Consider the following 91,499-nt stretch of genomic DNA (forward strand, 5'->3'; position numbering starts at 1 on the left):
GTGACTCGATGCAAAATCAATTTTTTGTTCGACACGACAAAATATTTTCAACGAACAATTAGCGAATAAAAAGCACTCCGCTTAGTACGAAATATAACCTGTTTAGGGTGTGTGGGCCGGCCGCCGTGAGCCGGCCGCAGCCACTTAAAGTGGCGCACGGCGCCACTTGATTCAGGTGTGAGGGAGGAGGGGGAGGCTAGAGCAGTTCTACTTCGTCGGCCTGTGGGCCTTTTTTACCGTCGGTGACCACAAAGCTGACCGCCTGGCCTTCCTTGAGGGTCTTGAAGCCTTCGTTTCGTATCGAGGAAAAGTGCACAAACAAGTCTGCGCCCGATTCACGAGAGATAAAACCGAAGCCTTTTTCTTCGTTGAACCACTTAACGGTTCCTGTTTCTTTGGTGCTCATATCTGCTTTCCATGTTGCATGACGAAAGAGTGATGAAACCAGCTCCACCACTGCTCTTGAGCTTAGCAGGTGGTGATAAATTAGGCGAAAAGAAGACAGGAATGGAGGTGGCGGGTTCGCCGCAGTCGCACTCCGGCCTTGCCCGACGACGGTGACGGTCGGAGGGCCTGGATCCGGGGAGGTGGCAAGGCAATGACAGGCTCAAAAGGAGCCTTAAAATGATTACTGTTGTAATAATAAATTCATGCAAAAATTTAATTTTTTATAACTGTTTTGGCGGTTTATACTTGTAATTATCGGTGTGGGTGTTAGTTTATATGGCGAATTTCATTTAGCTCACTAACTAAAAATGCTTAGGCATCTAAATTATGGATACTGACACGACAAGGGTACAAGCTACCCAATCACTCCTGCGCCATCCCACGGCGACCGACGGCATGGCCGTTCATCGGCTGATCGCCCGATGTGCTCCGTTAGACACCAACTCGGCCTACTGCAACCTGCTGCAGTGCCTGCATTTCGCCGACACCTGCATGCTGGCCGAAGATGCCGGCCAGGTACTTGGTTTTATCTCCGCCTATCGCAAGCCTGCGGAACCCGACACCCTGTTCGTCTGGCAGGTGGCCATCGATGAGCGGGCGCGAGGCAAGCGGCTGGCCCGCACCCTGCTGGATGCCATCCTGTCTTCGCCCGGCGCCGAGGGGGTCAAGGTGATCGAAACCACCATCACCGCCGATAACGCCGCTTCCTGGGCACTGTTCGAAGGGGTTGCGCGCGACAAGGGACAGGACAAGGGCGAACGCCATGTGCTGTTTGATCAAGTCCGCCATTTTGGTGGCCAGCACGGCAGCGAAATTCTCTATCGCATCACCCTGGGCTGAGCCCGCTTCCGCATTTATTTTCATCTACAGTTTTTAACTCAAGACTTTAAGGAGTCGTAATGGGTATTTTTGAGGTAATGGAATCCGGCGTACAAACCTACGCCCGTTCGTTCCCGGTTGTTTTTAATAAGGCGCAGGGCGCCTGGCTGACAGACAAGAGCGGCAAGCGCTATCTGGACTTCCTGGCCGGTGCCGGCACGCTGAACTACGGTCATAATCATCCGGTCCTGAAAGAGGCGCTGATCGACTATATCCAGGCCGACGGCATCACCCATGGGCTGGATATGCATACTTCGGCCAAGGGCGCTTTCCTGACCGCGCTGCAGGACATCATCCTCAAGCCTCGCGGCCTGGATCATGTGGCCCAGTTTACCGGCCCGACAGGCACCAATGCGGTAGAGGCGGCGATGAAGCTGGCTCGCAAGGTCACCGGCCGGGACAATATCGTCGCCTTCACCAACGGTTTCCATGGCGTCAGCCTGGGTGCCCTGGCGGCGACCGGTAATCAGCACCACAGGGGCGGTGCCGGCACAGTGCTGGCCAATGTCACCCGCTTGCCCTATGACGGTTACCCCGGCGCCGGTGAAGACAGCCTGCTGCTGTTTGAAACCATGCTAAACGATAATTCCAGTGGTCTGGACAAGCCGGCCGCGGTGCTGTTTGAGGTAGTTCAAGGTGAAGGCGGACTGAATGTGGCCTCCATGGACTGGCTCAAAAAGCTCCAGTCCATCTGCCGGCAGCATGACATCCTGATGATTGTCGATGATATCCAGGCAGGCTGCGGCCGTACCGGTACCTTCTTCAGCTTCGAGCCGGCCGGGATCAAGCCGGACATCATCACCCTGTCCAAGTCGCTCAGCGGCTACGGTCTGCCCTTTGCCCTGGTGCTGATCCGCCCGGATCTGGATCAGTGGGAGCCCGGTGAACACAACGGCACCTTCCGTGGCAACAACCATGCGTTCGTGACCGCCCGCAGGGCATTGGAAATATTCTGGCAGGATGATGAATTCGCCAGCGCGGTGCGAGCCAAGGGCGAGTTGCTGACTGCCCGCCTGCAGCGGCTGGTTGAACGCCACCCGAGCCTGTTCGTGAAGGTCAAGGGGCGGGGCATGATGCAGGGCATCAAGTGCCGCGACGGCGATATTGCCGATGCGATCACCACCAAGGCCTTCGAGCGGGGCCTGGTGATCGAGACCGCCGGTCCGGACGATGAAGTGGTCAAGTGTCTGTGCCCGCTGATCATCAGCGAGCAGGATCTCAAGCAGGGGCTGGACTGGCTGGAAGAGGCCATCAATGACACCGCCGGCGAGCGTTTGGGCAAGGCGTCCTGAGCCAACTCGATACGCAATGGCAGGCCCGGCGGCTGCCGGGCCATTAATCATATCAACATCATAAATTTGAAGGATCCAGCATGATAGTTCGTACCCTTGAGGAATGTGAAAACAGTGAGCGCCGGGTAGTGTCGGAAACAGGCACCTGGGAAAGCACGCGCATGTTGCTCAAAGACGACAACATGGGCTTTTCTTTCCATATCACCACCATCTACGCCAGCACCGAAACCCACATCCATTACCAGAATCACCTGGAGTCTGTGTACTGCATCAGTGGCGATGGCGAAATCGAAACCCTGGCCGACGGCAAGGTGTATCCCATTGAGCCCGGTACCCTCTATATCCTGGATCAGCACGACGAGCATCTGCTGCGTGGTGGTAAAGAGGACATGAAGCTGGCCTGCGTGTTCAATCCGCCCCTGACCGGCAAGGAAGTGCACGATAAGGACGGCGTCTATCCGCTGGAAACCGAAGCAGTTAACAACTGACGGAGAGGGGAATGGGACACCATTCCCCTCCACCCGCCAGTGTCGACCATTTTCACTGGGCAAGGCCTGCGCCCCGGCCCACTGAAAATGTGCGACCCATCTCTTCTTCATATACCAATAAAAATTACAGGGGTTATTGTGTCTCACACAGTAGAAAAAATCGGCGGCACCTCCATGAGCCAGTATCAGGCGGTGCGCGACAACATAGCACTGCATAACCGTACGCCGGATCAGTATTATCAGCGCATGCTGGTGGTATCGGCCTTCGGCGGCATTACCGACGGCCTGCTCGAATGCAAGCGCACCGGCGCCCCCGGCGTCTACGCCACCTATGCGGATGCGGAAGACGAACATGCCTGGGAGCAGGCGCTGGATAACGTCAGCGCCCAGATGGAAAAAATCAACCGGGAGATGTTCGGCGAGACGCCGGAACGTTACCTGGCGGATACCTTCCTCACCAAACGCATCGCCGGTATTCGCGACTGCCTGCGTCACCTGCGTCAGGTCTGTGCGTTCGGTCAGTTTCAGCTGGCCGAACAGCTGCAGACCATTCGCGAATTGCTGGCCGCCATGGGCGAAGCCCACAGTGCCCATAATATGGTGCTGTACCTGCGCCAAAGTGGGGTGAATGCGATATTGATGGACCTGACCGGCTGGCGTACCGACCAGGCGCTGCCACTCAACGAGGTGCTGCAACAGGCCTTGGCGAAGGTCGACCTGGCCACCCAGCTGCCGGTGGTCACCGGCTATGCCCATTGTAAAGAAGGACTCATGAGTACCTTCGATCGGGGCTACAGCGAGATGACCTTCAGCCGGCTGGCGGTATTGAGCGGTGCCCGGGAGGCGGTGATCCACAAGGAATATCACCTGAGCAGCGCGGATCCGCGGCTGGCGGGTGAAGACAGTGTGATCCCTATCGGCCGCACCAACTATGATGTGACCGATCAGCTGTCCAACCTGGGGATGGAGGCGATTCATCCCCAGGCCGCCAAGGGCCTGCGTCAGCAGGGAATACCCCTGCGGGTACGCAACACCTTCGAGCCGGAGCACGAAGGCACCCTGATCACCACCGGCTACCGCAGTCCGTCGCCTTGCGTGGAAATGGTCGCCGGCCGTCGCAACCTGTTTGCCGTCGAGCTGTTTGATCAGGATATGGTGGGGCGGGTATCCCATTACGCCGAGGGCTTCACCGACGAGCTGGACAAGATGCATCTGAATCTGGTGGCCAAGGACATGAATGCCAACACCCTGACCTATTATCTGGCCGGCAACCGCAAACAGGTGCGTCGGCTGGTCGACGCCTTGCAGCGCCGGTTTCAGAACGCCGAGCTCAACACCCACAAGGTATCCCTGGTGTCGGCGGTGGGCAGTGACATGAACATTCCCGGCCTGCTGGCCCGTTCGGTGGGCGCGCTGAACAAGGCCGAGGTACCGGTGCGAGCCGTGCATCAGTCGCTGCGGGCGGTGGAAATGCAGTTTATCGTGGATGATCAATACTATCAGCAGGCGGTGGTTTCACTGCATAATGAGCTGGTTCAGACCCATGCGGATACGGTGGCACTGGCCGTCGCCTGATCATCCTGTGCCGGGTCTCCCAATGTGGGAGACCCGCCCTCGCGGCGAGTTGACCACAGGCCATTACATATCTTCAGCTGTATTCAGACTTATCGCGGCGAGGTCGTCCCTCCTAAAAAGGTCTCCCTCCTACAAAGATCGCTCTCCATAAGGGGGCTTGCTCCCGGCCCGCCATTAGATTTTCTGCACTGTTTTTGGCAGACTGACAGCCACATTTGTCAATGGTGTTACTGTTATGGCCAAACGTGCCTGTGCCCTGCATATCCTGGTAAAAACCCAAGCCCAGTGCGAAGCCCTGAAGGCGGAGCTCGACAAGGGCGCCGATTTCCATCAACTGGCCAAGAAACATTCGATCTGCCCTTCGGGCAAGCGTGGCGGGGATCTGGGCGAATTCAACAAAGGCGACATGGTCGGCCCCTTTGACAAGGCGGTGTTCACTGGCCCAGAACGGGTGGTGCAGGGGCCCATCAAGACCCGTTTTGGCTATCATCTGATCAAGGTGCTCTATCGCAGCTAATGCGCAGTAGCGGGAACATACCGGGTTTTCCCTGAACATATTGTTGGTTTGCACGGGTCTCTGTCATTATTAGGGGGGGCCCCGCGAGTGTGCGGTAATTGCGTTGGTATCGCCACGCAGCGGGGCAAGGCCCTGAACAGGATGCGCCATGTACCTTGAGCATATTACTATCCGTAATTTCATGGGGCTCAACCAGCTTTCCCTGCCTCTGGAGCAGAGTACGGCCCTGATCGGCGAAAATGCCTGGGGCAAGACCAGCCTGTTTCGTGCCTTGTGGCGCCTGATGGGCCAGGGCTCCTGTTGTTATCAGTTTACCGATGAAGACTTTTACCGGGACGATACCGGTCCCGAGCCGGAGGAGTTGCAGATCATCCTCAGCTATCGAGAGCACAGGCCGGGGATCTGCGAGCACTCCAACCGTCTGGCGGCCCTGGCGCCGGTCTGGGTCAAGCATAAGGACGGCTACCACAGGGTGCATTATCGGGCAACGGGCCGGCGCACCCGGACCGGCGTCGAGACTGAGCATGACTTTATCGATGGTTCGGGGGCCCTGATCCCCCTGGACGCGCCGATGGGGCTGGTGCACCGGCTGATTGAAATGAACCCGGTATTTCGCCTGCGGGACTCCCGCGGGGCCCCCCAGGATTTGCCGATCGTGACCCTGGACGGTGATTACGAGCAATTGCTGAACCATTTGACCGAGCAGCTGGCTGAAGCAAAGGCTCTCAGCAAAGGCGATATCAAGGCGGGGCTGGATGCGGTTCGCCAGCTGTTTGAGCACTATTTCACTTCCCAGGGTGCAACCAGCCGGGCACCCAGGCGGGCCCAGGACATCGCCATTCACCCGGTCACTCTCGGCCAGTTGGGCAAGCTCAACGACTGGCAGCCGATGGGAGAAGACAGCGGACTGTCCCTGGCGCTGGCGGCCATTGCCCATACCATTTTGCAGGCCAGGGAGGGCAGGCCCATCGAAACCGGCGCCCGGCCCTTGCTGTTGATAGAAGATCCCGAAAGCCGCCTGCACCCGACCATGCTGGCGGTGACCTGGGGAGTGCTGGATCGCTTCCCGGGGCAGAAGCTGGTCACCACCAATTCGGGTGATCTGCTGTCGGCCTTTCCCCTCAATCAGCTGCGGCGGTTGGTGCGCGTTACCACCGAGACCCGCAGCTTTCACCTGGGCAATGAAAGGTACAGCGGCGAGGACATGCGGCGCATCGCCTTTCATGTGCGTATCAACCGGCCCATGTCGCTGTTTGCCCGCTACTGGTTGCTGGTGGAGGGCGAAACCGAAATCTGGCTGTTGTCCGAGCTGGCCCGGATCTGCGGCTATGTGCTGCCGGCGGAAGGCATCCGGGTGATCGAGTTTGCCCAGTGCGGCCATACCCCGCTGATCAAGGTTGCACGGGACTTCGGGATCGGCTGGCACCTGCTGACCGACGGTGACGAAGCCGGACAAAAATATGCCCAGGGTGTGCGCAGCCTGCTGCGTGGTGAACGGGAAGCCGATCACCTGACCGTGCTGCCCCGGGCCGATATGGAAAATTACCTGTTTTATAACGGACTGGAAGACGTTTTTCGCCAGGAAGCCCAAGTTCAGGACAAACATACTCCGGCCGGCAAGATCATCGAGCGGGCCCTGAGCCGACGCAGCAAACCCGGTATGGCACTGGCGGTGGTCGAGGCCATTGAGATGCAGGGCCCAGAACGGGTGCCCATGGAATTACGGCAGATGTTTACTCGCATAGTCGCCATTGCCCGCCGACAAGGTTAATATGGCCGCCATTCAGAACCTGTGGAGAACATATTCATGACAGAACTTCTGCCGGCGCGGTTGTTTGCGCCCCTGGCATTGACGGCGGTGACGGCCCTGGTACTGTTGGTCTGGGTGTTGCGTAACGGTGATCTGTGTCCCGGCCAGCGACGTCGTATCGGTGACGGCATACTGTCGGTATGGACGGTATTCGGCCTGGCCCTGATGCTGGGCTTTGAAGCCGGCGTACAGACCCCACTGCTGTCGCTCGGCGGACTGGCGTTTGTGACCGGCCTTGGCACCGTGCTGTATCAGGCCCGGTTGCAGGGCAAGCGCAGCTTGTCGGTGAATTGGCACTACCCGGCGCTGGTACTGGCCACGCTCTGCGGTCTATGGCTGATAGGCATAACGGGCGGCGTCGCCTTGCTGGCGGCGGGTACCGGTGGTTGCGCATTTGCCCATCTGATCATGGTGAGGGCCAGGCATCGGCTGCAGGCCTTTAACACCTTGTTGCCGCTGGCTGGTATCGCATCTGCCGCCGGCTGGCTATTGGTGCTGTTGCTTCAGGCGGTCATGGCTGAGCGCGTTAATCACCAGGACATAACGTCCCTGATTGTGCCTTTCGTGCAGATGAGTGCGGCTGTGCTGGCCGGCTCACTGATATGGTTGTTGCCCTTGTTGCGTAAAGAACAGACAAAACCACCAGTTATTGCTGTTGCGGCTTTGTTAATGATTGGTGCGTTAACCATAGGGCAGGGGATCATTTTTCAATTGTCGGTTAACATCAGTTAAACATAAAAAATTTGCAGTGAATCACAAGTTTTTCTCGTTGTACTTGCCTTTCACCGATATCTAGAATTCGCCTCCTGTCATCCGGAGGCCTTCATGCACCTTATTCCCCTGTACACTCATCTGGTATTGCTCACCCTGGGCAATGCGTTTCTGGTTACCCTGGTGGCCATGACCCTCAAGGCGCAAGGGGCGCCGACCACCCAGATTGGCCTGGTGGGCTCGGCATTTTATCTGGGCATGCTGGGTGCCAGTTTCTTTGCCGACAAGATGATCCGTGGACTGGGCCATGTGCGTACCCTGGTGCTGTGTTGTGCCGGCCTGACCATGGGGGCGTTGGCGCTGAGCTGGACCGATTTGATGCCAGCCTGGTTTATGCTGCGCATGCTGGCGGGCATGGCGGCTGCCATCGGTTTTGTGGCGGTCGAAAGCTGGGTCCTTGGGGTGGCGCCGCTGCACCGGCGTTCCAGTGCCATGGCCCGTTATATGCTGGTGTATTACTTCAGCTATGGCATCAGCCAGCTGTTTATCGACTGGATCCCCGTAACCAGCAGCCTGGGCTTCTGGCTGGCCGCCGGCTTGTGTGCGTTATCCGTGTTGCCGCTGATCGGGGCGCGCCGGCCGGAGTTATCGAATGAGTCTGAATGTGCCCCTGCTTCGGGCAAGCCACCCCGCGCCGATCGGGCCCTGGGTCTGGCTGGTTGCCTGGTGGCGGGCATGTTGCTCGGCGGCCTCTATGCGCTGATGCCGATCCAGCTGCAGCAGATCGCCAGGCCAGAGGAAATGGGGCTCTACATGGCCTGGCTTATCCTCTGTGGCATGGCCTTCCAGCTGCCCAACGGCAGCCTGGCCGATCGTTGGGGCAAGCGCACCATGATGGTGGTGCAGACCCTGATGGTGGGACTGGGATGCCTGCTGTTATGGGAATTCAGGACCGGCTGGAGCCTGATCCTGGCGTTCAGTCTGCTGGGAGCCGGGGCCTTTACCCTGTATCCGACCACCATGTCCTATGCCTGTGGCAAGATGCACGGCCATGCCCTGGTTAAAATGACCCAGAAGCTGATGTTCGCCTACAGCATCGGCTCACTGACCGGCCCCATGATCGCCGGCATCCTGCTGGAAAAGCACCAGTTCGGGCTGTTCCTGTTTATTATCCTGCTGGTCGCGGGCTGGGCGTTGTGGCTGCTGCTGGTAAGACTGGTGCTGGACAAGCCCCTGGGCAACACCGCCTGATAGCGGGGTTTTATCCCTGCTAGTAGGGGCGACTTCGGGCTTTGGGTTGGTGGTAGCTGGGGCGACCTCGCCGCGAGTTGCCTGACGCCTGTGATGAAACGTGATGCCCCTGCAGCCAACTCGCCACGGGGTCGGGCCTTTCATCTCTCGTGGGAGTCATTCCACAAAGCCTGTTTCATTTGAAACAGGCTTTGACTTTTTAGTGCTCCTGTTTTTTGATGAACATGGCCGATCAAAACAGCGTTGTCGGTGTATGTGTAGCTAATAGTCGGAAGTTTGCAAGAAAAGGGCTGGTCTATACTTTCAGCAGGCAAAGAGATCATCGTCTGCACCTTAAATGAGGTTATGACGCGGGGGAAGTAGATGAAGCTGAAATCCATAGCAATAGTATTGGCGCTGGGCACCTTGTCCTTGGGCGGTTGCAGCACCACCGATGTGTATTCGGGGGATGTCTACCGCAGCAGCGAGGCCAACCGGGCGCAGACGGTGACCTTTGGTACCATCGTTTCGGTACGTCCGGTAACCATACAGGCGGGTGACAAGGATCCCAATGTTTTGGGGACTGTCGGCGGCGGTGTGGTCGGCGGCATGTTGGGTCATCAGGTAGGTGGTGGCAGCGGACGCTCGCTGGCCACTGCCGGTGGGGCCATTCTTGGTGTTATGGCCGGCTCCAAGATTGAAGACAAGGCAAGCCAGATTAGTGCCGTTGAGCTGGGGGTCAGGACCGATGCCGGTGAAGATCTGGTCATAGTGCAGAAAGCCGACCGCAGTTGGCAAGCCGGGCAGCGGGTTAGGCTGATCGGCACCCACAGCAATATGAGCGTGGTGCCCTACTGACGACAGCTAACCGAAAAATCATAAAAAAGCGCTTCTTTTCAGAAGCGCTTTTTTTTAAAGGGAATATCTTTATTTATTAGTGTTTTACAGTCCTGTCTTCCCGGGCTCAGTTAAAATTGTGCCAAAGAAGGTACAGAGACGGCCACTACGGCCGCACAGACTGTAAAAATGATAGTTATGATTAACTCTTTCATTTTTTACCTTCCTCAACAGTGATCTGTGTAGTCAATATACGGGCTTGCTGTGTCCTTTTCAATCCATGTTTTGTTATTTTGTGGGGTATGTGCCAGATATATTATGAAATCCTTATTTGTGTTTCTTTAATTTCATGAAATGCACTATGAAAAGCTTTTTTGGGGGTGTGGTCTATGGGTTTTGTTTTTAATTTAACCATAAATAACATTTATTTATGGGGTTAATGTGTGTTTTTATGGTTTTTTGATTAGAAATGTTGGTGCTCCGGTTTTTTTAGGTGGCGAGGAGATTTTCTGCATTTTGTTGGGCAAATTCTGACGTGAACGCTAGCCTTACTGGTTACAAAAACAATAATGAGCACAGCGGGAGCGGGACATGGCGGCGGTAGTAGCTCGGGCGCGGCTTTTGTTACTGTTGAGCAGAATGTACGACAGCGGTGCCGGGAGGGAGGAACTCAACCTGACCCTGGGATTGTTATGTCGGGAACTCGCCCTGGACGGTATGACCCTGGCGTTAAGCCCGAAGGGGGATTCAACGGATCCCGGAGGGTGGCATTATTTCGATGCTGGTCGATGTTATCGCAACCAGGGGGAATTCGGCCGGCTGCTTGCCGAGCGGGAGCCGCTCGGCACCGAGGGTTGCTATCCATTCGGCCGGAGTATCCGGGGATTTGTGCTGCCACGGGGACAGGAGGCGGGCGGCGGCGTGCTGGTGGTGCAGGGCGGACAGGGCTTGCCGGAATGGCTGGCCATGCTTCGGCAGCTGGCGGAGCAACTGGCCCTTTGGCAGTTGCATTACTGGTCGCTGCATCGCTTAAGGGAACAGAACCGTTGTTTGCGCTACTGGATAAATGCGACTGAGCGCCCCCAGTTGTTGCTTTGCGGTGAGTATTGCCTGGTCGAGGCCAACCGGGCTGCACACAGGCTGCTCGACGGTGAGCTGGGAGTCCGGCTCGACGCTAATGGCCAGCTGCAGGTATGCCTGGGCGAACCCGCTGGCCTGGGCCGTTGGCGCTCCCTGGCGTTACTGGCAGGGGGGCTGACCGAGGATCATCTGCGGCTGGTGCTGGACACCGGGCAGGGCGCCCTGGTCATGCATGTGATGCCCCTGCGTAACCACCGGCAGCATTGGCTGCTGACCCTCAAGGATCCGGATTATCAGCCTAATGTGGACGCCGACAGTCTGGGCTGTCTGTTTGAGCTGACCCGCACGGAAAAAGAACTGCTGATCCTGCTGGGCAAAGGCTGCAGCAGTCGGGAGATTGCCAGCTACCGATGCGTTAGCAGGGAAACGGTGCGCTCAACCCTGAAGTCCATCTTCCAGAAAACCGGCTGCCATCGGCAAAGCGACTTGCTGCTGCTGATGCAGGCTATGAGTTAGCCCGGACTCCATTCCGGCCCCGTTTCTGTTAATATGCGCGCCATTTAGCGTGCGTGTTTTGGGGATTTGGTTTGTCTGTTGAGCAATTGCTGGCCCAATTAAAAGAGTGCAGGGGAGCGGATCGGGGGCGTTTTCGCCGCCGCCTGCAGGGTATCGAAAAGCTGGCCGAGGCCAAACGCCAGCAGGTGTTGGCGCGGATAGGCGCGGATCTGGCGGCCTCCCGCGCCGAGCGCGGCCGTCGCCTGGGATTGCTGGCCCAACCCATTCACTACCCGGCCCAGTTGCCGGTGAGCGACAAGCGCGAGACCATCAAGCAAGCCATTCAGGACAACCAGGTGGTGATCATCGCCGGTGAAACCGGCTCGGGCAAAACCACCCAGATCCCCAAGATGTGCCTGGAGCTGGGCCTGGGGGTGGACGGCACCATAGGCCATACCCAGCCCCGGCGACTGGCGGCGCGCAGCGTGGCCAAGCGGCTGGCGGACGAACTGGGTTGCGAGCTGGGCGAGCGGGTCGGTTACAAGGTGCGTTTTAACGATCAGGTGAGCGCCGAGACTCAGGTCAAGCTGATGACCGACGGCATGCTGCTGGCAGAAATCCAGCAGGACCGTCAGCTGCGCCAGTACGACACCATTATCATCGACGAAGCCCACGAACGCAGCCTGAATATCGACTTTATTCTCGGCTACCTGCGGCAGCTGTTGCCTAAACGGCCGGATCTGAAGGTGATCATCACCTCGGCCACCATAGATCCGGAGCGCTTCTCCCGTCATTTCAACGATGCGCCCATCATTACGGTATCGGGTCGTACCTATCCGGTGGAGCTACGTTACCGGCCGCTGGTGGTAGACGACACCGAGCGGGATCAGCTGCAGGGTATTTTCGATGCGGTGGCCGAGCTCACCAAAGAAGGGCCCGGCGACATTCTGATCTTTATGAACGGCGAGCGGGAGATCCGCGATACCGCCGACGCGCTCAACAAGCAGCAGCTGCGCCATACCGAGATAGTGCCGCTCTATTCCCGGCTGTCCAACGCTGAGCAGAACCGCATTTTCGAATCCCACACAGGGCGTCGCATCGTGCTGGCCACCAACGTGGCGGAAACCTCGCTCACCGTGCCCGGCATCCGCTACGTGATCGATCCGGGTACCGCACGTATCAGTCGCTATTCCCACCGTACCAAGGTGCAGCGGCTGCCGATCGAGCCTGTGTCCCAGGCCAGTGCCAACCAGCGCATGGGCCGTTGCGGCCGGGTGGAGGCGGGTGTCTGTATCCGCCTGTATGGTGAAGACGACTTTATCAACCGACCCGAGTTTACCGACCCGGAGATACTGCGCACCAACCTGGCCTCGGTCATCCTGCAGATGCTGTCTCTGGGACTGGGTGACATCAGTGCCTTTCCTTTTGTTGAGCCGCCCGAGAAAAAGCATATCAGCGACGGCGTGCGCCTGCTGGAAGAACTGGGGGCGGTCAATGAGCAGCAGGGCCAACTCAAGCTTACTCCACTGGGTCGCGACTTGTCGCGGCTGCCGGTGGACCCGCGTCTGGCGCGCATGGTGCTGGCGGCGCGCGATTATGGGTGCGTAACCGAGGTGATGGTGATCACCGCCGCGCTCAGCATCCAGGACCCCCGTGAGCGGCCGCTCGACAAGCAGCAGGCGGCGGCCGAGTTGCATCGCCGCTTTGCCGATGCCGACTCGGATTTTGTGGCCTTCCTCAACCTGTGGAATTACCTGAAGCAACAGCAAAAGGCCTTGAGCGGCAACCAGTTCCGCAAACAATGTATGAGTGAGTTCCTCAATTACCTGCGGGTGCGCGAATGGCAGGATATCTATAGCCAGCTGCGGCTGGTGGTGCGGGAGCTGGGCTTTCCGCTGAACAGCGAGCCTGCCGATCCCACCAGCCTGCATCGGGCCCTGCTCACCGGCCTGCTCAGCCATGTGGGCATGCGCGATGGCGATAAGAAAGAGATACTGGGCGCGCGTAACGCCCGCTTCCATATTGTGCCCGGCTCGGCGTTGTTCAAGAAGCCGCCCCGCTGGCTGATGGTGGCCGAACTGACCGAAACCCACCGGCTTTACGGCCGTATCGCCGCCCGCATCGATCAAGGCTGGCTGGAAGATGCCGGTGCCCATTTGCTCAAGTCCAGCTACAGCGAACCCTACTGGTCGAAGAAACAGGGGGCGGTGATGGGCTACCTGAGCCAGAGCCTGTTCGGCCTGCCGGTGGTGGTGCGCCGTCGGGTTAATTATTCCAGCGTGGATCCCAAACTCTGCCGTGAGCTGCTTATTCGCCAGGCCCTGGTTGAAGGGGAGCTGCACACCCGGCACACATTCTTTCACCACAACCGGGCGTTGCTGGAGCAGGCCGAAACCCTGGAGCACAAGTCGCGGCGTCGGGATCTGGTGATCGACGACGAGACCCTGTTCCGTTTTTACGACGAGCGGCTGCCCGCCGACCTTGTTTCCATTCGTCATTTCGACAAGTGGTGGAAAACGGCGGGTAAGGCCAACCCGGAGCTGCTGCATTTTACCGAAGAGATGCTGCTCAACGAGCGCGCCGGCGCCGTGACCACCCGCGACTACCCGGACGCCTGGCAGCACGACGGCCTGAACCTGCCCCTGGACTACCAGTTTGAGCCGGGCAAGGAAGAAGACGGCGTAACCGTGCGCATTCCGCTGCCGCTGCTCAACCAGGTGGCCGCAGGACCGTTCGAATGGCAGGTGCCGGGATTGCGCCGGGAGCTGCTGGTGGCACTGATAAAATCCCTGCCCAAGCCCATGCGTAAGCACTTTGTGCCGGCGCCCAACTTTGCCGAGGCGTTGCTGGCGGCCATGACCCCGTTCGAGGGGCCGCTGCTCGACCAGATGGAAAAACACCTGCGGCGCATGACCGGGGTCACCGTACCTCGGGAGGACTGGGACTGGAGCGCGCTGCCGCCCCATCTCATCATGCGCTTTGCGGTGGTGGACGCCGCCGGCAAGGAATTGGCCGCTGGCCGGGATCTGGACGCCATCAAGCTTATCCTGCAGGGCCAGGTGCAGACTGCGCTCACCGAGGCGGTGGATGACGACCGCTTCGAGCAGGACGGGCTGCTTGAATTTCCGGACCGGGCCATTCCGCATAGCTTTGCCGCCAAACGGGCCGGCTTTGAGGTAAAGGCCTATCCGGCGCTCGTCGATCAGGGAGACAGCGTGGCCCTGCAACTGTGTGAAGACGAAGCCGGCCAGGCCCAGGCCATGTGGGACGGCCAGTGCAAGCTCTTGCTGCTGCAACTGCCGTCGCCCATCAAATATCTGCAGGACAAGCTGCCCAACAAAGCCAAGCTGGGACTGTATTTCAACCCCTACGGCAAGGTGCTGGATCTGGTGGACGACTGCATTCGCGCCGGTATTCATACGCTTATGCGCCAGCACGGTGCACCGGCCTGGACCCCCAAAGATTTCGACACACTGAAAGACCAGGTGGCCGGCGAGCTCAACCCGACTGTAGCGGCCATTGCCCTGCAGGTGGAAGACGTGCTGAGTCGGGCCCAGGGTATCAAGAAGCGGCTCAAGGGCAAGATAGATCTCGCCATGGCGATGGCGATGTCGGACATTCAGGCCCAGCTGGACGGGCTTATCTACCGGGGTTTTGTGACCGACACCGGCGGCGAACGGCTGAAGGATGTGCAGCGTTACCTGGATGCCCTGTCGAAGCGGCTGGACAAGCTGGTCATAGATCCGCACCGGGACCGGGCTCACCTGCTGAAAATTCAGAATGTGCAGACCGCCTATCAGGCGCTGCTCAATAAGCAGCCCAGGGGCAAGCCGTTGGCGCTCGAGGTGAAGGAAATCCGCTGGATGATAGAAGAGCTGCGGGTATCGTATTTTGCCCAGACCTTGGGTACGCCGTACCCGATCTCCGACAAGCGCATCCTGCAGCAGATAGCGGGCCTGGGTAGCTAAAGAGCAATTACAGGAAGCCCGATCCTGGCCGATGGACTAGTGTAGGATATCGGATATCGGATATCGGGCGATAGACAGAAACCTGGTCCCGGGAAGATGGCCAATGTGGGAGGCCGGAGCTCGCGGCGAGTTGGCCATCAGGCAATTCCACATACTCAAGGCACGACAGCATATTGCTTTCGGCCTATTTCCTTGCTCCTCCGTCTATCGGCGTGGTAGACTTCGCGCGCTTTTATCTGGCGGGAGTCGGTCGCAGCTTCCGCCCATTACCTATAGAGAGAAAATTATGTCTTTTACATTCGAAGCTGAAATTCGTTCTGACCTGGGGAAAGGTGCGAGCCGCCGCCTGCGTCACGAAGATAAAGTACCTGCCATCCTGTACGGCGCCGGCCAGGAGCCTGTTGCCCTGTCTCTGGACCACAAAAAACTGAACACTGCTCAGGAAAGCGATAGCTTCTACAGCGAAGTGCTGACCCTGGTCATCAACGGTGAAGAAGTGAAGGCCAAGGTTCAAGATATCCAGCGTCACCCCTACAAGCCGAAACTGGCTCACCTGGACTTCGTTCGCGCCTAATCGCAATCGAAACCGACGCATTAAAAAACCGCCGGAAGGCGGTTTTTTTGTGCCTTCTGGTCAAACCGTTTAACAATAATCGCTTGGGGGTTCTGCACTCCTGTACTATTTTTGCAATTGCCAGGCTCCGCCAGCCCGTCCAGAATAGTCGCATATGGAAACCAAAGCGGCAGGGGGTGATGGCCTGGAACATCGGGGCGGTAGCGTGTCTAAATAACTGTTCCTCATTGCGCTACAGAAATCAGGCTCGAACGCAGACCCGCCGCGCCAGCTGAATCTGACGAGTATGGCTTTCTGCAAACCATAGCTGCTCATGACCCGAATCTAGCGCTGGTAGCTGTGAGAACAGAAATCGATAAGGCAGTTCGGAAAGCAATTGCTGAATATTTTTATCAAGAGGTATTCAGCAACTGACAGAGTAGGGTGTACTCTCCAAAAATGTAGCAAACGGACTGAGAGATTTTATTCAGTTAGGTAACCATGCTGCTCATGGGGTAGAGGTTGAAGTTCAAGCTGCGGAGTATGTCATTGATAATGCAGGAAGAATTATAAAACCATTTAAAGAGCAGCTTGCCAATGCTGCTTAACAAGACCAGTCAAAGGAACGCAAAAACCGCAGCTTTGCTCAGGTTTTCGTGCCCCTGCTGGTGGCATTATGCATTCCTTCAAATTCAGGTTTAAAAGGATAGAAACATGAGCACAGAAAAAGTGGCAATTATTACTGGTGGTGGGCGAGGAATTGGAGCTGCCACAGCGAGACTTTTTGCTCATCATGGCTTTGCGGTGTGCATCAACTATAAATCCAATTCCGAGTCTGCCTCTCATTTAGCCGAAGATATTGGAGCAGATGGTGGAAAATGCATTACTGTTCAGGCTGATGTTTCCCAAGAAGCTGATGTGCTTCGTTTATTTGAAACCGTTGACCGAGAGTTGGGTACGATATCTGTGCTCGTAAACAACGCAGGAATTTTAAGGAAACAGATGCGTTTAGAGGAAATGAGTGCAGATAGAATTAATGAAATGCTTATAAATAACGTAACAAGCTACTTTTTGTGTAGTCGCGAGGCTGTCAAACGCATGTCCACTCGCCATGGTGGTGTAGGAGGTGTTATTGTCAATGTTTCATCTGTGGCTGCTCGTTCTGGTTCTCCGAATGAATACATTGATTATGCCGCATCGAAAGGGGCGATAGACACATTAACAAAAGGCCTATCATTAGAGGTGGCGGCTGTAGGTGTTCGCGTAAACTGTGTTCGTCCGGGATTAATTTACACTGACATGCATGCAGACGGTGGTGAACCAGAGCGAATTGAAAGGTTAAAAGGCATAATCCCACTTCAAAGAGGTGGCTTACCCGAAGAGGTTGCAGAAGCAATTTATTGGTTAGCATCTGAGAAATCTTCATTTTCAACGGGTAATTTTTTGGATTTAGCCGGTGGCCTGTAATTAATCATCGATAAGAATAAGTGTCGTGAAGCCGACACTTTATCCGGGGCTCAATTCGCCCGCTACGAGGGCGGGGGCCTCCGGATCGCTGTGGCCCTTACCCCAAACCTTAGGAACCCCGACAACCCACCATGGACATACTCAAAATTCTTGGCCTTTTTGTGCTAACAGCGATTGCTGAAATTCTCGGATGCTATTTACCTTACCTATGGTTAAAACACGGTCACAGCGTGTGGTTATTGCTTCCGGCCGCTGTAAGTCTTGCGGTATTCGTGTGGCTACTCACGCTGCACCCTCATGCCGCTGGGCGAGTTTATGCGGGGTATGGCGGTGTCTATGTTAGCGTGGCGTTGCTTTGGCTTTGGGCTGTAGATTCCGTCCGCCCTACCGTTACTGATCTCGTCGGGGTAGGTGTATGTTTGCTTGGTATGCTCATCATTATGCTGGGGCCGCGGTATGCCTGACAATGCAATGAACTTCGTGCCTTCGACGCCGGTTTATGCAGCCGTTAGCGTTCAAGCAAACAACCAGAGAGGCAGTAAATTATGAACGATCCAGGCACGCCTATGTTCTGGCGAGATGAGCGTATGCCTTATGTGGAGCTTCGGAGGGTGGTGGACGGAAGAAAGGTCTGCTACGCCCCACACAGCCATACTCAATGGTCCCTGGGTGCCATAACCGAGGGCCAGAGCACGTTTCTGTACCGGGGCGATCGGGTTAAGGTCGGTGCAGGAACCTTGGTCATTGTGAATCCTAACTGGGTTCATGCCTGTAATCCGATCGATAATCAGCCTTGGGGCTATCTGATGCTGTATATCGATACTGAATGGCTAACCAATTTGCGATACGAGGCGGGCCTACTGGACACACCTTGTTGGCAGGATATCGCCACGGCCACCCTGTCTGATCACGAGTGCTATGCGGGTTATTGTCGGATGGTGGAATGGTTACTGAGTTCGGATCGGGAGCTGCTGGAAAAGCAAACGGCGGTAGTGGAGTACCTGACCGCCTTGATGTACGCACTGTCAGACCAGGTGACGGCACCGCTCCCGAAGGTACCAGATAACTTGCAAGCGGTGGCTGATTACTTGCAGGCTCACGCAGCAATGGAGGTGTCTTTGGACACCTTGTGCGAGCGCTCCGGATACAGCCCCGGGCATCTGATCCGCTGCTTTAAACATCACTTTGGTTTCACTCCACATGCGTATCTTATCAATTGTCGAGTCCAGGACGGACAACGGGAGCTGAAACGTGGCAAGCCTATTGCCGAAACTGCGGTGAATGTCGGGTTTGCCGACCAGCCGCATTTTCAACGTACCTTCAAGAAATTGCTGGCTGCCACACCCAAGCAGTACCGACAGTCATTACTCAATCAGCAGATAGATACAGCTGGTGGCAAGTAACAGTGCGAGTGTCCGGTTCACTATAATCAGCACAATGGGGCGTTCAATGTACCGACGCAGGGAGACGCCAGCATAAACCCAGCAACTCAGTGACAACCAGCAGACCGGCATGTAGAGCATCGCAAATATAATGAGCTCACGTAAGTCGTGACCACTCGTGTAGGCGCCAATCCCCGAAGCTGAAGCCAGCCAGGCTTTGGGATTGAGCCATTGCATGATGGCACCGGTTGTAAAACCCGGTGCTTTGGGGGTGTCACCTTCTGGCAGGCGCCCGTCATCGCGAAACAGCTGAACACTGAGATAAAGCAAAAATGCGCCGCCGGCCCAGCGCAAGAGTGCATTGAACCCCGGCACAACCGTCAGCACAGAATAAAGCCCCAGACCTATGGTAACGAAAAGGGCGATGAAACCCAGGGTCGCGCCGGTGACGAAGATCAGTCCATTGGAGAGGGGGTAGCGGGTGCCGCTGCTCAGACACACCAGATTTACGGGGCCGGGCGAAATGGACGCCGCTAGCGCAAATGCCGTCATGGGTAAAAGCACTGATATTGTCATATTTTCCTCTTTGTTTTTGGCTCCTGCTGAAGTGTGTAATAGCGTCAGTGCGAAGTATTGAACAAAATTGCGGTGCTGCAGTTCGGTTGTGCCGGGCTCAGCGGCCGGATGATTTTTCGGAGAATGCTAACAAAGCGGTGTTTGCGGCGTTATGCTCAGGACTGGGCGCTTCTCGAACAAGGTGGATAATGAAACCTAAACTCACATCAGAGATAACATGCCCAAAGTGCGGGCACAGGGAGGTTGAGATAATGCTTGAGGATTCTTGTCAGTATTTTTATGAATGTAAGAAGTGCAACGTCGTGCTTAAGCCCAGGCATGGTGATTGTTGTGTATTTTGTTCTTACGGCGACACGCCCTGTCCCCCTGTTCAGCTTGATCAATCGTGCTGTTGATTCTATGAAGAATGGAAACCGGTTATTAAAGGTTGGTGTAATTGGGGGATCGATTACAGCGCTCTGCTGTTTCACTCCAGTTCTCGTTTGGTTGTTTGCGGCCCTTGGGATATCTGCATTAGTGGGTTACCTGGATTATGTGCTTTTAGCAGTGCTGGCTGTGTTTTTAGTTGTGTTGCTAATCGGTTTCATCCAGCGCTGATACGGGAAATCAATATAACCAGTCGTTGCCGTTTATTACGGCCCTGGCGGGCTCCCCCGGAACGGTGTGCCGGCGGATTGCGCCTGCAATGCGGCCGCTGAGGGTCATATGGCGCAGTTGACCATGAACATCTGAACCATCGATCAGTATGACCGGCATGGGAGCTAATCCGCACAGGTTGCTTGCGTACCAGCGATACAGTGCCTACCGTTATGAACATTGCCCGGCAGGCGGTCGATACGCTTGATGGAGTGCTTGGCCGAGGCTTTACCACTGATGCCGCGACCCAGAGCAGAGAGATAGCGTATATCCCCCAGCAAGTTTGAGGTGGCCACCATGAGTGAAGTCAGCCGCTTTGTACGAGTTTCCGAGCAGGGCTGAGCCAGCAATGACTACGTGAGTCCGTTGGACTATGAATCAGAGCTACGTGCAGCTGCTTGAAAATGTGTCCGGAAAACTGTTGCCAGATCAGTGCGCCTGCTCCCTTGATTCCAAAGGGAATGATGAGGAGGGTCGCTAGAACGTTGCGTGACGTGACTCCCGGATGGAGGGGCTGTTTATGAGTTTAACATTTGAGCCAGGAAAAAACATTGCGATGAAAATTCCAGCGCACGAGTACGAAAATACCGTCCGCTTCTACCGAGATGTTTTGCGATTCAAAGAACTCACCGGAAGCGGCGACACCCCGAGGTTTGAGTTTGGCGACAAAGTGCTTTGGCTCGACTGCATGCCAGGTTTGAGTCAGTCTGAAATTTGGTTGGAAGTCATTACTAATGATATTGGTAAAGCTTCTGAATATCTTAAAGATAAAGGCTGTCACCGTAGGGACGAGATCGAGCCGCTTCCGAGTGGGTTAAAGGCGTTCTGGATATCCAGCCCATCGAATATCATCCACCTGGTTGCAACCAGTGATGACACCTAACATAGCCATTAAATTCACTCACTGCGGTCGCCGGCGCTTGATTCTTGCACCGTTTATGATGGGCGTTAGCTGTCCGAAATAACCCGATGCCCCCGATGAGTAATTTCTGGAGGAACTTCATAATGGGTGACGATAAGCATTTCGAGGATCGTTTAATCCGTCATGCTGAGCAGATTCAACGGGATTCGGAACAAAGAATACTCGATAAAGCAAAAGAACAAAGTCTTGAGCAAATCGAGAGTTTAACTAAAAAATATAAAAGGTACGCAATGATATCGGTAGCGGCATTGGTTTTTTCACTCACGTTGGGGTTTCTCCCTAAAGAGACGATATATCGAACCGTAATCAAAGCCATATACCCGGATGATGAAATATATAGCGATATCAAAGGCCATTTTGAGGGGGATGGGGTTTTCTCCGCCGCAGTTAAAAAGGCGCTTCCGCCCGAAGATATCTATGACGCAATCAAACCTCAATTTGAAAATGATGCCGTATTTACAGCTGCGGTAAAGAAATCTTACCCAACAACGGAAATCTATAGCAATGTAAAGGTGTTATTTCTACAAGACAACCAGTTCAATGAGTTGCTATTTAACGATGAAACACTAGATAGCTTCCCAAGAATAAGGAATGAGATACCTGGGGAGGTATGGCAAACAGTCAAGGAGGGAAAAGCGGCTGACTATAAGCAGATGCTGGAAAATCCCGGTTTCTACAGGGCTTTGGCAGAGTATCACCAGGATCTCATCAAGCGCTTCGTGCAGCCGAACTCCAACAGGCAAGCATTGATCGCTCAAATTATGGAGTTGGGGCGAATTCCTGCGAACGTAAAAATTTTAATGCCTGAAGAAGCCGCCAACAACACTCAAACAAAAAGGTGTCGACGAATGTTTAGCCACGAAAGCAAAATGGCAATATTGGTTATACCGGAAACCTTCGCAGAGCAGGATTACTCATGGTTTGACTGCAAGTATGGGCACCCTAAGATAGGTATTCGCATTGATTCTCTTGGTGAATCTCTCGATAACGTACAAATTGTCGAAGTGAGGAGAATGGGAAACTCGCCGGTCATCCGGTTGCTAGTATCCAAGAAAGTGGCTGAAGGCCTGAAGCTTCCTGGTGCTTCAGAGTTTGCGGCCAATGCGCCGGGTGAAATCCTAATTACCAGCGCGAAATAGCAGCCGGTCCGACGGCCCAGCTTAAGTTTGCCGATACCGAATATGGCGTGTTCACCCGTCGGACCGCAGAGGTTGATACCGACCCGTTACATTGAATAAATAAGCTGTACCCCCAGGCCTGCCAGATACAGTCCAAGACCAAACACAGTATGAGCAACGAGGCTCTGCAGTCGAGCGGAGGCAGGTCGTGGTGTTCGAGAAGCGGCAATGCCGGCGCCCATGCCCGGTTGCATCAAGAGAAAGGGAGCCACTACTGTGCCAATGCCCACTGTGAGTGCGGGACCCATAGTAGGTTGCCGAACCCATTCGGGCCCCCAGATGACGATAAGAAAGGCCGCGAAGGCAATACCTGTAAGGTAATGAAATGTCCACCCCAAGATGTGTTCGCCACGCACGGGAGCAGACGCAGAGATGGCGTTATGGCGAAAGCGCCCGTGAGTCATATAGGCTATCCAGCGGCCGACCAGCGCATAGTTCGGGGGGGGGATGCCGAACAGCGGTTTACGGGCAAATCCCCATAAGTCCATCACCACAGTAGCTCCCACCCCGATGAATACGGCGAATAACAGATTGTTCATTTTGCTCTCCGATTTTTTGATTTACACCGGGTGTTAGCCTACAACTTCAAGACGACTTTAAGTCAAGGGGTTAGGGATAATGCCGATCGCCAAACGTTATGGCTTGCCGGCCTCGACACAAGGCACGCGTTACTGACCGCGTTAAGCGTAGCGAGTGCTTAACTCAACCTGGGCACTGCAGCGGGCTGACTCCCGGCAGTCATCCCCCAGATTCAATGGCTCTGGCCGGGCAACGGCGGTGGGGGCGGCGGTTTTTTCGGGGGATGGGGCAGGTGGGGAGCCGGTGGATTCCTGGGCTGCTGCTTGGGTTTGCTCATGGTGGGTTACCTTGGTGTAGATATATGGCAGGGAAAGCGCCGGCCTCCCTGCTTTAATATCTACTTCTTGTTCCGCCATTCTGCCAGTGGTGTGGGCGTTATGCGCAAGGGGCGGGTCTGAACTATGCTTTCGTACCATTGGTTGAGCACTGGTTTTGCGCTTTGTTCTCATGCCTGGGAGCATGGCCTGTCCCGATATACAGGAGTAAGCGATGAAAAATATCAAGATTGTGACCATCTGCGGGAGTGTGCGGCCCGGTAATTATACCTCCATGGCCCTCAAGTTGGCCCTGGACGAGTTCAGCAAGGTGCCCGGGCTGGAAGTGACCGATATCCGGCTGGAATCCCTGGATCTCCCCTTGCCGGGCATGCCCCCTAAAAGCCCGGCTGCGATCGAACGGTTCCAGCAGACGGTCGAGGCCGCGACCGGGGTGCTGTTGGCATCGCCTGAATACCATGGAGGGATCAGCAGCCCCATGAAACTGGCCATCGACAACCTCGGCTTTCCGAGCATGCTGGCCGGCAAACCTGTGTCTCTGTTGGGGGGGGCGGCGGGGGTGATTGGCGCCATCAAGTCCACCGAGCAGCTGCGGGCTATTTGCGCCCATATTGGGGCTGTGCCGCTGCCCCTGGCGGTATCGATTGCCAGGGTGCAGCAGGTGTTCGATGCGAACGGACAGTGCCAGGATGTAAAAACCGAAGAATATATCCGCAGGTCGGCGAGCAACCTGATCGACTACATCAATGATGCGGTCTGCCCGAAAATCAGCCTCGAAGCCATACTGCGTGATCAGACAGCAGCAAGCTGAACCCGTAACATGAGCGCGGTCATGAATGTTTCGGCGTCGTCCCTGCATTTTCACAACAGCGCCATGCCCGAGGCGCGATGAACTACTTCGCCTATGGTTCTAATATGTCGCTGGCCCGGCTGCGCCGGCGGGTGCCGAGCGCGCGCAGCCTGGGCGCCTATAAACTAACAGGGCATGCGCTGCGGTTTCATAAGCGTGGCCGGGATGGCTCGGCCAAATGTGATGCCTATGCCACCGGCGATGACAGCGACCATCTGCTTGGGGTTCTGTTCGATATCAGCGAGTCCGATAAAAAGACCCTGGACATCGCCGAGGGGCTGGGTCAGGGCTATAGCGAAAAAGAAGTCGCTGTTACCGATCAAAACGGCCTGGCCGTTCTCGCTATCACCTATTACGCCACCCATATCGATGATGCGCTCGCGCCCTATGGCTGGTACAAGGCGCATGTACTGGCCGGTGCCAGGGAGGCCGGCCTGCCGGCAGCCTACATCCGGCAGATTGAGGTGGTTGCCGCTGTGGTAGATCCGGACCGGGCGCGCGAGCGCAGGGAGCTGGCAATATACCGCTAGCCTGCAGCAGACCGGCATGTATGCCCAACGCCCTGCTTCCTTATCGGCCGTGGCGCTGGTACCCCGTATCGCCTGTTGATAGTCCGAGATATAAAGTCGTCGGCCTTGGCCTTGATGTCTCCAGGTTGCTGTTTGGGCGGGTACCGGGCGGCAGAGGGCACAATACCCTATAATTTTCCTGAATCCTGGTGATTAAATCAGCACGGCTATGGCTACAACGCAAAACAGAGAGGGGTGGCTTCGCTCCGGCACAGAGGGGCAGTCTGGCTTTATCCGCTTGCTGTCTCGCGTGCTCTACGAGGCGGAATGATTATTAGATTCTTATTAAAATTGACGTGCCTAAGGGAGACGTAACGGGGCAATACGCCGTTGGATTGGCCATAGGCTGCAGAATAAAACCTCCCAATGGGGTATGAGATATGAATATTATTGATATGGAAATTATTCATTTTTTTAATCAGTATTCTCAATCGTCATTCATCTTTGATTCTGCGGTAAAATTTGTTGCGGGGAACAATTTAATAAAAGGTGGAATCATGATTGGTGTTTTTTGGTGGGGCTGGTTTAGATTACATGAGTCTCAGCTCCATTTTCGGATACACTTGGTTGCTACCTTGTTTAGCTGCTTTTTCGCCATGGTATTGGCCCGGTCTCTGGCATTGTTACTGCCGTTCAGGTTAAGGCCCCTACATGAGGAGAATTTGGATTTTGTTCTTCCCTATAGCATGAAGCTGATAGAGTTTGATGGATGGTCTTCATTTCCCAGCGATCACGCAGTGTTGTTTTATGCCTTAGCTGCCGGAATGTTTTATATATCTAAAAAGGTGGGTGTTTTTGTGTTTCTATACACAACTTTATTGATAAGCCTGCCGAGGATATATTTGGGTCTGCATTATCCTTCTGATATTGTTTTTGGTGCTCTTATCGGCGTGCTTATTTCATGCCTGTGTCACTCAAATTACTTTGTTTCTAAAATATCCCGGCCTGCTGTTTATTATTGGCGCGAGCGACCGGAGCTTTTTTACCCCTTATTTTTTATAATCACATACCAAATTGCCGATATGTTTGAAAATAGCAGGGCTTTTGTCAGGGGCCTTGCCTTGTCTCTTCAAGTATTTCTGGCCTGACGGAGTAGGCAGGGGAGGTGATGACTGGCCTGGTTTTGGTCGGGGTGGATTAGCTGCCTGTTTTTATATTAAGCTTGAGATAATAATGGCGCCTACTTGATTTGAAACCAATGAACGGCCAACCCCGTCTCGACAGGTCGGGTTGCCTGGGAGCAGAATGGACGACACGCTGGAATATCTTAAAGACAGGTATCATGAAGCGCAGGCTTGCTTTCAACATGTCGAGCATAAATGCGCGATACTGCTTGTTTTTATTACCCTGATGATCGTTGCCACCGCTGTGATAGCAAGCCTGGAAGGTGAGCTGATTTTTCAGCCCGTCTCACCGGTGAGCTGGATTGCGCTGGTGTCTTTCCTGAGCGCGCTATTCACTCTGGTTTGCGCCTGGGGACATGCCCTGCTGGCCCTGAGCCTGGGTGAATGCCCGGCATTGCCGGCCAATAAAAAAACAGCCGAGTATCTTTGTTCAACCGACGCGGAGGCGGTCAGCAAGCATGTGCTTGGCTGCTATCTCGAAAGCATCGAAAAGCTGACCGAGGTGATTAACAGCAAGGTGCGTAACCTTGATTTTGCCTTCGAGGAGCTGACACTGAGCGCCTGGCTGTTAAGCCTGTCGACCGTGCTGAGTGTTTATCTTGTCTTCGCCGAATAACCCTCAATCCGGCTGCCGGGCTTCATGCAGTCGGGCCTGGCGGGCCTGCTCTTCGGCCATGGCCGCCTTGATTTCTTCCAGCACGGCGTCAACATCGGCGGCCTGGTTCGTTTCTTCAAACAGACCGGTCAGCGTGACCTCTGGGTGTAATTCGCCTGCTTCGAACAGCGCCCACATTTCCCTGGCGTAGCGGCTCTCCAGCAGTTCGGGGGCGTACTGGCCGTAGTAACCGGTGATGTTCTCTACATCCCGCTCCAGCATCCACCGGGCATGGTTATTGGCCGCCGCATCCACCACCTGGGGCAGGTCTATGATCACCGGCCCGGCCGCATCCACCAGCACGTTGAACTCGGACAGGTCCCCGTGTACCAGTCCGGCACAGAGCATACGCATCACGTACAGCATCATCAGGGCATGGTCTTCCCGGGCCTGCTCGGCCGACATGGTCACGTCGTTAAGGCGCGGCGCTACCAGACCTTCGTCATCGGTAATCAACTCCATCAGCAGCACACCGTCAAAGCAGCCGTAGGGCCGGGGGACGCGCACGCCGGCGGACGCCAGCCGATAGAGGGCATCAACCTCGGTATTCTGCCAGGCCTGCTCCTGCTGATCGCGACCGAATTTTGAGCCTTTTTCCATGGCCCGGGCCCGGCGGCTGTTACGCACCTTGCGGCCTTCCTGATATTGCACGGCCTGTTTGAAGCTGCGCTTGCTTGCCTCTTTATAGACCTTGGCACAGCGGATCTCGGCGCCACAGCGCACCATATAGACGGTGGCTTCTTTGCCGCTCATCAGCTGGCCGATGACTTCGTCAATCAGGCCTTCATCAACCAGGGGTTGGATTCGTTTCGGTATTTTCATAGCGCCCTTATACCCTAGTTGGTCCCCGGATGGAATACGGCGGTGGTTTTTTGATGAAGCCGAGCCCCGGATCATCAACCCGGCCTACACTGTGACTGTACAGGACGATGCCCGCATGCATCCCCTTGGAGAGCCTATGACTGTCGATCAACTGATAATTATTGCCGTACTGGTAGCGACCATGGCCATGCTCCTGTGGGGGAAATGGCGACACGATTTGGTGGCGCTGGCTGCCCTGCTGGTGTGTGTAATTACCGGACTGGTGCCCGCCGACGAGGCGTTTACCGGCTTCGGTCACCCGGCGGTGGTGACCGTGGCCTGCGTGCTGGTGCTGGGTTATGGCCTGCAGAAAAGCGGGGCAGTCAATATACTGGCGCAGCGATGCCTGCCCGCCTCGCAGGGGCCGACCATCAGCATACTGGCGCTGGTCGGCCTGGCGGCGGTGCTGTCCGGCTTTATGAATAATGTCGGTGCGTTGGCGCTACTGATGCCGGTCGCTTTGCAGCTCGCCGCAAACCAGTCGTTGCCGCCGGGCCGGGTTCTGATGCCGCTGGCCTTCGGCTCCATACTGGGTGGCATGACCACGCTGATTGGCACACCACCCAACCTGATCGTCTCCGGGTTCAGGGCCGAGGCCGGGATGGGCAGTTTCGCCATGTTCGATTTTACCCCGGTGGGCCTGGCTGTGGCGGCCGCCGGCGTGGTGTTCGTCGGGCTGGTTGGCTGGCGCCTGGTGCCGGTGCGGCAACAAGCGGATGCCGGCAGCTTCGACTCCGCTGCCTACCTGAGTGAGGTGCGGATTGTCGAAGACAGCAAGGCGGTCGGCATGAGTCTGCGGGAAGCCGAACGGATGCTGGATGAGGCCGATGCCCAGATCGTGGGCCTGGTGCGAGGCGAGGTGCGCATTCCCGTGCCCAATGCCCGGCGGCTGTTGCAGGCCGACGATATCCTGGTGATCGAGGTCGAGCCCGAGTCTCTGGCCCTGGCGCTGTCAAGCCTGGGACTCAAGCTGGAAGGCCAGGGGCCTGACGGCGAAGAGTTACAGGACGACAAACAGCAGGCGGGCCTGCGGCCGGCGCACCAGGGCTTGCTCGATGATGAACACAGCGATAACAAGTCCGGCTCGGATGAGGTCGTTATTCAGGAGCTGGTGGTGACGCCCACCGGTCGGCTGGTCGGCCGCTCGGCCACCGATATCGATTTGCGTTCCCGCTATGGCATCAACTTGTTGGCGATTTCCCGTGAAGGACGACATTCGATCAAACGACTGCAATCGGCCCCCGTGCAGGGCGGTGATGTGTTGCTGGTACAGGGCACCCCCGAGTCCCTGGCCGGTTTTGCCGCCGAGTTCGGCTGCCTGCCGCTGGCTGCCCGCGATATCCGGGTACCCAGGGAAGGACAGGCCCTGACCGCCGGTCTGATCATGGCGGTGGTGGTGGGGCTGGCGGCCCTGGGGATCCTGCCGGCGGCCATTGCCTTTGCGGCCGGGGTGCTGGCCTATGTGGCATTGAAGCTGGTGCCGTTGCGCTCGGTTTACAGCGCCATCGATTGGCCGGTGATCATGCTGCTGGGCGCCATGCTGCCGGTGGCCGATGCCCTGGCGAGTACCGGCACCGCCGATATGCTGGCGCAGCTGCTGCTGGACAAGGCGGCCCAGGGGCAGGCGGTGATTGGGTTGGTGCTGCTGCTGGTGGTGACCATGTTCTTGTCTGATCTGATGAACAATGCGGCTACGGCGGCGGTCATGTGTCCGATTGCCATCAGCACCGCCGGCCAGCTCGGGGTCAGTGCCGATGCGTTCCTGATGGCCATTGCGGTCGGGGCATCCTGCGCCTTCCTGACTCCCATCGGCCATCAGAACAACACCCTGATCCTGGGGCCGGGGGGATTTCGCTTCGGGGATTACTGGCGGCTGGGGTTGGTGGTGGAGCTGATCGTGATTGTGGTCAGTGTGCCCGTGTTGCTTTGGGTATGGCCGCTCTGAGGCCGATGGGACTGCTACACTCAGTTGGGTGAAAATGCAGGAGCAAGCGTATGAGCAAGCAACGGAATACCCCCGACATTCCGGCCGAAGCCTTTGAACTGTATGACCGCTATGCCCACGGTTATATCGACCGCCGCCAATTTTTAACCGGTCTGGGTCGGCTGGCGCTGGGAGGAATGACGGCCCTTGCGCTGTTTAATGCGCTCAAGCCCGATTATGCCCGGGCCCAGCAGGTGTCGTTCAATGATCCGGATATCGTGGCCAGCTACCGGACGTTCGACTCGCCGGACGGCCACGGCGAGGGGCGCGGCTATCTGGTACAACCCCGTGAATGGTCACAGCCGGCCGGTACCGTGCTGGTGGTGCACGAGAATCGGGGGCTTAATCCCTATATTGAAGATGTGGCCCGGCGGCTGGCCAAGGCCGGTTTGACAGCCTTTGCGCCCGACGCCCTCCATCCGTTGGGAGGATATCCGGGCAATGACGATGATGGCCGGGCCCTGCAGCAACAGTTGGATGCCGACAAGCTGACCGCCGATTTTTTTGCCGCGACCCGCTTTTTGCACTCCCTGGAAGGCGGTAACGGCAAGCTGGGGGTCGTGGGCTTCTGCTTCGGCGGCGGCATGGCCAACAGGCTGGCGGCCGAGCAACCGCAGCTGGTCAGCGCCGCCGTTCCCTTTTACGGTATGCCACCTGCGCTCGAGAAGGTCGCCGACATCAGGGCCGCGCTGCTGATCCAGATGGCCGAGAACGACGAACGCATCAACGGCCGGTGGCCGGCCTACGAGCAGGCATTGCAGCGGCACGGGGTGCGTTACCAGGCGTTTAGCTATCCTGGCACCCAGCACGGCTTTCATAACGACTCCACGCCCCGCTACCATCCGGAGGCGGCCGAACTGGCCTGGTCCCGGACCCTCGGCTTTTTTGGTGAGCACCTGGGGGGTTAACCGGCCATCACCTGTGGGAGCGGCGACCTCGCCGCGATAATGTACGGCATGGTTCCATCGGCCCGGGGGCGGGCCTCCCACTTACCGCAAAAACGGGTTGTTGAGCCGTTCCTCGCCGAAGCTGCTCTCCGAACCATGGCCGGGGACAAAGACAATGTCGTCGCCGAGCGGCAGCAGGGTGCGGGTGATGGCGTCGATCAGCTGCTGGTGGTTGCCCCGGGGAAAGTCGGTACGGCCGATTGCGCCCTGGAACAACACATCGCCGACAAAGGCCAGCCGCTGGGTCTGGTGCACGAATACCAGGTGGCCCGGGGTGTGGCCGGGACAATGGTAGACCATCAGGGTCTCCTCGCCGACCCGGACGGTATCACCGTCCTCCAGCCAGCGATCCGGGCTGAAGGGCGCCACGGGCGGAAAGCCAAACATCTGGACCTGTTGCTCGAGCATGTCAATCCAGAAGGCGTCTTCCCGCTGGGGGCCGATCACCGGCACGCCGGTGCCGGCCGCCAGCTCGCCGGTGGCGCCCACATGATCCAGGTGACCATGGGTGAGCAGTATGCTTTCCAGGAGCAGGCCGCGTTCTTCAATCGCTGCCAGCAGCCGTTCGGCTTCGCCGCCGGGATCGATCAGCGCCGCCTTGTTGGTGGCGCTGCACCACACCAGGCTGCAATTCTGGGCGAACGGGGTAACGGGCAGGGTAATTCGGTTCAGCATCGATTCACTCTTTGTTTAACATAACACAGTGGCAGGCGAAGTTTGCATGGGCTCAGGCGGAAGCCACAGCCTGGGCTTCGGGCCGGCCGGCCAACCACTCGGCCAGCTCTTCCGCCTCACCACGCCGGACAATGCGCGATTCCTTCTCCGCCAGATGACGGTGGTAGATGGGGTCGTAGTAACGGGACAGCAGCTCGGCAATCCATTCCCGGTGGCCGTCGCTGCCAAAGCCCCGGGCCTGCTGGGCCAGGGCGTCATCCATGATCTGTGACAAGCGGCGCCATTCCCGGCCACCCAGGCGCTTGTAGAGGCGCTTCAGGCTGTCCTGCAGATAGTCGCCCAGGCGGGCCAGATCCTGGTTGAAATGGGTCAGCATCAGGTCCACGTAATCGTACTGGATTTGCCCGACCCTTTGTTCGAAGGAGGCTTCGAGCACCAGCAGCGGTGCTTGCTGCATCTTCTGATAGAGGGCAAGGGGCAGGGCGCAGCGGCCGATCATGGCGCTTTCGTCTTCCACCAGCCAGCCGTGAATGCCGGTACGCAGTTGCTTGAGCCGGGCGATGGCGAGCCGGTTTTCAAAGTTGATCGGGCTAGGCTGGGGCTCTCCCCAGTGGCCGAAGCTGGAACCGCGATGGTGGGCGCAGGCTTCCAAATCCAGGGACAGGGGGGAGCGTGACAACCAGTCGGTTTTGCCGCTGCCGGTGAGTCCGGCCAGCACAAACCCCGGGCCCTCGAACCCCTGTTCGACGATTCCCAGCAGGTGCCGGCGCAGCGCCTTGTAGCCGCCCTTGACCCGGGAAACGGGGCGACCGGCCTCGGCCAGCCAGTGTTGCACGGTTTCGCTGCGCAAGCCGCCACGGAAACAGTAGATGACCCCGTTCGGATGCCGCTCCAACCAAGCCAGCCAGCCCTGCAGCCGTTGTTCGCGCAGCGCACCGGCCACCAGCTGGTGGCCCAGCTCGATGGCTGCCTGCTGTCCCTGCTGCTTGTAACAGGTGCCGACCCGGGCGCGCTCTTCATCCGTCATCAACGGCAGGCTGGTGGCCATGGGAAAGGCGCCCTGGGTAAACTCCACCGGCGCGCGCAGGTCGAGCAGGGGAACATCTTCGCCCAGTAACCGTGCGTAATCGTCAACCAGTTCAGTCACCACGCACCTCGATACGGTTGGCGCCCGGCTCGGTCAGCTCGCCGATGGCCTTCAGCTTGAGCCCGAATTCAGCGGCGGCGGCAAGAAACTCGGCCTCGGCCCGGGGGCGGACCGCCACCAGCAGGCCGCCGCTGGTCTGGGGATCGCACAGCAGCCGCTGCTGGCGCACGCTCAGCGAGCCCAGCTTGTGGCCGTAGGCGTCCAGATTACGCAGGGTGCCGCCGGGCACGGCGCCGGCTTCCAGGTAATGATCCAGGTTGGGCAGCAGCGGGATGCGCGCCATTTCCAGGCGGGCACTGACATTGGCACCTTCGCACACTTCCAGCAGGTGGCCCATCAGGCCGAAGCCGGTAACGTCGGTCATGGCGCTGACGTCCTCGAGCCGGGCAAAGGCCTGGCCCGGCTTGTTCAGCCGGCACATCAGCTCCGGTGCCAGTTGACTGTCCTTGTCGCGCAACACGCCTTTCTTCTGGGCGGTGGTGAGGATGCCGATCCCCAGCGGCTTGGTTAGGAACAGTTTGTCGCCGGCCGCCGCAGTATCGTTGCGCTTGAGCTGATTAAGCGGCACCTGACCGGTGACCGCCAGGCCGAAGATAGGCTCGGGGGCGTCTATGCTGTGGCCGCCGGCCAGGCTGATGCCGGCGTCATGGCAGGCCTGGCGGCCGCCGTCGATCACATGCTGGGCAATTTCCGGCGGCAGCTTGTCCAGCGGCCAGCCGAGGATGGCGATGGCCACCAGGGGCGTGCCGCCCATGGCATAGATGTCGCTGATGGCATTGGTGGCGGCAATGCGCCCGAAGGTAAAGGGATCATCGACAATCGGCATGAAGAAATCGGTGGTGGAGATGATGCCCATACCGTTGCCGATATCGATCACGGCGGCATCGTCCCGACTGCCGTTGCCGACCACCAGGCGGGGATCATTAAAGCTGGGCAACTGGCTTTGCAAAATGGTGTCCAGCACCTTGGGGGAAATCTTGCAGCCGCAGCCGGCGCCATGGCTGTATTGGGTCAGACGAATCGGTTCCACTTGGGCTCCATGGGTCTTGCTTGGGATAGGCTCCCTATACTAATCGCAATGGTGACAAAGCGCATTAACCAAGGGAGATGTTTGCGGATATAGACGGGTCCGGCGGCAACCGGACCCGCTGCACTTACCAGGCCTTGACGACCAGGCCCTTGAGGTAATGACCTTCCGGATAGGCGGTGCCGATGGGGTGATCGGCGGCCTGATTGAGTCGCTCCAGGATTTGTGCGTCCCGGCCGGCATCGAGGGCGGCGTCGGCGACGATTTTCTGGAACAGGTCGGAGGTCATCAGGCCGGAGCAGGAGAAGGTCAGCAGGACGCCGCCCGGATTCAGCAGCTGGAATGCCAGCATGTTGATGTCCTTGTAGCCGCGGCAGGCGCCGTTGAGCTGGGCCTTGTTCTCGGCGAACTTGGGCGGGTCCAGCACTATCACATCAAAACGCTGGCCCTGCTCCCGGTATTCCCGCAACAGCTTGAATACATCGGCCTGTTCGAAGCGGGCGCGGCTCAGATCCAGGCCATTCTGTTCGGCATTGGCCCGGGCCAGGGCGAGGGCGGATTCGGACACATCGGCGTTGATGACTTCCCTGGCGCCGCCCTGCAGGGCATAGACGCCGAAGCCGCCGGTGTAACTGAAGCAGTTCAGGACCCGCTTGTCCTTGCAGTAACGACCGGCGATGCGGCGGTTGTCCCGCTGATCCAGGTAGAAGCCGGTCTTGTGTCCCTGCTCCACGTCGACCAGGATGCGCACGCCGTTGTTTTCCTCGATCACCAGCGGCTGGGGCGGCAAGGTGCCCGCCAGCAGGCCCTTGCGTTCCTTCAGACCTTCCTTCTTGCGTACCGCCACATCGGAACGTTCATAGATACAGGTGTCGGGATAGAGGGCCTGCAGCGCCTCTACGATGGCCGCCCGCCACCGTTCGGCGCCGGTGCTCAGCAACTGGCACACCAGTACATCGGCATACACATCTATGGTCACCCCGGGCAGGCCGTCGGACTCGGCGGCGCACAGCCGATAGCCGGTCAACCCCTGCTCTTCGATTAGCGGCCGGCGGCCGTCCCTGGCACGGGCCAGCCGGCGGTAGAAGAAGTCGCCGTCTATGGTTTCGTCCTGATCGAAGGTCCACACCCGGGCGCGGATCTGGGACTGGGGAGAATAGAAGCCCCGAGCCAGCCATGTGCCGTTACTGCTGTAGATGTCGATGGTGTCGCCGGCATTGGGCTGGCCGTCAACCCGCGCTACGGCGCGGGAGAATACCCAGGGGTGACGACGGAGCAGGGATTTTTCCCGGCCGGCGGTAAGATAGATGGCTGCGGTCATACTTATGGTGGCTTTGCTGATAAAGGGCCACAATTCTAGGGTGTGGCTTGATAAAACACAAACGGGAGCCAAAACCATGATGGCGAAGGTTGCGAAAAAAATCTGGGTCAGTGGCCTGGTACAGGGGGTGGGGTTTCGTTATTACACCCAGCGGCAGGCGGAAATTCTGGGGGTCAGCGGCTATGCCCGCAACCTGGCCGATGGTCGGGTAGAGGTGGTGGCAGAGGGTGAGCAGCACAATGTGCAACAGATGGTGGACTGGCTGGAACAGGGAGGGCCGTCCCATGCCCGGGTCGACGCCCTGGAACAGGAGGAGATTACGGTGGGTGATTACGCCGGCTTTGATACCCACTGAGCCGGGGGCAGGACTGCCCCCGGCTGCTGGTCACCGCTGGTTATCCGGCCAGCTTGCCGTCCAGCTCTTCGATACGGGCCTGCCAGATGGCGGGGCCACTGACGTGGGCGTTGTGGCCCTCGCTATCGACCGCTACCGTGACCGGCATGTCTTCCACCTCGAATTCGTAGATGGCTTCCATTCCCAGGTCCTCGAAGGCCAGTACCCGGGCTTTCTTGACCGCCTTGGCCACCAGATAGGCGGCGCCGCCCACCGCCATCAGGTAGACGGCCTTGTGTTGCCTGATGCTCTCGACGGTGGCCGGGCCACGTTCTGCCTTGCCCACCATACCCAGCAGGCCGGCCTGCTCGAGCATCATGTCGGTGAACTTGTCCATGCGGGTGGAGGTGGTGGGGCCGGCGGGTCCTACCGCTTCGTCGCCAATGGCGTCAACCGGGCCCACGTAATAGATGAACCTGTCCTTGAAGTCGACCGGCAGCGGCTCGCCGTTGTTGAGCATTTCCTGGATGCGCTTGTGGGCGGCATCGCGGCCGGTGAGCAGCTTGCCGGACAGCAGTACGGTTTCACCCATCTTCCACTGGGCGATGTCGTCGCGGGTCACGGTATCCAGGTTGACCCGGCGGACATTGTTGCCCACTTCCCAGGTGACTTCCGGCCAGTCTTCCAGCTTCGGCGGGGTCAGCTCGGCGGGGCCGGAGCCGTCCAGGTGAAAGTGCACATGGCGGGTGGCGGCACAGTTGGGGATCATCACCACCGGCTTGCTGGCTGCATGGGTGGGGGCCGACTTGATCTTGATGTCCAGCACCGTGGTCAGGCCGCCCAGGCCCTGGGCACCAATGCCCAGCTTGTTGGCCTTCTCGAAGATCTCCAGGCGCAGCTTTTCCTCTGTGGTCTCGGCGCCACGGGCCTGCAGCTCGTGGATATCCACCGGATCCATCAGCGATTCCTTGGCCAGCACAGCGGCTTTTTCGGCGGTACCGCCGATGCCAATGCCGAGCATGCCGGGCGGACACCAGCCGGCCCCCATGGTCGGCAGGGTCTTCAGTACCCACTCGACGATATCGTCGGAGGGGTTGAGCATCACCATCTTGGACTTGTTCTCGGAGCCGCCACCCTTGGCGGCAATGGCCACTTCCACATGGTCACCGGGCACCATCTCCACATGCACCACGGCCGGGGCGTTGTCCTTGGTGTTGATACGGCGGCCGGCGGGATCCGCCACTATCGAGGCGCGCAGGGGGTTATCGGGGTTGTTGTAACCGCGGCGCACACCTTCATCCACCATTTCCTGGACTGTCATATCGGTTTCCCATTGCACCTGCATGCCGATCTTGACGAAACAGGTGACGATGCCGGTATCCTGACAGATGGGCCTGTGGCCTTCGGCGGACATGCGCGAGTTGATCAGGATCTGGGCGATGGCATCCTTGGCGGCCTGGCTCTGCTCTTTGTGGTAGGCCTCTTCCATTGCCTTGACGAAGTCGAGGGGATGATAATAGGAGATATACTGTAGGGCGTCTGCGACGGAGTCGATAAAGTCCTGCTTCTTGATAATGCTCATGGCTTCCTCATGGGTTATCGGGCTAGCTCTGTGTTGTTATAAGCGACGCTATGATACGCTTTGCCGCCCTTGCCTGCCAACCTGTGCGCCAGGCGAACTGCCAAAACTGTCGATTGGATTACATAATGTTGCAAATTCATAGCCAGCCCTTCACCGGCTCGGTACATGATTTCTTTGCCCCTATTGCCCACCTGCCCTGGGCCATGCTGTTGGAGTCGGGCACCCTTGAGCGTGCCGACAGTCGTTTTCATATTATCAGTGCTGTGCCCCTGGCTACCCTGGTGACCCGGGGGGACACCACCCTGATCGATTGCCAGGGGGAACAGCAGACATCTCCGGATTCACCCTTTGTCTTGCTGCAACAGCTTCAGCAGCGCCTGTTGGGCCGGGTCCGGGTCCCGGCGAAATGGGCCCATTTGCCGTTTCTGGGCGGCGCCATGGGGCTGTTCGGATACGATCTCGGTCGCCGGCTGGAGCGGCTGCCGGAACTGGCGATCAACGAACTGAACACCCCGGACATGGCGGTGGGTATTTTTGACTGGGCCTGGATTATTGATACCCGGACCGAGCAGGCCCACCTGCTGGTGCTGGGGGACGCAGCGCGATTACATGAGCGGCTGGACTGGTGGCAGTCGCAACAGGCGGCGCCGGCGCTGCCGTTCCGGCTCGAGGGGGGCTGGCGGGCCAACCAGGGCTATGAAGAATACCGGGCCAACTTCGAGCGGGTACAGGAATATTTGCATGCCGGTGACTGTTATCAGATCAATCTGACGGTGCGCTTCGATGCCCCCTTCAGCGGCAGTTGCTGGCAGGCCTATCGGAAGCTGAGCGAGTATAACCAGGCGCCGTTTTCCGCCTTTCTGCAGCTGCCGGAAGCGGCGGTGCTGAGTCTGTCCCCGGAACGTTTTATCGAATTGAATGGTCGGCGGGTGGAAACCAAGCCGATCAAGGGCACCCGTCCCAGAGGCGAGGGGCCCGAGCAGGACAGGGCGCTGGCCACGGAGCTGGCCGGGGCGGCGAAGGACAGATCCGAAAACCTGATGATAGTGGATCTGCTGCGCAACGATATCGGCCGGGTCTGCGTGCCCGGCTCGGTCAGGGTGCCCAGCCTGTTTGCCATCGAGTCATTTCCCGCCGTGCACCACCTGGTGTCGACCATCATCGGCGAGTTGCAGCCGGGACTGGACGGCACCGATCTGCTGGCGGCGACCTTTCCCGGCGGCTCCATTACCGGGGCGCCCAAGGTACGGGCGATGGAGATCATCGAAGAGCTGGAACCCCACCGTCGTCACGGTTATTGCGGCAGTATCGGCTATATCAGCAGTCATGGCCGGATGGATACCAGTATTACCATCCGCACCCTGATGGCGGAGCATGATCGGCTGTATTGCTGGGCGGGCGGCGGCGTGGTGGCCGACTCCCGGGTGGCCGATGAATATCAGGAGTTATTTGATAAACTGGGCAAAATACTCCCCGTTCTGGAGGAACTATGACCCGGGCAGAGTTGCTGGCCCGTTTTAACCTGTTGCCACCCTTATCCGATCCGTTTTTACCCGCCCATGCCCAGGCGGCGGCCGTACTGCTGCCCCTGCTGGAAGGGGCCGGTGGCCTGGAGCTGGTGCTGACCCGGCGCAGCCGTCACCTGCGGCACCATCCGGGGCAGGTCAGCTTCCCAGGTGGACGGGTGGAAGAGACCGATATCAGCCTGTGGCATACGGCACTGCGGGAAAGCGAAGAGGAAATCGGCCTGGATCCGGCCCTGTGTCAGCCGCTGGGGCGTTTGCGCGCCCAATACACCGTCTCCGGTTTTGCGTTGACGCCTTTTGTCGGGCTGGTGGATGCCAGCGCCCGTTTTACCGCCAACCCCGCCGAGGTCGAAGAGGTTTTTCATGTGCCGCTCGAATATGTGCTCGATCTCAGGCGGCATCATCTGTTTACCCTGCGTCGCCGAGGCCGGCTGCATACCGTTTGTTTCATCCCCTGGCAGGGGGTCTGGGTATGGGGAATTACTGCCGCCGTGCTGCATCAGTTTGCCCTGCAAGTCGCCAGATAAGCCGCCCTATTCTTCGTCGTTTCTTTTTTGATCCTCCCTTCTTTCCCTTTGCAGGACAACCCAATAGATTGGTTATTTGATCTTTTTGGTATTAAAAGCTGACCTCCAGGTGCCTGTGCCTTCGGCCCTAATCCCGTATCCCCATTGGTGTCGGCCCTCACGGATTTGACATTTCGATCACATCTTCAAAAAATCTTGTTGGGTTGTCGCTAAAAAAAACCTACAATCATTCAATATAAGTTGAATGATTGCATTCGATACCTGTTGTGCTTGGAGTGATCAGATGATTAGCGTGTTCGATATGTTCAGTATTGGCATTGGCCCTTCCTCTTCCCATACCGTGGGGCCCATGCGGGCGGCTCATGCCTTTGTGCAGGCCCTGGCCGAGCAGGATAGCTTGACCCGGATCACCCGGGTCGAGGTCGAACTCTTCGGTTCGCTGGGCCAGACCGGTATCGGTCACGGCACCGGCAAGGCGGTGATCATGGGCCTGGCCGGCTTTGATCCGGAAAGCGTCGATGTGGAAATGATCCCCGGTTTCCTGGCCGAGGTGGATGCCAGCCAGACCCTGCTGCTTAACCAGAGCCACCGGGTCGAGTTCCCGCGTACCGGTGCGGTGATCTTTCATCGCCGCAAGACCCTGCCGCTGCACAGCAACGGCATGACCTGCCGTGCTTTCGCAGGTGACGAGCTGGCGAGCGAACAGTCCTATTATTCCATCGGTGGTGGTTTTGTGGTGAAGGCGGAAGATTTTTCCGACACCAAGAGCCAGGCTGAAGCCGCGCAGATTTCCAACCCGGCCCCTTATCCCTTCAAGAGCGGTGCCGAGCTGCTGCGCCTGTGCCGTGAAAACGGCATGTCGATCAGCAGCCTGATGATGGCCAATGAAAAGGTCAATCGCAGCGAGGAAGAGGTAGTACAGGGCTTGCGCGAGATCTGGGCGGTGATGCAGGCCTGCGTCAAACGCGGTTGCAAAACCGAAGGCATCCTGCCCGGTGGCCTCAAGGTCAGGCGCCGTGCGCCTTCGCTCTACCGTCGCCTGACCAGTGAGTCCCAGTACAACAAGGATCCGCTGAGTGTGATGGAATGGGTCGACCTGTTCGCCCTGGCGGTCAACGAGGAAAACGCCGCCGGTGGCCGGGTGGTGACGGCGCCGACCAATGGTGCCGCCGGTATCATTCCCGCCGTGCTCCATTACTACGACAAGTTCGTGCAGCCGGTAGATGACGATGCCCTGGTGCAGTATTTCCTGACCGCCGCCGCCATCGGCATCCTGTACAAGGAAAATGCCTCCATTTCCGGTGCCGAAGTCGGTTGCCAGGGCGAGGTGGGGGTGGCCTGTTCCATGGCGGCCGGTGCCCTGACCGCCGTGGTGGGCGGAACCATCGACCATGTGGAAAATGCCGCCGAAATCGGCATGGAGCACAACCTGGGCCTGACCTGCGATCCGGTCGGCGGCCTGGTGCAGGTGCCCTGCATCGAGCGCAACGCCATGGGCTCGGTCAAGGCCATCAATGCCAGTCGCCTGGCCCTGCGTGGTGATGGTTCCCACAAGGTCTCCCTCGACAAGGTGATCAAGACCATGCGCGATACCGGCATGGACATGAAAACCAAGTACAAGGAAACCGCCCGTGGCGGCCTGGCTGTAAACATTATCGAATGTTAAAAGCCTATAAGCTATAAGCGCTCAGCTGCAAGTAGCAAAAAGCCCGGCAATGCCGGGCTTTTCTCTTTCTGCTTAAAGCTTACCGCTTTAAGCCGTTACTTGATCCGCATTCCCGGCTGGGCACCTTCGTGGGGTTCGAGGATCCACAGGTCCTTGCCGCCCGGGCCGGCGGCCAGCACCATGCCTTCGCTTATGCCGAAGCGCATCTTGCGCGGCGCCAGGTTGGCGACCATCACCGTCAGCTTGCCTTCCAGGTCTTCGGGGTTATAGGCGGACTTGATGCCGGCGAATACCTGGCGGGTTTCTCCCCCCAGATCCAGCTGCAGCCTGAGCAGCTTATCGGCCTTGGGCACGGCTTCGGCTTTCTTGATCAGCGCCACCCGCAGGTCGACTTTGGCGAAGTCGTCGAAGTCGATGGTGTCGCCGATAGGGTCGTCGGCCAGCGGCCCGGTGGCCTTGGCGACTTTGGCCTGCTCGGCGACCAGATCTTCTTTCGAGGCCTCAACCATGGCGGCGACCTTGTCGCCGTCGATGCGGCTGAACAGGGCGCTGAACTTGTTGACCTTGTGGCCCAGCAACGGCTCGGCTACCGCGTCCCAGCGCAATTCGCTGTTGAGGAAGGCCTCGGCCCGTTCGGCCAGTTTCGGCATCACCGGCTTGAGGTAGGTCAGCAGTACCCGGAACAGGTTGATACCCATAGAGCAGATGGCCTGCAGTTCGGCGTCCTGGCCTTCCTGTTTGGCGACCACCCAGGGCGCCTTGTCATCCACATAGCGGTTGGCCTTGTCGGCCAACGCCATGATGTCGCGGATGGCGCGCCCAAACTCGCGCTGCTCGTAGGCGTCACCGATGCGGCCGGCGGCCTCGACAAACTCCCGGTACAGGGCCGGTTCGGCACATTCGGCCGACAGCACACCCTCGAAGCGCTTATGAATAAAGCCGGCGTTGCGCGATGCCAGGTTGACCAGCTTGTTGACCACGTCGCTGTTGACCCGGGCGATAAAGTCATCCAGGTTCAGATCCAGATCATCGATGCGGCTGGACAGCTTGGCGGCGTAGTAATAGCGCAGGCACTCGGGATCCAGGTGGTCCAGATAGGTGCCGGCCTTGATGAAGGTGCCCTTGGACTTGGACATCTTGGCGCCGTTGACGGTGACATAGCCGTGCACAAAGATATTGGACGGTTTGCGGAAGTCGCTGCCTTCCAGCATGGCGGGCCAGAACAGGCTGTGGAAGTAGACAATGTCCTTGCCGATGAAGTGATACAGTTCTGTGCTGCTGTCCTTGTTCCAGTACTCGTCGAAGCTCAGATCGCCCCGCCTGTCGCAGTAGTTCTTGAACGAGCCCATGTAGCCGATGGGCGCATCCAGCCAGACATAAAAATACTTGCCCGGGGCATCGGGGATCTCGAAACCGAAGTAGGGGGCATCGCGGGTGATGTCCCACTGCTGCAGGCCGGATTCGAACCACTCACCCATCTTGTTGGCGGTTTCTTCCTGCAGGGCTCCGGAGCGGGTCCAGGCCTTGAGCATGCCCTCGAACTGGGGCAGGTCGAAGAAGAAGTGCTCGGTTTCCTTCATGACCGGCGTGGCGCCCGACACTGCGGACCTGGGATCGATAAGTTCCACCGGGCTGTAGGTGGCGCCACACACTTCGCAGTTGTCGCCGTATTGATCTTCCGCCTTGCAGCTGGGACAGGTGCCCTTGACGAAACGGTCCGGCAGAAACATGGCCTGTTCGGGATCGAACAGCTGGGAGATGGTCCGGCTCTGGATAAAGCCATTGGACTTGAGCCTGCCGTAGATCAGGGCCGCCAGCTCCCGGTTTTCCGGGCTGTGGGTGGAATGATAGTTGTCGAAGCTGATGTTGAAGCGATCGAAGTCGGTCTTGTGCTCCTGCTGCACGGCGGCAATCATGGCTTCGGTATCGACCCCCAGCTGCTGGGCCTTGAGCATGATGGGTGTGCCATGGGCGTCGTCGGCGCAGATGAAATGGACCTGATGACCACGCATTCGCTGGTAGCGAACCCAGATGTCGGCCTGAATGTGCTCCAGCATATGGCCAAGGTGGATCGAGCCATTGGCATAGGGAAGGGCGCAGGTTACGAGAATCTTACGTGGATCGGTGGCCATAGTTTCCATCTTGTTGAATGAGTTGAATGAATCGCGTGGGACCCAGCATGTTACCCGAGATTGTCCGGCGGGCCAAGGAGAGGAGGCTCGCGGTGCATGGCGTACCGCGGGACTGTCGATGATCCCGGGTGCTGTGGCTCATTACGGGTATATAATTGCGCCGCCGGGTGGGATTAAGCGGGGGGAGCGTTTCGTCGGCCCGGGCTTTTTGATAGAGTGCAGGCAGGTATACCAGCAGGTAGCAGCATCCATGATAAAAGAGCAAGTAACCGCCAGACTTGAGCAGTTTAAACCTGAACACTGGCAAAAAGATCCGGTGAGTGCCGGTTTTGTACGGGCCATCGACATGGCCGACGGCGTACTGGGTATTCGCCTGGTCCTGCCCTTTGCCGACAGCGCGGTACTCGACAGCTTCAAGAGCCTGGATGCCGAGTTGTGTCGCCTGAGCGGGGCTCATGCGGTTAACTGGGAGCTGCGTATCGATGTTGCCACCCTGGCTCGGGCCAACGAAGCCCAGGGAATTGGCGGGGTACGCAATATCATAGCGGTGTCGTCCGGCAAGGGTGGGGTCGGCAAATCGACCACCGCCGTCAACCTGGCCCTGGCGCTTAAACGCCAGGGCGCGCGGGTCGGCCTGCTCGATGCCGATATCTATGGTCCTTCCGTCCCCATGATGCTGGGAGTGAGTGATGCCAAGCCCCAGAGCGAAGACGGCAAGACCATGACTCCGATCCAGGCCCATGGGCTGGTGGCCAACAGCATCGGCTTCCTGGTCGGTGCCAATGACGCCACCGTCTGGCGCGGTCCCATGGCCAGCAAGGCGCTGACCCAGATCCTGCGGGAGACCCGCTGGGGTGAGCTCGACTACCTGGTGGTCGATCTGCCGCCGGGGACCGGTGACATCCAGATCACCATTTCCCAACAGGTGCCGACCACAGGCGCGCTGGTGGTGACCACACCGCAAAACGTGGCCCTGGCCGATGCCGTCAAGGGCATCAACATGTTCGGCAAGGTGAATATTCCGGTACTGGGGGTGATCGAAAACATGAGTTACCACCAGTGCAGCCGGTGCGGTCATCAGGAAGCCCTGTTCGGGGAAGGTGGCGGAGCCCGGGTTGCCGGTGAACAGCAGGTCGCCCTGCTCGGCCGTCTGCCACTGGATGTGAATATCTGCCGGCATATGGATCAGGGGACGCCGACCCTGGTGGCGGACCCGGATGGTCATATAGCCCAGGCCTATCTGGATATTGCCGCCCGGGTGGCGGCGGGGTTGTATTTTGCAGGCAAGTCCATTCCCACCAGCTTATATACCAAGCTGGTATAGCGCCTCGGGGCACTGCTGTCCCGTGGGCATCCGGCCACGCCCGTTCGTCAATTGGCGAGCGGCCGTGGCCGGCTCGTTATTATTAAGCCTATCTGGCTGTCATATTTAGAGGTTGTTATGTCAGAGCCAAGCCGCAGCTGTGTCATTATCGGCATTGCCGGTGCGTCTGCTTCCGGAAAAAGTTTGATTGCCCAGACCATTTACCAAGAGTTGATTGCAGAGCTGGATGCCGCCGAAATCGGCGTGATAAGCGAAGACTGTTATTACCGGGATCAAAGCCAGCTGACCATGGACGAGCGGCTGAAAACCAATTATGACCATCCCAAGGCGCTGGATCATGAGCTGCTGGCAGCCCATTTGCAGCTGTTGAGAGAGGGCCAATCGGTGGATATTCCCCAATATTCCTATGTGGCCCATACCCGCACCCCGGAAACCATTCGCTTCGCCCCGAAAAAGGTCATCATCCTTGAAGGCATATTGCTGCTGACCGATCCCGGGCTCCGTGACCTGATGGATGCCACTATCTTTATGGATACCCCGCTGGATATTTGTCTGATCCGCCGTCTGCAGCGGGATGTCGAAGAACGGGGCCGCTCCATGGAGTCGGTCCTGCAACAATACCGGGAAACGGTCAGACCCATGTTTTTGCGGTTTATCGAGCCTTCCAAGCAATACGCGGACATCATAGTGCCCCGGGGCGGCAAAAACCGCATCGCCACCGATATGATCAAGTCCCGGATCCGCCATCTGCTGATGGATTAATGTTCAGTTTAAGGAGTTGTAATGCGTCTTTGTGACCGTGATATCAAGCTGATGCTGGCCGAGGGCAGGATCCGTATCGTGCCCGAGCCGCTGCCCGAACGCATCAGCGGCGTCAGCCTGGATGTGCTGTTGGGTAATGAGTTCCGGGTATTCCAGGATCATACCGCCCCCTATATTGATCTGAGTGGTCCCGGCGCTCAGGTGTCCGAAGCCATCAACCGGGTGATGAGCGACGAGATCTTTATACCCGATGGCGAAGCCTTCTTCCTGCACCCGGGCGAACTGGCCCTCGCGGTGACACATGAATCCGTCACCCTGCCGGATGATATCGTCGGCTGGCTCGACGGACGTTCTTCCCTGGCCCGCCTGGGCCTGATGGTGCATGTTACCGCCCACCGTATCGATCCCGGTTGGTCCGGGCGCATCGTGCTGGAGTTTTACAACAGCGGCAAGCTGCCTCTGGCGCTGCGACCCAAAATGGTGATCGGGGCGCTGAATTTTGAAACCATGTCGGGCCCGGCCGAACGGCCTTACATGAGTCGCTCCAATGCCAAGTACAAGGCGCAGAAAGGAGCTGACGCCAGCCGCATCAATCAGGACTAAAAGAACAACTCAACAGGATAATAACAATGAAAAAGCTGCTTTATTTTTTGGGCGCCTTGGTGTTGGTGGTGGTGCTGGCCCTGGTGGTGCTGGTTCAGCTGGTGGACACCAACAGGGTCAAGCGGGTGATGATCGAGCAGGTTCGGGAGCGGACCGGCCGTACCCTGGTGATCGAGGGCGACATCAGCTGGCGGTTTTTCCCCTCGGTTGGCTTTACCCTGGGCAAGGCCGCCTTGCTCAATCCGGAGGGGTTTGCCGAGGGGGCGACCCTGTCCATCGGCGAGGCCAGCCTGGACGTGGCCCTGATGCCCTTGCTGGATAACCGCATCGATATCGGCGAGGCGGTGCTGAAGAAAGCCCGCCTCCATCTGCTGACCCGGGCCGATGGGAAAGGCAACCTGGATGACTTGAGCGAGCTGGGCCGGCAACCGGAGCAGGCGGGCTCTGCCGGTGACAAGCAGCCGGAGGACGCTTCCCGGCGGGATCCGCTGGTTATCAGCCTGGCCGGGGTGAGGGTGGAAGACGCGGAAGTGATCCTGCAGGATGAACGCAATGACAGCCTGACCCGCATCAACCAGGTCAACCTGCAACTGGACCGCTTTGCCCCCGGCGAGTTTGTGCCGGTGAGCCTGTCGGGCGATTTGTTTCGGGATGAAATCCAGGCCAAGATCGACAGCCAGGGGCGGTTACGGCTCTCTCCCGAATTCGACCGGCTGCAACTTGAGGGGCTGGAGCTGAACATGGATGCTCGGGGGCGGGCCCTGCCGGGCAATAAACAGCTGCAACTGACCGGATCGCTGGATTATCTACTGGACAAAAAAACCGCCAGTGTCAGTGATATGCAGCTGACCCTGGGCGCTCTGACGGTACAGGGCGAACTGTCCGTCAGTCATACCCCTGTGCCAGTGGTGCGTTTTGAGCTGGCGACCGAGTTGCTGGACCTGGATACCCTGATGGCGGAGTGGTCGCTGGTGGATGACGCACAGGGCGAGGAGGCCGAGGCGCCCGCCGTGCCGGTGAGCCATAATGGCCAGCCGGCTCCGGCCAATTTGAGTTTCCTGAAAAACCTGGATTTGTCCGGTACCCTGCAGGCCGACAAGGTCCTGGTCCAGGGGATGGAGCTTGAGCAGCTGCGTCTCCTGCTGAAGGTGGCGCAAGGCAAACTCCAGATCGAAGAGGCCGAGGCCGGTCTCTATCAGGGAAAGATACAGACCAGTGGCGAGCTGGATGTCAACCAGCGTCCGGTCGCCTTCCGGGTGCATAAACAGCTGGAACAGGTGGATGCCCGCCAGTTTCTGCAGGCCGCGCTGGACGTCGATCATCTGGCGGGCAGCGCCGATCTGACCCTGGATTTGCAGGGGCGGGGTCTGGATGCCGATAGCGTAAAGCAGAGCCTCAAGGGCAGCAGCCAGCTGCGTATTCGGGACGGTGCCCTGTATGGGGTGAATATTCCCGCCCTGCTTCGCCGTGGTTATGCCCAGGTCAAGGGCCTGCCCTTGCCGGATGAAGACGCGGTGAAAAAAACCGACTTCAGTGCCCTGACGGCGGATTTTATCGTCGGCAAGGGGCTGATCAGTACCGATAATCTGAGGATGGCATCTCCCTTGCTGCGTCTGCATGGGGCGGGCGAGGCCCGCCTGCAGGATAGCTCGCTGGATTTTCTGCTGGATACCGCCATCGTCGGCACCCTCAAGGGCCAGGACGGCAAGACCCTGGACGAGCTGAAGGGCATCACGATACCCTTGCGCATTACCGGCACCTATCAGGAACCCAAATATGGCCTGGATATGCAGCTGGTGTTTGAACGCTATCTGCAGGACAAGGTGGACAAGGAGGCCGAGCGTCTGAGCGAGAAACTCGGTGAAAAGCTGGATGACAAGCTGGGAGATAAACTGAAGGAGAAGTTGCCCGGCCTGCTGGACAAGCTGAAACTCTAGTTTCGGTACTGCCTGCCCCGAGAGGCCCGTCCCTGTAATGATATCTCGCTATCATTTCGGGGGGCGGGCCTTATTTTATTCCGGTGCTGACCGGATTCAACCGATCGTGACTGGAGGCAATGGGGATGACTAACCCACAACGGGGGCGACGCTGGGATCTGTTCTGCAGCGTGGTCGATAACTACGGCGACATCGGTGTCTGCTGGCGGCTGGCCCGGCAGCTGGTGGCCGAGTTTGGTCTGGAGGTACGACTGTGGGTCGATGATCTGCACAGCTTCCAGCGGTTGCTGCCGGGGCTGGATACGGAGCGGGAGCAGCAAAGCTGGCTTGGTGTCCGCGTGTGTCGTTGGCGTGAGCCGTTTGAGACGGAGCCATCGGTGGCGGAAGTGGTGATCGAAGCCTTTGCCTGTACCCTGCCTGCCTCTTATCTCGCGGCCATGGCGGCGTGCAAGCGGATGCCTGTGTGGATCAACCTGGAGTACCTGAGTGCGGAAGCCTGGGTCGGGGAATGTCACGGCCTGGCCTCGCCCCATCCACAGCTGCCGTTGTGCACATATTTCTTCTTTCCGGGCTTCGGAGCAGAGACCGGCGGGCTCTTGCGTGAACGGGAACTGCTCGAACGGCGCCGGGCCTTCCAGTGCGACGGTGCCGGGCGGGCAGATTTCTGGCGAGGACTCGACTTACCTCAACCGGCTAACGGGGAGCTCCGCTTGTCACTGTTCAGTTATGGCTGTGCCGAGCTGCCGGCCTTGCTCCGGTGTTGGAGCGAGTCACCGCGACCGGTGTTTTGTCTGCTGCCTGAAGGACGCCAAGCCGAGCCGGTGGCCCACTGGTTCGGGCAGGCACAGGCAGAGCCCGGCGCCCACTGGCAACGGGGAAATCTGCAGGTACGGGTGATGCCCTTTCTCGAGCAGGACCATTACGACCGACTGTTATGGGCCTGCGATCTGAACCTGGTACGTGGTGAGGACTCGTTTGTACGTGCCCAGTGGGCAGGGCGGCCGCTGGTCTGGCAACTGTACCGACAGCAGGAAAATGCGCATCGGACCAAGCTGGAGGCTTTTCTGGAACGCTATACCGCCGGGCTGGCACCTGAGCCCGCCCGCGCCCTGTGTGATTTCTGGCGGGCCTGGGATCGTGAGGCGGGTGTTGTCACTGCCTGGCCCGGCTTTATCGCCCATTATGATGCCTTGATGTGCCATGCAGAAGGCTGGATTGAACGGCAAAAAAAAGTCGGTGATCTGGCGACGAATCTAGTGCAGTTTTGTCGGGGATGCAGGCTATAATCGCGCCGATTTTTTCCCCTTTCCAACACCGAGATTGCAACACCATGATGAAAACAGCTCAGGAAGTGCGTGCGGGCCAGGTAATTATGATCGGCCGTGACCCCATGGTCATACAGAAGGCCGAGTTCAATAAGTCCGGCCGCAACGCCGCTGTGGTGAAGATGAAACTGAAAAACCTGCTGACGGGTGTGGGAACCGAAAGCGTGTATCGGGCGGATGATAAATTCGAGCAGGTGATCCTGGAACACAAGGAAGTCAGCTATTCCTATTTTTCTGATCCTCTCTATGTATTTATGGACGAAGAATACAACCAGCTTGAAGTGGAGGCCGAGAACATGGCCGATGCCCTGAAATACCTGGTTGATGGCATGCAGTGCGAGGTGGTGTTGTACAATGAAAAACCGATTTCCGTCCAGCTGCCGACCATAGTGGTGCGTGAAGTGGTGTACAGCGAACCGGCCGCAAAGGGGGATACGTCCGGCAAGGTGATGAAGCGCGCCAAGCTGGAAACCGGTTTTGAACTGTCTGTGCCGGCGTTTGTCGAAATCGGCGACAAGATAGAAATCGATACCCGTACCGATGAATATCGCAGTCGCGCCAATTAACGGCGATTGCAGCCTGAAGTGTCACGCCCGGCTGGTCCGGGCGTTGCTGTCTCTGGGCGGGTGAACCGGGGACTTGTTGTCGCAGCTTCATTGGCATATTTGCCGGCTATCCTGCTTGTTATACCGAATTGAATAAACATCTGATCATTTTAAAACCCGAGATCAGAGGCAACACAGTCACCTCCCAGGACACACCCTAAGGCCATCTGCGTTTGGCGATGGCTGCAAACATTCACTGGATGTTTGGTCCATCACCAACTTGATGCAGGCAGCAAGCTGCCCCCTGAGGGCTCGTGAAATGCCATTCATGGCATTTCACGGTCGTGGTAGTCGATCTCTGTTACCTCTTTTCAAGCACCGAGTTGCCTGTAGACGACGCCAACAGGCAACTTCTTGGCTTCAGAGAGGATAAAGGGATCTGCTCCGCCGACCCTCTGCGCCAAGGATGGCGCGGCGGAGCCGACATGGATGCACGGCGTGTCGGCGGAGCTGGCCGTTTATCCGACCTTTTCAGATCGATCAAATAGATCAATTATTTAATCTGTCTGGTATTACAGTTTATTCATTGGGATTAGCGGCTATCTTGTGAATGCTCAGGTCGGCACCATCAAATTCCTGCTCGTTGCTCAGGCGAAGGCCGGCAACAACCTTGATACCGCCATAGACCAGGCCGGCACCGATCAGCGCAGTCAGTACACCGGCCAGGGTGCCGATCAGCTGGGATGCAAGGCTGACCCCGCCCAGGCCGCCCAATGCCTTGCTCCCGAAAATACCGGCGGCAATGCCGCCCCAGGCACCACAGATGCCGTGCAAGGGCCAGACTCCCAGCACATCGTCGATTTTCCATTTGTTCTGTTGCAGGGTAAACAGCCAGACAAAGAGGGCACCGGCCACCGCGCCCACCACCAGGGCCCCGATGGGATGCATCAGATCCGAGCCGGCACAGACGGCGACCAGCCCGGCCAGGGGACCGTTATGGATAAAGCCCGGGTCATTCCTGCCCAGCAGCAGGGCGGCGATAATGCCGCCGGCCATCGCCATCAGCGAGTTAACCGCCACCAGGCCGGAGATGCCATCCAGGGTCTGGGCTGACATGACGTTGAAACCGAACCAGCCGATCGACAGGATCCAGGCGCCCAGTGCCAGAAACGGAATATTGGAGGGCGGAAATGCGACCAGGCGACCGCCCCGATAGCGGCCCCGGCGGACCCCCAGCAACAGCACGGCGACCAGTGCGATCCAGCCCCCGACACCATGGACAACCACAGAGCCGGCAAAGTCATGAAAGCCGGCGCCGAAAGTGGCTTCCAGCCATGACTGGAAGCCGTAGTTGCCGTTCCAGACAATGCCTTCGAAGAAGGGGTAGACAAAGGCCACCGACAGGGTCGATGCAGTCAGGACTGGCCAGAATCTGGCTCGCTCGGCGATGCCGCCCGAGACGATAGCCGGAATGGCTGCGGCAAAGGTCATCAGGAAGAAGAACTTGACCAGCGGGTAGCCATTGTTTGCCGCTAGTGTCTCGGCATCCTGGAAAAAGGTAATGCCGTAAGCGATCCAATAGCCGATAAAGAAATAGGCAACGGCGGAAAAACCAAAGTCGGTCATAATCTTGACCAGGGCATTGACCTGATTCTTGTGGCGGACGGTACCGACCTCGAGGAAGGCAAAGCCGGCATGCATGGCAAACACCATGATGGCCCCCATCAGGATGAACAGGGTATTTGCGCTTTGTGTCAGGGTTTCAACGGCACTGGTTACATTTTCCATTTACCCACATCTCCTTGTATGTGTTGAGGGCATAGCGGTGTCTGCACCTTGTTGGTGCGGGTTGTCGGCAATCACCCCAAAAGGGTGCATGATGTCTGCTTGTTGCGTGACTTGTTGCCATCTCAGTGCCGAAGATATATTTATAAAGGTTTGAAATATAATTAAAAAAAATTCAGCACTGCTCTGGTACCCGAATGCACCCTATTGGGGAGCTTGTTCGGCACTAAGGTAAGGCATGAATCATGCCGGATCCTCGGAAGACGGGGATGAGTGGTTGGCCTGCATGGCCGTCAGCGCTTGTTGCTGCGCGCTAATGACCGTTTGGCTGTGTTCCCGCGCCGTGACCCGTGCCAGCCAGGCGGCCAGGGTCGGTACTTCCTGCAGGGGATCCCAGTGGTATACGGCATCCATCAGGGGCAGGACCAGCCTCAGCACGTGCATCACTACGATATCCGCATAGCTGAACGCGTGGCCGGCTATCCAGGGCGCACACTGCTCGACCCGGGTGAGCGCCGCCAGCCCCCGGACCACCTGGGGCCTGACTGTGTCATAGGCATGCTTTGACAGGGGTTCGCCAAAGATTACGTGGCCCAGGTGGCGCCGTGCCGGGCTGTCCAGGTAAAGTTCGGCAATGCACATGATTTCGCGCATCTTGGCCCTGGCATAGGGAGAATCCGGCATCAAAGCAGGCTTGGGCCGAGTTTCTTCAAGGTATTCGATGATGGCCAGGGACTCCGAAATAAAGCCGTCGTCGGTTTCCAGACAGGGGATCTTGCCCATGGGACTTATGGTGAGGAAGGCGGGTTGTTGAGAGGGGGGGCAGGTTATTTCCTGGAAGGGGATGCCTTTTTCCAGCAGGCTCTGTTTTATCATATTGTAGTAATTGCTGACGGCGACGCCGTGAAGCTTCAACATCGTGGCCTACTCCTTGTGGGTCACCCGGGCTCGGTGACGGACGGCGGTTGTCTTTCTCTCGTACATGAGCATGGTCCAGTCAGAGGGTTTTGACCAGTCAGTCACCACCTTGGGATGGGACGCTTGCCTGACGCAGTATGTTCACCACCCCGGATCGGCGGATGTCGTCCAGTTGTTGCCGATCGACGGCAAACAGGGAGCCGAGAAATGCGAGGGCATTGATCTCGGTTGCCACCCGCCGACATGAGCGGGGAATAACCCAGAGCCCTTCGGGCAACAGGATCAGGTTAAAGGGATCTGTCGGCACCAGCTTTAGTTGGCGGCAGGCCAGCCGGTAGGCTGCATACACCTTGTGGCTGTCGTCGCCGGCAGACAGCTCCAGCCAGACACTGTGGGGGCTTAGCAGCTGGCGGGTATCGGCATCCGCGGGATTGATCGGGGGGCCGCTCAGGCCGGTGTCGAATTGTCCTGGCAGCAGCTGAAAGTGCCGGTGCGGCTGGCTGGCTCCCGCATCGGGACCACCATTATAGAAGCCGATGGCCCCATGGGCGCAGAGCAAGGGCCAGAAGGCGGCAAAGTCCTGTTCGGTCAGGGAGCCGTCCTGGGGGTGTAAATCCCGGGTGATCAACAGCAGATGGCAGCTCAGCACGTTAAACTTGTTCAGCAGCAGGCTGTAATGAGGGTACTGGGCAACCAGCAGTTCGGGATCCGGTGAGGCAAAGGGATCCCTGTGATTTTGCCCCCTGGCATGGGGTTTATGGAGGGGGCCGTCCAGCAGGTGGATCAGGAAGGTCAGCCCACGCTCCTGATGGGTGAATACCCGGGTGGGAACGCTGCACAGGGCCCCGCTGTCCTTTGCCCGAGTGGCCACTTGGCGGCCGAGTTCAAATATATCCACAGACCTGCTCCTCGTTGCGGTCGGCTCAGTTGGTTATCTTTCAGATTAAACCCGGGGGCAGGGGCTGAAAAGCGGCTCGCCTGGCTGTGTTGGCATGTACTGCCGCTCAGGGAAATAATTTTCTTTATCTTTCATGCTGTTGTCCGTATAAAACGGACAGATGCGGATCTCGCGGGCCAAGCTGGACTCAGACAGCCTGTTGTTATTCGGGGATTTTTCCCCAAAATGATCCCTAAAAATTTGAAAAAATGTAAGTTGCTGTTTTTACCTGGCGCAGGGTTCAGTGCCCGACAAGAGGATTAATGTTTTGAAAAGTAGGGAAAATTATAAGGTTTTATTCGTCTGCATGGGCAACATCTGCCGTTCCCCCACCGCCGAAGCCGTACTCAGGGCCAAGGCCCATCAGGCGGGGGTATCGCTGGAGGTAGATTCGGCTGGCACCATCGGCTATCACGTCGGGGCGGAACCCGATGCACGGGCGCAGGCAGCCGGTGAAGCCCGGGGCTATGACTTTTCAGGTATCCGTGCCCGCAAGGTGCAGGCCGAGGATTTCGAACGGTTTGACTTTATCCTGGCGGCGGACAGGAGCAACCTGGCCGATTTGAAGGCACAGTGCCCGCCCGAGCATCTGTACAAGGTCAAGTTGTTGCTCAGCTTTGCGACCTGCGGCGAGCTGGAAGTGCCGGACCCCTATTATGATGAAAAAGAAGGTTTCGAGCGGGTACTTAACTTGATCGAATCGGCTTGTGACGGCCTGCTGCGAGCAATGGCACTGCAACGCGGGTGAGGCGTACCACGCCGAGCATGGGGTAGGTGACAATAAAAAAGGCTCCCTCGGGAGCCTTTTATATATTTGCCGGTGCTTAGCTTTCCGGCTTGGTCATCGGGGCCGATGCCTTGTTAAGGGCGGCAGCGGTGCCGGCATGACGACCGCTTACCAGCAGCGGTTTACGCTCCAGAGGCGGATACTCCACATGTACCCTGGGCTGCTCGGGCGCTGCCGGCGGCTTGGTCATGGGCGCAGATGCTTTCCTGGCTGCCTGATACAAACCGGACCGGGGGTGGCTGACCTTGATCACCTCATGGGCGGGGTGAGCCGGGGCGCTGGCCACCACCACGGGGGTGGGTTCCGGCTGTTCAACCGCAGTCGCGGGCTGTTCGGCCGCAGGCGCGGGCTGTTCAACCGCAGGCGCGGGCTGTTCAACCGCAGGCGCAGGCTGTTCGGCCGCAGGTGCGGGCTGTTCGGCCGCAGGTGCGGGCTGTTCGGCTGCAGGCGCGGGCTGTTCAACCGCAGTCGCGGGCTGTTCGGCCGCAGGCGCGGGCTGTTCAACCGCAGGTGCAGGCTGTTCAACCGCAGGCGCAGGCTGTTCAACCGCAGGCGCGGGCTGTTCAACCGCAGGTGCAGGCTGTTCAACCGCAGGCGCAGGCTGTTCGGCCGCAGGCGCGGGCTGTTCGGCCGCAGGCGCGGGCTGTTCAACCGCAGGTGCAGGCTGTTCAACCGCAGGTGCAGGCTGTTCAACCGCAGGCGCGGGTTGTTCAACCGCAGGCGCGGGTTGTTCAACCGCAGGCGTAGGCTGTTCAACCACCGGTGCGGGCTGTTCCGATTCCTGGGCAACCCATACATGCTCACCCTGGGCGGCGATCAGGGCAGCGGCGCTGTCCTGACGACGCTGACGCCGGCTGTCTTCGTTGATACGCTTGCGCTTCGGCATCTGGCTGCGCTTATGCCCATGGCGCTCGGCGGCCGGTTCGGTCTGTGCGGTTTCTTGTGTTTGGTCGCCTTGTTGCTGAGCCCCAGTCTCGACAGTGGTCTCCTCCTTCCGTGCCCGGGGGGCACGGCGGGAACGTTTAGTTCCCTGCTCTGACGGTTGAGGAGTGGTTTCCTGTGCCTGATCGCTTACCTGATCGGCGGTTTGCGGTTGCCCCTCGGCCTGTATGCGCACTTTCTTGCGCATCTGGCGGCGCTGACGACGCTCGGCGATAACCTGCTCTTTTTGCTCCTGTACCTCTGTCTCGGCGACGGCGGCGGCAGGGGTCGGCTCGACGGCCGGCACATCCTGCTTTTGCGATTTGCGAGGCTGGGCAGCGGTATCGGCGGGTGCCTGCTCACGACGCGGCTTGCGGCGCTCACGTCTGGGCTTTTCTGGCTTGGCCTCGGCTTCAGGCTGGTTTTCCTGTTGCTGGGGCTTGGCGCGGCGTTCGTCCTGCCGGGCCTCGTTGCGGGGCTTGCGCCCGGAACGGCTGCGTCTGTCGTCCCGCTCGCGACGGCTGGTCTGACGAGGTTGGGCCGGCTCGGCTTCGACCTGCGGCGTCGCGACCGGCTCAACCTGTACCGGTCCCTTAAACAGCCTGGCAATGGCACTGCACAGGCGGCTGAACAAGCCCGGCTGTTGCGGTGCGGCTACCGGCTGTTCGGCTTTGCTCGTAACGGGGGCGGGCTGCGCCGGGGCGGTAAAGCCTTGCAGAGCAGGTTGTTCGTAACGGGGGCTCTGGGTTTGCTTGGGGGCGTAAACCGGCTGTTCAATGCGTGTCTTCAGCTCATAGCTGGTCACATCTTCCGCGTCATTGGTACGTACCCGCTCCACTTCAAAGTGAGGGGTGTCCAGTTGCTCGTTGGGGATGATGTAGATATCGGCCTTGTAGCGGGTTTCCAGACTGGCGATCGCCTTGCGCTTTTCGTTGAGCAGATAGGCGGCCACGTCAACCGGAACCTGGGCATGGATTTGGGCGGTATTGTCCTTCAGCGCTTCTTCTTCGATCAGTCGCAGAATCGCCAGGGCCAGAGATTCGGTATCACGGATGGTGCCCTGACCCAGACAGCGGGGGCAGACATGGGTGCTGGACTCGCCGAGCGAGGGACGTAGGCGCTGCCGGGACATTTCCAGCAGGCCGAAGCGGGAAATACGGCCCAGTTGGATGCGGGCTCTGTCCTGACGTACGGCGTCACGCAGGCGGTTTTCCACCTCGCGCTGGTGCCGAACCGGAGTCATGTCGATAAAGTCGATCACCACCAGGCCGCCCAGGTCACGCAGACGCAATTGGCGGGCGATCTCTTCTGCCGCTTCCAGGTTGGTCTGCAGAGCCGTTTCTTCGATATCGCCGCCTTTGGTAGCCCGGGAAGAGTTGATATCGATACTGGTCAGGGCTTCGGTGGGATCGATGACGATGCTGCCGCCGGAGGGCAGTCGAACTTCCCGCTGGAAGGCGGACTCAATCTGGCTCTCGATCTGGAAATGGCTGAACATGGGCACTTCGCCCTCGTACAGCTTGACCCTGTTAACGAAATCCGGACGTACCAGCTGAATATGCTGCTTGGCGCGTTCGAACACCACCGGGTTGTCGATCAGTATTTCGCCGATGTCACGGCGCAGATAATCACGGATGGCACGTACGATGACGTTGCTTTCCTGGTGGATAAGGAAAGGTGCGGAGCGGCTTTCGGAGGCTTCCTGGATGGCGGACCAGTGGGTCAGCAGCACATGCAGATCCCATTCCAGCTCTTCGGCGGACTTGCCGACACCGGCAGTACGCACAATCAGACCCATGCCGTCGGGCAGCTTGAGCCGCCCGAGGGATTCTTTCAGCTCGGTGCGCTCATCACCCTCGATACGGCGGGAGATGCCACCGGCCCGGGGGTTGTTGGGCATCAGCACCAGATAGGAGCCGGCCAGGCTGATGAAGGTGGTCAGGGCGGCACCTTTGTTGCCCCGTTCTTCCTTGTCGATCTGGACGATGACTTCCTGACCTTCCTTGACCACTTCCTTGATATTGGGGCGGCCCTGGTAGCTGTAACCAGCGGGGAAGTAGTTGCGGGCGATTTCCTTTAACGGCAGGAAACCGTGACGTTCGGCGCCGTAGTCGACGAAGGCCGCTTCCAGACTGGGTTCGACCCGGGTGATTTTACCTTTGTAGATATTGGCTTTTTTCTGTTCGTGGCCCGGGCTTTCGATATCCAGATCATACATTTTCTGGCCGTCTACCAAGGCAACGCGCAACTCTTCTTCTTGAGTCGCGTTGATTAACATTCTCTTCATTGAGTACTCTTTCTTATAGATTTTTGCTGTTGCTACAGCGTCCGCGTCCCCTCATCAGCCTTTTATTCCGACCGGCACCGGCCTCGAGTCTATAGCGTAATTAATGCAGCCTCCCGGCTGGATACGCATGAGGCGCTTTTCGGGTGCGTTTCTCGACGAAGGGAATGGGTCCCGGAGGTCGCGAATAAAACGGATAATCAGGGGTGTTCAAGGTGCGTCACCAGACCTTGGTGATGCAAAAAACCCAGGTATTATCACATTTTATCCACAACCTTAGCAAGGCACCTTTTTTACAGCAAAAAGGGTTCCGGCAATGCTAGAATGGCGCCCATGAAACAAGAACCGCAAAGTGTGCGACTGCTCACCATAGAGGCTGAGCATGAAGGGCAGCGCATCGACAATTTTTTACGGACTCAGCTTAAAGGCGTTCCCAAAAGCCTGATTTATCGAATACTGCGCAAGGGTGAGGTAAGGGTTAACAAGAAACGAATCAAACCGGAATATAAACTGCTGACCGGTGATCTGGTGCGGGTGCCGCCGGTGCGGGTTGCCGAACGGGACAATGAGCTGCCTTCGGCCAAGCTGGACAAGGTACAGGCACTCGACGCCGCCATTATCTATGAAGACGATGCGCTGATCGTGCTGAACAAGCCCTCGGGTACAGCGGTGCACGGTGGCAGCGGTTTGAGCTTCGGCGTTATCGAGGGGCTGCGCGCATTGCGGCCCGAGGCACGCTTCCTGGAGCTGGTACACCGGCTGGATCGGGATACCTCGGGTATTCTCCTGGTGGCCAAGAAGCGCAGCATGCTGCGCAGCCTGCATGAGCAGCTGCGTGAAAAAACCATGGACAAGCATTATCTGGCCCTGGTTCGCGGCCAGTGGCAGGCGCATCAGCGGGCGGTGAATGCGCCCCTTAAAAAGAATGAGTTGGCATCGGGTGAGCGAGTGGTGCGGGTGGACAAGGACGGCAAGCCGTCTGAAACCCGCTTCCGTATCGTGCAGAAATTTCAGGAGGCAACCCTGGTGGAGGCCAGCCCGATCACCGGGCGGACCCATCAGATCCGGGTGCATGCGCTGCATGCGGGCCATCCGATTGCCGGCGATGATAAATACGGCGACCGCCAGTTTGACGAGAAGATGCACGGCCTTGGCCTGCAGCGGCTGTTTCTGCATGCCTGCCGTATCCGCTTCTTTCATCCCGGACTGGAACAGACCATGGTACTGGAGGCGCCCCTCGAGCCGGCCTTGAAGACCCTGCTGACACGGATGGCGACGGCATGAAGTATCAGCTGGTGATCTTTGACTGGGACGGCACCCTGATGGATTCGGTGGCACGAATCGTGTCTTCCATGCGGGGGGCGGCAGGGGACTGCGGACTGCCGCTGCCGAGCCCGGAGCGGGTTCGGCACATTGTCGGCCTGAGTCTGCGAGAGGCGTTTCCGGTGATCTTCGGGGAATTGTCGAACGGCCAGACCGAGGCGTTGTTCGAGGCTTATCGGCGTCATTATCTGGAACTGGATACGACCCCGACCCCCTTGTTTGGCGGGGCGGCGGAGACCATCAGCCAGTTGCATGGCCTGGGTTACCGGCTGGCGGTGGCCACCGGTAAGGCCAGGGTAGGGCTGGACCGGGTACTGGCCGAGACCGGCCTGGGTTCGTATTTTCACGCCCTACGCGGCGCCGATCAGGCCAAATCCAAACCGGATCCGCTGATGTTGCAGCAGATCCTCGATGAGCTGCAGCTTGGGCCTGAGCAGGCGGTGATGGTGGGGGATTCGATCTATGATCTGGCGATGGCCGAAGCCATTGGCATGGACAGGATAGGGGTGACATACGGCGTACATGACAGAACCCAATTATGCCAACATACACCTGTTACCCTGATCGATGACATCCGCCAGCTCGGACAATGGCTATAAATAAAGTAGCAAAGCAGCTTTAAACGGTAAGTCTGTCTTAATAGTGACTATAAGACAGGCGGTCAGCGGTCAATCAGCCCAGTGTTAGCCCGCCTGTCTTCATTCGCAATAATCTTGCCATCAATGGCGGTAGTTCCTTGCTTGCGAGCGCTCGGGCTGCTTTTAGCTTAACGCGCATGGCTATTAGCCGTATTTCAAGGCACCTCTACGCCAAACCCGGCCAGCAGTTCGATCAGCGCCATCAGCGGCAGGCCGATCAGGCTGTTGGGGTCCCGGCCTTCCATGCGTTCAAAGAGGCTGATTCCCAGTCCTTCGCTCTTGAAGGCGCCGGCACAGTCCAGTGCCGGTTCACGGGCCAGGTAGCGTTCAATCTGCGTTTCGCTCAGGAATCTAAAGTGTACCTGATAGGGCTCAACCACAGAGCGGCATTCCCCGGTGGCCGCATCGAGCAGGGCAAGACCGGTATAAAAGGTAACATGCCGGCCGCTGGCGGCGGCGAGCTGGGCCCTGGCATTGGCCAAGGTGCCCGGTTTGCCGAGGATCCGACCCTGGTTGACACAGACCTGGTCGGAGCCAATCACCAGCCCGTCCCGGTAGTGGCGGGCCACCGCTTCGGCCTTTTGTTCGGCCAGCCGTAATACCAGCTGTTGCGGTGCTTCCCCGGGCCGGGGCGTTTCATCGATATCCGGACTGTGGCAGAGGAAGGTCAGGCCCAGGCGGGCCAGGAGCTGCTGCCGGTAAGGTGAAGAAGAGGCGAGGATCAGTGATGACATGCTATGCTTGTTGCCGATGAGGTAAGGGATGACGGAAGCCGCATTTTAGGCGGTTTGCGCGCTGTCGTCATGTCTTCTGGTATATTCTTTGGCCCCGGTTGTTGCTATCTCGGTTCCGGCATGTTTTTCCCTTTGACTCCCGGGACTTGACGCTATAATATGCGCGCCTTATGGAAAAGGTAAAGTTGCCCATTAAGGTTGATCCCGCACGCTGTGCGCAGAAACGACTTGAGTATCAAGGCGTATTCGCGCCTGCGCTGATGCCCAGACTGGCGGATTCAACCCAAGGTATCCATGGTGATATCGACGTGTCTCTGAGCTTTGGTACAGATGCCCAGGGGCTGCGCGTGATGGCGGGTCAAGCCCGTGTACAGGCGACGCTCCAGTGCCAAAGATGTAATGAGCTGTTTGATACCACTATAGAGTCCGAATTTACATACACGCCTCAGCATGAAGATGCCGAAGCGCCGGAATTGCCAGAAGAGTATGACACCTTCGAGGTGGATGAGTTTGGCGAGATTAACCTGGTTCAGGTCATTGAGGATGAGCTCATTCTCAATTTACCTCTGGTTCCGGTTCATGAAAATGAACACTGTGCCGAAGGAAAATATGACCTGAGTTTTGGTGATGTCCCGACCACCGAAGAACGGCCGAATCCTTTTGCAATCCTGGAAGAATTAAAACGTAAGTAACTGATTTAGGAGTGAGGTCAAATGGCCGTACAACAGAACCGTAAAACCCGTTCCAGACGTGGTATGCGTCGTTCACACGATGCGCTGAGCACTGCTGCTCTGTCTGTGGACCAAACCACCGGCGAACTTCATCGTCGTCACCATATCACTGCTGACGGTTTCTACCGTGGCAAAAAGGTAATCGCCAAGTAAGGGTTGCCTTTTGCCGCAGCTGACCGTTGCGTTAGATATGATGGGGGGCGATTATGGCCCCCCGGTCACAGTGCCTGCCGCCGCGCAGGCACTGTCGCTTTTGCCACACCTCAAGCTTATCCTGTTTGGCCTGGAGCCGGAGTTGAGCCCCTGGCTTGACCGTTGCAAGCTGCTCCATCATCCCCGCGTGTCGGTATGCTTTACCAGCCAGGTGGTGACCAACGAGCAAAAGCCGACCCATGCCTTGCGTTACGGCGCCAATTCCTCCATGCGCAAAGCCCTCGATGCCCTGGCCAACGGGGAGGCTGCGGCCTGCGTCAGTGCCGGCAACACCGGTGCCCTGATGGCGATGGCGATACGAGTATTAAATACGGTGGCGGGGGTCGACAGACCCGCGTTGATTACCCGCCTGCCCCAGGCCGGTGGCGGCTATGCGCTGTTGCTGGATGTGGGTGCCAATATCAGCTGCGATGCAGTGACCCTGGCCCGCTTCGGGGTGATGGGGGAACAGGCCGCCCGCCATGTTCTGGGGATCTGCTCGCCGCGCATCCGCCTGCTCAACGTGGGGGCTGAAGCCAGCAAGGGCAGTGAAGCCATACGCCAGGCGGGGCAGCTGTTGACGGCGATCCCCGATCTGAACTATACGGGATTTATCGAGGGAGATGGCTTGTTTACCGGGCAGGCGGATGTCATTGTTTGTGACGGCCTGGTCGGTAATGTCGCCTTGAAGACCAGCGAGGGGGTGGCCCGCATGTTGCTGGGCCTGGGAGAAAGGCGTGGTTTGCTATGGAAAATTCTGAGTTTTTGGATAAAAAGACGCCTTTCCCATCTGAACCCCGACCAGTATAACGGGGCGAGTCTGATAGGATTACGCGGCAGTGTGGTCAAGAGCCACGGGAGCGCCGGCTCGCCCGCCTTTTTAAATGCGATTTTGCAGGCTGTTGCCGAAATTGAGCATGAATTGCCCGCGAGTATCGCGCATCGTTTTGATACTGCTCCAATGGACAGTCACGCAAGATAACGCCTATGAACAGTAAAATATTGGGAACTGGCAGCTACCTGCCAGAGGCGGTACGCACCAATGCCGACCTGGAGCAAATGGTAGAAACCAGCAATGACTGGATAGTAGAACGCACCGGCATCAGCGAACGTCGTATCGCCGGGGTGGAAGACACCATCGCGACCATGTCCTATGGTGCCGCGCTCAGGGCGCTGGAGGCCGCCGGCATCAGCGCACAGCAGCTGGATATGATAGTGCTGGCCACCACCAGTGCCGACCATGCCTTTCCGGCAGCGGCCTGTGAGGTGCAGGCGATGCTCGAGGTGCCGGGTATTCCCGCCTTTGATATTGCCGCCGCCTGTGCCGGCTTCAGCTACGCCCTGAGTGTGGCCGATCAGTTTATTCGGGGCGGCCAGGCCCGCCATGTGCTGGTGATTGGCGCCGACGCCCTGTCACGCATGTGTGCACCCGACGACAGGTCGACTATCATTTTGTTTGGCGACGGCGCAGGCGCCGTCGTACTGGGTGCCAGCGAAGAGCCGGGCATTCTGTCCACGCACCTGCATGCGGACGGCCGTTACGGTGAGCTGCTCAAGCTGTCTCATCCGAAACGGGGTGTCAGTGGCAGTGAAATGGATGCCTATATGCATATGAAAGGCAACGAGGTATTCAAGGTGGCAGTATCACGGTTGAGCGATATTGTCACCCAGACCCTGGAGGCCAATGGTATCGACAAGTCCGAACTGGACTGGTTGGTTCCGCACCAGGCCAATTACCGTATTATCAATGCCACAGCCCGCAAGCTGAACATGCCGCTTGAGCGGGTGATTCTGACCCTGGACAAACATGGCAACACCTCGGCTGCGAGCGTGCCCATTGCCCTGGATGAAGGGGTACGGGACGGTCGTATTCAACGAGGCCACCTGGTGCTGCTGGAAGCCTTTGGCGGCGGCTTTGCCTGGGGTTCGGCGCTGGTACGTTACTAAAGAAGGAAACAGAATGTCATTTGCCATTACCTTTCCCGGACAGGGATCTCAGGCGGTGGGTATGCTCGCGGGCGTGCTGGCCGACCATGACGTGGTGAAAAATACCTTTGCCGAGGCCTCGAGCGCCCTGGGTTATGATCTGGCCGAACTGGTGCTCCAGGGGCCGGCGGAAGAGCTGAACAAGACCTGGCGTACCCAACCGGCCCTGCTGACCGCCTCGGTCGCCCTGTGGCGGTTGTGGCAGCAGGAGGGTGGAGCCCAGCCTGCGGTGATGGCGGGTCACAGCCTGGGTGAGTATTCCGCCCTGGTGTGCGCCGGAGTGCTGAGCCTGAGCGATGCGGTCAAGCTGGTTGAGTTGCGAGGCCAGCTGATGCAGCAAGCGGTTCCCGAGGGCACCGGTGCCATGTCTGCCATTATCGGCCTGGACAACGAGACTATCATAGCTAACTGCGCCCAGGCGGAGCAGGGGGAAGTGGTCTCTGCTGTCAACTTCAACTCCCCCGGCCAGGTGGTGATCGCCGGCGACAAGGCGGCGGTCGAGCGGGCCAATGCCTTGATGAAGGCAAGTGGTGCCAAGCGCGCCCTGCCGCTGCCGGTCAGCGTGCCGTCCCATTGCGCCCTGATGCGCCCTGCCGCCGAGCAGCTGGCGCAGACCCTGGCGGCGATGACCTTCAATGTGCCCGCCATCCCGGTGGTCAACAATGTCGATGTGGCGCTGGAAATTGAGCCGGACCGGATCAAGGAGGCGCTTGTTCGTCAGCTATACAGTCCGGTGCGCTGGACCGAAACCGTCGAGTCGATGGCGGAGCAGGGCATCACCCTGGCGCTGGAGATGGGCCCGGGCAAGGTGCTGACCGGCCTGGCCAAGCGTATCGACAAACGGGTTGAAGGCCTGGCGGTGAACGACGCCGCCGGTCTGCAGCAGGCGCTGGCGGCGGCCACAGCCTGATAGTACATATATGCCGGGGAAGGTGGGGGTGGCCACGGCCTGCTGATGACAGCAGGCCGACTCGCCGTAAACCCGTCCCTGGGGGCTCGACGGCGCCATCCATGGCGCCAACGGTCGGCTTTGCTGTCTCCAGCAAGCCTTCTCCGGACGTCGGGCTCGTTTTAATAATGACGAAGGAGTCACTATGAGTTTTTCCGGTAAAGTGGTACTGGTCACCGGCGCCAGCCGGGGGATCGGTCGCGCCACCGCTGAATTGTTTGCCAGCCGTGGCGCGACCGTGATCGGGACCGCCACCAGTGAGAAGGGTGCCGAGGCCATCAGTGCCTATCTGGGCGAGCAGGGTGCGGGTCTGGTGCTGAATGTCACCGATGTGGACTCGTTGAATACCATGCTGGACACCATCAAGGCCCGCTTCGGTGATATCGATATCCTGGTTAATAACGCCGGCATCACCCGTGATAATCTGATGATGCGGATGAAGGATGATGAGTGGCAGGATATCCTGGACACCAACCTGACCTCGGTATTCCGCCTGTCCAAGGCGGTGTTGCGGACCATGATGAAGAAACGGTTTGGCCGTATCGTCACCATCGGCTCCGTGGTCGGTACCATGGGCAATGCCGGCCAGGCCAACTATGCGGCCGCCAAGGCCGGCCTGATTGGCTTCAGCAAGTCGCTGGGCCGGGAAGTGGCTTCCCGAGGCATTACCGTCAATGTGGTGGCGCCCGGATTTATCGAAACCGATATGACCCATGCATTGAATGAAGAGCAAAGGGCCGGTATCTTGTCACAGGTTCCGGCCCAGCGCCTGGGCGACCCCAAAGAGATCGCCTCCGCCGTGGCATTTTTAGCGTCAGAAGAAGCCGGCTATATTACCGGCGAAACACTGCACGTTAACGGCGGCATGTACATGGTTTGATGAAAATGACCGCAGTTGGAGGCTGTTTGACGGAAATTACTGCATTTTTAGCAAGAATTCTGGTTAGACCAGCCTCAAATAGGCTTGCAAACTGCGGTCAATTTAATACACTACCGCAACGACACGCACTTGCGTATTTCTAAAGGAAAATACTGGTCATGAGCAACATCGAAGAACGCGTAAAGAAAATCATTGTTGAACAACTGGGCGTTAAGGAAGAAGAAGTTAAATCCGAAGCCTCTTTTGTTGATGATCTGGGCGCTGACTCCCTGGACACAGTTGAGCTGGTAATGGCTCTGGAAGAAGAATTCGACACTGAAATTCCTGATGAAGAAGCGGAAAAAATCACCACTGTTCAAGCAGCGATTGATTACATCAACGCCAATCAGGAATAAAAAACCTGTACCGGGACGGCGCTCGCTGTCCCGGTTCTTTCCCTTTTGTACTAACCCCCTTTCGGAGGCGCTCCTGTGTCAAAACGCAGAGTCGTGGTGACTGGCCTCGGTATGCTCTCTCCTGTCGGAAACACGGTTGATTCCAGCTGGCAAGCCCTGTTGGCAGGTCAAAGCGGCATCACCAACATTGAGCACTTTGATACCACAGATTACACCACCAAGTTTGCCGGCCTGGTAAAGAATTTTGATCCCGAAGCCCATGGCATTGCCAAGAAAGAAGCTCGCAAGATGGATTTATTTATCCAGTACGGCGTGGCGGCTGGTTTGCAGGCGTTTGCCGACGCGGGTCTCGAGATCACAGACGCCAATGCCGACCGTGTTGGTGTGTCCATCGGTTCAGGCATCGGCGGTTTGGGCCTGATCGAACAGAATCATGCCAACCTGATGGCCAGTGGCCCGCGCAAGTTGAGTCCGTTCTTTGTACCCTCGACCATTATCAATATGGTGTCCGGTCATCTTTCCATCATGAAAGGCCTGCGCGGTCCCAATATTGCGGCGACGACTGCCTGTACCACTGGTACTCACAGCATTGGCCTGGCTGCCCGGATGATCGCCTATGGTGATGCCGACGCCATGCTGGCCGGCGGCACCGAGAAAGCTTCCACGCCGATGGGTATGGGTGGTTTCGCCGCGGCCCGGGCACTGTCGACCCGCAATGATGAGCCCGAGAAGGCCAGTCGCCCCTGGGATAAGGCCAGAGACGGCTTTGTGCTGGGTGACGGCGCCGGCGTTGTCATGCTGGAAGAGTACGAACATGCCAAGGCTCGTGGCGCCAAGATCTATGCCGAGCTGATCGGTTTCGGCATGAGTGGCGATGCCCATCATATGACGGCACCGCCCGATGACGGCAGCGGGGCCGCCAAGGCGATGATCAATGCCATCAAGGATGCGGGTATCGCCCCTGATGTTATCGGTTATGTCAACGCCCACGGCACCTCCACCCCGCTGGGTGATGTGGCCGAGCTGAAGGCGGTCAAGCAGGTGTTCGGTGACCATGCCTATCAGCTGATGGTCAGCTCCACCAAGTCGATGACTGGTCACCTGCTGGGCGCTGCAGGTGCGATTGAAGCCATCATAACTGTGTTGGCACTGAAAGATCAGCAGGTTCCCCCCACCATCAACCTGGACGACCCGGATGATGAGTGTGATCTGGATCTGGTACCTAATCAGGCCAAGTCCGGACAGTTTGATTACGCCCTGTCCAACTCCTTTGGGTTCGGCGGTACCAATGGCTCATTGATCTTCAAACGCATATAATGGCCCCAGGCCTGAAACAGCCCGGCCCGATGCCGGGCTTTTTTTTATTTGGAGATTATGGACGCCACTATCATTGATACCGACAGCTGTTCGGCCCTGCGACGGGGCTGGCAGCTGGGTGATGGACATTTCACCACCATCCATGGCCAGGCCGGTCGGCTCAGGCTGTGGCCCTATCACCAGGCTCGTCTGGCCGAGGCCTGTGCCAGGCTGCAGATGGTCGCACCCGACTGGGCCCGTCTCCATGAGGCGGCCCTGGCACAGGTTGCCGGTAACGACGAGCAGGTGCTGCGTATCAGCCTGCTGCGCGGTCCGGGGGCCCGCGGCTATGGTATTGCCGGCTGTGGGGAGACCACAGTGGTATTCAACCAGTCACCGTTTCCCGCTTATTATCACGACTGGCGGCAAACGGGGATAGCATTGGGACTATGCCGGGGGCGGTTGGGTAGCAGCCCGCTGCTGGCGGGATTGAAAACCATCAACCGGCTGGAACAGGTATTGCTAAAGGCAGAGCTGGAAGAGGCCGGCCTGGATGAAGGCCTGGTGCTCAATGAGGCGGATGAGCTGGTCGAGGCGGTGACCGCCAACCTGTTTTGGCGGCGGGGGCAGCAGGTCTTTACCCCGGATCTGTCCCGTGCCGGGGTGGCGGGTACCATGCGCAGCTGGGTGATCGACACCCTGGCTGAATGGGGGCAGAGGGTACAGCCGGTCAGGGCCGGACTCGCCGCCCTGCAGCAGGCCGACGAAATCTGGCTGACCAATGCGCTGATGGGGGTGGTGCCGGTGGCATCACTGACCGAGCGGGTGATAACCTCCTTTCCGACGGTTCGACAATTACAGTGTGAGTATGAAAAGCGTGTTTAAATGGCTTGGTCGTTTATCTTTCCTGGCGGCCTTTGGCCTGTTGGGTTTTGGTGCCCAGCAATGGTATCAGCTTGAAAATATGCCGGTGGCGTTGCAGGAAGAACCCCTGTTTGTGGTCGGCCGGGGGGAAACCAGCTCTCAGCTGATCAACCGGCTGAGCGCCGAACCTGTGGCGGCGCTGAGTCGCCGGCTGTGGCTGCGGCTGTCCCCCGAGTTGACTGCAGTGCGGCAGGGTACCTACCAGCTGTCCCCGGGCATGAGTGTGCGTGAGGCCTTGACCAAGTTCGTCAACGGCGATATTTACCGGCTGCAGGTGACCCTGGTGGAAGGCTTGCGCTTTCAGGACTGGCAGTCGCGGCTGAGTGAGGCCGAGTACCTGAATGTCGAGCTGACCGACCTGGATGAAGCGGAACTGCTCGCTCGACTGGGGAGCGAGCGGAGCAAGCTGGAAGGCCTGTTTCTACCGGAAACCTACAGCTATACCCCTGGCGATACCGATATTGCCATACTGGAACGCGCCTATCGCGAGATGCAGGACTTTCTGGCCAAGGCCTGGGCGGAACGGGCCCCTGATCTGCCGATCAAGACACCTTACGAGGCCCTGATTCTGGCATCCATCATCGAGAAGGAAACCGGCATCGCCGAAGAGCGGCCGATGATCGCCTCTGTGTTTGTCAACCGGTTGCGTCGAGGCATGCGCCTGCAGACGGATCCGACGGTGATTTATGGTCTGGGAGATGAATACCAGGGCGACATCCGCAAGCGGCACTTGCAAACCCATACGCCCTATAACACCTATATGATAGACGGCCTGCCGCCGACCCCCATCGCCATGCCCAGCAAGGAGGCAATACTGGCCACCCTGCAGCCGGCCGAGGGTGACTACTACTACTTTGTGGCCATGGGGGAGGGACGCCATTTTTTCTCCAAGACACTGGCCGAACATAACAAGGCCGTGCGCCGTTATATTCTAAACAGGTAAGCGATGAGTCGATTTATTGTCATTGAAGGGCTGGAAGGGGCGGGCAAGAGCACGGTCCAGGGCCATGTGGTTGACTGGCTCGTGGCCAAGGGGCTGCCGGTGATCACCACCCGGGAGCCCGGCGGCACGCCGCTGGCGGAAAAAATGCGCGCCCTGGTCAAGGACGTCCATGACGAGCCGCTGACCATGGAGGCCGAATTGTTGCTGATGTACGCCGCCCGGGTACAGCTGGTAAAGAATCGTATTCAGCCAGCGCTGGCGGCCGGTAGCTGGGTGGTGGGGGACCGTCATGATCTGTCGTCCCAAGCCTATCAGGGGGGCGGCCGGGGCATAGATGCCCGCTTGATTGCCCAGATTAAACAGGCGGTGCTGGGCGATTTTGTGCCGGATCTGACCCTGTATCTGGATATTGATCCGGCCCAGGGGCTGGCCCGAGCCCGGGCCCGGGGCGAGCTGGATCGTATTGAGCTGGAGCAGCTGGACTTTTTTATCCGCACCCGGGCCCGCTATCTTGAGCTGGCGAATGCGGATCCCCGTATCCTTGTCCTGGATGGCGGACTTCCACCGGAGCAGGTTAAAGCCGCTGTTCTTGCCTGCCTGGAGCAACAGCTATGTATCCCTGGTTAGTGCCCTCTTATCAGCGCTTGCAGCTACAGCTGCGCCAGGGGCGATTGGCTCACGCCCTGTTGTTGAGCGGAATCCAGGGGATGGGCAAGCAGTTGCTGGCCCATCATTTGGTCAAGACCATATTATGCCAACATGCAAATATGGCTCCTTGTGAACAGTGCCACGCCTGCAAGCTCCATCGAGCCGGCAACCATCCCGATTATCACGTATTCAACGGGCAGGATAACAAAATAGGGGTGGATGCCATCCGCTCTCTGGGCCGGATCGTGGCGGAAAGCGCCCGGCTCGGCGGCCCCAAGGCAGTACTGATTGAGCATGCGGATAACATGACCGAAGCTGCAGCCAATGCCCTGCTGAAAACCCTGGAAGAGCCGGCGGGCAAGACATACCTGATACTGACAAGCCATCAGCCGGAACGGCTGCTGCCAACCATACGCAGCCGTTGTCAGCAATGGGCCCTGGGCTTGCCCGCCGCCGCTCAGGTGTTGAGCTGGCTGGCGGAACAGGGGCACGAAGCCAATACCGCCATCCTTAATATCAATCAGGGCTCACCACTGCAGTGCCGGGATTACCTGGCTTCCGGCACAGACAGCCAGCGGCTGGGCCTGTTGCAGGACTTTGTGACGTTGTCGGCGCATCCTCAACGACTGTCACAACTGCAGTCCGCCTTGTTGGCGCAGCCGGTCACCTTGCACTGGCTGCATTTTCTGTTACAGGATGCGCTGCAACTGGCCCAGGGTCTGTCCCACTGGTTGCGGATGGAGGATTGTCGGGAGCTGAGCCGGCAATTGAGTGACCGGGGGAGCCATCGGCTACTGGTTGCCATCACCGGCTTGCGCCGGCTGGAGCAGGCGTTGACCCTGCCGACCGGACGTCCGCTGAATCGTTCCCTGCAACTCGGCCAGTGGCTGAACCAATGGATAATGAAAGGAGAGAAGTGTGCTGGTTGATTCTCACTGCCATATCGATCGTCTGGCATATGGTAAGAAACATGCCAATATCGCCGAAGTCATCAACAAGGCCGGGGCTCGTGGTGTTAACCATATGCTGTGCATCAGCGTGGGGCTGTCCTCGTTTCCGGCCATGCTCGAGACCATAGCACCCTATCCCCAGGTATTTGCCTCCTGCGGGGTGCACCCCCTGCATCAGAACGACGAGCGGTTCGATGCCACCCTGCTGCGCCAGCTTGCCGCCGACCCGGCGGTAGTGGCGATCGGCGAGACCGGCCTTGACTACTTCTATGCGCCGGAAACCAGAGATCTGCAACTGCCGGCCTTTGAACAGCATGTGGCAACGGCAGTCGAGCTCGACAAGCCACTGATCATTCATACCCGGGATGCCCAGCAGGACACCCTGGATATCCTGCGCCAGGGCCAGGCCCAACAGGTCGGCGGCGTTCTGCATTGCTTTACCGAGTCGCTGGCCATGGCCGAGGCGGCCATGGAGTTGGGGTTCTATATCTCTATTTCCGGTATCGTTACCTTTCGCAGTGCCGATGCCCTGCGGGAAGTGGTCAAGGCCCTCCCGCTGGAGCGCTTGTTGGTGGAGACCGACTCCCCCTGGCTGGCGCCGGTTCCCTTCAGAGGAGAAGAAAACGAGCCGGCTTATGTTCGCACCGTGGCCGAATATATCGCCCAACTGAAGGGGATCTCTCCGGAGCAGGTGGCAGAGCAGACCACCGCCAACTTCTTTGAGCTGTTTAAACTGGCCAAACCGGTCACCTCCTGATGGCATGAACAACGGAGAGCAGGGGAGGGTCCCATGCCTTCTTCCTGCTTTCCCGTTTCGTTAGTGATTGATTTCCCTTCCCTTGCTTCCTCCTCTATAGTAACTGTGTTTCATTTGTAGCCGATTTATCACAGGAACTTTCTATGTTGCTTGCCTGGCATCTCTGGCTGATCGCCGCCTTGATCTTGTTGTTGTTGGAGTTGCTGGGAACCGGCTTTTTTGCCTTTGCCCTGGGCCTGGCCGCCCTGGTCGCCATGATCTCGGCCCTGATGGGGCTGGAGGCGGCAGGCCAGTGGTTTACCTTCGCCATTGCCGCGGCCCTGATCGCTCCGGCACTCAAGGTATTATTTCGCCGGCTGGCGCCGTCACGGCGCAGCAGTGCCCTGGCCGGAGAGCGGGGAGAGCGGGAGGGAGAACTGGTACAGCTGGAAAACGGTGAATTCAGGCTGAAACTGGAAGGGGATCTGTTCCCCGTACGCAGTGAATCAAACCGGCCTCTGCTTGCCGGAGCCCGGGTCAAGGTGCGCCGTTTTGACGGTATCACCGCCTTAATCGACTGATTCTAATAATCGCTGAGGAGTGCGCAATGGATGCCATGCTACTGATCTCGCTGATCCTGACCGGATTGATACTGGCCTTGATCATCAAGGGGCTGATGATAGTGCAACAATCCGAGGCCGTGGTGATCGAACGCCTGGGAAGCTATAACAAGACCCTGAGCCCCGGTGTCAACTGGGTAATCCCCTTTATCGACAGGCCCAGGGCCATCAAGGTGCGCCGTTACCAGGCCATCGATGGTCAGAACGTGCCCGTAGTGCTGGAAGAAACACGCATCGATCGGCGGGAAACCGTACTCGACTTCCCCGGACAGGCGGTGATCACCGCCGACAATGTCAGCGTGACCGTTAACGGTGCCCTCTATTTTCAGGTGATTGACCCCGAGCGGGCGGTATACCAGACCGAAAACCTGATCCAGGCAATCGAGATCCTGGCCAAGACCTCCCTGCGTTCCGAAGTGGGCAAGATGGAACTCGACAAACTGTTCGAATCCCGCCAGGAGATCAATGACAAGTTGCAGCTGGTGATGGATGAGGCTGGCAATAAATGGGGGGTAAAGGTCACCCGGGTTGAAATCCAGGACATCAATATCCCGGTCGAAGTGGAGGACGCCATGCGCAAACAAATGGCCGCCGAGCGGGAACGGCGCGCCCTGGTATTGCGGGCCAGCGGTGAGCGGGAAGCCGCGATCGCGCAGGCCGAGGGGGAGAAACGTTCCAATATCCTGGTCGCGGAGGGTGAGAAAGAGGCCGCGATCCTGATGGCAGAAGGTCAGCGTCAGGCTATCGACAAGGTACTGGCGGCCGGCGGTGAACGGCTTGATCCCCAATTGGTCATCGGCTACCTGCTGGGCCTGGAATACCTGAAAACGCTGCCGGACATCGGCAAGGAGGGAGATCGAATCTTCCTGCCCTATGAAGCCAGCAGCGTGCTGGGCGCGGTGGGCAGCCTGGAAGCCTTGCTGAAAAACACGCAGAAGTAAGCCTGGGAATGGGGAGTAGGGAATGGGGGCCCCAATCCCTACTCCCATTTAATACGCACTGATATTTAACATAATGTAAATAGTGGCGAAGTTAACGCTCGACACACAGCAGCCAATAGCACAGCGACGAAAGCATGGCACACAGGCTCATGGTCATCACCATGTAGAGTGGTGAGCTGTCGGGCAGGATTGATACCAGGGCTCCGATCAGGGCGGCCAGGCCGAAGCGCAGCGTCCCGGCGAGGGAAGAGGCGGTGCCTGCCAGGTTGGGGTTAGCAGTCAACAGGCTGGCCATGGTATTGCTGCCGATAATGGAGATCACGCCCACGTAGAACATGATGGGCACCACCAACGACCAGAGACCCAAACCGAGCGCAGGGCCCACCGGCATCAGCAGGCCGGCACCCAGCTGAATAAACAGCCCGGCTCTCAACATATTCCGGGAACCCAGGCGACGTACCCATTTGCCGTTCAGGGTGGTGAACAGCATCAGGGTCAGCACATTGACCCCGAACAGATAGCCGGTCTGATGGGCTGGCAGGCCATACAGCTCGATATAGATAAAGGAGGCGCCTGTCAGGAAAGCGAACATACCGGCAAAGGAAAAGGCGCCGCACAGCATGAAGCCAATGGCTTGCCGTTCGGTCAGCAGCCGCAGATAACTGCGCAGCACTGCGGCCAGCCGAAGGGACTGGCGCCGCTCTGGTTCCAGGGTTTCCGGCAATCGCCAGGCGCAGGCCAGCATCACCAGCAAGGCGACCGCGGCCAATACCCAAAAGATGGAGCGCCAGCCAAACCAGTGGGTCAGATGGCCGCCAATCATGGGCGCCGCCAACGGCGCTATCGTCATCACCAGGGTGATGTAGGCCATGGTGCGGGCAAAGTCTTCTCGCTCAAACAGATCCCGCACCAGGGCCTGTACCACCACGGCCGAGGCGGCACCGGCAAAGCCCTGGGTAGCGCGGGCCAGGGTGAGCGCCTCGATACCCGCGGCCATGGCGCAGATCAGCGCGGTAACGGCAAACGCCAATATTCCCCCCAGCAGTACCGGACGCCGGCCCTTGGCATCGGACAGGGGGCCAAACAACAGCTGGCCGACGGCAAAGCCGGCGGTATATACCGCCAGGGTTGCCTGCACACTGTGGGAGTTGCTGGCGAGCGATTCGGCAATTGCGGGCATGGCCGGCAGATACATGTCGATGGCCAGGGGGGTGAGGGCGGAGACGGCGCCCAACAGTATGATGAGCGGCAGGGTGGAGGAAGATGACATTGATTGCGGATATTCCACTGGGTCGGCCAAGCGGCTCCATCGGCTTGCCGTCGACAAAAAAAGCCAGGTACAAAATCCGTGTACCTGGCCTAGGGGAATGGCTCATATGCTGAGCCGTGCGCTAGTGAGAAGTCACCAAAAAAGGTGCACTTCTGATTAACTATTAGTAGAAATACATGTTATTGCCAACTTATCAGGCAAAACCTGCTGTCTAAATAGTTATATTGGCACTTACCGTTGCTCGAACAACCATCCCCATTTGGCACTCTACAGCTTACCGCCTGACGTTCTCAGGCTCAACCTGCTCAGGGCACAAACACCGGATTCCAGGCCTGCCAGTCTTTGCGGGCTTCGGAATACAGGGTGAAACGGCTGCCGGCCGGCACCGCAGGCCCCGCATCGGGCGGGGTATTAAAGGCAATCCCCCCGGTGGCCAGGCTTTCCAGGCTGGCGAATTCAATTTCGGCCCCGGTAAAACCCAACTCAGCCCGTACCCCGGAAACATTCCAGAAGCGGCTGCCTTCGCGCACCAGGTGATGATAATCGGGGTCGATATCCAGGGCGATAGCCACATGGCTACCATCCCTGGCCAGGCCGATATGGGACACCTGACCGACCTTGACTCGCCGGAAATAGACTGGGCTACCGATATTGAGGTTATGGCTGTCGGCGCTGGTCAGGGTGATAAGCGTGCCCGAGGCGGGCGCCTGTTCGGTCAGGATAAAGGTCTCCCGGGGTTTGCCCTTACCCGGGCTGGCGGCGATAAAGGCTCCCCGCCAGATGCTATCCAGATTCCTGGCGCCGGACAGGGATAATGACAGGTTCTCCACTACAAACCGGCTGCCCTGGTTCAAAAACTGTGGGGCATAGCGGCCATCAATCTCGCCCATAAACTGCACCTGATCCAGATCCGATGACAGCCACAGTTGTTTGATCCTGCCGATTTCCAGCCCCAGGTGACGGATCGGGGCACCGGGCTTGATGCCCAGGCTGTGGTCGGCAATAAAGCTGACCGGAACCCGATGCGCCAGGGCTTCTTCCTGATCCGGGTAAAGCCAGTGAGCCTGTTTACGCAGCCGGGGATGGCGGTCGAAGGCAAGGCCGCCGGCCAGCAGGCGGGACAGGTTGGGCAGGATCACCCGTGCACCATCAAAGCCGACCTTGGCATCCAGCGCCGGCAGCCGCCAGAAGATGGCACGGGTATCCAGGCGATCCCGGTATTCAGGCTCAATCGCCAGTACCAGGCTTATCCCGCTCGCATGGGGCCGAATGGTTCGGATTTCACCGGCCTTTAGCCCCCTATGGTAGATGGGCGTCCCCACCTGCAGCCCGTCGGCATTGTCGGTTTCCAGCTTCCATTCGATAAAGGGGGCGATACGGCCGGCCGCCTGCTCATCGGCAAACAGACGATCACTGCTGCTGTCGGACAAGACCATGCCGATGCCGCCCTTAAGCCAGGTAGTGAGCGGTGCGGCCTGCACCGTCACCCCTTCGATGCCGGCTTGCACATGCAGCGGTGACAGTCGGTAAAAACGGGCCTTGGGCAGGAAGGACGCATACTGCTCCTCAATCGCCAGCCGCAGATGTGCCTGACCATCAGACTTCAGCCTGGCCTCTGCCACATAACCCACCGTTTGACCCTTGAAGACGATCGGCGCCTGCTCGCTGAGCCCGGCCAGGGTGTCGGTCTGCAGGGTGAGCAGATGGACGTTGTCCAGGTTGCCCTGGGTTACCCTGATGCTCTTGCTCGGTTCACCAGGCTCATAATCGAGCAGCAGACGGGGGCCGGAAAAAAGATCGGGCAGGTTTTCCAACAGACCGTCACCAAGGGCAGGACGCACCAACCGTAGGCGGCTGTTGTTGGTGATGCGGAATGCATGTTCGGGATCGATCAGGGCGCGCACATCCAGGCTGCCTTCGGCCCCCACATTGACGCGGGTGATGCGGCCGACTTCCAGGCCCCGGTAGTAAATGCCCATGCCGGTCTTGAGGGTAACGCCCTGATTCGTTTGCAGCTTGATGCGCACGCCACGACGGGCAGCATCCAGATTGGCATACAGGGTAAAGGTACTGCCGCTGTCCGCTTCGGGCGATTCGGCCGGCGCGTCGAAGGCAATGCCCCCGGCGAGCAGGGCGGCAACACTGGCCGTTTCCACCTCGATGCCGCCGGGACCGAGTTTGGCCTTGATACCACTGACATTCCAGAAGCGGCTGTTGGTGCGTACCAGGCTTTGGTAACCCGGCTCGATGTTGAGTTCGAGGATCACCCCGTCCTGCTCGTCCGACAGCTGCACATTATTGATATTGCCCACATTAACCCCCCGGAAATAGACCGGGGAGCCCACCGACAGGGAATCCAGATGACCCGTTTTCAGCCGGATCAACTTGCCGTCTATGCCATAGCCCACGGGAGCATTGTCCAGGGCCCGGTATTGCTTCATCTCACCCCCTTCCGCCTGCCCAGGCTGCATGCTGATATAGTTGCCCGAGACCAGGGCATCCAGGCCGGATATCTCGGTGAGCGACGCTTTGGGTCTGACCAGCCAGAACTGGGTATCCGAGGTCAGCAGGTGACGGGCATGATGATCGATGCGTACTTCTACGATAACGCCGCTGCCTGAATCGGCCAGCCATATGTCCTGTACCTGCCCGACTTCCACCCCCTGGTATTGCACCAGGGTCTTGTTCGGCACTATGCCGTTGGCCTTGTCGAAGTGAATTTCGATGGTTGTGCCCGCCTGGCTGAACTGCTGATAGAGGAAGCTGCCGGCCAGCAGGATCGCCAGCAGGGGCAGCAACCAGATAGGGGAAAAACGGTGATGTTTACGGATTACAGGTTCGGCACCTTGCATCAGGCTTCCTTGGACTCGTTATCGTTATCCTGATCCCACAACAGGCGGGTATCAAGGGACTTGGCAGCAAACAGGGTCAGCACCACCACACCACCAAAGGCGGTGGCCGCAGGCCCGGGAGTAACATTGAGCAACAGTCCCCTGTCGATGGCGGACATCATCAGGGCAATCACAAATAAATCGAGTATCGACCAACGACCGATAAACTCGATAAAGCGATACAGACGCATGGCGGCGGCCTGATTGAGCGGCCCACCGATCTTCAGGCGCAGGCAGATCCAGGACAGACCCAGGATCTTGAACAGAGGCACAATCACGCTGGCCACCAGCACTATGGTGGCGATGCCGGGCATGTCATTGCGGTAGAGGCTCATCACCCCGGAAAAGATGGTATCCGCATCCACGACGCCGAAGGCTTGTAACCGGGTGATCGGCAGCAGGTTGGCCGGCAGCATCAGGGCGCTCGCGGAAATCAGCCAGGCCCAGGTCCAGCTGAGTGAACGGGGAGTGCGCAGATGCAGATGAGCTCCGCAACGGGGACAGGCACTCAGCTCCCGCCAGCGCACCAGCTTATGACAACGGTGACAGCCAATCAAGGCGACATCATTCATTTTGACTGTCCTCTGCAGGGGGCGGCAAGGCGTCCAGGCGGCGCCAATAGATTTCCGGATCGTAGAGGCGGTGCACCAGGGTGATCAGCAGCATCAAGGCCACCAGTGGGACCAGTGCGGGTCCGAGGGTAAGATCGGCCACATCGATCAGCTTGAAAATAGCCACCATCAGGCTGATCACAAACACCTCCACCATGGACCACTCCCGGCAATGGTTGACCAGTACCAGCAGGCCGACCAGCATGCGTCGCGGCCAGATGTCGAGCGACAGCAGTATGATGCCGATGAAGAGTCCTAATGGCGCCAGCAGGCCACACCAGGCCACCAGGCCGCAGACGAACCAGTAATCCTGCCGCCACAGCAGGAGGATACCCTTGAGCATGGTCACGTCGATCATCTGGCCGGCCAGATAGAGCTGAAACAGGTTTTCCGCGACTGATGGCCACAACAACAGCAGCCCGGTGATGGCCAGTGCCAGGTGATGACGTCGGCTGGTCTGGCTGCCGGAAAAAAGGTGTTCGGCACAGCGGGGACAATAGCCGTCGGCCCGGGTATTAAGGGTTTCAATCATGACCACCAAGTCACAGCTTGGGCAGGTCATCACGCTGCGTTCGGGAGTTTCATTCATGGCACAAGATTACTGAGCAACACCAACTTTGCCAAGCACCACTTGCATTTAACAGTGAGGAATAATACTGTATTTATATACATGCCTTACCGGAGACCGAGATGGCCGTTACCCTGCAATACCTGGTAGTACGAAACGGGATAACAAAAATGACCTTTACCGATAAAAAAGAGGCGGATGCTTATGATCGCCTGCTTGATCTGGCGGATCAGATAGACGAGCTGCTGTCTACCGGCCCGGTTGAGCTGAATGAACAGGACAGGGAGAACCTGGCCCTGTTCCTGGCCCAGTCCCAGGACAGGCTCATCGGCTTGAGCAAGAAAAAGCCTGCCAGGACGAAGGAAAAATCACCAGACACCGTCAAGGCGGTCGCCTGAATCAGTAATACAGGGTTCGGTATAAACCGGGCTGGGCCAGCAGTTCGTGATGGGTACCGGCCTGGCTTATCCGTCCGTCTTCAAACACCAGTACCCGATCGGCCTGACGCACTGAACTCAGGCGGTGCGCCACTATCAGGGTGGTGCGCTGGTGCAGAAAACTGGCCAGGGCCTGATGCAATTTTTGCTCGGTTTCCGTGTCCAGGGCCGAGGTTGCCTCGTCCAGGATTACGATCGCCGGATCCTTCAGCACCATGCGGGCAATAGCCAGCCGTTGTTGCTGACCACCGGACAAACGGATGCCACGACGGCCGATCTCGGTATCCAGCCCCTGATCCATGGCGGCGACGACATCGTCCAGCTGGGCAACCCGCAGTGCCTGCCACAGCGCCGGATCCTCATGTTGGTCTCCGAGACAAAGGTTAGCCCTGACCGTATCGTTAAACAGCACAGGTTGTTGCAGCACACTCGCCACATGTTCCCTGATGGTGGCAAAACCGATGTCATCCGAACTCAGGTCACCGAAGCGGATTTCGCCTTTATCGGCAGGATACAGGCCGAGCAGCAACTGGATAAAGGTGGACTTGCCGCCACCACTGGCGCCCACCAGCGCAACCTTCTCGCCGGCGGCGATAGAGAGGCTGACATTATCCAGTACCTTGCGCTCGCCATTATAGGAAAAGCTCAGGTTGGATACCTCGATCGGCAGGGTGGTGACGCCTGCGAAGGGGTTGCTGCCGCCTTTTCTCTGAGGTTCTCCACCCAGACACAGCAGGCCGTTGATACGCTTGAGGGCGGCACTGGCTGCGTAAAAGGAATACTGCATGTTAAGCAGCTCCTGCACCGGTCCCATCATAAACCAGAGGTAGCTGAACACAGCGAAGATCTGGCCGACGGTCAGGTCCGTATAGAGCACCATGATCATGCCCACGGCGCGAAACAACTCGACCCCCGATAAAAACAGCAGGAAGCTGGCTCGCCCGGCGGCCTCGCTCTTCCAGGCATACTCGATGGCGGTATCCCTGACTCCCCGGGCACGATCGATGACCCGCAACAGATAATGCCGCTCCCGGTTGGCGGCACGGATTTCATGAATACCATCCAGGGTTTCCACCAGGGCCTGTTGGAACAGTTCGAAGGCGCTGTTTTCCTGGCGTTTCAAACGCTTGACCTTGGCACCGATGCGACTGGAGAAAAAGACCACGACCGGATTGAGCAGCAGGATAAACAATCCCAGCTGCCAGTTGATCAGCAGCAGGATGACGGCGGTGCCTACCACGCTCAGCAGGCTGATCAGCAGCCGGCTCAGGGTCTCTCCCAGAAATTTGTCCAGGGTTTCCACGTCGGTAACATAATGGGAGCTGACACTGCCGGCGCCGATGGCTTCGAAAGAGCGCAGCGAGGTCTTCATCAGCTGCCGGGCCAGCCGCCGACGGATCTGAAAGGTCAAATGTTTGGCCACCCGGGCAAAGTGACGCCCCTGGATAATGTTGAATACCAGTGCCAGGCTGCGCAGCAACAGGGTGATCGCCAGCACTGCCAGTATATAGCCCACCCCGGTCTGCCAAGGGGTCGGCAGCAGATGGTCCAGGCCGGCAAGCAGGGTGCCCGGCGTGTCGAGCAGCACTTCATCGACCAGCAGGGGCATCAGCAGGGGGACGGGCACCGCCAACAGGGTGCCGATCAAGGCAACCAGGTGGGCATAGATCAGTATTTTTCGGTGGCGCTTCATCATGCGCACCAGATCAGACCACTGTAAAACCGGCAGCATGAGGTTTTTTTTATCCATCAATCACCATATCTGGTTTTCATTTTGGCAAAGGGCAGGTAAGTTAGGCGAAAATTAATGACTGCATTCCCTTATGACTGAAAAATCTGCATTTTACCAAAGCCTTACCCAACAGGCATTAGCCTTGTGTGATGGTGAGCCCAATCGGATTGCCAAACTCGCCAACTTGTCGGCCCTGCTCAACCTGGCCCTGGACGATATCAACTGGGTCGGTTTCTATTTACGGGAACAGGACAGCCTGGTGCTGGGCCCTTTCCAGGGGAAACCCGCCTGTGTCCGTATTCCCATGGGTAAAGGCGTCTGTGGCAGCGCCGCCGCCTCAGGCCGCATCCAGCGCATCGCCAATGTACATGAATTTGCCGGTCATATCGCTTGTGATGGTGCGAGCAATGCAGAAATCGTATTGCCGCTGGGGCAGGGTGACGAGGTCTGGGGGGTGCTGGATATAGACAGTCCCAGTTATGGCCGTTTTGATGAGCAGGACGAAACGGGACTGGCACAATTAGTGACACAAGTATTACCCCTTCTGTAACCCGGGGGTCGCTTTTACCGGCGCTCCCTTTATAATAACAAGGTTAGGTTGGGCACCACGCCCACAGGTCTGAATCCAAGGTATTACATGGAAAACACTGAAAAACTGAAAAACAGTAAAGAAGTCATCGCCTATCTGGCAGAACTTTTCCCCCATTGCTTTATTGCCGCCGGTGAAGCCAAGCCGTTGAAGATTGGTATCTTCCAGGACTTGGCCGAGCGTCTGGCAGACGATCCCAAGGTATCGAAAACCCTGCTGCGTACTGCCTTGCGCCAGTATACATCCAGCTGGCGTTACCTGCATGGGCTTAAGGCCGGCATGAACCGGGTGGATCTCGATGGCCAGCCTTGTGGGGAGTTGACCCAGGAACATATAGACCATGCCAAGGGCGCCCTGAAGGAAAGCAAGGAAAAAGTCTTCGGAGCCCGCAAAAATGACAAGCCGGCCGTTAAAAAGGCCCGTCCCAAGCCACGCAAGGTTGATCCCGCGAACTTGAGTGTGGAACAGAATGTCAAAGTCGTATTGGGTAAGTCTCCGGTACCCGCTACCATCAAAGAAGTGACCCGGGACGATGTCCAGGTAGAGCTCAGAACCGGCCTGTCGGTCCGAGTCAAATTTGATCATCTTATTCTCTAAGGAGTAGGGTTTGAGCAGTCATGTAATTCGCTTGTCCCTGGTTGCTGCCGGCATCATGGCGGCGGGCATGGTGGCGGCAGTGCCCGCTACCTATGATATCTCCGCCATTCCTAGCCTGGCGCCGGAAACACAGCATTCGGCCGCCAGCAAGCGGATTACCGCGTTGTTTACCCGTTCCCACTATCAGCAGTTTCAACTTAACGACGCCTTCTCCGAAGAGATTTTCAACCGTTATGTTGAAAGCCTGGATTTCAGTAAAAATATTTTTACCCAGGCAGATATAGCGCGTTTCAAGCGCTATGAGCACCTTTTTGACGACACGCTGCGGGCAGGAAGGCTGGAGCCTGCATTTGAAATGTACAACGAAAGTCTCAAGCGGCGTTACGAACGCCTGGTGTATGCGCTTTCTCTGCTCGATACGCCCATGACTTTTGACGGGGATGACAGCTACCAGTTTGATCGCAGCGAGGCAGACTGGCCGAAAGACAGGGCCGAGCTGGACCGGCTGTGGTATTCCCGGGTCAAGTATGATGCCCTGAGTCTGACCCTGGCCGACAAGGACTGGGATGAAGTCAAGGAAACACTGACCAAGCGCTATAATAACGCCATCAAACGCCTGACCCAGAGTGAAAGCGAAGATGCCTTCCAGGGATTCGCCAATGCTTTTGCCCGAGCCATCGAACCCCATACCAGTTATCTCAGTCCGCGTAACGCCGAGCGTTTTGAAACCGAGATGAACCTGTCCCTCGAAGGGATTGGGGCCGTATTGCAGGCCGAAGACGACTATACGGTGATCCGCTCGCTGGTGCCTGGCGGCCCTGCCGCCAAATCCAACGAGTTGCAGCCGGACGATCGCATTATCGGGGTGGGCCAGCATGCCGAGGAAATTACCGATGTGATTGGCTGGCGCCTGGATGAAGTGGTGGATCTGATCAAGGGTCCCAAGGGCACCAAGGTCTGGCTGCAGATCCAACGGGGACAGGCTGCCACCGTCCCTCCCAGGGTCATCGAACTGACCCGCGATACCGTGCGCCTTGAGGACAGGGCCGCCAGCGGCGAGGTTGTGGAGGTAGAGGGTAACCGGATAGGGGTGGTGAATATCCCCAGTTTCTATGTCAACCTGAGTGTGGATGTAGCCAAGGAGATAGAGAAGCTCAAGGCCGAAAACATCAGCGGCCTGGTTATCGATCTGCGGTCCAACGGCGGCGGCGCCCTGACCGAAGCCTCGACCCTGACCGGACTCTTTATCGACAGTGGACCTGTGGTGCAGATCCGTGATGGATTGGGCCGTATCTCGGTGAACAGCGATGATGACAATCAGCTGGCATATTCCGGTCCTATGACGGTACTGGTTGATCGCTATTCGGCCTCGGCTTCCGAAATTTTTGCCGCGGCCATGAAGGATTACGGCCGCGCCCTGATCCTGGGCGAGAATACCTTCGGCAAGGGCACGGTACAGCAGCACAGAAGCCTGTCGCGCATCTATGATCTGTACGAAAATCCCATGGGTTTCATCCAGTTTACCATTGCCAAGTTTTATCGCATCAACGGCGGCAGCACCCAGAACAAGGGGGTGGCGCCGGATATTCCGTTTCCGACCGCGATAGAAGCGGAAGAAAGCGGGGAGAGCATGGAAAAAAATGCGCTGCCTTGGGATCAAATTTCCAGCCTGAATTTCAGTAAGGTCAATGATCTTAAGCCGCTGTTGAACAAGCTGCGCACCCGTCACCAGGCGCGTATCGAAACAGATCCTGAATTCACCTATATCTTCGACGATATCAAGGAATTCAAACGGCTAAAGGATCAGGATTCGATTTCGCTCAACCTGGCCAAGCGCAAGGCCGAACTGGATGAGCAGGATGCCAAGTCCCTGGCCCGGCTCAACGACCGCCTGGCCCGTGCCGGACAACAGCCGGTCGCGTCTCTGGATGACGCCCCGGCCGATTTTGAAGCGGAAGACAGCTATCTGAAAGAAGCCGCCCGGATCACCGCCGATCTGGCGAAGCTGGTCGGTTAATTCTTCACAACCCGGATATCGTCAATATCCGGGTTTTCTTTTTAAAGCCCACCTGACTTTAACGAGATCCCCACTTATGAGCCAGAATAAGCCCCAAACACAATATCGAGACGATTATCAGCCGCCGCTCTACTGGATAGATACCCTGGATCTGGATATTGATCTGGACGACAGCCAGACCGAGGTCGTGGCCATCAGCCGGGTGCGACGTAATGGCGACCATAACGAGCCCCTGGTGCTCGATGGCGAGCAGCTGGACTTGCTGGACGTGGCCATCAATGGCCTGGCGACCGAGCAGTATGAGCAGAACGATGACAAACTTGTCCTGCCTTCCGTTCCACAGGAATTCGTGCTGACCATCAAGACCCGCATCAATCCGGCTGCCAATACTGCCCTTGAGGGCCTCTACAAGTCCGGTGATGCCTACTGTACCCAATGCGAAGCCCAAGGCTTCAGGCGGATTACCTATTACCTGGACCGGCCCGACATCCTGGCCCGATTCAGCACCCGGATCACCGCCGATAAACAGGCCTGTCCCTATCTGTTGTCCAATGGCAACAAGGTGGGGCAGGGGAATCTGGAGAATGGCCGGCACTGGGTGCAGTGGCAGGATCCTTATCCCAAACCGGCCTATCTGTTTGCCCTGGTCGCCGGTGATTTCGACCTGTTGCAAGACACGTTCACCACCCGCAGCGGCCGTCGTGTGGCCCTGGAGATCTTTGTCAACAAGGGCAATCTGCACCGGGCCGGGCACGCCATGGACAGCCTCAAGGCCTCGATGCAGTGGGACGAAGAGCGCTGTAACCTGGAATACGATCTCGACATCTATATGATAGTGGCGGTGGATTTCTTCAACATGGGCGCCATGGAAAACAAGGGCCTGAATGTATTCAACGACAAATTCGTGCTGGCCGACGCCAATACCGCTACCGATGATGATTATCTCGATATCGAGCGGGTCATTGGTCATGAATATTTTCACAACTGGACCGGCAACCGGGTTACCTGCCGGGACTGGTTTCAACTGTCCTTGAAGGAAGGGCTAACCGTATTCAGGGATCAGGAGTTCTCCTCGGATCTGGGCTCCCGTAGTGTCAATCGTATCCGCAATGTGCGCATTATCCGCGGTCCCCAGTTTGCCGAGGACGCCGGCCCCATGGCGCACCCGATTCGTCCGGATGCGGTGATCGAAATGAACAACTTCTACACCCTGACTGTGTACGAAAAGGGCTCGGAAGTGATCCGCATGCTGCACACCCTGCTCGGCGAGCGAGATTTCCAGAGCGGGCTCAGCCTGTATCTGCGCCGCCATGATGGCCAGGCTGCAACCTGTGACGACTTCATCGCCGCCATGAGCGAGGCCAGCGGCCGGGACCTGTCCCGGTTCCAGCGCTGGTATGCCCAGTCGGGCACCCCGGTGTTGACGGTGCGTGACCACTACGATGCCGCTACCGGCCGTTATCAGCTGCAGGTAAAACAACACACGCCACCGACAGCGGATCAAAAAGAAAAACTGCCGCTGCATATTCCCTTGAGTATGGCGCTCTATAGCGAACAGGGTGACGCCATTCCCCTGATATGCCAGGGGCAGCCGCGGGCAGCGGTGCTGGATGTACTGGACGCCGAGCACTGCTTTGTGTTCGAGCAGGTACCCAGCCGTCCGGTACCCGCCCTGTTGCAGGGGTTCTCGGCTCCGGTCAAGCTTGACTATCCTTATACGGATAAACAACTGGCGTTGCTGGCCAAGTGCAGCAATGATGAGTTTGTGCGCTGGGATGCGGTCCAGATGCTGATCAACCAGGCGGTGAAAGACAACATGGCCGCTGCCTCGCAACAGCTGGTGCTGCCCCAAACCCTGGTTGAAGTGTTCCGTACCCTGCTCGAGGACGAGGAGCTGGATCCGGCACTGCAGGCGGAGATGCTGACGCTGCCCAGCGTCAGTAGCCTGATTGAATTGTTCGAGCAGGTGGATATCGATGCTCTGGCGCGAGTACGACAGCACCTGCTCCGGGAGCTGGCCAAGGCCCTGCAGCCCTTGTGGGCCCAGACCTATGCCCGCTTGCAGACTCCCGAATACCGCATCCTGCACCAGGATATGGCCAAACGGGCATTGAAAAATGTCGCCCTGGGCTACCTTGCCGAGGCCGGTGAGGAAGAGTTGATCGAGCGTCAATATCGACAGGCCAACAACATGACCGACACCCTGGCCGCCCTTGGTGCGGCCAACAGGGCGGGTCTGACTTGCCGTGCACCATTGATGGCCGACTTTGAAGCCAAGTGGCGCCAGGACGGCCTGGTACTGGACAACTGGTTCCGTCTGCAGGCCACGGCGCCTGCCGAGGATACCCTGGAAAATGTCGGCAGGCTGATGCAGCACCCTACCTTCAGCCTGAACAACCCTAACCGTGTGCGTGCCTTGATCGGCGCCTTCTGTAGCGCCAACCCGGTGCATTTTCACCGTCCCGATGGGGCCGGTTACGACTTGCTGGTATCCGTACTGGAGCAGCTGAACAGCAGCAACCCTCAGTTGGCTTCCCGACTGTTGACGCCATTGATTCAGTTTGCCCGCTTCGATGCGCCACGTCAGCAATTAATGCGGTCCCGCCTGCAGCAACTGATGGATAAAACGGATCTGGCCCGGGACCTGTTCGAGAAGATCAGCAAGGCCCTGGCATAAGCGGCATTGCCGGTTCCTGACAGGCATCGGCATTCGCCCGCGCATATAAAAAAGCCCCAAACCGGGGCTTTTTTGCATTATTTATCGATTAAATTTAAATAGTTAATATTCAATACGATTAATTATTCAAGGTAGAAGAGAAACAATTCAAACGTAATCAGCACATTGTTTTGTTAAACCCATTGTTGTCATTGATTATATTCCGCTCACAAGTGACCTGCTCGATATTTTTAGATATTTTATAACGGGTTTACTCGCATTATTATTACCCCGGGCTTACACTGTTTTCGTCCCATTGGGGCTAGTCACACCCCATGGTTATAGCCTGTACCCGAGGAAAATCGCGCCATGACTTTTAGAGACGCAGCAGCATCCGTTCTGCTTGAAAACGTCAACCAGCTTATTGAAAAGAAGTTTCCTGATAACCTGTCTCCCCTGGTCAATACCTTTGTTGCCAAGCTCTATGGTGGCATGACCCATGATGATCTGAATCACCGTAATGACAGCGATCTCTACGGTGCCGCCATCAGCCTGTGGAATGCCTTTGAAACCCGTCCCGATCAAGAACCCTATGTACGGGTCTATAATCCCGAGCTGTCCCGCCATGGCTGGCAATCCCCCCATACCATAGTCGAGCTGATCCTCAAGGATGCCCCTTTCCTGGTAGATTCGATTCGCATGGCCCTGAGCCGACTGGGGATCACCGCACACCTGATGTTGCACCAGCCCATGCACCTGCAACGGGATGAAGAAGGGCGTCTGCAGCAATTTCTGAGCAGCAAGGACAAGCTACCCCAGAAACGCGCCGAAACGGCCTTCCTGATCGAGATAGACCGGCAGACCAAGGAAGAATCAAGGGAAACGCTGCGCAGTGAATTGTTGTCCGTGGTGCGGGAGGTGGCGTTGGCGGTCGGAGACTGGCAGCCGATGAAAGCCCAGTTACAATCGGTGATCGATGAATTGCCGAAGCAGACCAAGAAGGCCGACCCGGAAGCACTGAAAGAAACCCTGTCATTTCTAAGCTGGGTGGCGGATCACAATTTTACCCTGATGGGCTATCGTCGCTATCATGTTTCCGCCATCGAGGGTGACTATGAATTACGGCCCGAGGTCGAGTCCAGCCTGGGTATCATGAGAAACGCGCCCCATACGGATGCACTGAAACTGAGCAGCCTGACGGACGCCGGCCGGCAGGCCGCCTTCAGCCAGGACATGCTGGTACTAACCAAGACCAATCATAAATCCCGGGTGCACAGGCCCGCTTATATCGACTACATCGGAGTGAAACGCTTCGATAAAGATGGCAAGGTGATCGGTGAAGATCGTTTTATCGGCCTGTATGCGTCCAGCATCTATAACACCAGCGCCATGCAGATCCCGCTGATCGGCGCCAAGCTGAAGCGTATCATCGACGCTTCCGGCCTTGAAGTCGGCTCCCATGCCTATAAGGCCCTGCTCAATATCCTTGAAACCTATCCACGGGATGAGCTGATCCAGGCCAGTGAAGATGAAGTGCTGGAAATCGGCATGGGGGTACTGGGCATGCAGGAACGGGACAAGCTCCGGCTGTTTGTCCGCCGGGATGTCTTCGGGCGCTTTTTCTCCTGCATGGTCTATGTCACCAAAGAGCGCTACAACACGGCCCTGCGGGAAAAAACCCAGCAAATCCTGCAACGCTATTTCGGCTCGGATGAGCAGGTGGAATTTACTACCTATTTCTCCGAAGGCGTACTGGCGCGTACCCATTACCTTATCCGGGTACAAAATAATTCCATGGATATAGATGTGAACGAAATCCAAGCCAACCTCAACGAAGCCGCCCGCAGCTGGGAGGACAAACTGGAAAGCGCCCTGTCCGCCAGCTACGGTGAGGCCGAAGGCAATCATCTCAAGCATAAATACCGTAATGCGTTTCCCCGCTCCTATACCGAACAGGTGATGCCGGGCTCGACGGTCGCCGATATCGAAAAGCTGGAAGCCCTCAACGATCAGAACCAGTTGGGTATGCTGTTCTATCGCGCTCAGGAAGAAGAGCGGGATTCCAGTCGGGTACGGCTCAAGCTGTACCACAGGGCCGAGCCCATCCACCTGTCCGACGTCTTGCCCATGCTTGAAAATATGGGGTTGAGGGTCATCGGTGAGACCCCCTATGAAATTACCTGTCCGTCAGAGACCTTCTGGATCCTGGACTTCTCCATGCTCTATACCGGCCAGCCCCTGGATCTGGATGCCAGCCAGGAGCGATTCCAGAAAGCCTTCGCCCAGGTCTGGAACAACGAGCTGGAAAATGACGGTTTTAACCGACTGGTCCTGGAAGCCAGCTTGACCGGCCGGGAAGTCAGCGTCCTGCGTGCCTATGCCAAGTACATGCGTCAGACCGGTGTCACCTTCAGCCAAAGCTATATTGAGGAAACCCTGTCCCGTTACCCGCAACTGGCGGCCCAGCTGTTCGGCCTGTTCCAGCGCCGGCTATCGCCCCGCCTGAAGCAGGATCCCAAGCAGATGCAGAAACTGCATCAGCAGCTGATCGAGCAACTGGATCAGGTGGCGAACCTGGATGATGACCGTATCATCCGCCGCTATATGGAAATGATAGAGGCCACCCTCAGGACCAACTTCTATCAGTACGCGGCCGATGGCAGCGAGAAGCCTTATATTTCCTTCAAGATGGCGCCGGACTCCATCAGCGACATGCCGTTGCCGCTGCCCAAGTTCGAGATCTTCGTCTACTCGCCACGGGTGGAAGGGGTACATTTACGCTGGGGCAAGGTAGCCCGGGGCGGGCTGCGCTGGTCCGATCGCCGGGAAGATTTCCGTACCGAGGTGCTGGGCCTGGTGAAGGCGCAGCAGGTCAAGAATACCGTGATTGTTCCGGTCGGTGCCAAAGGGGGCTTTGTCTGCAAGCAGCTGCCCGAAGGAGACAGGGCCGCCTTCCTGAAGGAAGGCCAGGCCTGCTACCGGTTGTTTATTCGCGGCTTGCTGGATGTGACCGACAACATCATCAAGGGTGAGGTTATCCCGCCGAAACAGGTGGTCCGCCATGATGAGGATGACTATTATCTGGTGGTCGCCGCCGATAAAGGGACGGCGACCTTCTCCGACATCGCCAACGAAATCAGTGCCGAATACGGGCACTGGCTGGGTGATGCCTTCGCCTCCGGTGGTTCGGTCGGTTACGATCACAAGAAAATGGGGATCACCGCGAGGGGCGCATGGGAGTCCGTCAAGCGCCACTTCCGTGAACTGGATATCGACTGCCAGCAGAGCGAATTCACCTGTGTCGGCGTGGGCGACATGGCCGGCGACGTGTTCGGCAACGGCATGCTGCTGTCCAAGCACATCCGCCTGGTCGGTGCCTTCAACCATATGCACATCTTCATCGACCCCGAGCCCGATGCGGCCAGCACCTTCAAGGAGCGGGAGCGGCTGTTCAACCTGGCTGGCTCCAGCTGGGATGACTATGACAGGTCGCTGATTTCCGAAGGCGGCGGCATCTTCCTGCGCTCGGCCAAGTCCATCAAGCTCAGCCCGCAGATGAAAAAACTGCTGGGTACCCAGAAGGCCAGCCTGACACCGACCGAGGTCATCCGCCAGCTGCTGACGGCCGAAGTTGATCTATTGTGGAACGGCGGCATAGGTACCTATATCAAGTCTGTCGGTGAAAACAACAGCGAGGTAGGTGACCGCGCCAACGATGCGGTTCGGGTCAATGGTAGAGAGGTGCGAGCCAGAATTGTCGGTGAAGGCGGCAACCTGGGTTGTACCCAACTGGGTCGGATTGAATATGCCGCCAATGGCGGTCGCATCAATACCGATTTTACCGACAACGTGGGCGGGGTGGACTGCTCCGATAACGAAGTCAACATCAAGATCATGCTCAATGCCCTGGTTGATAAGGGCGAGCTGACCATGAAGCACCGTAATCAGCTGCTCTATGATATGACTCAGGACGTGGCCAAGATAGTACTGACCAACGCCTATCGCCAGTCACAGACCATTTCGGTTACCGCCCATCACAGTGGTTCCCAGCTGAAAGAGCATCAGCGCTTTATGCAATGGCTGGAGCGCGAAGGCAAGCTGGATCGCAACCTGGAACATCTGCCCAGCGATGAAGAGCTGACCGAGCGCCTGGCATCCGGGCGGGGCCTGACCCGGCCAGAGCTGGCCGTCCTGGTGGCCTATGGCAAGATGGTATTGAAGGAAATGCTCAATATCCCCGAGCTGACCGAAAATACCTATATTGCCAAGCTGTTGCCGGTCAGCATGCCCAAGCCGTTGGTCGAACGTTTTGGTGATGCCCTGATGACACATCCGCTGCGTGGGGAAATTATCGCCACCCGGCTGGCCAATATGATGGTCGACGACATGGGCTTTAACTTCGCCAACCGGATGCTGGACGAAACCGGTGCGACCATCGCCGATATCGCCATCAACTATGTTATCGCCCGGGATATCTTCGGCATGAATGACCTGATGCGGGACATAGAAGCACTGGACAACCAGGTTTCGGCCGAGCTGCAGCTGGACATGTTCTACCAGACCCGCCGCATGGTCCGCCGCGCCACCCGCTGGCTGCTGCGTTCCCGCAACCGGAATATGGGCATTGAAGAGACCATTGCTCAGTTCGGCCCCGCCTATGCGACCTTGAGCGAGCGCCTGTATGAAGTCATGGTGCCGTCCGAGGTGGTTGAACACAAGGCTGCCGTTGCCAGGCTGGAAGAGCGGGGCGTTCCCACCTCGGTAGCGAGCCGCGTCGGCCATATGAGCAGCCTGTTTTCGGCTCTGGACCTGGCCCAGGTGGCGGCAGAGCACGAGCGGGATATCTGCGTGGTTGCCGAGCTGTATTTCCACATGGGGGCCAAACTGGATCTGCACTGGTTCCTGGATCAGATCAACCAGCAGGCGGTGGGCAACCACTGGCAGGCACTGGCCCGGGCGGCCTTCCGGGAAGAGCTGGATTACCAGCAGCGCAGCCTGACGTCGGTTATCCTGAAAAGCTGTAAAGCCAAGGGTGAATGCGCTATTATGCTCGACCAGTGGCTGAATGAGCATGAACAACTGCTGAACCGTTGGCAGCAATTGCTGGCCGACTTCAAAACCTCGGGTAGCCATGAGTTTGCCAAATTCTCGGTTGCCCTGCGGGAGTTGAACCTGCTCAATCTGAATTGTCTTAACGCTGTCTGAACAGCGTAAGCACAAAAGCCCCGGCCATGACCGGGGCTTTTTTATGAGGAAAATAAGCGTGTATTCACTGGCTAAAGCGGCTCTTTTTCAATGCGACCCGGAAAAATCCCACGAACTGACCTTAAGCTTGCTGGCCAAGACCCAGCATACCCCCCTGGCGGCCCTGTACCGCCGCCCCATCATTAATAATCCTGTTTCTGTTATGGGGCTGAATTTTGCCAATCCGGTCGGCTTGGCGGCAGGCCTGGACAAGGACGGGGAATGTATTGATGCCTTTGCCGCCATGGGCTTTGGTTTTATCGAGATAGGTACGGTAACGCCTCGTCCTCAGGCCGGTAATGACAAGCCCAGGCTGTTCAGGGTCAAGCCTGCCGAGGCCATTATTAACCGCATGGGCTTTAATAATAAAGGCATAGATAACCTGATCGAGAATGTCAAAAAGGCGCGTTATAACGGAATTCTGGGGATCAATATCGGTAAAAACAAAGATACCCCGATAGAGCATGGCAAGGACGATTATCTGATCTGCATGGAAAAAGCCTATGCCCATGCCAGCTATATTACCGTGAATATCTCGTCGCCCAATACCCCTGATCTGCGCTCATTACAGTATGGGGATGCGCTGGATGATTTGCTCTCGTCGTTGAAAGAAAAGCAGGCTGTTTTGGCTGCAACCCAGAATAAATATGTGCCTCTGGTCGTTAAAATAGCACCGGATCTGTCGTCGGCCGAGACCGAGCAGATTGCTGACAGCCTGGTGCGCTTTAATATCGATGGCGTGATCGCCACCAATACCACCCTGGAGCGCGGCTTGATCTTCGATCTGCCCCACGCCCACGAAGCGGGTGGCCTGAGTGGGCGGCCGGTACAGAATAAAAGTACCCAGGTCATTCGCGAGCTGGCCGGATACCTGGATGGCAAGCTGCCGATTATCGGGGTAGGGGGTATAGATTCATTAACGGCGGCAAGAGAAAAGGTAGCGGCGGGCGCCAGTCTGGTGCAGCTGTATTCCGGTTTTATTTACCATGGGCCCGGCCTGGTTCATACCCTGGCGAGACACCTTTAAGTTAATCTGTGAACTAAATATTTGCCCCTGACCTTAAAATAAAATATATATGAGAGGGTTAGGGGTATATTTTTAATGACTTGAAGGCGACATCTGGATGCTGCTACAACCGAACGATAGTTGGCGCTGGTTTTTCGGAGAGGAACGGCGCCTGATGCTGGATCTGGGTGAAGAGATGCTCTTTGCCACCGGCTATTTGAAAAAACACCTGGTTTGTGGTGATAATTCAACCATGGGCTTTTCCGTTGAGGATACCGGGCTCTATTACATCTTTCTCGACAAGCTTGCCAATCTGGGCTCGGCGGCACAAAGGGTTCAAATGGCACTTAATGGTGTGGCGGTTGCCCGGTTTTATAAGCCATTGATGCCCCAGAGCTGGTTCTTTGTGCCTCAGGCCGACTACCACCAGCCTCAGCTGGGTGAGGTAATCGCGCTTGAGTGCGATAGTGGCCGGCTGACCATGATGGTGGTGGAAACCTCGCCCTCGGCTTCTGTGTGTATTTCACTCTCGGCACAGACCGAGCTGAACGAGACAAAGTCACTACCGACCTTTGGCGCCATTAAGGTCATGAACGATCGGCTGATCAGCCTGGACTGGGAAGAACAAAGGTTGGAAATGGACAGCAGAAGGGCTGGATGAAGGAATATTCAGGAAGATCTGAAACACCGATAGCAGGTGAGTATTCGGACTAGATGGAAATTTTCGGGCAGGGTAGGGTGTTAATCGAAGCGGTACATCAAGTTGATTGCGCAAGCAAGACAAGAGATTTAACCGACGCCTTACATGCTGTTACACCAAGTTGGTTGCGGGAGCCGGATTTGAACCGACGACCTTCGGGTTATGAGCCCGACGAGCTACCAGGCTGCTCCATCCCGCGTCCGATACTTAACGTCTACTTACACACACTATTACTTTGTTACATCAAGTTGGTTGCGGGAGCCGGATTTGAACCGACGACCTTCGGGTTATGAGCCCGACGAGCTACCAGGCTGCTCCATCCCGCGTCCGATACTTAACGTCT

81 protein-coding genes and 2 tRNA genes are annotated in these 91,499 nt (G+C 57.9%); 61 read left to right on the forward strand and 22 right to left on the reverse strand.

Annotation, left to right across the window (positions count from 1 at the left end; translation table 11 throughout):
* Positions 1-196: 196 nt before the first annotated feature.
* Positions 197-406, reverse strand: coding sequence for a cold-shock protein (locus tag DCS96_RS04080; RefSeq protein ID WP_116473063.1), 210 nt, complete (start codon positions 404-406; stop codon positions 197-199).
* Positions 407-774: 368 nt separating this feature from the next.
* Here DCS96_RS04080 and ectA point away from each other — a divergent pair, with 368 nt between their 5' ends.
* The 15 genes from ectA to DCS96_RS04160 all read left to right on the forward strand — a co-directional run bounded on the left by ectA (position 775) and on the right by DCS96_RS04160 (position 18,752).
* Positions 775-1,287, forward strand: coding sequence for a diaminobutyrate acetyltransferase (gene ectA, locus DCS96_RS04085; protein ID WP_116473064.1), 513 nt, complete (start codon positions 775-777; stop codon positions 1,285-1,287).
* Between the two features lie 59 nt (positions 1,288-1,346).
* On the forward strand, positions 1,347-2,618 hold the full coding sequence (ectB, locus tag DCS96_RS04090) for a diaminobutyrate--2-oxoglutarate transaminase (RefSeq protein WP_116473065.1): 1,272 nt from the start codon (positions 1,347-1,349) through the stop codon (positions 2,616-2,618).
* 80 nt (positions 2,619-2,698) lie between these two features.
* Positions 2,699-3,106, forward strand: coding sequence for an ectoine synthase (locus tag DCS96_RS04095; protein WP_116473066.1), 408 nt, complete (start codon positions 2,699-2,701; stop codon positions 3,104-3,106).
* Between the two features lie 138 nt (positions 3,107-3,244).
* Complete coding sequence (locus tag DCS96_RS04100) at positions 3,245-4,681, forward strand: aspartate kinase (protein ID WP_232818177.1); 1,437 nt, start codon at positions 3,245-3,247, stop codon at positions 4,679-4,681.
* Positions 4,682-4,916: 235 nt separating this feature from the next.
* A complete protein-coding gene (gene ppiC / locus DCS96_RS04105) occupies positions 4,917-5,198 on the forward strand; it encodes a peptidylprolyl isomerase PpiC (protein WP_116473067.1) in 282 nt (93 codons plus the stop codon).
* Between the two features lie 148 nt (positions 5,199-5,346).
* Positions 5,347-6,969: a DUF2813 domain-containing protein gene (locus DCS96_RS04110; protein WP_116473068.1), complete on the forward strand. Its 1,623-nt coding sequence runs from the start codon at positions 5,347-5,349 to the stop codon at positions 6,967-6,969.
* Between the two features lie 36 nt (positions 6,970-7,005).
* The gene (locus DCS96_RS04115) at positions 7,006-7,740 is read left to right on the forward strand and encodes a hypothetical protein (protein WP_116473069.1); all 735 of its coding nucleotides are present in this window, start codon (positions 7,006-7,008) and stop codon (positions 7,738-7,740) included.
* Between the two features lie 93 nt (positions 7,741-7,833).
* Entirely contained in the window at positions 7,834-8,970 is a 1,137-nt protein-coding gene (locus tag DCS96_RS04120) for an MFS transporter (protein WP_116473070.1), read from the forward strand.
* 363 nt (positions 8,971-9,333) lie between these two features.
* Complete coding sequence (locus DCS96_RS04130; protein ID WP_198649914.1) at positions 9,334-9,807, forward strand: outer membrane lipoprotein; 474 nt, start codon at positions 9,334-9,336, stop codon at positions 9,805-9,807.
* 570 nt (positions 9,808-10,377) lie between these two features.
* On the forward strand, positions 10,378-11,382 hold the full coding sequence (locus tag DCS96_RS04135; protein WP_116473072.1) for a helix-turn-helix transcriptional regulator: 1,005 nt from the start codon (positions 10,378-10,380) through the stop codon (positions 11,380-11,382).
* 71 nt (positions 11,383-11,453) lie between these two features.
* Entirely contained in the window at positions 11,454-15,329 is a 3,876-nt protein-coding gene (gene hrpA, locus DCS96_RS04140; protein WP_116473073.1) for an ATP-dependent RNA helicase HrpA, read from the forward strand.
* A 286-nt stretch (positions 15,330-15,615) separates the two neighbouring features.
* A complete protein-coding gene (gene rplY, locus DCS96_RS04145) occupies positions 15,616-15,903 on the forward strand; it encodes a 50S ribosomal protein L25 (protein ID WP_116473074.1) in 288 nt (95 codons plus the stop codon).
* A gap of 693 nt (positions 15,904-16,596) precedes the next feature.
* On the forward strand, positions 16,597-17,349 hold the full coding sequence (locus DCS96_RS04150) for an SDR family oxidoreductase (RefSeq protein ID WP_116473075.1): 753 nt from the start codon (positions 16,597-16,599) through the stop codon (positions 17,347-17,349).
* Between the two features lie 131 nt (positions 17,350-17,480).
* A complete protein-coding gene (locus DCS96_RS04155; protein ID WP_116473076.1) occupies positions 17,481-17,813 on the forward strand; it encodes a YnfA family protein in 333 nt (110 codons plus the stop codon).
* A gap of 81 nt (positions 17,814-17,894) precedes the next feature.
* On the forward strand, positions 17,895-18,752 hold the full coding sequence (locus DCS96_RS04160) for an AraC family transcriptional regulator (protein ID WP_116473077.1): 858 nt from the start codon (positions 17,895-17,897) through the stop codon (positions 18,750-18,752).
* Here the strand turns inward: DCS96_RS04160 and DCS96_RS04165 are convergent.
* Positions 18,714-19,307 (reverse strand): LysE family translocator, encoded by a 594-nt coding sequence (locus DCS96_RS04165; RefSeq protein WP_198649915.1) that lies wholly within the window; start codon positions 19,305-19,307, stop codon positions 18,714-18,716. The two genes, DCS96_RS04160 and DCS96_RS04165, sit on opposite strands and share 39 nt — an antisense overlap.
* Positions 19,308-19,495: 188 nt before the next feature.
* On the opposite strand from DCS96_RS04165, the gene DCS96_RS18915 reads away from it, so the two are divergent.
* The 4 genes from DCS96_RS18915 (at position 19,496) to DCS96_RS04185 (ending at position 22,004) form a co-directional block, all read left to right on the forward strand.
* A complete protein-coding gene (locus DCS96_RS18915) occupies positions 19,496-19,702 on the forward strand; it encodes a GDCCVxC domain-containing (seleno)protein (RefSeq protein ID WP_116473078.1) in 207 nt (68 codons plus the stop codon).
* A gap of 4 nt (positions 19,703-19,706) precedes the next feature.
* The gene (gene merF, locus DCS96_RS04175) at positions 19,707-19,904 is read left to right on the forward strand and encodes a mercury resistance system transport protein MerF (RefSeq protein ID WP_116473079.1); all 198 of its coding nucleotides are present in this window, start codon (positions 19,707-19,709) and stop codon (positions 19,902-19,904) included.
* A gap of 559 nt (positions 19,905-20,463) precedes the next feature.
* On the forward strand, positions 20,464-20,826 hold the full coding sequence (locus tag DCS96_RS04180; RefSeq protein ID WP_116474524.1) for a VOC family protein: 363 nt from the start codon (positions 20,464-20,466) through the stop codon (positions 20,824-20,826).
* Positions 20,827-20,948: 122 nt separating this feature from the next.
* A complete protein-coding gene (locus tag DCS96_RS04185) occupies positions 20,949-22,004 on the forward strand; it encodes a hypothetical protein (protein ID WP_116473080.1) in 1,056 nt (351 codons plus the stop codon).
* 86 nt (positions 22,005-22,090) lie between these two features.
* Here the strand turns inward: DCS96_RS04185 and DCS96_RS04190 are convergent, their stop codons facing one another.
* Positions 22,091-22,582 (reverse strand): DUF2938 domain-containing protein, encoded by a 492-nt coding sequence (locus tag DCS96_RS04190; protein ID WP_116473081.1) that lies wholly within the window; start codon positions 22,580-22,582, stop codon positions 22,091-22,093.
* Between the two features lie 529 nt (positions 22,583-23,111).
* Between DCS96_RS04190 and DCS96_RS04195 the strand changes: the two genes are divergently transcribed.
* From DCS96_RS04195 to DCS96_RS04210, 4 genes are all read left to right on the forward strand, one after another.
* Complete coding sequence (locus DCS96_RS04195) at positions 23,112-23,708, forward strand: NADPH-dependent FMN reductase (RefSeq protein WP_116473082.1); 597 nt, start codon at positions 23,112-23,114, stop codon at positions 23,706-23,708.
* Positions 23,709-23,785: 77 nt separating this feature from the next.
* Positions 23,786-24,277 (forward strand): gamma-glutamylcyclotransferase, encoded by a 492-nt coding sequence (locus tag DCS96_RS04200; RefSeq protein ID WP_116473083.1) that lies wholly within the window; start codon positions 23,786-23,788, stop codon positions 24,275-24,277.
* A 419-nt stretch (positions 24,278-24,696) separates the two neighbouring features.
* A complete protein-coding gene (locus tag DCS96_RS04205; RefSeq protein WP_116473084.1) occupies positions 24,697-25,404 on the forward strand; it encodes a phosphatase PAP2 family protein in 708 nt (235 codons plus the stop codon).
* Between the two features lie 157 nt (positions 25,405-25,561).
* On the forward strand, positions 25,562-26,056 hold the full coding sequence (locus DCS96_RS04210; RefSeq protein WP_116473085.1) for a hypothetical protein: 495 nt from the start codon (positions 25,562-25,564) through the stop codon (positions 26,054-26,056).
* 3 nt (positions 26,057-26,059) lie between these two features.
* Here the strand turns inward: DCS96_RS04210 and DCS96_RS04215 are convergent, their stop codons facing one another.
* Entirely contained in the window at positions 26,060-26,917 is an 858-nt protein-coding gene (locus DCS96_RS04215; protein ID WP_116473086.1) for a PA4780 family RIO1-like protein kinase, read from the reverse strand.
* A gap of 115 nt (positions 26,918-27,032) precedes the next feature.
* Here DCS96_RS04215 and DCS96_RS04220 point away from each other — a divergent pair, with 115 nt between their 5' ends.
* The gene (locus tag DCS96_RS04220; RefSeq protein WP_116473087.1) at positions 27,033-28,901 is read left to right on the forward strand and encodes an SLC13 family permease; all 1,869 of its coding nucleotides are present in this window, start codon (positions 27,033-27,035) and stop codon (positions 28,899-28,901) included.
* Positions 28,902-28,951: 50 nt separating this feature from the next.
* A complete protein-coding gene (locus DCS96_RS04225; protein WP_116473088.1) occupies positions 28,952-29,848 on the forward strand; it encodes a dienelactone hydrolase family protein in 897 nt (298 codons plus the stop codon).
* Positions 29,849-29,929: 81 nt separating this feature from the next.
* Here the strand turns inward: DCS96_RS04225 and DCS96_RS04230 are convergent, their stop codons facing one another.
* The 4 genes from DCS96_RS04230 to DCS96_RS04245 all read right to left on the reverse strand — a co-directional run bounded on the left by DCS96_RS04230 (position 29,930) and on the right by DCS96_RS04245 (position 34,057).
* A complete protein-coding gene (locus tag DCS96_RS04230) occupies positions 29,930-30,562 on the reverse strand; it encodes an MBL fold metallo-hydrolase (protein ID WP_116473089.1) in 633 nt (210 codons plus the stop codon).
* Positions 30,563-30,614: 52 nt separating this feature from the next.
* On the reverse strand, positions 30,615-31,709 hold the full coding sequence (gene mnmH, locus DCS96_RS04235; RefSeq protein ID WP_116473090.1) for a tRNA 2-selenouridine(34) synthase MnmH: 1,095 nt from the start codon (positions 31,707-31,709) through the stop codon (positions 30,615-30,617).
* Complete coding sequence (gene selD, locus DCS96_RS04240; protein ID WP_116473091.1) at positions 31,702-32,739, reverse strand: selenide, water dikinase SelD; 1,038 nt, start codon at positions 32,737-32,739, stop codon at positions 31,702-31,704. Before selD ends, mnmH begins: the two co-directional genes overlap by 8 nt.
* A 124-nt stretch (positions 32,740-32,863) precedes the next feature.
* Positions 32,864-34,057: a class I SAM-dependent methyltransferase gene (locus tag DCS96_RS04245; RefSeq protein WP_116474525.1), complete on the reverse strand. Its 1,194-nt coding sequence runs from the start codon at positions 34,055-34,057 to the stop codon at positions 32,864-32,866.
* Between the two features lie 76 nt (positions 34,058-34,133).
* Here DCS96_RS04245 and yccX point away from each other — a divergent pair, with 76 nt between their 5' ends.
* The gene (gene yccX / locus DCS96_RS04250; protein ID WP_232818179.1) at positions 34,134-34,412 is read left to right on the forward strand and encodes an acylphosphatase; all 279 of its coding nucleotides are present in this window, start codon (positions 34,134-34,136) and stop codon (positions 34,410-34,412) included.
* A 40-nt stretch (positions 34,413-34,452) separates the two neighbouring features.
* Here the strand turns inward: yccX and DCS96_RS04255 are convergent, their stop codons facing one another.
* Complete coding sequence (locus DCS96_RS04255) at positions 34,453-35,973, reverse strand: fumarate hydratase (RefSeq protein ID WP_116473092.1); 1,521 nt, start codon at positions 35,971-35,973, stop codon at positions 34,453-34,455.
* 125 nt (positions 35,974-36,098) lie between these two features.
* On the opposite strand from DCS96_RS04255, the gene pabB reads away from it, so the two are divergent.
* The 3 genes from pabB (at position 36,099) to DCS96_RS04270 (ending at position 39,692) form a co-directional block, all read left to right on the forward strand.
* Positions 36,099-37,466, forward strand: a complete 1,368-nt coding sequence (gene pabB / locus DCS96_RS04260; RefSeq protein WP_116473093.1) for an aminodeoxychorismate synthase component I — start codon at positions 36,099-36,101, stop codon at positions 37,464-37,466.
* Positions 37,463-38,026 (forward strand): CoA pyrophosphatase, encoded by a 564-nt coding sequence (locus DCS96_RS04265; protein ID WP_116473094.1) that lies wholly within the window; start codon positions 37,463-37,465, stop codon positions 38,024-38,026. Before pabB ends, DCS96_RS04265 begins: the two co-directional genes overlap by 4 nt.
* Before the next feature lie 283 nt (positions 38,027-38,309).
* Positions 38,310-39,692: an L-serine ammonia-lyase gene (locus DCS96_RS04270; protein WP_116473095.1), complete on the forward strand. Its 1,383-nt coding sequence runs from the start codon at positions 38,310-38,312 to the stop codon at positions 39,690-39,692.
* A 95-nt stretch (positions 39,693-39,787) separates the two neighbouring features.
* On the opposite strand, the gene metG is transcribed toward DCS96_RS04270, so the two are convergent.
* The gene (metG, locus tag DCS96_RS04275; protein ID WP_332870196.1) at positions 39,788-41,947 is read right to left on the reverse strand and encodes a methionine--tRNA ligase; all 2,160 of its coding nucleotides are present in this window, start codon (positions 41,945-41,947) and stop codon (positions 39,788-39,790) included.
* Here metG and apbC point away from each other — a divergent pair.
* The 6 genes from apbC (at position 41,943) to efp (ending at position 48,341) form a co-directional block, all read left to right on the forward strand.
* Positions 41,943-43,148, forward strand: coding sequence for an iron-sulfur cluster carrier protein ApbC (apbC, locus tag DCS96_RS04280; RefSeq protein ID WP_116473097.1), 1,206 nt, complete (start codon positions 41,943-41,945; stop codon positions 43,146-43,148). The two genes, metG and apbC, sit on opposite strands and share 5 nt — an antisense overlap.
* Positions 43,149-43,265: 117 nt before the next feature.
* Positions 43,266-43,910, forward strand: coding sequence for a uridine kinase (gene udk, locus DCS96_RS04285; protein ID WP_116473098.1), 645 nt, complete (start codon positions 43,266-43,268; stop codon positions 43,908-43,910).
* A gap of 21 nt (positions 43,911-43,931) precedes the next feature.
* On the forward strand, positions 43,932-44,513 hold the full coding sequence (dcd, locus tag DCS96_RS04290) for a dCTP deaminase (RefSeq protein ID WP_116473099.1): 582 nt from the start codon (positions 43,932-43,934) through the stop codon (positions 44,511-44,513).
* Positions 44,514-44,539: 26 nt separating this feature from the next.
* Positions 44,540-46,450 carry an AsmA family protein gene (locus DCS96_RS04295; RefSeq protein WP_116473100.1) on the forward strand — a complete coding sequence of 637 codons (1,911 nt, stop codon included), beginning with the start codon at positions 44,540-44,542 and terminating at the stop codon, positions 46,448-46,450.
* A gap of 125 nt (positions 46,451-46,575) precedes the next feature.
* Positions 46,576-47,736: an elongation factor P maturation arginine rhamnosyltransferase EarP gene (gene earP, locus DCS96_RS04300; protein WP_116473101.1), complete on the forward strand. Its 1,161-nt coding sequence runs from the start codon at positions 46,576-46,578 to the stop codon at positions 47,734-47,736.
* Between the two features lie 47 nt (positions 47,737-47,783).
* Positions 47,784-48,341 (forward strand): elongation factor P, encoded by a 558-nt coding sequence (gene efp, locus DCS96_RS04305; protein ID WP_116474527.1) that lies wholly within the window; start codon positions 47,784-47,786, stop codon positions 48,339-48,341.
* A 558-nt stretch (positions 48,342-48,899) separates the two neighbouring features.
* On the opposite strand, the gene DCS96_RS04310 is transcribed toward efp, so the two are convergent.
* The 3 genes from DCS96_RS04310 to DCS96_RS04320 all read right to left on the reverse strand — a co-directional run bounded on the left by DCS96_RS04310 (position 48,900) and on the right by DCS96_RS04320 (position 51,921).
* Positions 48,900-50,108 (reverse strand): ammonium transporter, encoded by a 1,209-nt coding sequence (locus DCS96_RS04310; RefSeq protein ID WP_116473102.1) that lies wholly within the window; start codon positions 50,106-50,108, stop codon positions 48,900-48,902.
* 240 nt (positions 50,109-50,348) lie between these two features.
* On the reverse strand, positions 50,349-51,023 hold the full coding sequence (locus tag DCS96_RS04315; protein ID WP_116473103.1) for a glutathione S-transferase family protein: 675 nt from the start codon (positions 51,021-51,023) through the stop codon (positions 50,349-50,351).
* A 97-nt stretch (positions 51,024-51,120) separates the two neighbouring features.
* Positions 51,121-51,921: a DUF4922 domain-containing protein gene (locus DCS96_RS04320; protein WP_116473104.1), complete on the reverse strand. Its 801-nt coding sequence runs from the start codon at positions 51,919-51,921 to the stop codon at positions 51,121-51,123.
* 283 nt (positions 51,922-52,204) lie between these two features.
* Between DCS96_RS04320 and DCS96_RS04325 the strand changes: the two genes are divergently transcribed.
* Positions 52,205-52,708, forward strand: a complete 504-nt coding sequence (locus DCS96_RS04325) for a low molecular weight protein-tyrosine-phosphatase (RefSeq protein ID WP_269801890.1) — start codon at positions 52,205-52,207, stop codon at positions 52,706-52,708.
* A gap of 76 nt (positions 52,709-52,784) precedes the next feature.
* On the opposite strand, the gene rne is transcribed toward DCS96_RS04325, so the two are convergent.
* The gene (rne, locus tag DCS96_RS04330; protein WP_116473106.1) at positions 52,785-55,955 is read right to left on the reverse strand and encodes a ribonuclease E; all 3,171 of its coding nucleotides are present in this window, start codon (positions 55,953-55,955) and stop codon (positions 52,785-52,787) included.
* A gap of 330 nt (positions 55,956-56,285) precedes the next feature.
* On the opposite strand from rne, the gene rluC reads away from it, so the two are divergent.
* Both rluC and DCS96_RS04340 read left to right on the forward strand, forming a co-directional pair.
* A complete protein-coding gene (gene rluC / locus DCS96_RS04335) occupies positions 56,286-57,236 on the forward strand; it encodes a 23S rRNA pseudouridine(955/2504/2580) synthase RluC (RefSeq protein WP_116473107.1) in 951 nt (316 codons plus the stop codon).
* Entirely contained in the window at positions 57,233-57,874 is a 642-nt protein-coding gene (locus tag DCS96_RS04340) for an HAD family hydrolase (RefSeq protein ID WP_116473108.1), read from the forward strand. The genes rluC and DCS96_RS04340 overlap by 4 nt, the downstream gene beginning before the upstream one ends.
* Positions 57,875-58,068: 194 nt before the next feature.
* Here DCS96_RS04340 and DCS96_RS04345 read toward each other — a convergent pair whose 3' ends face one another.
* The gene (locus DCS96_RS04345) at positions 58,069-58,647 is read right to left on the reverse strand and encodes a Maf family protein (protein ID WP_116473109.1); all 579 of its coding nucleotides are present in this window, start codon (positions 58,645-58,647) and stop codon (positions 58,069-58,071) included.
* A gap of 170 nt (positions 58,648-58,817) precedes the next feature.
* Here DCS96_RS04345 and yceD point away from each other — a divergent pair, with 170 nt between their 5' ends.
* The 15 genes from yceD to DCS96_RS04420 all read left to right on the forward strand — a co-directional run bounded on the left by yceD (position 58,818) and on the right by DCS96_RS04420 (position 70,838).
* Positions 58,818-59,339: a 23S rRNA accumulation protein YceD gene (gene yceD, locus DCS96_RS04350; protein ID WP_116473110.1), complete on the forward strand. Its 522-nt coding sequence runs from the start codon at positions 58,818-58,820 to the stop codon at positions 59,337-59,339.
* A gap of 21 nt (positions 59,340-59,360) precedes the next feature.
* Entirely contained in the window at positions 59,361-59,531 is a 171-nt protein-coding gene (gene rpmF / locus DCS96_RS04355; protein ID WP_116473111.1) for a 50S ribosomal protein L32, read from the forward strand.
* A gap of 10 nt (positions 59,532-59,541) precedes the next feature.
* The gene (gene plsX, locus DCS96_RS04360; protein ID WP_116473112.1) at positions 59,542-60,552 is read left to right on the forward strand and encodes a phosphate acyltransferase PlsX; all 1,011 of its coding nucleotides are present in this window, start codon (positions 59,542-59,544) and stop codon (positions 60,550-60,552) included.
* 5 nt (positions 60,553-60,557) lie between these two features.
* A complete protein-coding gene (locus DCS96_RS04365; RefSeq protein WP_116473113.1) occupies positions 60,558-61,517 on the forward strand; it encodes a beta-ketoacyl-ACP synthase III in 960 nt (319 codons plus the stop codon).
* A gap of 13 nt (positions 61,518-61,530) precedes the next feature.
* Positions 61,531-62,466, forward strand: coding sequence for an ACP S-malonyltransferase (gene fabD / locus DCS96_RS04370; RefSeq protein WP_116473114.1), 936 nt, complete (start codon positions 61,531-61,533; stop codon positions 62,464-62,466).
* A gap of 184 nt (positions 62,467-62,650) precedes the next feature.
* Positions 62,651-63,385 (forward strand): 3-oxoacyl-ACP reductase FabG, encoded by a 735-nt coding sequence (gene fabG, locus DCS96_RS04375; protein WP_116473115.1) that lies wholly within the window; start codon positions 62,651-62,653, stop codon positions 63,383-63,385.
* 158 nt (positions 63,386-63,543) lie between these two features.
* Positions 63,544-63,780 carry an acyl carrier protein gene (gene acpP, locus DCS96_RS04380; protein ID WP_014292450.1) on the forward strand — a complete coding sequence of 79 codons (237 nt, stop codon included), beginning with the start codon at positions 63,544-63,546 and terminating at the stop codon, positions 63,778-63,780.
* A gap of 75 nt (positions 63,781-63,855) precedes the next feature.
* Positions 63,856-65,097, forward strand: a complete 1,242-nt coding sequence (gene fabF / locus DCS96_RS04385) for a beta-ketoacyl-ACP synthase II (RefSeq protein ID WP_116473116.1) — start codon at positions 63,856-63,858, stop codon at positions 65,095-65,097.
* A 57-nt stretch (positions 65,098-65,154) separates the two neighbouring features.
* Complete coding sequence (pabC, locus tag DCS96_RS04390) at positions 65,155-65,961, forward strand: aminodeoxychorismate lyase (protein WP_116473117.1); 807 nt, start codon at positions 65,155-65,157, stop codon at positions 65,959-65,961.
* A complete protein-coding gene (gene mltG, locus DCS96_RS04395) occupies positions 65,945-66,943 on the forward strand; it encodes an endolytic transglycosylase MltG (protein ID WP_116473118.1) in 999 nt (332 codons plus the stop codon). Before pabC ends, mltG begins: the two co-directional genes overlap by 17 nt.
* A 3-nt stretch (positions 66,944-66,946) precedes the next feature.
* Positions 66,947-67,570, forward strand: coding sequence for a dTMP kinase (tmk, locus tag DCS96_RS04400; RefSeq protein WP_116473119.1), 624 nt, complete (start codon positions 66,947-66,949; stop codon positions 67,568-67,570).
* Positions 67,555-68,520: a DNA polymerase III subunit delta' gene (gene holB, locus DCS96_RS04405; RefSeq protein ID WP_116473120.1), complete on the forward strand. Its 966-nt coding sequence runs from the start codon at positions 67,555-67,557 to the stop codon at positions 68,518-68,520. The genes tmk and holB overlap by 16 nt, the downstream gene beginning before the upstream one ends.
* Positions 68,510-69,298, forward strand: coding sequence for a TatD family hydrolase (locus DCS96_RS04410; protein ID WP_116473121.1), 789 nt, complete (start codon positions 68,510-68,512; stop codon positions 69,296-69,298). The genes holB and DCS96_RS04410 overlap by 11 nt, the downstream gene beginning before the upstream one ends.
* Before the next feature lie 143 nt (positions 69,299-69,441).
* Complete coding sequence (locus tag DCS96_RS04415; protein WP_232818182.1) at positions 69,442-69,858, forward strand: NfeD family protein; 417 nt, start codon at positions 69,442-69,444, stop codon at positions 69,856-69,858.
* Positions 69,859-69,884: 26 nt separating this feature from the next.
* Complete coding sequence (locus tag DCS96_RS04420) at positions 69,885-70,838, forward strand: SPFH domain-containing protein (RefSeq protein ID WP_116473122.1); 954 nt, start codon at positions 69,885-69,887, stop codon at positions 70,836-70,838.
* 91 nt (positions 70,839-70,929) lie between these two features.
* Here the strand turns inward: DCS96_RS04420 and DCS96_RS04425 are convergent, their stop codons facing one another.
* The 4 genes from DCS96_RS04425 to DCS96_RS04440 form a co-directional block, all read right to left on the reverse strand.
* The gene (locus DCS96_RS04425) at positions 70,930-72,108 is read right to left on the reverse strand and encodes a Bcr/CflA family multidrug efflux MFS transporter (protein ID WP_116473123.1); all 1,179 of its coding nucleotides are present in this window, start codon (positions 72,106-72,108) and stop codon (positions 70,930-70,932) included.
* A 305-nt stretch (positions 72,109-72,413) separates the two neighbouring features.
* A complete protein-coding gene (locus tag DCS96_RS04430) occupies positions 72,414-74,960 on the reverse strand; it encodes an MlaD family protein (protein ID WP_116473124.1) in 2,547 nt (848 codons plus the stop codon).
* Positions 74,960-75,571, reverse strand: coding sequence for a paraquat-inducible protein A (locus tag DCS96_RS04435; RefSeq protein WP_116473125.1), 612 nt, complete (start codon positions 75,569-75,571; stop codon positions 74,960-74,962). The genes DCS96_RS04430 and DCS96_RS04435 overlap by 1 nt, the downstream gene beginning before the upstream one ends.
* Entirely contained in the window at positions 75,564-76,199 is a 636-nt protein-coding gene (locus DCS96_RS04440) for a paraquat-inducible protein A (RefSeq protein ID WP_116473126.1), read from the reverse strand. Before DCS96_RS04440 ends, DCS96_RS04435 begins: the two co-directional genes overlap by 8 nt.
* Before the next feature lie 101 nt (positions 76,200-76,300).
* Between DCS96_RS04440 and DCS96_RS04445 the strand changes: the two genes are divergently transcribed.
* A complete protein-coding gene (locus tag DCS96_RS04445) occupies positions 76,301-76,576 on the forward strand; it encodes a YebG family protein (protein WP_116473127.1) in 276 nt (91 codons plus the stop codon).
* 1 nt (position 76,577) lies between these two features.
* Here DCS96_RS04445 and DCS96_RS04450 read toward each other — a convergent pair whose 3' ends face one another.
* Positions 76,578-78,365 (reverse strand): ABC transporter ATP-binding protein, encoded by a 1,788-nt coding sequence (locus DCS96_RS04450; RefSeq protein ID WP_116473128.1) that lies wholly within the window; start codon positions 78,363-78,365, stop codon positions 76,578-76,580.
* 73 nt (positions 78,366-78,438) lie between these two features.
* On the opposite strand from DCS96_RS04450, the gene DCS96_RS04455 reads away from it, so the two are divergent.
* The 7 genes from DCS96_RS04455 (at position 78,439) to DCS96_RS04485 (ending at position 91,117) form a co-directional block, all read left to right on the forward strand.
* Positions 78,439-78,897, forward strand: a complete 459-nt coding sequence (locus DCS96_RS04455) for a GAF domain-containing protein (RefSeq protein WP_116473129.1) — start codon at positions 78,439-78,441, stop codon at positions 78,895-78,897.
* Positions 78,898-78,984: 87 nt separating this feature from the next.
* Complete coding sequence (proQ, locus tag DCS96_RS04460; protein WP_116473130.1) at positions 78,985-79,533, forward strand: RNA chaperone ProQ; 549 nt, start codon at positions 78,985-78,987, stop codon at positions 79,531-79,533.
* Positions 79,534-79,543: 10 nt separating this feature from the next.
* Positions 79,544-81,550 carry a carboxy terminal-processing peptidase gene (prc, locus tag DCS96_RS04465; protein ID WP_116473131.1) on the forward strand — a complete coding sequence of 669 codons (2,007 nt, stop codon included), beginning with the start codon at positions 79,544-79,546 and terminating at the stop codon, positions 81,548-81,550.
* A 76-nt stretch (positions 81,551-81,626) separates the two neighbouring features.
* Positions 81,627-84,227, forward strand: a complete 2,601-nt coding sequence (pepN, locus tag DCS96_RS04470) for an aminopeptidase N (RefSeq protein WP_116473132.1) — start codon at positions 81,627-81,629, stop codon at positions 84,225-84,227.
* A 348-nt stretch (positions 84,228-84,575) separates the two neighbouring features.
* Positions 84,576-89,411 carry an NAD-glutamate dehydrogenase gene (locus tag DCS96_RS04475; RefSeq protein ID WP_116473133.1) on the forward strand — a complete coding sequence of 1,612 codons (4,836 nt, stop codon included), beginning with the start codon at positions 84,576-84,578 and terminating at the stop codon, positions 89,409-89,411.
* A gap of 43 nt (positions 89,412-89,454) precedes the next feature.
* Positions 89,455-90,477: a quinone-dependent dihydroorotate dehydrogenase gene (gene pyrD, locus DCS96_RS04480; RefSeq protein WP_116473134.1), complete on the forward strand. Its 1,023-nt coding sequence runs from the start codon at positions 89,455-89,457 to the stop codon at positions 90,475-90,477.
* 97 nt (positions 90,478-90,574) lie between these two features.
* Positions 90,575-91,117 carry a cell division protein ZapC gene (locus DCS96_RS04485; RefSeq protein ID WP_116473135.1) on the forward strand — a complete coding sequence of 181 codons (543 nt, stop codon included), beginning with the start codon at positions 90,575-90,577 and terminating at the stop codon, positions 91,115-91,117.
* A gap of 161 nt (positions 91,118-91,278) precedes the next feature.
* On the opposite strand, the gene DCS96_RS04490 is transcribed toward DCS96_RS04485, so the two are convergent.
* Positions 91,279-91,355, reverse strand: a tRNA-Met gene (locus tag DCS96_RS04490).
* A gap of 50 nt (positions 91,356-91,405) precedes the next feature.
* A tRNA-Met gene (locus DCS96_RS04495) sits at positions 91,406-91,482 on the reverse strand.
* Positions 91,483-91,499: the final 17 nt, after the last annotated feature.

The sequence above is a fragment of the Zobellella maritima genome, from assembly GCF_003075035.1.
GTDB lineage: Bacteria > Pseudomonadota > Gammaproteobacteria > Enterobacterales > Aeromonadaceae > Oceanimonas > Oceanimonas maritima.

Excerpts from the sequence above, each read along its gene's own strand:
- DCS96_RS04160 (WP_116473077.1), top strand. The coding sequence starts at position 17,895 with ATGAACGATCCAGGCACGCCTATGTTCTGGCGAGATGAGCGTATGCCT.
- earP (WP_116473101.1), top strand. The coding sequence starts at position 46,576 with ATGACTAACCCACAACGGGGGCGACGCTGGGATCTGTTCTGCAGCGTG.
- proQ (WP_116473130.1), top strand. The coding sequence starts at position 78,985 with ATGGAAAACACTGAAAAACTGAAAAACAGTAAAGAAGTCATCGCCTAT.
- DCS96_RS04230 (WP_116473089.1), bottom strand. The coding sequence starts at position 30,562 with ATGCTGAACCGAATTACCCTGCCCGTTACCCCGTTCGCCCAGAATTGC.
- DCS96_RS04180 (WP_116474524.1), top strand. The coding sequence starts at position 20,464 with ATGAGTTTAACATTTGAGCCAGGAAAAAACATTGCGATGAAAATTCCA.
- DCS96_RS04135 (WP_116473072.1), top strand. The coding sequence starts at position 10,378 with ATGGCGGCGGTAGTAGCTCGGGCGCGGCTTTTGTTACTGTTGAGCAGA.
- DCS96_RS04165 (WP_198649915.1), bottom strand. The coding sequence starts at position 19,307 with ATGACAATATCAGTGCTTTTACCCATGACGGCATTTGCGCTAGCGGCG.
- fabG (WP_116473115.1), top strand. The coding sequence starts at position 62,651 with ATGAGTTTTTCCGGTAAAGTGGTACTGGTCACCGGCGCCAGCCGGGGG.
- rpmF (WP_116473111.1), top strand. The coding sequence starts at position 59,361 with ATGGCCGTACAACAGAACCGTAAAACCCGTTCCAGACGTGGTATGCGT.
- DCS96_RS04485 (WP_116473135.1), top strand. The coding sequence starts at position 90,575 with ATGCTGCTACAACCGAACGATAGTTGGCGCTGGTTTTTCGGAGAGGAA.
- yceD (WP_116473110.1), top strand. The coding sequence starts at position 58,818 with ATGGAAAAGGTAAAGTTGCCCATTAAGGTTGATCCCGCACGCTGTGCG.
- DCS96_RS04310 (WP_116473102.1), bottom strand. The coding sequence starts at position 50,108 with ATGGAAAATGTAACCAGTGCCGTTGAAACCCTGACACAAAGCGCAAAT.
- DCS96_RS04110 (WP_116473068.1), top strand. The coding sequence starts at position 5,347 with ATGTACCTTGAGCATATTACTATCCGTAATTTCATGGGGCTCAACCAG.
- DCS96_RS04420 (WP_116473122.1), top strand. The coding sequence starts at position 69,885 with ATGGATGCCATGCTACTGATCTCGCTGATCCTGACCGGATTGATACTG.
- DCS96_RS04130 (WP_198649914.1), top strand. The coding sequence starts at position 9,334 with ATGAAGCTGAAATCCATAGCAATAGTATTGGCGCTGGGCACCTTGTCC.
- pyrD (WP_116473134.1), top strand. The coding sequence starts at position 89,455 with ATGAGGAAAATAAGCGTGTATTCACTGGCTAAAGCGGCTCTTTTTCAA.
- acpP (WP_014292450.1), top strand. The coding sequence starts at position 63,544 with ATGAGCAACATCGAAGAACGCGTAAAGAAAATCATTGTTGAACAACTG.
- holB (WP_116473120.1), top strand. The coding sequence starts at position 67,555 with ATGTATCCCTGGTTAGTGCCCTCTTATCAGCGCTTGCAGCTACAGCTG.
- DCS96_RS04190 (WP_116473081.1), bottom strand. The coding sequence starts at position 22,582 with ATGAACAATCTGTTATTCGCCGTATTCATCGGGGTGGGAGCTACTGTG.
- DCS96_RS04340 (WP_116473108.1), top strand. The coding sequence starts at position 57,233 with ATGAAGTATCAGCTGGTGATCTTTGACTGGGACGGCACCCTGATGGAT.
- DCS96_RS04445 (WP_116473127.1), top strand. The coding sequence starts at position 76,301 with ATGGCCGTTACCCTGCAATACCTGGTAGTACGAAACGGGATAACAAAA.
- DCS96_RS04265 (WP_116473094.1), top strand. The coding sequence starts at position 37,463 with ATGACCCGGGCAGAGTTGCTGGCCCGTTTTAACCTGTTGCCACCCTTA.
- DCS96_RS04295 (WP_116473100.1), top strand. The coding sequence starts at position 44,540 with ATGAAAAAGCTGCTTTATTTTTTGGGCGCCTTGGTGTTGGTGGTGGTG.
- DCS96_RS04440 (WP_116473126.1), bottom strand. The coding sequence starts at position 76,199 with ATGAATGAAACTCCCGAACGCAGCGTGATGACCTGCCCAAGCTGTGAC.
- DCS96_RS04435 (WP_116473125.1), bottom strand. The coding sequence starts at position 75,571 with ATGAATGATGTCGCCTTGATTGGCTGTCACCGTTGTCATAAGCTGGTG.
- pabB (WP_116473093.1), top strand. The coding sequence starts at position 36,099 with ATGTTGCAAATTCATAGCCAGCCCTTCACCGGCTCGGTACATGATTTC.
- DCS96_RS04200 (WP_116473083.1), top strand. The coding sequence starts at position 23,786 with ATGAACTACTTCGCCTATGGTTCTAATATGTCGCTGGCCCGGCTGCGC.
- DCS96_RS04345 (WP_116473109.1), bottom strand. The coding sequence starts at position 58,647 with ATGTCATCACTGATCCTCGCCTCTTCTTCACCTTACCGGCAGCAGCTC.
- efp (WP_116474527.1), top strand. The coding sequence starts at position 47,784 with ATGAAAACAGCTCAGGAAGTGCGTGCGGGCCAGGTAATTATGATCGGC.
- DCS96_RS04210 (WP_116473085.1), top strand. The coding sequence starts at position 25,562 with ATGGACGACACGCTGGAATATCTTAAAGACAGGTATCATGAAGCGCAG.
- DCS96_RS04425 (WP_116473123.1), bottom strand. The coding sequence starts at position 72,108 with ATGTCATCTTCCTCCACCCTGCCGCTCATCATACTGTTGGGCGCCGTC.
- DCS96_RS04270 (WP_116473095.1), top strand. The coding sequence starts at position 38,310 with ATGATTAGCGTGTTCGATATGTTCAGTATTGGCATTGGCCCTTCCTCT.
- DCS96_RS04155 (WP_116473076.1), top strand. The coding sequence starts at position 17,481 with ATGGACATACTCAAAATTCTTGGCCTTTTTGTGCTAACAGCGATTGCT.
- DCS96_RS04150 (WP_116473075.1), top strand. The coding sequence starts at position 16,597 with ATGAGCACAGAAAAAGTGGCAATTATTACTGGTGGTGGGCGAGGAATT.
- ppiC (WP_116473067.1), top strand. The coding sequence starts at position 4,917 with ATGGCCAAACGTGCCTGTGCCCTGCATATCCTGGTAAAAACCCAAGCC.
- rplY (WP_116473074.1), top strand. The coding sequence starts at position 15,616 with ATGTCTTTTACATTCGAAGCTGAAATTCGTTCTGACCTGGGGAAAGGT.
- DCS96_RS04215 (WP_116473086.1), bottom strand. The coding sequence starts at position 26,917 with ATGAAAATACCGAAACGAATCCAACCCCTGGTTGATGAAGGCCTGATT.
- dcd (WP_116473099.1), top strand. The coding sequence starts at position 43,932 with ATGCGTCTTTGTGACCGTGATATCAAGCTGATGCTGGCCGAGGGCAGG.
- pabC (WP_116473117.1), top strand. The coding sequence starts at position 65,155 with ATGGACGCCACTATCATTGATACCGACAGCTGTTCGGCCCTGCGACGG.
- DCS96_RS04315 (WP_116473103.1), bottom strand. The coding sequence starts at position 51,023 with ATGTTGAAGCTTCACGGCGTCGCCGTCAGCAATTACTACAATATGATA.
- yccX (WP_232818179.1), top strand. The coding sequence starts at position 34,134 with ATGATGGCGAAGGTTGCGAAAAAAATCTGGGTCAGTGGCCTGGTACAG.
- tmk (WP_116473119.1), top strand. The coding sequence starts at position 66,947 with ATGAGTCGATTTATTGTCATTGAAGGGCTGGAAGGGGCGGGCAAGAGC.
- DCS96_RS04365 (WP_116473113.1), top strand. The coding sequence starts at position 60,558 with ATGAACAGTAAAATATTGGGAACTGGCAGCTACCTGCCAGAGGCGGTA.
- DCS96_RS04095 (WP_116473066.1), top strand. The coding sequence starts at position 2,699 with ATGATAGTTCGTACCCTTGAGGAATGTGAAAACAGTGAGCGCCGGGTA.
- rne (WP_116473106.1), bottom strand. The coding sequence starts at position 55,955 with ATGAAGAGAATGTTAATCAACGCGACTCAAGAAGAAGAGTTGCGCGTT.
- ectA (WP_116473064.1), top strand. The coding sequence starts at position 775 with ATGGATACTGACACGACAAGGGTACAAGCTACCCAATCACTCCTGCGC.
- DCS96_RS04455 (WP_116473129.1), top strand. The coding sequence starts at position 78,439 with ATGACTGAAAAATCTGCATTTTACCAAAGCCTTACCCAACAGGCATTA.
- rluC (WP_116473107.1), top strand. The coding sequence starts at position 56,286 with ATGAAACAAGAACCGCAAAGTGTGCGACTGCTCACCATAGAGGCTGAG.
- pepN (WP_116473132.1), top strand. The coding sequence starts at position 81,627 with ATGAGCCAGAATAAGCCCCAAACACAATATCGAGACGATTATCAGCCG.
- ectB (WP_116473065.1), top strand. The coding sequence starts at position 1,347 with ATGGGTATTTTTGAGGTAATGGAATCCGGCGTACAAACCTACGCCCGT.
- merF (WP_116473079.1), top strand. The coding sequence starts at position 19,707 with ATGAAGAATGGAAACCGGTTATTAAAGGTTGGTGTAATTGGGGGATCG.
- DCS96_RS04225 (WP_116473088.1), top strand. The coding sequence starts at position 28,952 with ATGAGCAAGCAACGGAATACCCCCGACATTCCGGCCGAAGCCTTTGAA.
- DCS96_RS04415 (WP_232818182.1), top strand. The coding sequence starts at position 69,442 with ATGTTGCTTGCCTGGCATCTCTGGCTGATCGCCGCCTTGATCTTGTTG.
- DCS96_RS04450 (WP_116473128.1), bottom strand. The coding sequence starts at position 78,365 with ATGGATAAAAAAAACCTCATGCTGCCGGTTTTACAGTGGTCTGATCTG.
- fabD (WP_116473114.1), top strand. The coding sequence starts at position 61,531 with ATGTCATTTGCCATTACCTTTCCCGGACAGGGATCTCAGGCGGTGGGT.
- DCS96_RS04245 (WP_116474525.1), bottom strand. The coding sequence starts at position 34,057 with ATGACCGCAGCCATCTATCTTACCGCCGGCCGGGAAAAATCCCTGCTC.
- DCS96_RS04475 (WP_116473133.1), top strand. The coding sequence starts at position 84,576 with ATGACTTTTAGAGACGCAGCAGCATCCGTTCTGCTTGAAAACGTCAAC.
- DCS96_RS04120 (WP_116473070.1), top strand. The coding sequence starts at position 7,834 with ATGCACCTTATTCCCCTGTACACTCATCTGGTATTGCTCACCCTGGGC.
- DCS96_RS04185 (WP_116473080.1), top strand. The coding sequence starts at position 20,949 with ATGGGTGACGATAAGCATTTCGAGGATCGTTTAATCCGTCATGCTGAG.
- DCS96_RS04080 (WP_116473063.1), bottom strand. The coding sequence starts at position 406 with ATGAGCACCAAAGAAACAGGAACCGTTAAGTGGTTCAACGAAGAAAAA.
- mltG (WP_116473118.1), top strand. The coding sequence starts at position 65,945 with ATGAAAAGCGTGTTTAAATGGCTTGGTCGTTTATCTTTCCTGGCGGCC.
- apbC (WP_116473097.1), top strand. The coding sequence starts at position 41,943 with ATGATCCCGGGTGCTGTGGCTCATTACGGGTATATAATTGCGCCGCCG.
- DCS96_RS04115 (WP_116473069.1), top strand. The coding sequence starts at position 7,006 with ATGACAGAACTTCTGCCGGCGCGGTTGTTTGCGCCCCTGGCATTGACG.
- DCS96_RS04205 (WP_116473084.1), top strand. The coding sequence starts at position 24,697 with ATGAATATTATTGATATGGAAATTATTCATTTTTTTAATCAGTATTCT.
- DCS96_RS04195 (WP_116473082.1), top strand. The coding sequence starts at position 23,112 with ATGAAAAATATCAAGATTGTGACCATCTGCGGGAGTGTGCGGCCCGGT.
- DCS96_RS18915 (WP_116473078.1), top strand. The coding sequence starts at position 19,496 with ATGAAACCTAAACTCACATCAGAGATAACATGCCCAAAGTGCGGGCAC.
- DCS96_RS04430 (WP_116473124.1), bottom strand. The coding sequence starts at position 74,960 with ATGCAAGGTGCCGAACCTGTAATCCGTAAACATCACCGTTTTTCCCCT.
- udk (WP_116473098.1), top strand. The coding sequence starts at position 43,266 with ATGTCAGAGCCAAGCCGCAGCTGTGTCATTATCGGCATTGCCGGTGCG.
- DCS96_RS04220 (WP_116473087.1), top strand. The coding sequence starts at position 27,033 with ATGCATCCCCTTGGAGAGCCTATGACTGTCGATCAACTGATAATTATT.
- DCS96_RS04255 (WP_116473092.1), bottom strand. The coding sequence starts at position 35,973 with ATGAGCATTATCAAGAAGCAGGACTTTATCGACTCCGTCGCAGACGCC.